Origin of the sequence: Faecalibacterium sp. OF03-6AC, from assembly GCF_003478175.1 — a bacterium.
GTDB classification, from domain to species: domain Bacteria; phylum Bacillota; class Clostridia; order Oscillospirales; family Ruminococcaceae; genus Faecalibacterium; species Faecalibacterium taiwanense.
On sequence record NZ_QUEN01000002.1, the window covers coordinates 122348 to 237690 of the forward strand.

The 115343-nt window shown below is 55.8% G+C and carries 104 protein-coding genes, 2 tRNA genes, 1 pseudogene, 2 riboswitches and 1 other annotated feature (1 of these 110 cut by a window edge); of the genes and pseudogenes, 51 read left to right on the plus strand and 56 right to left on the minus strand.

Annotation, left to right across the window (positions count from 1 at the left end; all coding sequences use genetic code 11):
* Window positions 1-22: 22 nt before the first annotated feature.
* On the minus strand, window positions 23-907 hold the full coding sequence (locus tag DXA66_RS02790) for a YitT family protein (protein ID WP_118526659.1): 885 nt from the start codon (window positions 905-907) through the stop codon (window positions 23-25).
* Window positions 908-1157: 250 nt separating this feature from the next.
* Between DXA66_RS02790 and DXA66_RS02795 the strand changes: the two genes are divergently transcribed.
* On the plus strand, window positions 1158-2816 hold the full coding sequence (locus DXA66_RS02795; RefSeq protein WP_118526661.1) for a glutamine--tRNA ligase/YqeY domain fusion protein: 1659 nt from the start codon (window positions 1158-1160) through the stop codon (window positions 2814-2816).
* A 36-nt stretch (window positions 2817-2852) separates the two neighbouring features.
* The gene (locus DXA66_RS02800; protein WP_118526663.1) at window positions 2853-3239 is read left to right on the plus strand and encodes an FMN-binding protein; all 387 of its coding nucleotides are present in this window, start codon (window positions 2853-2855) and stop codon (window positions 3237-3239) included.
* A gap of 123 nt (window positions 3240-3362) precedes the next feature.
* Here DXA66_RS02800 and DXA66_RS02805 read toward each other — a convergent pair whose 3' ends face one another.
* Both DXA66_RS02805 and DXA66_RS02810 read right to left on the minus strand, forming a co-directional pair.
* Complete coding sequence (locus tag DXA66_RS02805) at window positions 3363-5411, minus strand: FAD-binding protein (RefSeq protein WP_118526665.1); 2049 nt, start codon at window positions 5409-5411, stop codon at window positions 3363-3365.
* A 167-nt stretch (window positions 5412-5578) separates the two neighbouring features.
* On the minus strand, window positions 5579-6397 hold the full coding sequence (locus DXA66_RS02810) for a MerR family transcriptional regulator (RefSeq protein ID WP_097777220.1): 819 nt from the start codon (window positions 6395-6397) through the stop codon (window positions 5579-5581).
* 206 nt (window positions 6398-6603) lie between these two features.
* On the opposite strand from DXA66_RS02810, the gene DXA66_RS02815 reads away from it, so the two are divergent.
* Window positions 6604-8055: an aminoacyl-histidine dipeptidase gene (locus DXA66_RS02815; RefSeq protein WP_118526667.1), complete on the plus strand. Its 1452-nt coding sequence runs from the start codon at window positions 6604-6606 to the stop codon at window positions 8053-8055.
* A 188-nt stretch (window positions 8056-8243) separates the two neighbouring features.
* Here the strand turns inward: DXA66_RS02815 and DXA66_RS02820 are convergent, their stop codons facing one another.
* The gene (locus DXA66_RS02820) at window positions 8244-9341 is read right to left on the minus strand and encodes a dipeptide epimerase (protein ID WP_097774465.1); all 1098 of its coding nucleotides are present in this window, start codon (window positions 9339-9341) and stop codon (window positions 8244-8246) included.
* Window positions 9342-9473: 132 nt separating this feature from the next.
* On the opposite strand from DXA66_RS02820, the gene DXA66_RS02825 reads away from it, so the two are divergent.
* The gene (locus DXA66_RS02825; protein ID WP_118526669.1) at window positions 9474-10637 is read left to right on the plus strand and encodes a DUF819 domain-containing protein; all 1164 of its coding nucleotides are present in this window, start codon (window positions 9474-9476) and stop codon (window positions 10635-10637) included.
* A 63-nt stretch (window positions 10638-10700) separates the two neighbouring features.
* Here the strand turns inward: DXA66_RS02825 and DXA66_RS02830 are convergent, their stop codons facing one another.
* From DXA66_RS02830 to DXA66_RS02855, 6 genes are all read right to left on the minus strand, one after another.
* Window positions 10701-11414, minus strand: a complete 714-nt coding sequence (locus DXA66_RS02830) for an ABC transporter ATP-binding protein (RefSeq protein WP_005942657.1) — start codon at window positions 11412-11414, stop codon at window positions 10701-10703.
* Window positions 11415-11417: 3 nt separating this feature from the next.
* Window positions 11418-12257 (minus strand): ABC transporter ATP-binding protein, encoded by an 840-nt coding sequence (locus DXA66_RS02835; RefSeq protein WP_118526671.1) that lies wholly within the window; start codon window positions 12255-12257, stop codon window positions 11418-11420.
* Window positions 12250-13275, minus strand: coding sequence for a branched-chain amino acid ABC transporter permease (locus DXA66_RS02840; RefSeq protein ID WP_118526673.1), 1026 nt, complete (start codon window positions 13273-13275; stop codon window positions 12250-12252). The genes DXA66_RS02835 and DXA66_RS02840 overlap by 8 nt, the downstream gene beginning before the upstream one ends.
* Window positions 13276-13288: 13 nt before the next feature.
* Window positions 13289-14167, minus strand: coding sequence for a branched-chain amino acid ABC transporter permease (locus DXA66_RS02845; protein WP_097777225.1), 879 nt, complete (start codon window positions 14165-14167; stop codon window positions 13289-13291).
* 171 nt (window positions 14168-14338) lie between these two features.
* A complete protein-coding gene (locus tag DXA66_RS02850) occupies window positions 14339-15556 on the minus strand; it encodes an ABC transporter substrate-binding protein (protein WP_118526675.1) in 1218 nt (405 codons plus the stop codon).
* A 266-nt stretch (window positions 15557-15822) separates the two neighbouring features.
* On the minus strand, window positions 15823-17244 hold the full coding sequence (locus tag DXA66_RS02855; protein ID WP_097777227.1) for an MATE family efflux transporter: 1422 nt from the start codon (window positions 17242-17244) through the stop codon (window positions 15823-15825).
* Between the two features lie 387 nt (window positions 17245-17631).
* On the opposite strand from DXA66_RS02855, the gene eno reads away from it, so the two are divergent.
* Window positions 17632-18930 carry a phosphopyruvate hydratase gene (gene eno / locus DXA66_RS02865; protein ID WP_118526679.1) on the plus strand — a complete coding sequence of 433 codons (1299 nt, stop codon included), beginning with the start codon at window positions 17632-17634 and terminating at the stop codon, window positions 18928-18930.
* A 318-nt stretch (window positions 18931-19248) separates the two neighbouring features.
* Here eno and DXA66_RS02870 read toward each other — a convergent pair whose 3' ends face one another.
* Complete coding sequence (locus tag DXA66_RS02870) at window positions 19249-20598, minus strand: radical SAM/SPASM domain-containing protein (RefSeq protein WP_118526681.1); 1350 nt, start codon at window positions 20596-20598, stop codon at window positions 19249-19251.
* 628 nt (window positions 20599-21226) lie between these two features.
* On the opposite strand from DXA66_RS02870, the gene asnA reads away from it, so the two are divergent.
* Window positions 21227-22240: an aspartate--ammonia ligase gene (gene asnA / locus DXA66_RS02875; protein ID WP_097777229.1), complete on the plus strand. Its 1014-nt coding sequence runs from the start codon at window positions 21227-21229 to the stop codon at window positions 22238-22240.
* A gap of 241 nt (window positions 22241-22481) precedes the next feature.
* On the opposite strand, the gene DXA66_RS02880 is transcribed toward asnA, so the two are convergent.
* The 9 genes from DXA66_RS02880 to DXA66_RS02925 all read right to left on the minus strand — a co-directional run bounded on the left by DXA66_RS02880 (window position 22482) and on the right by DXA66_RS02925 (window position 34088).
* Complete coding sequence (locus tag DXA66_RS02880; protein ID WP_118526683.1) at window positions 22482-24047, minus strand: MFS transporter; 1566 nt, start codon at window positions 24045-24047, stop codon at window positions 22482-22484.
* Between the two features lie 97 nt (window positions 24048-24144).
* Window positions 24145-27147: a glycoside hydrolase family 3 protein gene (locus DXA66_RS02885; RefSeq protein WP_118526685.1), complete on the minus strand. Its 3003-nt coding sequence runs from the start codon at window positions 27145-27147 to the stop codon at window positions 24145-24147.
* Window positions 27148-27200: 53 nt separating this feature from the next.
* Entirely contained in the window at window positions 27201-29120 is a 1920-nt protein-coding gene (locus DXA66_RS02890; protein WP_118526687.1) for a glycoside hydrolase family 2 protein, read from the minus strand.
* A gap of 261 nt (window positions 29121-29381) precedes the next feature.
* Entirely contained in the window at window positions 29382-30665 is a 1284-nt protein-coding gene (locus DXA66_RS02895) for a GHKL domain-containing protein (protein ID WP_118526689.1), read from the minus strand.
* A complete protein-coding gene (locus DXA66_RS02900; RefSeq protein ID WP_118526691.1) occupies window positions 30662-31372 on the minus strand; it encodes a LytTR family DNA-binding domain-containing protein in 711 nt (236 codons plus the stop codon). Before DXA66_RS02900 ends, DXA66_RS02895 begins: the two co-directional genes overlap by 4 nt.
* A gap of 417 nt (window positions 31373-31789) precedes the next feature.
* Window positions 31790-32308 carry a ClbS/DfsB family four-helix bundle protein gene (locus DXA66_RS02910; protein ID WP_112149188.1) on the minus strand — a complete coding sequence of 173 codons (519 nt, stop codon included), beginning with the start codon at window positions 32306-32308 and terminating at the stop codon, window positions 31790-31792.
* Window positions 32309-32591: 283 nt separating this feature from the next.
* The gene (locus DXA66_RS14200) at window positions 32592-32762 is read right to left on the minus strand and encodes a hypothetical protein (RefSeq protein WP_158576278.1); all 171 of its coding nucleotides are present in this window, start codon (window positions 32760-32762) and stop codon (window positions 32592-32594) included.
* A 353-nt stretch (window positions 32763-33115) separates the two neighbouring features.
* A complete protein-coding gene (locus DXA66_RS02920) occupies window positions 33116-33565 on the minus strand; it encodes a hypothetical protein (RefSeq protein ID WP_055190176.1) in 450 nt (149 codons plus the stop codon).
* Between the two features lie 446 nt (window positions 33566-34011).
* Window positions 34012-34088, minus strand: a tRNA-Val gene (locus tag DXA66_RS02925).
* A gap of 179 nt (window positions 34089-34267) precedes the next feature.
* Between DXA66_RS02925 and DXA66_RS02930 the strand changes: the two genes are divergently transcribed.
* Window positions 34268-34435: a FeoB-associated Cys-rich membrane protein gene (locus DXA66_RS02930; protein ID WP_044953787.1), complete on the plus strand. Its 168-nt coding sequence runs from the start codon at window positions 34268-34270 to the stop codon at window positions 34433-34435.
* Window positions 34436-34490: 55 nt separating this feature from the next.
* Here the strand turns inward: DXA66_RS02930 and DXA66_RS02935 are convergent, their stop codons facing one another.
* On the minus strand, window positions 34491-34727 hold the full coding sequence (locus DXA66_RS02935) for a hypothetical protein (RefSeq protein WP_118526695.1): 237 nt from the start codon (window positions 34725-34727) through the stop codon (window positions 34491-34493).
* Window positions 34699-35061, minus strand: a complete 363-nt coding sequence (locus DXA66_RS14505; protein WP_005942847.1) for a helix-turn-helix transcriptional regulator — start codon at window positions 35059-35061, stop codon at window positions 34699-34701. Before DXA66_RS14505 ends, DXA66_RS02935 begins: the two co-directional genes overlap by 29 nt.
* A 195-nt stretch (window positions 35062-35256) precedes the next feature.
* Between DXA66_RS14505 and DXA66_RS02945 the strand changes: the two genes are divergently transcribed.
* The 4 genes from DXA66_RS02945 to DXA66_RS02960 are packed head-to-tail and all read left to right on the plus strand — an operon-like array spanning window position 35257 to window position 37764.
* Complete coding sequence (locus DXA66_RS02945; protein WP_005942852.1) at window positions 35257-35874, plus strand: LexA family transcriptional regulator; 618 nt, start codon at window positions 35257-35259, stop codon at window positions 35872-35874.
* A gap of 48 nt (window positions 35875-35922) precedes the next feature.
* A complete protein-coding gene (locus DXA66_RS02950; RefSeq protein WP_005942855.1) occupies window positions 35923-36141 on the plus strand; it encodes a hypothetical protein in 219 nt (72 codons plus the stop codon).
* Between the two features lie 12 nt (window positions 36142-36153).
* The gene (tsaA, locus tag DXA66_RS02955; RefSeq protein ID WP_097773794.1) at window positions 36154-36852 is read left to right on the plus strand and encodes a tRNA (N6-threonylcarbamoyladenosine(37)-N6)-methyltransferase TrmO; all 699 of its coding nucleotides are present in this window, start codon (window positions 36154-36156) and stop codon (window positions 36850-36852) included.
* 12 nt (window positions 36853-36864) lie between these two features.
* A complete protein-coding gene (locus tag DXA66_RS02960; RefSeq protein WP_118526697.1) occupies window positions 36865-37764 on the plus strand; it encodes a LysR family transcriptional regulator in 900 nt (299 codons plus the stop codon).
* A 116-nt stretch (window positions 37765-37880) separates the two neighbouring features.
* On the opposite strand, the gene DXA66_RS02965 is transcribed toward DXA66_RS02960, so the two are convergent.
* Window positions 37881-38996 carry an ABC transporter ATP-binding protein gene (locus DXA66_RS02965; RefSeq protein ID WP_118526699.1) on the minus strand — a complete coding sequence of 372 codons (1116 nt, stop codon included), beginning with the start codon at window positions 38994-38996 and terminating at the stop codon, window positions 37881-37883.
* Window positions 38997-39120: 124 nt separating this feature from the next.
* Here DXA66_RS02965 and DXA66_RS02970 point away from each other — a divergent pair, with 124 nt between their 5' ends.
* Window positions 39121-39966, plus strand: coding sequence for a helix-turn-helix domain-containing protein (locus DXA66_RS02970; RefSeq protein ID WP_118526701.1), 846 nt, complete (start codon window positions 39121-39123; stop codon window positions 39964-39966).
* A 3-nt stretch (window positions 39967-39969) separates the two neighbouring features.
* Here the strand turns inward: DXA66_RS02970 and DXA66_RS02975 are convergent, their stop codons facing one another.
* Window positions 39970-41271, minus strand: a complete 1302-nt coding sequence (locus DXA66_RS02975; RefSeq protein ID WP_118526703.1) for an MATE family efflux transporter — start codon at window positions 41269-41271, stop codon at window positions 39970-39972.
* A gap of 205 nt (window positions 41272-41476) precedes the next feature.
* On the opposite strand from DXA66_RS02975, the gene DXA66_RS02980 reads away from it, so the two are divergent.
* The gene (locus DXA66_RS02980) at window positions 41477-42436 is read left to right on the plus strand and encodes a carbohydrate kinase (protein ID WP_118526705.1); all 960 of its coding nucleotides are present in this window, start codon (window positions 41477-41479) and stop codon (window positions 42434-42436) included.
* Between the two features lie 213 nt (window positions 42437-42649).
* Window positions 42650-43198: a phosphatase PAP2 family protein gene (locus tag DXA66_RS02985; RefSeq protein ID WP_118526707.1), complete on the plus strand. Its 549-nt coding sequence runs from the start codon at window positions 42650-42652 to the stop codon at window positions 43196-43198.
* A 682-nt stretch (window positions 43199-43880) separates the two neighbouring features.
* Here the strand turns inward: DXA66_RS02985 and DXA66_RS02990 are convergent.
* From DXA66_RS02990 to DXA66_RS03015, 6 genes are all read right to left on the minus strand, one after another.
* Window positions 43881-46319, minus strand: coding sequence for a homocysteine S-methyltransferase family protein (locus DXA66_RS02990; protein WP_118526709.1), 2439 nt, complete (start codon window positions 46317-46319; stop codon window positions 43881-43883).
* Window positions 46306-46992 carry a methionine synthase gene (locus tag DXA66_RS02995; RefSeq protein ID WP_097777242.1) on the minus strand — a complete coding sequence of 229 codons (687 nt, stop codon included), beginning with the start codon at window positions 46990-46992 and terminating at the stop codon, window positions 46306-46308. Before DXA66_RS02995 ends, DXA66_RS02990 begins: the two co-directional genes overlap by 14 nt.
* A 176-nt stretch (window positions 46993-47168) precedes the next feature.
* The gene (locus DXA66_RS03000; protein ID WP_118526711.1) at window positions 47169-48317 is read right to left on the minus strand and encodes a ComEC/Rec2 family competence protein; all 1149 of its coding nucleotides are present in this window, start codon (window positions 48315-48317) and stop codon (window positions 47169-47171) included.
* A complete protein-coding gene (locus DXA66_RS03005) occupies window positions 48290-50356 on the minus strand; it encodes a YgiQ family radical SAM protein (protein ID WP_118526713.1) in 2067 nt (688 codons plus the stop codon). The genes DXA66_RS03000 and DXA66_RS03005 overlap by 28 nt, the downstream gene beginning before the upstream one ends.
* Window positions 50357-50370: 14 nt before the next feature.
* Window positions 50371-53277 (minus strand): DNA translocase FtsK, encoded by a 2907-nt coding sequence (locus DXA66_RS03010; protein WP_118526715.1) that lies wholly within the window; start codon window positions 53275-53277, stop codon window positions 50371-50373.
* Between the two features lie 102 nt (window positions 53278-53379).
* Complete coding sequence (locus DXA66_RS03015) at window positions 53380-54090, minus strand: ClpP family protease (protein WP_371288708.1); 711 nt, start codon at window positions 54088-54090, stop codon at window positions 53380-53382.
* Between the two features lie 231 nt (window positions 54091-54321).
* Between DXA66_RS03015 and DXA66_RS03020 the strand changes: the two genes are divergently transcribed.
* The 5 genes from DXA66_RS03020 (at window position 54322) to DXA66_RS03040 (ending at window position 59669) form a co-directional block, all read left to right on the plus strand.
* Window positions 54322-54963 carry a redox-sensing transcriptional repressor Rex gene (locus DXA66_RS03020; RefSeq protein WP_097777237.1) on the plus strand — a complete coding sequence of 214 codons (642 nt, stop codon included), beginning with the start codon at window positions 54322-54324 and terminating at the stop codon, window positions 54961-54963.
* An 86-nt stretch (window positions 54964-55049) separates the two neighbouring features.
* Complete coding sequence (locus DXA66_RS03025) at window positions 55050-55667, plus strand: thymidine kinase (RefSeq protein WP_118526717.1); 618 nt, start codon at window positions 55050-55052, stop codon at window positions 55665-55667.
* Between the two features lie 600 nt (window positions 55668-56267).
* Window positions 56268-57659 (plus strand): ABC transporter substrate-binding protein, encoded by a 1392-nt coding sequence (locus DXA66_RS03030; protein WP_118526719.1) that lies wholly within the window; start codon window positions 56268-56270, stop codon window positions 57657-57659.
* Between the two features lie 212 nt (window positions 57660-57871).
* On the plus strand, window positions 57872-58801 hold the full coding sequence (locus DXA66_RS03035) for a carbohydrate ABC transporter permease (protein ID WP_097777234.1): 930 nt from the start codon (window positions 57872-57874) through the stop codon (window positions 58799-58801).
* A gap of 10 nt (window positions 58802-58811) precedes the next feature.
* The gene (locus DXA66_RS03040; RefSeq protein ID WP_097777291.1) at window positions 58812-59669 is read left to right on the plus strand and encodes a carbohydrate ABC transporter permease; all 858 of its coding nucleotides are present in this window, start codon (window positions 58812-58814) and stop codon (window positions 59667-59669) included.
* Between the two features lie 84 nt (window positions 59670-59753).
* Here DXA66_RS03040 and DXA66_RS03045 read toward each other — a convergent pair whose 3' ends face one another.
* Window positions 59754-60572, minus strand: a complete 819-nt coding sequence (locus DXA66_RS03045) for a helix-turn-helix domain-containing protein (protein ID WP_118526721.1) — start codon at window positions 60570-60572, stop codon at window positions 59754-59756.
* Between the two features lie 83 nt (window positions 60573-60655).
* On the opposite strand from DXA66_RS03045, the gene DXA66_RS03050 reads away from it, so the two are divergent.
* Window positions 60656-62212 (plus strand): glycoside hydrolase family 28 protein, encoded by a 1557-nt coding sequence (locus tag DXA66_RS03050; protein WP_118526723.1) that lies wholly within the window; start codon window positions 60656-60658, stop codon window positions 62210-62212.
* 4 nt (window positions 62213-62216) lie between these two features.
* Window positions 62217-63362: a glycoside hydrolase family 105 protein gene (locus DXA66_RS03055; RefSeq protein ID WP_118526725.1), complete on the plus strand. Its 1146-nt coding sequence runs from the start codon at window positions 62217-62219 to the stop codon at window positions 63360-63362.
* A 280-nt stretch (window positions 63363-63642) separates the two neighbouring features.
* Here the strand turns inward: DXA66_RS03055 and DXA66_RS03060 are convergent, their stop codons facing one another.
* Complete coding sequence (locus tag DXA66_RS03060; protein ID WP_118526727.1) at window positions 63643-65553, minus strand: hypothetical protein; 1911 nt, start codon at window positions 65551-65553, stop codon at window positions 63643-63645.
* Between the two features lie 7 nt (window positions 65554-65560).
* On the minus strand, window positions 65561-67660 hold the full coding sequence (locus tag DXA66_RS03065) for an RND family transporter (RefSeq protein ID WP_118526729.1): 2100 nt from the start codon (window positions 67658-67660) through the stop codon (window positions 65561-65563).
* Window positions 67661-67909: 249 nt separating this feature from the next.
* On the opposite strand from DXA66_RS03065, the gene DXA66_RS03070 reads away from it, so the two are divergent.
* Complete coding sequence (locus DXA66_RS03070) at window positions 67910-68512, plus strand: TetR/AcrR family transcriptional regulator (protein ID WP_118526731.1); 603 nt, start codon at window positions 67910-67912, stop codon at window positions 68510-68512.
* A gap of 67 nt (window positions 68513-68579) precedes the next feature.
* Window positions 68580-68655 (plus strand) — tRNA-Val (locus DXA66_RS03075).
* A gap of 491 nt (window positions 68656-69146) precedes the next feature.
* Here the strand turns inward: DXA66_RS03075 and DXA66_RS03080 are convergent.
* Window positions 69147-69434 (minus strand): hypothetical protein, encoded by a 288-nt coding sequence (locus tag DXA66_RS03080; protein WP_158576279.1) that lies wholly within the window; start codon window positions 69432-69434, stop codon window positions 69147-69149.
* Between DXA66_RS03080 and DXA66_RS03085 the strand changes: the two genes are divergently transcribed.
* The 3 genes from DXA66_RS03085 to DXA66_RS03095 all read left to right on the plus strand — a co-directional run bounded on the left by DXA66_RS03085 (window position 69433) and on the right by DXA66_RS03095 (window position 73889).
* Window positions 69433-70683, plus strand: a complete 1251-nt coding sequence (locus DXA66_RS03085) for an FAD-binding protein (RefSeq protein WP_158576280.1) — start codon at window positions 69433-69435, stop codon at window positions 70681-70683. The genes DXA66_RS03080 and DXA66_RS03085 overlap by 2 nt on opposite strands.
* A gap of 146 nt (window positions 70684-70829) precedes the next feature.
* Window positions 70830-71645: a MerR family transcriptional regulator gene (locus tag DXA66_RS03090; RefSeq protein WP_243089016.1), complete on the plus strand. Its 816-nt coding sequence runs from the start codon at window positions 70830-70832 to the stop codon at window positions 71643-71645.
* Window positions 71646-71891: 246 nt separating this feature from the next.
* Window positions 71892-73889 carry an FAD-binding protein gene (locus DXA66_RS03095; protein ID WP_118526735.1) on the plus strand — a complete coding sequence of 666 codons (1998 nt, stop codon included), beginning with the start codon at window positions 71892-71894 and terminating at the stop codon, window positions 73887-73889.
* A gap of 92 nt (window positions 73890-73981) precedes the next feature.
* On the opposite strand, the gene DXA66_RS03100 is transcribed toward DXA66_RS03095, so the two are convergent.
* The 6 genes from DXA66_RS03100 to DXA66_RS03125 form a co-directional block, all read right to left on the minus strand.
* Window positions 73982-74689 (minus strand): FadR/GntR family transcriptional regulator, encoded by a 708-nt coding sequence (locus DXA66_RS03100; protein ID WP_118526737.1) that lies wholly within the window; start codon window positions 74687-74689, stop codon window positions 73982-73984.
* 110 nt (window positions 74690-74799) lie between these two features.
* Window positions 74800-75810, minus strand: coding sequence for a zinc-binding dehydrogenase (locus tag DXA66_RS03105; RefSeq protein ID WP_118526739.1), 1011 nt, complete (start codon window positions 75808-75810; stop codon window positions 74800-74802).
* The gene (dgoD, locus tag DXA66_RS03110) at window positions 75804-76952 is read right to left on the minus strand and encodes a galactonate dehydratase (protein ID WP_118526741.1); all 1149 of its coding nucleotides are present in this window, start codon (window positions 76950-76952) and stop codon (window positions 75804-75806) included. The genes DXA66_RS03105 and dgoD overlap by 7 nt, the downstream gene beginning before the upstream one ends.
* A gap of 89 nt (window positions 76953-77041) precedes the next feature.
* Entirely contained in the window at window positions 77042-78292 is a 1251-nt protein-coding gene (locus DXA66_RS03115) for an enolase C-terminal domain-like protein (RefSeq protein ID WP_097773820.1), read from the minus strand.
* A gap of 29 nt (window positions 78293-78321) precedes the next feature.
* Window positions 78322-79089 carry an SDR family NAD(P)-dependent oxidoreductase gene (locus DXA66_RS03120; protein WP_118526743.1) on the minus strand — a complete coding sequence of 256 codons (768 nt, stop codon included), beginning with the start codon at window positions 79087-79089 and terminating at the stop codon, window positions 78322-78324.
* A 54-nt stretch (window positions 79090-79143) separates the two neighbouring features.
* Entirely contained in the window at window positions 79144-80181 is a 1038-nt protein-coding gene (locus DXA66_RS03125; RefSeq protein WP_118526745.1) for a zinc-binding dehydrogenase, read from the minus strand.
* Window positions 80182-80534: 353 nt separating this feature from the next.
* On the opposite strand from DXA66_RS03125, the gene DXA66_RS03130 reads away from it, so the two are divergent.
* The 12 genes from DXA66_RS03130 to DXA66_RS03190 all read left to right on the plus strand — a co-directional run bounded on the left by DXA66_RS03130 (window position 80535) and on the right by DXA66_RS03190 (window position 91382).
* Entirely contained in the window at window positions 80535-80744 is a 210-nt protein-coding gene (locus DXA66_RS03130; RefSeq protein WP_118526747.1) for a hypothetical protein, read from the plus strand.
* Between the two features lie 269 nt (window positions 80745-81013).
* Window positions 81014-82087, plus strand: coding sequence for a TRAP transporter substrate-binding protein (locus tag DXA66_RS03135; RefSeq protein WP_118526909.1), 1074 nt, complete (start codon window positions 81014-81016; stop codon window positions 82085-82087).
* A gap of 90 nt (window positions 82088-82177) precedes the next feature.
* Window positions 82178-82675 carry a TRAP transporter small permease gene (locus DXA66_RS03140; protein WP_158576281.1) on the plus strand — a complete coding sequence of 166 codons (498 nt, stop codon included), beginning with the start codon at window positions 82178-82180 and terminating at the stop codon, window positions 82673-82675.
* 1 nt (window position 82676) lies between these two features.
* Complete coding sequence (locus tag DXA66_RS03145) at window positions 82677-83957, plus strand: TRAP transporter large permease (protein ID WP_158576282.1); 1281 nt, start codon at window positions 82677-82679, stop codon at window positions 83955-83957.
* A 514-nt stretch (window positions 83958-84471) separates the two neighbouring features.
* Window positions 84472-84728 (plus strand) — a binding site (T-box leader).
* Window positions 84729-84807: 79 nt separating this feature from the next.
* The gene (locus DXA66_RS03150) at window positions 84808-85752 is read left to right on the plus strand and encodes a bile acid:sodium symporter family protein (protein ID WP_118526753.1); all 945 of its coding nucleotides are present in this window, start codon (window positions 84808-84810) and stop codon (window positions 85750-85752) included.
* Between the two features lie 229 nt (window positions 85753-85981).
* On the plus strand, window positions 85982-86233 hold the full coding sequence (locus tag DXA66_RS03155) for a hypothetical protein (protein ID WP_118526755.1): 252 nt from the start codon (window positions 85982-85984) through the stop codon (window positions 86231-86233).
* Window positions 86234-86788: 555 nt separating this feature from the next.
* Window positions 86789-86903, plus strand: a riboswitch (FMN riboswitch).
* Between the two features lie 150 nt (window positions 86904-87053).
* Complete coding sequence (gene ribD / locus DXA66_RS03165) at window positions 87054-88178, plus strand: bifunctional diaminohydroxyphosphoribosylaminopyrimidine deaminase/5-amino-6-(5-phosphoribosylamino)uracil reductase RibD (protein ID WP_118526759.1); 1125 nt, start codon at window positions 87054-87056, stop codon at window positions 88176-88178.
* Window positions 88142-88783, plus strand: coding sequence for a riboflavin synthase (locus DXA66_RS03170; protein WP_187119372.1), 642 nt, complete (start codon window positions 88142-88144; stop codon window positions 88781-88783). Before ribD ends, DXA66_RS03170 begins: the two co-directional genes overlap by 37 nt.
* Window positions 88784-88795: 12 nt before the next feature.
* Window positions 88796-89992, plus strand: coding sequence for a bifunctional 3,4-dihydroxy-2-butanone-4-phosphate synthase/GTP cyclohydrolase II (locus DXA66_RS03175; protein WP_118526761.1), 1197 nt, complete (start codon window positions 88796-88798; stop codon window positions 89990-89992).
* Window positions 89993-90013: 21 nt separating this feature from the next.
* Window positions 90014-90490: a 6,7-dimethyl-8-ribityllumazine synthase gene (gene ribE, locus DXA66_RS03180; RefSeq protein WP_118526763.1), complete on the plus strand. Its 477-nt coding sequence runs from the start codon at window positions 90014-90016 to the stop codon at window positions 90488-90490.
* A 20-nt stretch (window positions 90491-90510) separates the two neighbouring features.
* Entirely contained in the window at window positions 90511-90927 is a 417-nt protein-coding gene (locus DXA66_RS03185; RefSeq protein ID WP_118526765.1) for a response regulator transcription factor, read from the plus strand.
* A complete protein-coding gene (locus tag DXA66_RS03190; RefSeq protein ID WP_118526767.1) occupies window positions 90924-91382 on the plus strand; it encodes a low molecular weight protein-tyrosine-phosphatase in 459 nt (152 codons plus the stop codon). The genes DXA66_RS03185 and DXA66_RS03190 overlap by 4 nt, the downstream gene beginning before the upstream one ends.
* Here DXA66_RS03190 and DXA66_RS03195 read toward each other — a convergent pair.
* The 7 genes from DXA66_RS03195 to DXA66_RS03225 form a co-directional block, all read right to left on the minus strand.
* Window positions 91300-92031 (minus strand): plasmid recombination protein, encoded by a 732-nt coding sequence (locus DXA66_RS03195; RefSeq protein ID WP_243089017.1) that lies wholly within the window; start codon window positions 92029-92031, stop codon window positions 91300-91302. The two genes, DXA66_RS03190 and DXA66_RS03195, sit on opposite strands and share 83 nt — an antisense overlap.
* Before the next feature lie 237 nt (window positions 92032-92268).
* Window positions 92269-92691 (minus strand): hypothetical protein, encoded by a 423-nt coding sequence (locus DXA66_RS03200; protein WP_187119373.1) that lies wholly within the window; start codon window positions 92689-92691, stop codon window positions 92269-92271.
* 513 nt (window positions 92692-93204) lie between these two features.
* The gene (locus tag DXA66_RS03205; protein WP_118526769.1) at window positions 93205-94122 is read right to left on the minus strand and encodes a Sir2 silent information regulator family NAD-dependent deacetylase; all 918 of its coding nucleotides are present in this window, start codon (window positions 94120-94122) and stop codon (window positions 93205-93207) included.
* A complete protein-coding gene (locus DXA66_RS03210; RefSeq protein ID WP_118526771.1) occupies window positions 94067-94846 on the minus strand; it encodes a protein-ADP-ribose hydrolase in 780 nt (259 codons plus the stop codon). The genes DXA66_RS03205 and DXA66_RS03210 overlap by 56 nt, the downstream gene beginning before the upstream one ends.
* Before the next feature lie 2 nt (window positions 94847-94848).
* Window positions 94849-95457, minus strand: coding sequence for a 4Fe-4S binding protein (locus DXA66_RS03215; RefSeq protein WP_118526773.1), 609 nt, complete (start codon window positions 95455-95457; stop codon window positions 94849-94851).
* Between the two features lie 4 nt (window positions 95458-95461).
* A complete protein-coding gene (locus DXA66_RS03220) occupies window positions 95462-96079 on the minus strand; it encodes an ECF transporter S component (protein WP_118526775.1) in 618 nt (205 codons plus the stop codon).
* A 73-nt stretch (window positions 96080-96152) separates the two neighbouring features.
* Window positions 96153-96270, minus strand: a riboswitch (FMN riboswitch).
* A gap of 15 nt (window positions 96271-96285) precedes the next feature.
* Window positions 96286-96681 carry a pyridoxamine 5'-phosphate oxidase family protein gene (locus DXA66_RS03225; RefSeq protein ID WP_118526777.1) on the minus strand — a complete coding sequence of 132 codons (396 nt, stop codon included), beginning with the start codon at window positions 96679-96681 and terminating at the stop codon, window positions 96286-96288.
* Window positions 96682-96901: 220 nt separating this feature from the next.
* On the opposite strand from DXA66_RS03225, the gene DXA66_RS03230 reads away from it, so the two are divergent.
* A complete protein-coding gene (locus tag DXA66_RS03230; protein ID WP_118526779.1) occupies window positions 96902-97246 on the plus strand; it encodes a helix-turn-helix domain-containing protein in 345 nt (114 codons plus the stop codon).
* 92 nt (window positions 97247-97338) lie between these two features.
* On the opposite strand, the gene DXA66_RS03235 is transcribed toward DXA66_RS03230, so the two are convergent.
* The 8 genes from DXA66_RS03235 to mobC form a co-directional block, all read right to left on the minus strand.
* A complete protein-coding gene (locus tag DXA66_RS03235) occupies window positions 97339-97593 on the minus strand; it encodes a DUF6061 family protein (protein WP_118526781.1) in 255 nt (84 codons plus the stop codon).
* 480 nt (window positions 97594-98073) lie between these two features.
* Window positions 98074-99120 (minus strand): YhcG family protein, encoded by a 1047-nt coding sequence (locus DXA66_RS03240; RefSeq protein ID WP_118526783.1) that lies wholly within the window; start codon window positions 99118-99120, stop codon window positions 98074-98076.
* Window positions 99120-100388 carry a site-specific integrase gene (locus DXA66_RS03245; RefSeq protein WP_118526785.1) on the minus strand — a complete coding sequence of 423 codons (1269 nt, stop codon included), beginning with the start codon at window positions 100386-100388 and terminating at the stop codon, window positions 99120-99122. The genes DXA66_RS03240 and DXA66_RS03245 overlap by 1 nt, the downstream gene beginning before the upstream one ends.
* A 92-nt stretch (window positions 100389-100480) precedes the next feature.
* A complete protein-coding gene (locus tag DXA66_RS03250) occupies window positions 100481-100702 on the minus strand; it encodes an excisionase (protein WP_242699565.1) in 222 nt (73 codons plus the stop codon).
* A gap of 280 nt (window positions 100703-100982) precedes the next feature.
* Window positions 100983-102275, minus strand: a complete 1293-nt coding sequence (locus DXA66_RS03255) for a virulence-associated E family protein (protein WP_118526913.1) — start codon at window positions 102273-102275, stop codon at window positions 100983-100985.
* Window positions 102259-102897, minus strand: a complete 639-nt coding sequence (locus tag DXA66_RS03260) for a CHC2 zinc finger domain-containing protein (protein ID WP_118526789.1) — start codon at window positions 102895-102897, stop codon at window positions 102259-102261. The genes DXA66_RS03255 and DXA66_RS03260 overlap by 17 nt, the downstream gene beginning before the upstream one ends.
* 41 nt (window positions 102898-102938) lie before the next feature.
* A complete protein-coding gene (locus DXA66_RS03265) occupies window positions 102939-104546 on the minus strand; it encodes a relaxase/mobilization nuclease domain-containing protein (protein WP_118526791.1) in 1608 nt (535 codons plus the stop codon).
* Window positions 104518-104913 carry a plasmid mobilization relaxosome protein MobC gene (mobC, locus tag DXA66_RS03270; RefSeq protein WP_118526793.1) on the minus strand — a complete coding sequence of 132 codons (396 nt, stop codon included), beginning with the start codon at window positions 104911-104913 and terminating at the stop codon, window positions 104518-104520. The genes DXA66_RS03265 and mobC overlap by 29 nt, the downstream gene beginning before the upstream one ends.
* A gap of 595 nt (window positions 104914-105508) precedes the next feature.
* Between mobC and DXA66_RS03280 the strand changes: the two genes are divergently transcribed.
* The 10 genes and pseudogenes from DXA66_RS03280 to DXA66_RS03325 all read left to right on the plus strand — a co-directional run bounded on the left by DXA66_RS03280 (window position 105509) and on the right by DXA66_RS03325 (window position 114585).
* Window positions 105509-106888, plus strand: a complete 1380-nt coding sequence (locus DXA66_RS03280; protein WP_118526795.1) for a ParB/RepB/Spo0J family partition protein — start codon at window positions 105509-105511, stop codon at window positions 106886-106888.
* Window positions 106889-107197: 309 nt separating this feature from the next.
* Entirely contained in the window at window positions 107198-107554 is a 357-nt protein-coding gene (locus DXA66_RS03285; protein WP_003500157.1) for a hypothetical protein, read from the plus strand.
* Entirely contained in the window at window positions 107541-108626 is a 1086-nt protein-coding gene (locus DXA66_RS03290; RefSeq protein ID WP_118526797.1) for a DNA cytosine methyltransferase, read from the plus strand. Before DXA66_RS03285 ends, DXA66_RS03290 begins: the two co-directional genes overlap by 14 nt.
* Window positions 108627-108630: 4 nt before the next feature.
* Window positions 108631-109344, plus strand: a complete 714-nt coding sequence (locus tag DXA66_RS03295; RefSeq protein ID WP_003500154.1) for an antirestriction protein ArdA — start codon at window positions 108631-108633, stop codon at window positions 109342-109344.
* 14 nt (window positions 109345-109358) lie between these two features.
* Window positions 109359-110408 (plus strand): hypothetical protein, encoded by a 1050-nt coding sequence (locus DXA66_RS03300; RefSeq protein ID WP_118526799.1) that lies wholly within the window; start codon window positions 109359-109361, stop codon window positions 110406-110408.
* Between the two features lie 91 nt (window positions 110409-110499).
* Window positions 110500-110970, plus strand: coding sequence for a PcfB family protein (locus DXA66_RS03305; RefSeq protein WP_118526801.1), 471 nt, complete (start codon window positions 110500-110502; stop codon window positions 110968-110970).
* Window positions 110967-111917 (plus strand): annotated as a pseudogene (locus tag DXA66_RS03310) (type IV secretory system conjugative DNA transfer family protein); the annotation flags it as partial. The gene DXA66_RS03305 and the pseudogene DXA66_RS03310, both read left to right, overlap by 4 nt.
* A 91-nt stretch (window positions 111918-112008) precedes the next feature.
* Window positions 112009-113889: a recombinase family protein gene (locus tag DXA66_RS03315; protein WP_118526803.1), complete on the plus strand. Its 1881-nt coding sequence runs from the start codon at window positions 112009-112011 to the stop codon at window positions 113887-113889.
* 26 nt (window positions 113890-113915) lie between these two features.
* Window positions 113916-114269 (plus strand): TnpV protein, encoded by a 354-nt coding sequence (locus DXA66_RS03320; RefSeq protein WP_118526805.1) that lies wholly within the window; start codon window positions 113916-113918, stop codon window positions 114267-114269.
* A 16-nt stretch (window positions 114270-114285) separates the two neighbouring features.
* Window positions 114286-114585 (plus strand): hypothetical protein, encoded by a 300-nt coding sequence (locus tag DXA66_RS03325; RefSeq protein ID WP_118526807.1) that lies wholly within the window; start codon window positions 114286-114288, stop codon window positions 114583-114585.
* A gap of 27 nt (window positions 114586-114612) precedes the next feature.
* On the opposite strand, the gene DXA66_RS03330 is transcribed toward DXA66_RS03325, so the two are convergent.
* The gene (locus tag DXA66_RS03330; protein ID WP_012816188.1) at window positions 114613-114981 is read right to left on the minus strand and encodes a helix-turn-helix transcriptional regulator; all 369 of its coding nucleotides are present in this window, start codon (window positions 114979-114981) and stop codon (window positions 114613-114615) included.
* 144 nt (window positions 114982-115125) lie between these two features.
* On the opposite strand from DXA66_RS03330, the gene DXA66_RS03335 reads away from it, so the two are divergent.
* Both DXA66_RS03335 and DXA66_RS03340 read left to right on the plus strand, forming a co-directional pair.
* Window positions 115126-115314, plus strand: coding sequence for a helix-turn-helix domain-containing protein (locus tag DXA66_RS03335; RefSeq protein WP_118526809.1), 189 nt, complete (start codon window positions 115126-115128; stop codon window positions 115312-115314).
* Window positions 115307-115343 carry the 5' portion of a response regulator transcription factor gene (locus tag DXA66_RS03340; protein ID WP_025543454.1) on the plus strand. Its footprint extends 656 nt past the window's final position, so the window shows 37 of its 693 coding nt (coding positions 1-37); its start codon is at window positions 115307-115309; the stop codon falls past the right edge of the window. The genes DXA66_RS03335 and DXA66_RS03340 overlap by 8 nt, the downstream gene beginning before the upstream one ends.

Genomic DNA, 115343 nt, shown 5'->3' on the forward strand with positions numbered 1-115343 from the left:
GCCCGCCGAATCCCGTTGATATTCAATTAAAGGAGCGGAAACCCTTGCCGATGATCTCGCTGGAGTTGACGATGGTGATAAAGCTCCGGGGGTCGTTCTCACGCAGGAAGTTGCGCAGCTGCAGGGCCTGACGGCGGGTCAGCACCGTCACCAGCACGCTCAGCTCGTGGTGGGTATAGGCACCGTAGGCCTTTTCCACAGTAGCAGAGCGGTTCATGTCCTTGATGATGAAGTCCAGAATGGGCTGCGGGTTGGCCGTCACGATGGTGCACACCTTGCGCAGGCGAATGTTCTCGATGGCACCATCCACCACAAAGCTCTTGGCGATCAGGCCCAGGATACAGTACAGGCCGGTGCCCATGCCAAACCGCCATGCCGCCGCCAGCACGATGAGGATATCGCTGACCATCAGGGCCTTGCCGATCTCCATAGAGGTATATTTTGCCAGGATCAGGGCCACAATATCCGTACCGCCGGTGGATGCACCGATGTCGAATACGATCGCCGCGCCCAGAGCCGGCAGGAACACGGCGAACACCAGATCCAGCATGGCATCGCCGCTCATGGAAACGTTGACGGGATAGAGCCACTCGCACGCCGACACAAAAAAGGACAGCGCAAAGGAAGAATAGATCGTCCAGCCCATGGTCTTGATGCCCAGAAAGACAAAGCCCAGCACTACCAGGATCAGGTTGATGATCCACATAAAGCCGCCCACGTTGATCTTAGGGAACAGGTCTGCCAGCAGAATGGACAGGCCCGAGGTGCCGCCAAATGCAAAATGATTGGGATTTTTAAAGTAAACGATGCCGACTGCCGTCAGGATCAGGCCGAGATTCAGCTCACCGAAGAAATTTAAATTCTTCAGCATATTTTTCATGCTGAACGCTTCTTTTAAACTGTTCATGGGGTTCCTCCTATTTTAAGCACGGCAAAATGCGCTGTATGCCATGCAAAAATATACTCTCCTTGCACGGCGGTGTCAAGGGATAGGGAAAAAGTTGTGGAAATCGGGCAATTCACAGCAAAATTCCACGCAAAAATGCGCATTTGCCCCAGAAGTTCCGGCTTTCATCTTGAAGGTGCAGTAAAAATAGTGTATTATATAGTATTATGGAATATATAGGCACTTTGTGCCTTTGACAGGGGGAAAACACATGGCAGATAAAAACTTTCTGACCGACATCATCGACGCGGATCTGGCCGAGGGCAAGATCCGCGAGATCCATACCCGCTTCCCGCCCGAGCCCAACGGCTACCTGCACATCGGCAGTGCCAAGGCCATCTACATCAACTGGTCCATTGCAAACCAGTACGGCGGTAAGTTCAACCTGCGTCTGGACGACACCAACCCTGCCCGCGAGGGTGAGGAGTACGTGAACAGCATCATCGAGGATCTGCACTGGCTGGGCGCCGACCCCAATGGCGGCATCTTCTACGGCAGCGACTACTTTGACAAGTGCTACGAGTATGCCGAAAAGCTCATCATGGAGGGCAAGGCCTACGTGGACGACCTGACCCGCGACGAAATGCGCGAGTACCGCGGTGCCGATGCCGGCAAGCCTTCCCGTCCCTCTCCGTGGCGCGACCGCACCCCGGAAGAGAATCTTGACCTGTTCCGCCGGATGCGTGCCGGTGAGTTCCAGGAGGGCGAAAAGACCCTGCGTGCCAAGATCGATCTGGCCAGCCCCAACATGAACATGCGTGACCCGGCTATCTACCGCATCAAGTACGCCGAGCATCACCGTCAGGGCAGCAAGTGGTGCATCTACCCGATGTACGACTTCGCACACCCCATTCAGGATGCCATTGAGGGCATTACCCACAGTATGTGCAGTCTGGAGTTCGAGAACCACCGCCCGCTGTACAACTGGGTCATCGAGAACATTTTCGGCACTGCCTTCCCCAAGCAGCGCGAGTTTGCACGCCTGAACATGACCAATACCGTCATGAGCAAGCGCTACCTGCGTGAGCTGGTGGAAATGGGCATCGTGGACGGCTGGGACGACCCCCGTATGCCCACCCTGTGCGGTCTGCGCCGCCGCGGCTACACCCCCACCTCCATCTTCACCTTTGTGCGCGAGGCCGGCATTTCTAAATCCGACAACCTGATCGACATGCGCCAGCTGGAAGCCTGTATCCGCAGCGAGCTGGACCTGACCGCTCAGCGCCGCATCGCCGTGCTGGACCCCGTGAAGCTGGTCGTGGATAACTACCCGGAGGACAAGACCGAGTACTTTGATGTAGCCAACAACCCCAACCGCGAAGCCAACGATACCACCACCCGCAAGGTGGCCTTTACCAAAGAGCTGTGGATCGAGAATGAGGACTTTGCCGAGGTGCCGCCTCCCAAGTTCAAGCGCCTGACCATTGGCGGTGAGGTGCGTCTGATGGGCGCTTACATCGTCAAGTGCACCGGCGTGGAGAAGAATGCCGACGGCAGCATTGCCGCCATCCACTGCACCGCCGACCTTGAGACTGGCAACGGCAATCCCGCCGATGGCCGCAAGGTCAAGGGCACCATCCATTGGGTGAGTGCCGCCCATGCCGTGGATGCCGAGGTGCGCCTGTACGACAAGCTGTTCACCGAGGCCAACATGAACGCCATCCCCGAGGGCAGCGATTACAAGGACTACCTGAACCCGGAAAGCGTTGTTGTGTGCAAGGGCTGCAAGCTGGAAGAAAGCCTGAAGGACGCAAAGCCCGGTGAGAAGTTCCAGTTCGTGCGCACCGGCTTCTTTACCCCGGACTCCAAGAACCCCGGCGTTTACAACCGCGTCGTCACCCTGCGCGACAGTTTCAAACCCGCAAAGTAAAAATATATCACGTCAAAAGGGAGCATTTGATCTTTTATGAAGAAACTCACCCGGAATGTTATCATCATGGCTGCTGTCACTGTCATTATGGCAGTTGTGCTCGGCCTGTACATCAAGAACACCGGCACTGTGCCCGCTGCCGACAACGCCGCCAGCCTGACGGATGGCATCTATACGTCCAGCGCTCAGGGCTGCCTGAGTGATGTGACTGTCACCGTCACCGTCACCGGCGGCCGGGTGACCGGTGTGGAGATCGATGCTTCCGGCGAGACTCCCGAACTGGGCGGCACCGCTGCTGAAACTCTGGCAGACCAGCTGACCAAGGCCGGTTCCACCAGCGGTGTGGACGCTGTTGCCGGTGCTACCATGACCAGCGACGCGGTGTTCACCGCTATGGACGACTGCCTGAGCCAGGCACAGTAAGCCGTCCCGGTATCATCTGTAAAAAACGAAGGCTCTGCGGCAAAATGCTGCAGAGCCTTTTTTGTATGCAAAGAACCCCCTCCGGGTTGACCCGGAGGGGGTTCGTGTTGCTTTCAGGAGGTCTTACTTGCCCATGGCGTGCTTTGCTGCCAGCATACCGAAGGTGTAGCAGCGGCCCAGAGACAGGCCAGTCTGGTGGAACGGATAGTCCGCGCCGCCGTAGAACACGCCGCCCACGTTGCCGACGCAGTACAGGCCGTCGATGACGTTGCCGTCAGCATCCAGAGCCTGACCGTTGGCGTTGGTGTTCACGCCGCTGTCGATGGAGGACACGCGGATGTGCTTGCGGATGCCCCAGAAGGGAGCGGTGACGATCTTGTGCATGTAAGCGCTCTTCTTACCGAAGTCCACGTCGGCGCCCTTGTCGCACAGCTCGTTGTAGCGGTCGATGGTCTTCTGCAGCTCGTCTGCAGGTACGCCCAGCAGACCGGCCAGCTCTTCGATGGTGTCGGCCTTGTAGGTATCGATGAGGTTGGTGAACACGCCCTGCGGGTTCTCCACGGCACCGGGGATGTACTTGGTCATCACCTGCTCGGGGATGGGGCTGTTGGCGTAGCTCATGTAGTCGTTATCGTAGATCTGGCAGTACCAGCCCAGAGAACCGTCCGGATGGTTTGCATCCACGTTGTTGCCGTTGAACTTGGGCACATACTTGGTGATGTTGCCCATGTAGACAAAGCCGGTGTCCTCGTTGCAGAAGCGCTTGCCCTCCATGTTGACGTACAGGAACGGTTCCTCGTACATCAGGCCGGAGTCGAAGTCGTGCATCATCTTGGTGTGGCCCAGATTTTCCATCTTTGCACCTGCATCGATGGCCATGATGTGGCCGTCGCCGGTCTTCTGGTACTGCTTCTTGTCGAAGCCGTCCACATCGGGGCACCAGCGCTTGACCATGGCCTCGTTGTTCATGTAGTCGCCGGTGGCCAGAATGACGCCCTTGGAAGCGTTGAACTGGATGTACTTGCCGTTTTCGTCCTTTGCGATGACGCCGGTCACCTTGCCGTTCTCATGCACCAGCTTGACGGCGGGGGTGTTGAAGAAGGTCTCCAGATTGGAGTTCTTGGCCTGCACGTTCTCCAGCACAGTGGCCAGCACGTCGCCCACGTTCTTGGGCTTGGGGCCGATCCACGGAGCAAAGAAGTAGCAGTGCTCATCGCCGAAGTCGTAGGTGTCCATGCGGTCCTTCCACACGCCGGTCAGATCCTGGCTGGTGCACATGTAGGCGAAGATCTCCTTCTCGTCGTTGTGCAGCAGGTCGGAGGGGTTCTTGTTGCTGTCCACGAGGCTGCCGTCGCCGTACTCGGTCTGGTCGGTCAGGCCGGCGCGGTTCAGATACCACATCAGAGCTTCTTCGGAGTTCTCGACGTAGGCGTTCAGCAGGCTGGTATCGGCACGCCAGTCGCACAGGCCGTTGGTCATGTGCACCCACATCTTCTTGCCCGCGTCGGTGGACTTGGACTTGATGATGGCAGAGCCGCAGTTGCCCTGGCTGACCACGATGCTCTGCTTCTGCAGCAGGGCCACATGGCCGCCCAGCTCGGCAGCCCAGCCTGCGGCGGGCACACCGGCAGCACCGGCACCCACGACGACCACGTCAAAGTCCTTGGTCTCGTCGGGGGTGATGTCGCCCAGCTCGCACACAGAGGACTCCACTTCCTCCACGCTCAGGCTGTCGGGGACAACGGTCTCGGCCTTGTTGGCCTCGGTGGGAGCAACGGCCACGCCCTTGGCCTGATTGATGCAGCTCTCGGCAGCCTTCCGGATGGCGTCGGAGGTGATGGTTGCGCCGGAGTGGCCGTCCACCTCGCTGGACTGTGCGTCCAGGATCTTCTTGACCATCTCATCGGCGATGTCGGCACCGTAGCCCTTGGTCTCGTTTGCAACGTCGATCTGCACATCGGTGATGGCATCAGCGCTGAAGGTCATGGTCACGGTGACGGGGGTGGCGGTGTTGATGCCGGTAGCGGTGGCGCTGTAGGTGCCTGCAGTGTAGGTGCCTGCGGCGGTGCTGCTGGAAGCGCCGCTGTTGCCGCAGCCTGCCAGCAGACCGGCAGCTGCTGCGCCCAGCGTAGCGGTGCGCAGGAAGTTGCGGCGAGAGATCTTTTCGCTCATAGTGTGTTCTCCTCTTTCTTCTCAATCGTGTACTCTGTCAGAGCAGCAAAGCCGGAAGTCCGACTTTGTTACTCACTAAACAAAGTTTACACGTTAGAGCAGCGCGAAGGTCAAGGGTCATTTTGACAAAAATATCACGAGTTTTTGTAGGAGGTGACAAAACCCTCTCATGTATAGATCTTCGTCCGGGTATGATGGTAGTTCACAACGCTGCCGTCTGGCTGCTGGCGGCTGGCCACGATGCTGCTGAAGGTCTCGCCCACCGCCCGGAAGTCCCGCCGCACGATCTCATCGTGCAGGGTTTCCAGTGAGTCCCACCCGAAGGAGCCGCGGTAATCCTTTTTCCAGATGGTGACAAGATAATCGCCGCCGCACACCACTTCCACATGCCGGGTGCGCTGCAGGCCCAGCCTGCGGGCAGCGTCGGCCTCCATCATCAGGCCGTAATCGTACTCGTTGCGCCCCACCCGGAACTGTTCCATCACCCGCCGGGGCAGGCGGCTGACCCAGCGGGCAGCCGGCATACACTCCAGCCACTCCGCCTTTTCCTGCTGCAGTTCCCGGTCGCGGCTGGCTTCCTCTTCCTGCGAGAAGGTCAGCCGCCACATCTCCGGAAAGTTCTGCACCCAGACCCGCCCGACATCCTGCTCCAGCGTGCGGTACTGCTCCTGCATCTTTTCCAAAAAGTGGATGGACAGCTCATCCAGCACCTGCCTGCGCCGCAGCCGGGCGGCCTGCCGGGCAAACATCTTGTCGCTCTGCTCCACCGACGGGCTGCCGATCAGCTCCCGGCACTCTTCCAGCGAGAGTTCCGCCGCGCGCAGCTCCCGGCAGAGGTTGAACCGGCGGGTGTCGGTGACGGTATAGTAGCGGTAGCCGGTCTCCTCGTTTACCTCGGGGCGGATGAGACCCATTTTTTCGTAGTACCGCAGGGTATGGGTGGTCACACCCAGCAGCGAAGCCATTTCACTGATGGTATAGCGCATGGCGAAGTTCTCCTTTCCGGGCGGCGGAACCTTAGAGCCACTCGAATGTTATTTTTGTAACTATTCCTATTATACGACCCGGCCCGCCGTCTGCAAGCACCGGCAGAAAAAATATTTTGCCGGATACAACACATTGTATCCGGCTGCAGAATCTGTTAGAATATGGACAGAAGCATTTCACCTTATAAATAAAGGAGCGAGAGTATATGAGTGCACTGACCGGACTGGAACCGGCTTCGGTTTTTTATTACTTTGAGGAGATCTGCGGCATTCCGCACACCTCCCACCACGAAAAGGCACTGAGCGACTACTGCGTGCAGTTCGCCAAGGCCCACGGCCTTGCCTGCCGTCAGGACGAGATGGGCAACCTGCTCATCAAGGCACCGGCCACACCCGGATACGAGAAGGAGCCGGGCCTGATCCTGCAGGGACATCTGGACATGGTGGGCGACAAGACCGCCGACTGCCCGCTGGATCTTGAGAAGGATGCCATCCACCCGGTCGTAGACGGCGGCTATGTGTGCGCCGAGGGCACGACCCTTGGCGGCGACGACGGCATTGCCGTGGCCTATGCGCTGGCTGTTCTGGACGCAAAGGACATTCCCCACCCTGCGCTGGAGGTCGTGCTGACCGTCTGCGAGGAGGTGGGCCTGCTGGGTGCATCTGCCATGGATTTTTCCGACCTTGAGGGCCGGATGCTGGTGAACATCGACTCCGAGGAAGAGGGGGTGCTGACCGCAGGCTGTGCAGGCGGACGCCGCGTTGAATGCCATCTGCCCATTGCCCGTGTTCCTGTGACCGGCACCGCCGTAAAGGCGGATGTGATCGGCCTTGTGGGCGGACATTCCGGCACCGAGATCCACAAGGGCCGTGCCAACGCCATTGCCCTGCTGGGCCGCTGGCTGACCCTGCTGACCGAAAATGGCGTGGACTACGCCGCTCTGACACTGTCCGGCGGCGCAAAGGAGAATGTCATTCCCAAAGAAAGCAGCATCACGCTGGTGCTGCCCGCAGGCATCACCGAGGGCGTGCACACTGCTGCCGCTCAGTTCGCCGCACAGGTGCAGGCCGAATACGGCATGGCAGACCCTGCCATCCGCCTGCAGCTCACCGAACAGGGCTGCGGCGCGTTCAGCGCATTGGATGCCGATTCCACCCAGCGCCTGCGCAAGGCCCTGCTGCTGATGCCCTGGGGCGTGCAGGCCATGAGCATGGATGTGCCGGGCCTTGTGGAGACCTCGCTGAATCTGGGCGTTGCCGAGATGGACGAGCAGGAAGCCATCCTGCGCTTTTCCATCCGCAGCTCGGTGCCTTCGGCCAAGGAGCTGTTGTGCTGCAAGGTACAGACCCTGACAGAGCTGCTGGGCGGCGGCGTGCGGTTCCATGGCGACTACCCTGCCTGGACCTATGCACGTGAGAGCGCCCTGCGGGACCGCTGCGTAGCTGTGTACGAAGCACAGTACGGCGAAAAGCCTCAGATCGCAGCCCTGCACGCAGGTCTGGAGTGCGGCATCCTCTCCGGCAAGATCGAAGGACTGGACTGCATCTCCTTCGGCCCGAACCTGCTGCACGTCCACACCCCCAACGAGCGCGCCGACATTGCATCGGTGGCCCGTGTGTGGGAATACCTGAAGGCTATTCTGGCTTACAAAGCATAACGGCCCCAAACACAAAACGGCACCTGCGGAACTGGCAGGTGCCGTTTTTGTATAACTCCCTCAGGCACGGCTCACGCCGCACCAGCTCCCTCAATGAGGGAGCCTCCGGCGAAAAGATAAAGTTTTCCGCTTTGCCAAGGCCTCCCTCCTTGAGGAAGGTGGCATTGCGAAGTAATGACGGAAGGAGTTTAGTCCAGATATTTGATCTTACCCGGCTCAATGCCCTTGATGCCAAGGCCCGGCTCGTTGGAAACAGTGATGTCTTTTTCATTGAACACTGCACCGCCGAGGATGGGGTCCTCACTGCACAGCACGGGGCCGTCCAGATCCACGCGGGTGATGATCTGCTTTGCGCAGGCCAGATGCACGGCGGCATTCACGCTGATCTTGGCTTCCAACATACAGCCGATCATGCACTCCACGCCGTACACCTCAGCAGCGGATGCGATCTTGAGGGCGTTGTACAGGCCGCCGCACTTCATCAGCTTGATGTTCACGAGGTCTGCGGCTCCCATCTGCATGATGGTCAGTGCGTCCTGCGGGGAGAACACGCTCTCGTCGGCCAGCACCGGCACATAGGAGCGCTCGGTAACATACTTCAGGCCTTCAAAATCGTGGGCCTTGACCGGCTGCTCCACGAATTCGAGATCAAGGCCCTTCTCCTGCATTCCGTTCAGGATGCGCACGGCTTCCTTGGGGGTCCAGCCCTGATTTGCGTCGATGCGGATGCAGGTCTCCTTGGGCACAGCACCGCGGATGGCGCTCAGGCGTGCAATATCCTTTTCCGGCTCCTTGCCCACCTTGACCTTCAGGCAGTCGTAGCCGCGGTCGATGGCGTTCAGGGCATCGCGCACCATCTCTTCGGGGTCGTTGACGCTGATGGTGATGTCGGTGACGATGGACTTCTTTGCGCCGCCCATCAGCTTGTACACAGGGATTTTGTACAGCTGGCCGTACAGATCCCACAGGGCCATATCCACAGCAGCCTTGGCGCTGGTGTTCTTCTGGATGCAGGCATTCAGTGCGATCATCAGGTCTTCAAAGTCGTCCACATCGCGGCCGATGATGGTCTTTGCGATATGGTCGCGGATGGCACCGATGATGGCACCGGTGGTGTCGCCGGTGATCACACCGGTGGGAGGTGCCTCACCATAACCCACAGCGCCGGTGTCGGTGTGGATCTCTACGATCACATCTTCCACGCTGCTGACCGAACGCAGAGCCGTCTTAAAAGGCACGCGCAGCGGCACGGAGATCAGACCGAGACGTACTTCCGTGATTTTCATGCAAAACCTACCCCTTTCGATAAAAAATGTTGCCAGATTATGAAATCTATGGTAGTATTGTATACGAAGTTGTCGATATTGTAAAGACAATTGTCCGCAAAAAATTGCACAAAAAGAAAGGGGATTGGGTTCATGATCACAAACGGTTTCACCTACATCGCCGTGCTGGTGTTCATTGCCGCACTGCTGGTGTGGCTGCAACGCTACACGAAGTCGAAATTCTTCGACTATGCACCACCTATCGTTCTGCTGTACCTCATTACCATGATTCTCTGCACGCTGGGTGCATGGGACATGGAGGCCACCAAGCCTGCCTACTCCGTGCTGAAAAACAACCTGCTGTATGCAATGATCTTCCTGATGTTGCTGCGCTGCGACATCCGCAAGATCATCAAGCTGGGTCCCAAGATGCTGGGCGGCTTCTTTGCCGCTTCCGTCTCCATCTCGGTGGCCTTCATTGCCACCTTCGCCATCATGAAGGGGCCCCTTGGCTCCGAAGCATGGAAGGCACTGGGCGCTCTGTGCGGCAGCTGGATGGGAGGCTCCGGCAACATGATCGCCGTGCAGGCTGCGCTGGACATCGGCGAAGCTGACATGGCCTACGCACTGGTGGTGGACTCCATCGACTACTCCATCTGGGTCATGTTCCTGCTGTGGGCCATCAACCTTGCTCCCAAGTTCAACAAGTGGGTCAAGGCCGACACCACCACGCTGGATGAAGTGTCCCGCCGTCTGGAAGAGGACGCAAAGTCCAACGAGGACAAGGCTTCCTTTGTCAACCTGATCTTCCTGCTGGGTCTGGCTCTGGTGATCTCCGCCTTCGGTCAGGATATCGGCGCAGCCCTGAACAGCGCAATGCCCTTCCTGGACAAGGCCACCTGGACCGTCCTGCTCATCACGCTGTCCGGCCTGATCGGCGCTGTCACCCCCGTGGGCCGCATGGCAGGCAGCACCGAGCTGTCCAACCTGCTGCTGTACTCCGTGGTGGCATTGCTTGCCTCCCGCGCAAGCTTCCTGGAGCTGACCGATGCACCCGCATGGATCCTGGCAGGCTTTATGATCCTGGCCATCCACGGCATCATTCTGGTGCTGCTGGCAAAGATCTTCCATCTGGATATGTTCACCTGCGGTGTTGCATCTCTGGCAAACATCGGCGGTTCCGCATCCGCTCCCATTCTGGCTGGTGCCTACAGCGGCGCTCTGGTGCCTGTTGGCGTTCTGATGGCTCTGATGGGCTACGTCATTGGCACGGCAGGCGGCCTGATCACCGCAAATATCATGTCTCTGCTGGCATAACAAATACTGCAAAAAAGGGGCTGTTGCATGTGCAACAGCCCCTTTTCTTATACGATTTTTTGCTTAGCCGCCCAGATATGCGCTGCGCACGCGCTCGTTGGTCAGCAGTTCGGCACCGGTGCCCTCCATGACTACACGGCCCGTCTCAAGGACGTAGGCACGGTCTGCCACGGAAAGAGCCATCTGTGCGTTCTGCTCCACCAGCAGGATGGTCATGCCTTCCTTGTGCACGTTCTGGATGATGTCGAAGATCTCCTGCACCAGCAGCGGCGAAAGGCCCATGGAAGGCTCGTCCAGCATCAGCATGGAAGCGTTGCTCATCAGGGCGCGGCCCATGGCCAGCATCTGCTGTTCGCCGCCGGACATGGTACCGGCCAGCTGCTTGCGGCGTTCCTTCAGGCGGGGGAACAGCTCAAACACCTTTTCCTTGTTGGGTGCAATGGTGGAAGCAGGCTGGGTGTATGCACCCATGTCCAGATTTTCTTCCACGGTCATGTGCAGGAACACATGGCGGCCTTCCGGCACATGGGCAAGGCCCGCTTCCACGATCTTGTGGGCGCGCATGCCCTTGATGCTGCTGCCCTTGTACAGGATGTCGCCGGTCTTGGGCTTCAGCAGGCCGGAAATGGTCTTCAGGGTGGTGGATTTGCCGGCACCGTTGGCACCGATCAGGGTGACGATCTCGCCCTGATCCACCTCGAAGGAGATGTCCTTGACGGCGTGGATGTTGCCGTAATAGACGTTGATGTTATCAACTTTCAGTAACGTATCAGCCATGGCTTAGCCCTCCTTCTTGCCCAGATAGGCTTCGATGACCTGCGGGTTGCTGCGGATCTCGTCGGGCGTGCCCTTGGCGATGATGCGGCCGAAGTTCAGCACGGCAATGCCCTCGCAGATGCCCATGACCAGGCTCATATCATGCTCGATCAGCAGCACGGCGATGTTGAACTCGTCGCGGATGCGGCGGATAGTCTCGGTCAGCTCTGCAGTCTCGGAGGGATTCATACCGGCAGCAGGCTCGTCCAGCAGCAGCAGCTTCGGGCTGGTGGCCAGTGCACGCATGATCTCCAGACGGCGCTGTGCGCCGTAGGGCAGGCTGCCTGCCTGCACATTGGCGAGGTCTGCCATGTGGAAGATATCCAGCAGCTCCAGAGCACGCTCGGTGCACTTCTTCTCTTCCTTCCAGTAGTTGGGCAGGCGGATCAGCGAAGATGCCAGATTGTACTTCATGGACTCGTGCAGGCCCACCTTGATGTTATCGATCACGCTCAGTTCCTTGAACAGGCGGATGTTCTGGAAGGTACGGGCCACGCCCATGCGGTTGACCTGATAGGTCTTTTTGCCGGCGGTGGGTATACCATCAATCAGGATGGAGCCGCGGGTGGGCTGGTAGACGTTGGTCAGCAGGTTGAACACGGTAGTCTTACCGGCGCCGTTGGGGCCGATCAGACCGGTGATCTCGTTGCGGCCGATCATCAGGTTGAAGCCATCCACGGCGGTCAGACCGCCGAAGTCGATGCCCAGCTCACGCACGTCCAGAATGGGTTTTTTGTCCATGTCGCGGTCGGTCAAAAAGCCGCCGGAGGGCACACTGTGTAACTTGGTCTGGAACTCACTCATGGTCTTTGCCCTCCGTTGCTTTCTTCTGGAACAGTTCGCCGTTCATGATCTTTTCCACAATGCGGCTCATGGAGAAGTCGTAGCTGCCCAGCAGGCCACCCGGACGGAAGATCATCATGAGGACCAGCACCAGCGAGTAGACCACCATGCGGTAGCTTTCAAAGCTGCGGGTGGCCTCGGGCAGGATGGTCAGCACGGTCGCGGACAGGATGGAGCCCAGCATGGAACCCATGCCGCCCAGAACCACCATGACCAGAATTTCGATGGACTTCATGAAGCCGAAGGTGGAGGGATCCAAAACGCCCAGATAGCAGGCGTACAGGCCGCCGGCCAGACCGGCAAAGGCGGCGGAGAAGGCAAAGGCCATGACCTTATAATAAGTAGTCTGGATGCCGCAGCTCTCGGCAGCGATCTCGTTGTCGCGGATGGCCAGCACGGCACGGCCGTGGCGGCTCTTCATCATGGCGTGGATGGCAAAGCAGGTAATGACCACGCAGATGAACACATTGGCGAAGTTGGAATACTTGGGGATGTTCTTCAGGCCCTTGGCACCGTAGAACAGCTTGAAGCCCAGCACATCATCGATGTTGTTCAGGGTGATGCGGATGATCTCGCCAAAGCCCAGCGTCAGGATGGCCAGATAATCGCCGGTCAGGCGCAGAGCAGGAATGCCGATCAGCACGCCGAACAGGCCCGCCACGATGCAGGCCAGAACCAGACCCACGGCAAAAGCGACACCGGAGGGCAGATTGCTGTATTTCGTGAACAGGGCGCAGGTGTAAGCACCCACGGCCATGAAACCGGCGTGGCCCAGCGGCAGCTGGCCCAGATAACCGGTGGCAACGTTCAGCGAGACAGCCAGAATGATGTTGATGCCCACGGTGAGAAGCACCTTGTTCTGGTAGGTGGAAAGCACGTTCTGGGTGAGGAAGGACAGGCCCACGAACAGCAGAGCCACCAGCACGGCGTTCATCAGGTAGCGCACGGGCATTTTGAGCGTTTTGCGTTTGGTATTCATCTTCATGCCCTCCTTACACCTTTTCCTGAACCTTGCGGCCAAGGAAGCCGGTGGGCTTGACCAGCAGCACGATGATCAGGATCGCAAACGTGACGGCATCCTTCCATGCGGAAAGGCCGATGGCGGAAACAAAGCACTCGCACAGGCCGATGGCGATGCCGCCGATCATGGCACCGGGAATGGAGCCGATGCCGCCCAGAACGGCTGCAACGAAGGCCTTCAGGCCCAGCATGGAGCCCATGGTGGGGGTCGCCTGCGGGTAGCTGCAGCAGTACAGCACCGAGCCGATACCGGCCAGAGCGGAACCCACCGCAAAGGTAAAGGAAATGGTGCTGTTGACGTTAATGCCCATCAGACGGGCAGCGTCCATATCCTCAGACACGGCACGCATGGCCTTGCCGAGCTTGGTCTTCTGCACAAGGAAGGTGAGCACCAGCATGGACAGCACCGTGACCAGCAGGGTGATGACAGAGGTGAGACCCAGCGGCACAGAGCCGATGCGGAAGGTCTGGTTGGTGTAGTAGGCCGGAATGACCTTTGCACCGGAACCAAGGATCAGCTCTGCAGTGTACTCCAGGAAGAAGGACACGCCGATTGCTGTGATCAGCAGGGAGATACGGGGTGCGTTGCGCAGCGGGGTGTAGGCGATCTTCTCGATCACAACGCCCAGCAGCGTGCAGGTGATGATGGTGGCGCACACAGCAGTGACCGGGCCAAGGCCCAGCTGATTCATCACGAACCAGGACATGTACGCACCAACCATAATGACATCGCCATGGGCAAAGTTCAGCAGCAGGATGATGCCGTACACCATGCTGTAACCCAGTGCGATCAGTGCATAGATGCTGCCAAGGGACAAGCCGTTGATCAGCTGGCTAAAAAACACTGTCATGGACTGATACTTCCTTTCTTTGCGGCGTTTGCACGCCTTTTGGGAAATGCACTTTTTTACCAAAAAAGCGGAGACGGCCGAGCAAAACCTGTTCCGGCGGTCTCCGCAATGGGTCTTTTATTTCTGAGTGCTGCCTTTATGCCGCACACCGGTGCGCAGGATCAAAGCAGATCAGAACATTTCCTTCAGAACGGGGGTTGCACCGTCGAAGCACAGGATAGCGGTCTGCTTGACGGGGTTGTGGTGCTCATCGAAGGTGAAGGTGCCGGTGATGCCATCGATGGTGCCGCCTGCGATAGCATCGATGACGGCCTGCTTATAGTCGTCATCACCAGCGGTCAGGCCGGCATCCTCAGCAGCCTGAATGCCGTAGACAACGGTCATGGCAGCATCGTAGCCCAGAGGAGCGAAGCCGTTGGGGTACTCCTCACCGTACTCAGCCTTGTAGGCATCCTCAAAGTCGGGGTTGGAGCCTTTTGCGTAGTTTGCGCAGAAGTAGGCATCCTTCAGCTGGTCGGCAGTTGCATAGCCTTCCAGACCATCCCAGCCGTCGCCGCCCAGGAAGGGAACTGCCAGACCGATGCTCTCAGCCTGAGCCAGGATCTGACCGACTTCCTGATAGTAGTTGGGGCAGAACACCACTTCGGGAGCCTTGCCCAGAATGGTGGTCAGCTGGGTCTTGTAGTCCACATCGCCCTCAGAGTAGGTCTCCTGATCGACGATGGTGCCGCCCAGGCTCTCGAACTCGTTGACGAAGTTCTCTGCCAGACCCTCGTTGTAGTCAGCGCCCTTCTGGAAGATGACGGCTGCCTTGGTGTAGCCCAACCGCTGGTAAGCGTAGTCAGCCATCTTGATGCCCTGGAACGGGTCGGTGAAGGTTGCGCGGAACACATTCTCGTTCACGGTGTCGGTCTCGGCATCGTAGGTGACAGCCTCAGCGGTAGCGGAAGCAGTGACCATGGGCATGTTGTAGTCTGCGCTCTCGGCAGCAACTGCCAGAGTCGGGGTGGTGGTAACATCGCCCACCAGAGCGGTGATGCCCTGATCGCACATCTTGGTGAAGCAGGTAACAGCCTGAGTTGCATCGCCCTGCTCATCCATGGCGATGATCTCCAGCTGCTTGCCGTTGATGCCGCCCTTTTCGTTGACCTGCTTCAGGTACAGGGTAGCGCCGTTGACAACGGCCTGACCGTAAACGGAAACATCACCGGTCAGAGGTCCAAGAACGCCCACCTTGATGGTGTCGCCGGAAGCAGCGGCACCAGAAGCTGCGGTAGAGGCGGAAGCAGCAGTGCTGTTGGAAGAACCGCCGCATGCAGTCAGAACGCCGGCTGCAGCAACAACACCTGCAGCGGCCAGGAAATTACGACGAGAAATCATCTTTTTCATAGTAAATATCCTCCTTAGGAGCATTCGTGCTTCAGTATAAAAACGGAAGCAAGGCCCTCTTTCCCTCAAAGCGACCTTGCTTCGTTATCAATATTATAGACCTGTGAGCCAAAATCCGCAATTCACAAACCGTCCATACTTTCAGGGGCATTTTGTGGACTTTGTCGCCAAAATAGCCAAAAGCAATGGGTCTGTTTTGTGCACTATTTCAACTGCTTCATTTTGTTTGTGTGTCAGGTGAACACAATTCACAAGTTGCAAAAGGGTTACAGGGTCTCCATTTCGGCATCTGCGGCGAACTCGGCCTCTGCACGTGCCTCGGCAGCTTCGCCCTCTGCTTCCGCTTTGGCAGGAGACTCTGCAAGGACCTTGCGGATGGCGGCGAAGTAGAACACCAGCGACAGGCCGGTGCCGATGCACCAGCCAACGGGCCATGCCATCCAGATGCCCGTGCTGCCCAGAGCAGTGCTGCTCAGCACAATGGCGATGCCCACGCGCAGGATCAGGTCGGAGAAGGTGGCGATCATAAAGCGCACCATCATGCCGCAGCCGCGCAGGATGCCGTCAGTGACCAGCTTGAGCGACACCACAAAATAGAAGGGAGACAGGATGCGCAGGAACAGCATACCGGTGTCGATGGCCGGACCCTGCGGGTCATTCATGAACAGCAGCAGCAGGAAGCGGCCGAAGAAGAAGTACAGGAGCACGATGGGCACGCAGATGATCCACACCAGATTGCGGCCTGCACCAAAGCCCTTGTGCACACGGTCCATCTTGCCCGCGCCCATGTTCTGGGAGGTGTAGTTGGAGATGCCGTTGCCCAGCGTGGTAAAGGAAGTGATGACCATGTTGTTCAGCTTGACGGCTGCAGAGTAGCCTGCAATGACGCTGGCACCAAAGGTGTTGATGACGCTCTGCAGGATGATGTTGCCCACAGAGACGAAGCTCTGCTGCAGGATGCTGGGGATGGCCACCACGGCCACCTTGCCCAGCATGTTCCAGGAGAACAGCACGACCTTGTTCTTGGATTTGAAGGCGCTGATGCGGCGGAACACCACCACCATGGCCAGCACGCAGCTCACACCCTGACACAGGAAGGTGGCCCATGCCACACCGGCTACGCCCATCTTGAGACCGGCCACGAACAGGATGTCCACGCCGATGTTGGACAGGGACGAGACTGCCAGAAAATAGAAGGGCGTTTTGCTGTCGCCCAGAGCGGAGAAGATGCCGGTGGCGATGTTGTAGAAGAACATGAAGGGCAGGCCCAGAACGTAGATATCCAGATACAGCGAAGAATCCGCAAGGATCTCCTCCGGGGTGTTGATGAGCTCCAGCAGGCTGTGGCAGCCCACAAGGCCGATCAGCATCAGAACGGCGCACAGCACGGCAGAGCCGATCAGGGAAGTGTAGACCGAAGTCTTCATCTCATCGTAGTCCTTTGCGCCAAAGTAGCGGGACACGATGACCGAGCAGCCAATGTTGCAGCCAAAGGCAAATGCAATGAAGATCAGGGTGATCTCGTAGCTGTTGCCCACAGCAGCCAGTGCATTCTCGCCGATGAACTTGCCTGCAACAAGGCTGTCGGCAATGTTGTACAGCTGCTGGAAGATGATGCTGCCGAACATGGGCAGGCAGAACTGCCACAAAACCTGTGACGGCTTGCCGACCGTCAGATCCTTATTCATAAAAAATCCTCCTCTATCTACCATAAAGAAACATATTAGAACCAGAAAACAGTATAGAGTCGTCCTGACAAAAAGTAAAGAAAAATTTTAGTATATCTGCCATATGAAATTCACATGTCAGGCATGATGCATCCCCGCTGCTGCCAGTGGGCAGACTGTAAAGACCAGCTGTTTCCTGCTTTGCCGGAATGTTCTGCCCCATCAGCTGCCGTTTTTTGCCCCTTAAAAAGTTTACATCCGCAAACATGCGCATCGGCTCTTGCACCGGGCCGGAAAGCGTGGTAGGATACTATTGGTTAGTTAGGCATAACTGCCCTAATTGGCCGTCACCCGTCTGCCCGCCCCGGGCAGCACCGGGATGGAAATGATATTCAGGAGGTTTTCAAGATGAACGATCTGGAAATTAAATCTGTTATTGGCCGCGAAATTCTGGACTCCCGCGGCAACCCCACCGTGGAAGCGGAGATTACTCTGGCCGACGGCACTGTGGCACGCGGCTGCGCACCTTCCGGCGCATCCACTGGTGAGTTTGAAGCTCTGGAGCTGCGGGATGGCGACAAGGGCCGCTATCTGGGCAAGGGCGTGACCAAGGCTGTTGAGAACATCAACACCGTCATTGCGGATGCTGTTGTGGGCATGGATGCCTCCGACATCTACGCCATCGACGCTGCCATGATCAAGGCCGACGGCACCAAAGATAAATCCAATCTGGGCGCAAACGCCATTCTGGCCGTGTCCATTGCCGCCTGCCGTGCAGCCGCTGCTTCTCTGGATATGCCGCTGTACCGCTTTCTGGGCGGTGTGAACGGCAACCGCCTGCCCGTGCCCATGATGAACATTCTGAACGGCGGCGCACACGCCACCAACACCGTGGATACGCAGGAGTTCATGATCATGCCCGTGGGCGCGCCCTCCTTCAAGGAAGCTTTGCGCTGGTGCGCGGAGGTGTTCCATGCGCTGGCTTCCATCCTGAAGGCCAAGGGTCTGGCTACCTCTGTGGGCGATGAGGGCGGCTTTGCCCCCAACCTGTCCAGCGACGAGGAGACCATCGAGACCATTCTGGCCGCCATCGAAAAGGCCGGTTACGTGCCCGGCAAGGACTTCATGCTGGCTATGGATGCCGCGTCCTCCGAGTGGAAGAGCCCCAAGGGCAAGGGCTTCTACAAGCTGCCCAAGGCCGGCACCGAGTTCACCTCCAGCGAGCTGATCGCACACTGGAAGAGTCTGGTGGAAAAGTACCCCATCATCTCCATCGAGGACGGTCTGGATGAAGAGGACTGGGAAGGCTGGCAGGAGATGACCCGTGAGCTGGGCGGCAAGGTCCAGCTGGTGGGCGACGACCTGTTCGTTACCAACACCGAGCGTCTGGCCAAGGGCATCGGGCTGGGTGCAGGCAACGCGATCCTGATCAAACTGAACCAGATCGGCTCTGTTTCCGAAACTCTGGAAGCCATCAAGATGGCTCACAAGGCCGGTTACACCGCCATCAGCTCTCACCGCTCCGGTGAGACCGAGGACACCACCATTGCCGATCTGGCCGTGGCGCTGAACACCTGCCAGATCAAGACCGGTGCTCCCAGCCGTACCGAGCGTGTTGCAAAGTACAACCAGCTGCTGCGCATTGAGGAGCAGCTGGGCGGCAGCGCCGTTTACCCCGGCATGGCAGCTTTCAACGTAAAGCGCTGAGGCGGTTGGAAAATATAATACGCAAAAAAGGGACTGTTGCAAAATAGCTTCCTGAAAAAACAATGCACAAAAAGTGGAACCTTTTTAGAGCTAAAAGGGTTCCGCTTTTTGTAAATTGTTATTGTATTTTGCAACAATTCTCTTTGCGCAAATAATGAATGCTTGGAATTGGCCCGATTCTGGCATAAAAAGAGAGCCTGCTTCGATTTTACATCGAAACAGACTCTCTTTTTATGCATGGATTACTGTGTTTTGTAAGTGTTTACAAAGCAACAGGTGCCTTCAGCCTCAGAAGCGACTTCAGTGATTTCGGTAACTTTATACTCCTTCATTTTTTTCACCTCCTTTTGTACGGGCGAGAATGCATTGGTCGGCTTCATAAAATGCCTTGCCAAAAGAACAGGTCAATGAATCGATGGTAAATTCATTGCCTGTAAGGGTGAATTCATGAGCTGGACATGGCTCACAATAAGCAAAAGCCTTGCAATTTTTGCACGTTTTATTTATGAGGGACGTTGTGGTTCTCCAACGAAGCAACGCATCGGAAGAAGTCCAAATCTGTTTGAGAGAAGAATTTTTTAAGTTTCCACAAGATTTTCGGTAAGCGTTACAAAGCATGACGCTACCTTGTGCATTTAATGTGATACTGCGAAACCCTGTTTGGCAGTATCTCTCTCCCGGAATACACTGCCGAATACTTGGCAGAATGTCATGGTATAATTTGATTTTGGAATCCACCATATACTGCTGGAGTAAATCCGCAGTGAAACAGTTTAGCTGAAGCGTGTCCTTTTTAGTTTCCTGACATGGAATGATTTTAAAGGAAAAATGACAAGATGCGCCAATTGAATCGGCGAATTCTTTTACAGATTGCAGACTGCCTTGGTTGATGGTCATGACAGGACAATTTATTGTGACCGGAAATCCTCTTGCAGCAAGTTGAGTAAGAGCCTTCATAGTCTTTTGACAGCTACCGGGGATAGTTGTGATAGCGTCATGAACCGTGTAAATAGTGGAATAAAGCGAAACTGCAATGTCCTTTAATGAAATATCGACGAGAGAATCATAGAGCTCGGAAAAATCAAAGGTGGCGTTTGTTTGTAAAGTTAAAACAAAACCATATTTCTTAATGAGCTTCAGAAAAACTCTAAAGTCAGGATGAGTAAAAGGCTCGCCGCCAGTTAGTGTCAAGTGCAAGGTCCCGAGTTGACGCAACTGCAAAAGAGCTTGTTCAAAGGTGGCAGCTGTCCAATAAGAGTGAAATGGATGTCCACGATAACAATGGATACATTTAAGGTTGCAAGTGTCTGTGATTTCAATCGTTGCAGAAAAAGGAACCAGATCCTGGGACATCAGAGAATAAATATCACTGTCCTTTACGACTAGTTGCGCAGAAGCAGGATTTGAACACGGCACAGAAGGGGAACATGCACGAGTAAGAGAAGCGGTAAAGCGATCAAAGTCTTGGCTGACAACAGATTCTGCCACTCCGTATTCCTGTGATATTTTATGAATGACGAATTCTTTAGAATTATTCTGCAGAATACACAAACGGAAAAATTCAGCGTAAATGTCTTGAATGATAAAATGGCTGCGCGATGCATTTGAAAAAACAATAATACGTTTTCCATAATCCTGATAAGCGCAGGGATATCCATTTATAATCATGGAAAATATCCTCTCTGTTTAATTATTAATCTGACAAAGAAAACAGAAGAAAAAAACGATGAAACGTTAATAATATAAAATGATTAAAATTAAATTTTAATTTTAATCATTTTATCAAAAAAAAACAGCTTGTCAAGCACCCTTTATGGAATTATATAACAAAAGAAAAACAGAGAATCAGCATAGGATATAAAATTGCTCTGGTTCTTGAAATGTACAAATAGTATACTTTGCGGTCTGATTACAGTTTACTGAATTTCCATATTTTTCCTGCAATCCGCTGCTCTGCCCAGCCGTATTCCATGCATGCCGGGCATTTTGTCCCGAAATTGCAAAAAAGGAGCAAAACATTCATGTTATCTACTCTGATCTCTCTGTACAAGCTGCTGGGCACCGGCGATTTTGTAAAAGTGCTGCTGATCCTGCTGAAGGGGCTTTTCGGCTGATGCAAAGCCGCCCTTTTCACTGCGGAAACGGGACTGCCTTACCGGCAGCCCCCTTTTTTTGGCTTCTCACTTTACTTTCTTAAAAAAATATGCCATAATGAAACAAGTATTTTCCGGTTCAAAAGCCGTGCCCTGTACTGGGAGATCAGGGCCGGAATCCAATAGAAGAGGGGTATTTTGTTATGAGCAAAACCATCATCCCGGCAAACTATACGCCCGCGCTGAACCTGTACGACACGCAGCGCGCCATTGGTACGGTCAAGCGTCTGTTTGCCGACACCTTGTGCGCCACACTGAACCTGTACCGCGTGTCTGCTCCACTGTTTCTGGAAGCATCCACCGGTCTGAACGACGACCTGAACGGTGTCGAGCGCAAGGTCACCTTTGATATCAAGGAAAGCGGCATTGAGGCACAGGTGGTGCAGTCACTGGCAAAGTGGAAGCGCAAGGCCCTGAAGGACTACGATTTCCGTGTGGGCAAGGGCCTGTACTGCGATATGAACGCTATCCGCCGCGACGAAGATCTGGACAACCTGCACTCCATCTATGTGGATCAGTGGGACTGGGAAAAGGTGATCCGTCTGGAAGACCGCAACGAGGCTTACCTCAAGAGCGTGGTGCGCTCGATCGTGTCCGCTGTCTGCGCCACCGAGATGAACCTGCACGCCATGTTCCCCCAGCTGCAGGAGCTGCCGCTGCACAGCCCCAACGTCACCTTCATCACCACGCAGGAGCTGGAGGACCAGTACCCGGACCTGACCCCGAAGGAGCGTGAGAACGCCTTTGTGCAGGAGCACGGCACCACCTTCCTGATGAAGATCGGCGCTCCGCTGAAGAGCGGTAAGCCCCATGACGGCCGTGCCCCCGACTATGACGACTGGGATCTGAACGGCGATCTGCTGTTCTGGAACGACCCGCTGCAGTGCAGCTATGAGCTGAGCAGCATGGGCATCCGCGTCAGCCCTGAAAGCATGGACAAGCAGCTGACCATGGCTGGCTGCGACGACCGCCGCGCCCTGCCCTTCCACAAGGCCGTACTGAACGGTGAGCTGCCTTACTCCATCGGCGGCGGCATCGGCCAGAGCCGCCTGTGCATGCTGCTGCTGGGCAGCGCCCACATTGGCGAAGTGCAGGCCAGCGTCTGGGACGCAGCCACCCGCGAAGCCTGCGCCAAGGCAGGCATCCCGCTGCTGTAAGCAGTTTTTCCACACAAAGATTCAAAAGGCAGGATACCACCTTCATGGTGATACCCTGCCTTTGCTCGTTTTTACCTGTATCCGCGGAGAAATAGTTCGAGTCCTGTACCGCCGCCAAACAAAAAATCCCCAGACGAATGTCTGAGGATTTTTGTGGTGGAGAATTAGGAACAGCCCCCCTGCGTGGGCAGCAGCGTGCCGCTTGCGCCGGCGAGATCGGTATTCAGTTCCATACAGCGTCTCAGCTCCGGTATTCCGCCGGCAGCTGATCCATGGTCTGCCACATGTCCATGGCTTCTTCCAGCTTCATGCCCTTGGCCACTGCATCGCGGCGGCAGGCGTTGACCGCCTGGATCTCCTTCATCTTGGCACCGGTCAGGGTGTAGCCCTTCATGGCGATGAGGGTAGCCGCCCATGCCACCATGGGGATGATGCAGAACAGCACGATGACCACCCAGTTCATGCCCGGGGTGTAGGGGTCATACTGGGTGGGCAGGCTCTGCAGGCCCACAAAGCTGACCGCGATGCCCACAACGGTAGCGGACAGGCTGGACACCAGCTTGTCCACCAGACTGAACAGGGTGCCCATGATGCCGGGGATATACTTGCCGCTGCGGTAGGTCTCGTAGTCAGAGCAGTCGGCCACCATGGGGATGGGCATATCGGCGGTGGCGTAGTAAGCACCGTAGCCGATGCCGAAGAAGGCGATGAACAGGATGGTATACAGGTTGATGGAAAGGCCGTTCTCGCCCAGAATGGACAGTGTGAAGGCATCGCCGCGGCCCCAGAGCAGCAGCAGCACCAGCACGCCCACATAGCACACCAGCGCCACGCTGACGTACTTCATCAGGCTGGCCTTCTGGCCCTCCTTCTGGCTGGTGCGGACGGTGAGCAGGAAGAAGGGCACGCTGCACACATAGCCCAGCACCATCATGGGCAGGTACAGGCCGTCGTAGTTGCCCATCATGCAGCCGTACAGCATGCACAGCACGGTGGTGTTGGTGGCGATAGAAAGTGCCAGCTTGCAGCCTGCACCGGCCACCATCAGCCGCTGCATGGGATCGTTATTCTTGATGATCTGGAGGTATTCGCTCACTTTGATCTTCTCGGTCTTTTCGCCGCCGATGCCAAAGTACTTGGGCTGATCCTTCTCCCAGATGCCGATGACAGCCAGCAGGGTGAGCAGGATGGAGATGACGATGCCCACAGGAGCCAGCGTGCGGAAGAACCCGGCGGAAGCGTAGCCGCCCTCATAGTTCTTGGCAAGGATGGGGGCAAAGAACTGCATGGCACCCATGCCCAGCAGGCTGCCCACCGTGTTGAAGATGGTGAACAGGGGGCGCTGCTTGGGGTCATTGGTTAGCACGGTCTGGCCGGAGCGGGTGCAGCTGGTCTGGAAGGTGTAGCCGATGACCCACACGGCATACAGGGCAACGAACGCAGCGTAGCGCAGCCCCATGGCACTGGCAGGGATGAGCGGGGTGAGGCAGTACAGCACCAGAATGCTTGCTGCCATGATGAGGTTGCCGATGACCATGAAGGGCCGGAACTTGCCGAACCTGCCGTTGGTGCGGTCCATGAGGGCACCAATGATGGGGTCGGTGACGGCATCGAACAGGCGCATGCCGGTGACCATCACCGAAGCAAACAGCATGCTCAGGGCCAGCACCTTGCTGCCGAAGGTCGCGATGTAGGAAAGCACCAGCACATAGTACACGTTGGTCGCGCCATTGTTCAGCGGAAACAGCACCAGCTGGTAGGTTTTGGCGCGGTTCACACTCGACGCCGTTGTTTTTTGTTCGCCCATTGCGGTCTCTCCTTTTGTCTTTGATAAAAAGCGGCAGCCCGCCCCGCCTTCGGGGCAGGCTGCCGTAACATGGGGTCAGGGATCGTGCAGACCGGAATTACTTCTGGTCAACAGCAGGAGCGGTGTCTGCCAGCTCCTTCTTGCGCTTGAGGGCCTTGCTCAGCTGCCATGCGCACAGCACGGTCAGCACAGCCAGCACGGCGATCAGAGCGTAGATCGCAGTCTGCCACCAGGGCAGCACGGTCTTCAGGGTATCGCTTGCAGACCAGCCGTTCATGGCGTTGGAGTTGACCACGGTGTACAGGATGTGATGCATTGCATTGCGCATCTGGGTCACGATGTAGGCATCGTTCTCGTAGTTGGCAGCCTTGGTGGTGTGGATCTTGGGCATCGGGCTGTCCCAGATGTCAGAACCGGCGATCAGGCCGTCCACCAGATCCATGTACTGGCTGGAGCCGGAGAAGTCGGTGATGCACATGCCGCGCATGCCCAGCTCCTCGCGCAGGAAGCCGTTCAGCAGGTTGGCGTTGGCACCGCACCAGGTTGCGCCCCAGCGGTTGAAGCCGGTCATCACGCACCATGCGCCGCCATCCGTGATGGCCTTATCGGCCACTTCCAGATAGATCTCGCGGGCGGTCTGCTCGTTCAGCCAGGTGTTGACACCACGGCGGCTGGTCTCGGAGTCGTTCAGGGCAATGTGCTTCAGGTAGACATACACGCCCTTGGACTGGATGCCCTGCACCTCGGCAGCGCAGATGGTGCCGGCTACAAAGGGATCCTCGGCGTAGTACTCGAAGTTACGGCCGGAGTAGGCGGTGCGGTGCATGTTGATGCCGGGGCCGTACAGACCGGAGTAACCCATGGCAAGGCAGTCCTCACCGATGCACTTGCCCACTTCGTTGATCAGGTCCACATTGAAGGTGGCAGCCATGACATCCTCGGAGGTGTAGCACATGGCGGATGCACCGCCGGTCAGGGCAGCGGTCAGGCCCTGCGGGCCGTTCTCGTCCTTGGTAGCGGTTTTGCCGATGGAAGCAGCCGCTGCAGTGTTGTGGAAGCCCAGAGTGATGGTGTTGACCATCTCATCGAAGGTCAGCTGATCCAGCAGGGTCTCCCACTGGGGATCGTCGAAGTCCTTGCCAATCATGGAAGCGAGGGTCAGGCCGTTCTTGGCATCCAGAGTGGGCATCTCGACGCTGTCGGCCTCGGTGCCGTCGTACTGGGTAAAGGCCAGATCTGCAGCCAGCGTTTCGTTGGCGGTCAGAGCTGCAGGCTGGGTGGGAACCGTGCCGGTCCAGTCAGCGCGGCTCATCCAGGTCACGCTGCCGGGAGCATCGCTGCTCTTGTTGGGGTCGGACTCATCGAACAGGTTGGTGATGGCAGTGCCGTTGGTGCTGATTGCATAGGTGGTGGTATCCAGTGCTTCGTTGGTCCACTTCCAGACCAGAGAAGCATCGCCGTCCTCGGTCATGCGGCCATTGGTGCCGGCCACGGTGTAGCCTTTGGCAGCAAGGATGTTGTTGACAGCATTGTGAGAATCGGTAGCAGCGGTGAAGTAGTAGTCACCGGCATCCAGAATATAGGTCTTGGCGTTGTTTGCGTCGTAGGTGCGCAGCTCGCTCTTCTTCACGGTGATGGTCACATCCTCGGAAGCGCCGGGAGCCAGCACATCGGTCTTGGCAAAGCCGCACAGCTCTGCAGCGGCCTTCTCGATGCCGTTTGCCTTGTCGTAGTCGGTGTAGGGAGACTGGAAGTAGACCTGCACGGTCTCCTTGCCGGAGTAGGTCTTGCCGGTGTTGGTGACCTTCAGGGTGACGGTGAAGGCATCGTCAGACTCGGTCACATTGAAGTTGCTGTAAGCGAAGGTGGTGTAGCTGTCGCCGTAGCCGAAGGGATAGGCAACGGTGGTGGCCCAGTCATAGTCGCCTGCCTTGGCAGTGCCCATGACCACATCCTCGTAACGGGTCTCGAAGTAGCGGTAGCCCAGATAGATGCCTTCCTGATAGACGCTGTACATGCCCTGCACGTCTGCACCCTCGGTCAGCAGGTCATACTCTGCTGCGTTGGGGTAGGCCTGGGTGTAGAAGTTGTACATGGCAGGGTTTGCCAGATTGTCGTACAGGTAGGTGTCCACCAGAGAGCCGGAGGGGGTCACAGTGCCGGCGAGCAGCTGGCCCACACCGTTGATGCCGGTCTGGCCCACATCGCCGATCCACATGGCGGCGTCAATGCCGTAGTCCTCGCCGCAGATGGCAGGGTTGAGGAAGTCCATTTCCAGTGCGTTGGAGCTGTTGATCAGGACGACGATGGATTTGAAGGTGCCGTTGTCCTTCAGTGCCTTCAGGTTCTTCAGCAGCTCGATCTCTTCTGCGGACAGCTCCAGATAGTTGCCGCTGCCCTCAGTGCCGGAGATCCAGCTGTCGTTGGTGCCGTTGGTGCCGCTGGGCAGGTCTGCGCCCTCACCGCCGGAGCGGGAGAACACCACGATGGCAGCATCGCCGTACTCGGCAAAGCTGCTCTCGGCGCTGGACAGTGCGCTCCACGGAGCTTCATTGACAGCGTACTGGGTGTTTGCTTCCAGCGTATCCGAGATGGAGGCCGGGGTAATGCGGCTGTAGTTCTTCATCATGCTGTCGGACTTGTACAGATCCCACAGCGTCTGGTTGACCTGAATGCCCTGAGCTTCCAGTGCTTCCTTCAGGTTGGGGGCCTTGCTGGTATCCACGGAACCGGAGCCGGTGCCGCCGTACATCAGGTCCACAGAGCCATGGCCGAACAGGCTGACCTTGGCGCTGCCTGCCAGCGGCAGGGCAGCGTTGTCGTTCTTCAGCAGGGCAGCGCCCTCGGCCTCAACGGTGGCGCACAGCTCTGCTTCGTAAGCCTCGCGCTCTTCGTCGGAAGCAAAGCCCGTTTTGAAGTATTCGGTATCTTCCGTAGTGTTGCCCTTGATGATCTTATAGGTCGATGCATTCAGAGCAACGTTCAGGGTGGTGGCGTACTGATTTGCGATCATGTTGCCCACGATGGCGGCGATGGTCAAAATCGCCGTCAGCGCAGTGAGCACCGACCACAAACGTACTTTGGGTTTCTTGGGATTCATTGGTTCTCCTCCTTTTCATGTATAACAACCGCCAGACAGCGGGATGTCCTTGTTCAGACCCAGTTTGCACTCTTGGACTTGGTCTTCACCAGCTTGTAGCTGGGGTTCGGCTCTGCCACACTGCGGAAGGATGCGGTGTCGATGCAGTCGCCTGCAACGGCCTTCAGCTCCACCTTGCCATGCAGCGGCACGCGGAACCTGAAGATGTGCTCGCCGGTCTGCTCTGCCAGCTTTTTGCCGTCCGCATACAGGGCGACGGTGTTCTGGTTGGAGTAGACCTTGACCTCGATCTCCTTCTCGGTACGGTCGGTGAACCGCTTGGAGCAGATGTGGACGAAGTTTTCCTCGCTCCACCATGCTTTATAGAGGTAGAAACTGTCCTTTTTGGTCTTGCGGTCAAAGGTGACAAGACCCTTGTGGTTCATGCCCGGCTCGCCGCCCTGATCCCGGGCATCGGCTGCAAAATCGAACATGTTCCAGACATGGGTCGCCCACAGCCACGGGTGGCGGTCAAAGCACTTCAGCATATACTCGTGATACTTGGCCTGATATTCCTCGGTGTGGTCGCCCCGGCGGGGGTGGGCACTGTGGAGGTTGGGCATGCCCTCGGCACCGTACTCGGAAAAGCCCAGCGGACGGTTGGGATACACCAGATGGAAAAAGTCCATCCACAGGTCGTTCAGGAACAGCCCCGGCACATACCAGCCCAGATACAGGTTCCAGCTGACCAGATCGGTGATGTGTGCCACCGGGTTGAAGGGGCCGCACACAGCGTAGCAGGCCAGCGTGGTCAGACGGGTGGGGTCCATCTTGTGGCACAGTTCGTTGAGCACCCGGTGGTTGTCCAGCATATCGGCCTTATCCTTGGTGGAAATGGTGATCTCGTTGGACACGCCCCAGCAGACGATGGAGGGGTGGTTGTAGTTCTGGTGGATGAGCTCCTTCATCTGGCTGATGGTATTTTCCCGGCCATTGGGCAGATGCTCGGAAATGTAGGGGATCTCTGCCCAGACCACCATGCCGTACTGGTCGCACAGGTCGTAGAAATACTGGTCGTGCTGGTAGTGCGCCAGCCGGACGGTGTTTGCACCTAGCTCCCGGATCAGCGCCATGTCCTCATCATGCATCTCCCGGGTGATGGCGTTGCCCAGACCCTTGCGGTCCTGATGGCGGGACACACCGTGAAGGGGATAGGGCCTGCCGTTGAGGAAAAAGCCCTTCTTTGGGTCTACAGAGAAGCTGCGCAGACCCACCTTGGTGGTCACTTCGTCCACCGACTTGCCGTCCTGCAGCAGACGAACCACACAGGTGTACAGGTAGGGGTCCTTCACGCCGTTCCACAGGTGGGGAGCATCCAGATGGAGGAAAGTATTTTCGCCCTCGCCCTTTGCAGCGGTGCGGCCCTCAGCATCCAGCAGCTCCACCGTCACGGTGCCGCTGCCTTCCACCAGCGTTTCCACCCGGATGTCGGCGCTGCCCTCTTTCAGGGTGGGGGTGATCTTCACGCCGGTATCGCCAAAGTGTCCCAGCGCAATGTGGTTTTTGTTCACCACCAGCAGGCTCACATCCCGGTAGATGCCGCCGTAGAAGGTGAAGTCTGCTTTCTGGGGGTAAACGCGGTCGTTGACGCTGTTGTCCACCCGCACCGTGAGCTGGTTCTCTGCCTGCAGCAGCTCCGTGACCTCTGCCCGGAAGGTGGAGTAGCCGCCGTCATGGGTGCAGAGTTGCTGACCGTTCAGCAGCACGGCGGCGCTGGCGTTGACACCCTCGAACTGCAGCCACACCTGCTGCTGTGCCGGGTCGTACACCGGTGCTGCAAAGCGGGTGCAGTAGGTGCAGCAGCCCCGCCAGTAATCGTTGCCGCCGTCCTGACCGTCCTTGGCGTTCCATGTATGGGGCAGCTCTACGGCGGTGGTAACGCCGTTCGGGCCGGTGAACTGCCAGTCCTTCATGAGCTTTGCAATACTACGCATCCGATTCCTCCTGTTTTTGCTGTGGTACAGTGATTTTTTTCGTTTTTTGCTCTTTGTCATTATTTTATCAGAGTGGCCGTATTTCGCAAGATGCGTGCGAAAATCGGTCGTTTTGCGTGAGCATTCGGTTTTGGACTGCCAAATGTGAACTGATATATTTGTAAGTTTTTCACAAGCAGATGTATCCAACAAACCGCAAAAAGAAAACCGCCGCAGGCCTTCCGTTTCCGGAACTTCTGCGGCGGCTGCCGTTTTCTTAACTTATTTTTGCAGCGGAAAGATGATCTTTTCCGCAAAAAACTCGCCCTGCTCTTCCAAGGTCAAAGTGCCTTTGTACTTCTGCACGATGCGCCGGATCACCTTCAGCTCATATTGTGCAGAGCGGTTTGCCTGCTGTTCCGGCGGGCGCAGCGGGCTGATGATGTTCACCACCACAAAACCCTGCCGCACACAGACCAGCAGATCGATGACCCTGCACTCCGGCCGGGAGACCTGCACGGCGCTTTCCACGGCGTGATCCAGCGCATTGGCAAACAATGCGTACAGATCCCCCGCTTCAAAAAAGCCCAGACAGCTGCCGTTTGCCACAGCATTCAGCTGGATGCCCCGGGACTCGCACAGCAGGCTCTTCTCGGTCAGCACCACATCCAGAACCTCATTGCCGGTGTTGCGGTTCGCGTCATACAGGCGGGCCGCGCGTTCGGCCTCATCAATGCGCTCCTGTGGTACCGCTTCGGGCGATAGCTTGCGGAGATTGGCGATCTGCACCTTCAGCTCATGGCAGCGTTTGTTGATGATCTGCACGTTCTGACGAGCCACCTGATATTGCTGGCGCTGACGCTCGTACAGCAGATTCAGTTCACTCATCTCTTTTTCCATGGCAGACTTCTTGAACAGCTCGCTCTGGAAATACAGCAGGGTGATAAAATAGAACTGCCCGATCAGAATGGTAACGGTAAGGCTCAGCGGAGTCTGTTCGGCGCGGGAATTGTCCAGCACGGCTGCCTGCACCATGAACAGGATGCCAATGAAGAACGCACTGAACAGCTGCCGAGGCCCGATGTTGTATTCTCCTTTATAAGGAAGCTGCCGTGCCAGCAGGATGTACACCGCCGCAAAGAATCCCGCCCCGGACAGCAGCTGTACCAGAACCGCCCAAGGGGAAGCCATGTTCAGCGGGTGTCCATACCGGGTAAACTGCAGCTCCAGAAAGCACCAGCCCTCGTAAGCGCACTGCGCGATGAGCAGGCTCCATACTGCGCAGTACAGGGCACCTTTTTTATTGATATCCGTACACAGATAGATCATCCCGCCCAGCAGCGCAAAAAAGGAAACGTAAAGTACCAGCAGCAGGAGCTGCTGCTGCCACAGTGTTGTGGACTGTGCCAGAGGGTCCAGCAGCTGCGCCAGCAAAAGCAGCGGGAACAGCATCCCGCAGGCGCGCGCCCAGAAATGGGTGCGATGCCGCAAAGGCAGACAAAAGACCAGCGCCGCGCCCCAGCGCAGCAGTGCCCGGAGCAGGCTGTTCAGCAGCGATGTGGTCACAGCACACCTCCCATGTAGGACGCTACTGCGGTAAGAAAGGCCGTGCGCTGCCTCCGGCTGATCTCCAGCCGGTCGTTTTTCACAAGGGCAAAGTCGTTTTCAATGCCCTTGACGTAGGCCAGATTGACCAGATAGCATTGGTTGCAGCGGACAAAATGATACTCGGCAAGCTGCTTTTCGGCACTTTGCAGGCTGGCGCGTGCCGCGAACTCGCCTTTGGAGGTGTGGTAGTACAGCATCCGGCTGCGGGTCTCCAGATAATAGATATCAGCAGTATCCAGCAGCTGGATGCCGCCGCCCGCCAGCTGCAGCACAACCTGCCCGCCTCTGCGCCGCTGCACCCGCTGGATGGCGCGGGATAGCTTGGTGCAGAACTGATAATAGTTCACCGGCTTCAGCACATAATCCAGTGCATCCACCTCGTAGCCCCGGATGGCATACTGTGCCATGTTGGTCACAAAGACCAGCACCACATCCGCATCCACGGCCCGGATGGCTTCGGCCGCTCCAAAACCGTCCAGCCGTGGCATCTCCACGTCCATAAAAATAATGTCGAATCCCGGCGTATAGTGCTCTGCGATCTCGGCACCGTCTGTGATGAGACTGATCTCCATCTGCAGGCCCTGCTCCTGCGCATATTGCCGGACGAACCGGTTCAGGCTTTCCCGTGTTTCTTCCTGATCCTCTACGATCGCAATTTTGAACATCCTGCACCCACCTTCTCTCTGCGTCTGATCGCCGTATGGCTCTTTTTATTGAAACACACTTTTCTATGAAATGCAATGGAAAACCTTGCGGGGAAAACAGATGCGGTTCCCATCCTGTACCGCCCCCCACAAATAAAAAATCCCCAGACAGCCGTCTGAGGACTTTTGCGGCAGTGCACTGCCAAGGGCAGGCGAACCTGGATTTATTCCAGATACTGCGGCAGATTCCACGTACCTCGCAGCACACGGTGGATTTCCACGCTCTTGCTTTCATCGTTGACGCGATAGAACACCAGACGGGACATCTCCTGTCAGGAATATTGCATCACAAAATGACTACGGGCGCAAGGCTGATGATTCTTGTTGGGGCGTGCGGAGCCCCAAACCCTGCTGGAAACGAGTACGGCAAACTGGAAGTTATAGTGCTATCTTTTTCCATTTTCTAATCTTAGTTCTGAATGTTCCGAACGGAGCAACCGTGTTAACATGTATAAACTTGTATACTTCCCAGACTGCTGTTTTGGTTGATTCATCGGCCCACTTTCTCATATGTGGCTCGAATAACTCTTCGTCGCTTAATGAGTCAATCATTTCATAAATCGAATTAATATTCTCTCTCAGCATATCTTTCAACTCCTGCAACGACAGATAAGCATATGTATCTGTAAACCATTGATATAATTCGCCAAGCTGATTCCACTTGAAATCATCCGAAGGAGTCTTGACATGAAGGCCATTTCTTTCGTCTGATTCCCATTTAAGAACAAGAGTTGTCCAGCCAACCTGGTAAGCAAGATTTTCTGCTGGAGTTCTGTCAACTTCCTCAACTCTCTTATCTTTTAATGATTCCGGAATAATATCAAATTCTGAAATGTACTTTGCAAAACTTTTATTTATCTCGTTCTTAAGTTCATCTTTATTCTCGTATGTTCTCACTAGTCTATCTCCTCAAATTCCGATTTGTTGAACTAAGCCGAGTATATCACACCCGCCAAGTAAAGAACACTCCCGATAAAGTGAAATTTGCAGGCTGGAAAGCGCAGAGCCGCCCTGTTCGAGCCCTGTACCGTCCACCAAAACAAAAAGACCCGACTCGAATGAGTCGGGTTGTTTTGGTGGAGCATTGTCCACAGCACTCGAAACTTTATGCAGGCATCTCGTTGCTGCGTTCGGTGCGCTTCAAGCCAAGAAATGGCAGAACATCTGCGCGTTTCAACCCCTACTCATGAGCTTTTCTGAGTTGATACTCATGCAGGGCGATGCTGTCCAGCAAATCACGCTGATTCTGGGAAGCTGCATAATAGTCCACACCGAACCGTTTGCAGACAGCGCTGAGCTGGTCAAGCATTTCAATGGCCGTAGAGGACATCCGTTTGACTTCAATATCCATAGCAAGAACACCTTTCAGGAGAGATAACGAAACTGCGGAAAATTTTCAAGAATGTCGATGGAAAACATAGCAGGCAAGAATGTCGATGGAAAACATAGCAGGCAAGAATCGTCCCGTGGCCACAAATTTTCAATTTTTGAAAATTTTCTGCCCATCCGGGACTGCACTTCTGCAACGCTCTCGCGTTTTTGAAGTGGCCCTTGTCGGGGCAAGGCCCCTCCATCTTGCTGGCGCAAGACCGGGCTGCCGCTCAAACGCCCCACTGGGGCGTTTGTTGCTACGCAACCGCGGTCCTGTTGGGGCGTGTCTGCCCCAAACCCTGCTAGGAACGAGTACAGCAAACTGGAATTGATTTACTTTGTTTGTAAATCTTCCAGAAAGAAAATTCCCTCTGTTAGGTTGACAAACATTTCCTTGTCCTTGATTACATGAATTTTATTGTTCCACCAGACAGTAGTGTTATTAGCGGAGATTGTTTTGCTTGTTCCATCCTTGAGAAAATAAGTAATTGTAATAGCGGGTTCTTCTTCGCTATTCACTTCCCCAAATAAATCATATTTCAGAAATCCCGTTAGCTTTAAGGCTAACTCAATGTCCTCACTGCTCGAAATTTCTTTAACATCATCCGTGACACTCGGATACGTGATATTTACAGACTGAATATCATTTATGCGGGGCAATCCCCAAAGATACATACCATTCGTAAATATGTTGATCCCAACAATCAAAACAGTCATAACTATCACTTCTATCAAAAATCGAATAAGACCTTTGAAAATCTTGTTCACCAACTTATCCTCCAATCTCGATTTCTCCTACTCCCTCAATTCCGATTTGTTGAACTAAGCCGAGTATATCATACTCTCCAATGAAAGAACACCCCGATATAGTGAAATTTTGCCGTTTTCCTGCGTACGTGCGTACACACTCCACAGGAATTCTAAGGGGCCTGCCCCTTAGCACACGGACTTTGGAACAAAGTCTAGTGTGTTACACATTGTCAGAGGTGTACAGGCTCCCGGTACGCACGTACGCAGCGATTACCCCCAAACGCGCCATATAGGGGGACGACCAAGTTCGCACAAAGCGAACTTGATCCCGCAAAGCAAAAGGCAGGATACCACCGCCACGGTGATACCCTGCCTTTGTTCGTTTACCGCTCTGCGTACTCTCGCCGCAGAACCTCCGATAAACAAAAAACGTACCCGAACCCTTTCTCATAGAGAATCGGGTTCGAGTACGAACTGTATGGTGGAGAATTAGGGACTCGAACCCCAGACCCCCTGCGTGTGATGCAGGTGCTCTAACCAGCTGAGCTAATCCTCCATATTTTGTTTTGTGCGTTCCGAACTGGAACGTGATTATTATAGCACGGCCTTTGCCAAAATGCAAGCCCTAATTTTAAAAAAATCACACTTTTTGTATCCGTTTTCCGGTTGCCCTTTGATGCCAAATCGTGTATACTGAACACAGAAACTTTCCCACCGGGAAAAGAGGTACAAAAAATGCTGACACTTCGTGGAATCATTACGCTGATCGTTCTGATCGTTCTGTTTGCACTGGCCGTTGTGTGGATCTCCAAGCAGGGCGGCTGGAAGGGCGAGGGCTGCGGCGGCAACTGTGCATCCTGCCACAGCCACTGCGAAAAACAGGACCCGAACAAAAAAGCCTGAGTTCAAAAATGCCCCCGGACATTGCCTGCTGGCAGCGTCCGGGGGCATTCTGCTTTCAGCTTTCCGTCTCGCGGTAAAACACCCCGCGCTCTGCCGCGTACACGGCAATGGTGCTCAGCAGGTCCTGATGGGCTTTCTGGTAAGTAGTGCGGCCGATGTGCAGCTGATTGATCACATCGTCCTCCGTGCGGTGCTGCACATAGCGCAGCTCGAACAGATCCGCACGCAGCGGGTCGTTCTGCCGGTAATAAGCAAGGCCCTCCTCAATGGCGGCGCACCAGCTGCGCTCCACCGGGCTTCGTGCACGCTGCCGCATCCCATACCGGTACAGTGCCAGCCGCGTCTGATTTCTCTGCTCGCTTGTCATGTTCTGCCCTCCTCTTTTCATCCGCGCGGCGTGCCAGCACTTCGCGGCGGTTCTGCTCTTCAAAAAAGCAGAGATCCCGCTCGTACATGCTCAGACCAAGCACCGCGCTCAGCCGTTCTGCTTCGCTCAGCTTGAACTGTGTGCGCCCCTGCAGTTTCAGGTTCAGTGCATTGGGGCTGATCTTCAAGGCTCGTGCCACATACTGCATCTTGTACCCACTGGCGCGGATATAATCCCGGATCATTTCAGTATTTGCCATATTCCGCTCTCCTTTTTTCGTATCGGCAATGCCGTTTCACAATCTTTAGTTGTAGTATATTCCTGCATTGATTCAGTGTCAACCCATTTTTGCAAATTCGCAGAAAAAAGTTGATTTTAATGCAATTTTTTGGTATACTTCTGGTAACAGCATTCTTTTTGCAGAACAACCATACGTTTTTCAGAGAGGTTTCGCATGTCTGAGCTTTCTACCCGTCTGCATCTGCGCCGCAAAGAACTGGGCCTTTCGCAGGAAGAGCTTGCCCAGCGCATGGGCTATCGGTCCAAATCCTCCATTACCAAGCTGGAAAAAGGCATCAACGACCTGCCGCAGTCCAAGGTGGAAGAGCTGGCAGCCGCGCTGGAGACCACCCCTGCCTATCTGCTGGGGCTGGACACACCCTGTCCGCCGCCGGGCTTTGAGCCGCTGCCTGCCATGACGCAGGTCCCGCTGATCGGTTCTATCGCCTGCGGCACTCCTATCACGGCAGAGCAGAACATTGAACGCTATATCGGCGTTCCCGCCGCGTGGCGCGCCGACTTTGCCCTGACCTGCCACGGTGACAGCATGTCCCCCACCATCTGCGACGGCGACATCGTATGCATTCGCTGCCAGCCGGAGGTGGAGCAGGGCGAGATCGCCGCAGTGCGCATTGGCGGCGAGGCCACCCTCAAGCACTTCCACCGGCAGGGTGATGCTGTGATGCTGCTTGCGGACAATGCCGCCGTCTGCCCACCCATGATCTTTACCGGCCTGCAGCTGGAAGAGCTGCACATCGAGGGCCGGGCCGTCGGCCTGTGCCGGGGGCTGTGAGCCGCCTGCAGTCTTTCAGGCACGTTTCATAAAAGAAGGAGGCTTCTCATGTTTTTCTCCCGCAAAAAGCCTGCCCGTTCTTACGACCCCGCCACCCAGCAGCCTGCACTGCGGTGCAGCATCTGCACCGGGGAGCAGGTGGCCGGTTTCATCTCCCCGGATGGCCATTTTGAGGACGTTCAGCTCATTCGCACGCCTCAGGAACTGGACGCATTCCGGGCACGGTACAGCATCCCGCCGGAATGCCCCCTGAAAAAGATCTATTAAAAGGAGTTCGCCATGCCCACTGCACCTGAAGAGATGACCCTGAAGGTCATTGCCCATATCCATACTGCCTTTCCCACCAAGTTCGGCATCCCGCGCCAGAGCGGCCTTGTGGACGAGCTGCGCGGCGAGGTGATCTTTACGCCCGAATACCGCAATGCCGATGCCGTGCGCGGTCTGGAAGATTTCAGTCACATCTGGCTGGTGTGGCAGTTCTCCGGCGCGGTGCGGGACAGCTGGTCCCCCACTGTGCGCCCGCCGCGCTTGGGCGGCAACACCCGCATGGGCGTGTTCGCCACCCGGTCGCCCTTCCGTCCCAATCCTCTGGGCCTTTCCAGCGTGCGTCTGGAAGGCATCGAGCACCGGCCGGACGTTGGCCCGGTGCTCATCGTGCGCGGTGCCGACCTGATGGATGGCACCCCCATTTACGACATCAAGCCTTACATCCCCTATGCCGACTGCCACCCGGATGCCGCCGAGGGCTTTACCGGCCAGACCCAGTTCCACCGTCTGCAGGTACAGTTCCCGCCCGAACTGCTGGCACAGGTGCCGCAGGCCGACCGCGCCGCCCTGACCGGCGTACTGGCAGGTGACCCGCGCCCCTCCTACCAGCACGACCCGCAGCGGGTGTACGGCATGGAGTTCGGCCCGGTAGAGGTGCATTTTACCGTGGATGGCGAGGTGCTCACCGTGACCGGCATCGCCCGTCGCTGAGAGGAAGCGTTTATGGAACTGCGGAACATCAATACCTTTTTGCACATCGCCGAGCTGCACAGCTTTTCCCGCACTGCGCGGCAGCTTGGCTATTCCCAGTCGGCGGTGTCCTCCCAGATCGCACAGCTGGAAGCAGAGCTGGGCGCACCGCTGTTCGACCGCGTGGGCAAGACCGTGCGGCTCACCGATGCGGGCCAGACCTTTTTAGGCTATGCACGCACCCTGCTGGCCACGGCCCAGCAGGCGCAGGCTGCCCTGCAGCCCGCCCGGCAGATCAGCGGCAGTCTGCGCATCGCGCTGGCGGATTCGGTGTGCTCCACCTTCCTGCCCGGTCTGCTCAAACGCTACCACGCCCTGTGCCCGCAGGTGGAGCTGGTGCTGTGCACCGCCACTGCCGACGGGATGCTGCAGATGCTGGGCACAAATCAGATCGATCTGGCCTATACGCTGGACCAGCCCCTGCTGCAGCCCAATCTGGTGCTTGCGGCGGATGTGCCGGAGCCGGTGTGTTTTATTGCACCGTCCGCTCACCCGCTTGCCGGGCAGGAAGTCGTTACGCTGGAAGAGCTGCCCCGGCAGGAATTTCTGCTCACTGAGCGCGGCATGAGCTACCGCGACGCTTTGGATCAGTGCCTTGCCGCCCGCGGCCTTGCCATCCACCCTTATCTGGAGCTGGGCAGCGCTGCGCTGCTGTGCCAGATGGTGGAGCAGGGCATGGGTCTTTCCTTCCTGCCGGAGTACATCGTGCGTCCGGCGCTGGCCGCAGGTCGTCTTGCCCGGCTGAATGTGCCGGACTGCACCGTGGAGATGCACCGTCAGCTGTTTTACCACCGTGACAAATGGCTGACCCCTCAGATGAAAGCCTTTATCGAGCTGGTGCGCCAGCCCGCGCCCGGCACTGCCAGCAAATGAAAAGAGCACGGGTCCATTGAAGCGTAAAGCTGAACACACAAACGAAAAACCGCCGAAGGCTTCCCTTCGGCGGTTTTTCTTATGATAGGAGGATCAAAAATGATCGTCGCTAAATTTTAGTTCAGGATGGTCAGCTCGGTCTCGATGTCGAACAGGTGGACCTTGTGGGGATCGAATGCAACGCGGACGGTGTCTCCGTTGCGTGCCTTGGAGGTGGGAGCCACACGAGCGGTCATCTTGTTGCCCTTGTACTCCAGATACAGGTAGATCTCAGCACCCATCATTTCGGAGACATCCACCTGAGCATCCAGCTGGCAGTCTGCGTGCTTTGCCATAAACTCAGGCTCGTCGTCGATATCCTCGGGACGAATGCCCATCTTGACCTTCTTGCCAACGTAAGCATCCAGCTTGCCGTCTGCGGTCTTCTCCTTGGGCAGGGGGATCACGTCGCCGCCCAGGTCAACACCGTACAGCTCGCCCTTCTTGATCAGGGTGCCGTCCAGGAAGTTCATCTGGGGGCTGCCGATGAAGCCAGCAACGAACATGTTGCAAGGCATATCGTACAGGTTCTGCGGGGTATCGACCTGCTGGATGATGCCGTCCTTCATAACAACGATACGGTCGCCCATGGTCATAGCCTCGGTCTGGTCGTGGGTAACGTAGATGAAGGTGGTCGCCAGCTTCTTGTGCAGCTTGATGATCTCGGTGCGCATGCTGGTACGCAGCTTAGCATCCAGGTTGGACAGAGGCTCGTCCAGCAGGAAGACTGCCGGGTTACGAACCATTGCACGGCCCAGAGCAACACGCTGACGCTGACCACCGGACAGAGCCTTGGGCTTGCGGTCCAGCAGGTGCTCGATCTCCAGGATCTTAGCAGCCTCGTGCACGCGCTTGTCGATCTCGTCCTTCGGGGTCTTGCGCAGTTCCAGACCAAAAGCGATGTTCTTGTAAACGGTCATGTGGGGGTACAGAGCGTAGCTCTGGAACACCATTGCGATATCACGATCCTTCGGGGGAACGTCGTTAATCAGACGGCCGCCGATGTACATTTCGCCCTTGGAGATCTCCTCCAGACCGGCGATCATGCGCAGGGTGGTGGACTTGCCGCAGCCAGAGGGGCCAACGAAGATGATGAATTCCTTATCCTGGATCTCCAGGTTAAAGTCGGTAACAGAGGGAGCGGTAGCACCCGGATAGATCTTATAGATGTGCTGGCAGCTGATCGAAGCCATAGTCGTTTGCCTCCATAATTTTTAAGGTTCCCACGCTCTTGACGGCGTGTTCATTCGTTGGTACTATAATAACAGATAATTTTGTGATATAAAATAGCATTTTATTGATTAGAGGTGTCAGATATTGCTTTTTGACTGGAACACCATCGCTTTTCCCGCTTCCGTGCAGGATCTGCAGCTGTCTGCCCCCCTCACCCTCTCCGGCGAAGGACTGTGGGTGTGCCTTGTGTCCAGCGGCCAGTGCTCTGCATCCGTACCTGCTGCCGGGCCGCTGCCGCTGGGTGCAGCGCTCATTTTGCCGCCGCAGTCCGTGCCTGCCGGGCACCTGATCCTGAGCCGTGCCCCGCTGGCCCTTGTGCCGGAAAGCATCTGCCATCTGCTCTGCGTCCAGCTTACCGGGCAGGCGGCTTCCCAGTTTCTGGCCGGGCTGCATGAACTGCCCTTCCTTGCCAAGGGCGGTTCCTGCCCGGCCGCTGCCGAACTGATGGACCGCCTTGCTGAGGAAAAGACCGCCCACAGCCGTGCCCGCAGCCAGTTGGCCTACGCACTGCTGTGTGAGCTGGCCGATGCCGACAGTGCCGCGTCCGCCCTGCCGCCGCTGGTGCAGGCCGCCATTGAGGACATCCGCGCAAACTACGCGGGCCTTTACGGCGTGGAGGAGCTGAGCGAACGGCTGGGCGTGTCCAAGAGCCATCTGGTGCGCACCTTTACCGCAGCCATTGGCGTGCCGCCGGGCAAATACCTCACCACTGTGCGCGTTGAAGCAGCCCAGCGGCTGCTGCTCCACCGGGAGTACACACTGGACGTGGTAGCCAGCCTGTGCGGCTTTTCCGGTGCCAACTACCTGTGCCGGGTGTTCAAAAAAGAAACCGGCCAATCCCCCGCACAGTGGCGGGCAATGGCCGGTCACGCCGCGCAGAGTGGGCTTTCGCCCGAGGAATCTCTGCGCGAACAGGAGCTTTATATTTAAGGGCTATGCGGTCTGCTTTTTACCGCGCAGCAGCAAAAACAGGGTCAGCACTGCGGTGAGCAGTTCCGATGCCGGGAACGCTGTCCACACACCATTCATGCCAAACAGGCGGCTCAGCACCAGCGAGCAGGCCACGATGGCCACCATACCGCGGCAGATGGAGGTGACGGAGGCTTCCACCGGGCGGTTGGTCGCACTCAGATAGCCCGCCGCCACGATGTTGAACCCGGCAAAGAAGTAGCCCACAAAGTACAGCCTCATGCCCATGTGGGCAAACTGGGCCATCTGGGCGGAGCTTTCGCTGTTGAACACGCCCACCAGTGCATCGGTAGCACCAAAGATGATGCCGTACAGCACCGCTGCCAGCACCAGTGCGGTGCAGCTGCCCAGGATGAGCAGCTTTCTGGCACCGACCTTGTCGCTTTTGCCGTAGCACTCGCTCACCAGCGGCTGTGCGCCCTGTGCTACACCATTGAAGATGGCCGTTGCCACCAGCGCAAAGTTCGCCACCACGCCATAGGCCGCCACCGCCACATTGCCCGCCAGCCCCAGCAGCAGGAAGTTGAATACGGTGGTGGTAACGCCGGAGGACATCTCACCCACAAAGCCGGAGATGCCAAGCTGGCAGCTCTGGCCCAGCAGCCTTGCCGAGGGGCGCTGGCGCACGAACTGCACGCTGTTCTCCTTTTTAAAGAAGTGGCGGCTGCAGATGGAAATGCTGATGATGGGAGACACGGCGGTGGCCAGCGCCGCACCGGCCAGCCCCAGCCCCATGGGAAACATGAAAATATAGTCGAACACCACATTGAACAGGCTGCTGCTCAGGGTAGCCACCATGGCAAGGGAGGGGTCGCCGTCGTTGCGCACAAAGGCCGACACGATATAGTTGCACATGAAGAAGGGCGTGAACATAAGGAAGATACGGGCATACGGGATACCCAGCGCCACGATCCCCGCGTCACCGCCCATCAGCCGCAGAAGGCCGCCGGGCGCAAAAATGCCCACCAGCAGGAACGGCACGCTGAGCACACAGGCGCAGAAGATGGCATTGGAAAAATAGCGCTGGCAGCGCTCGTCTCCCTGCGCCTTGAGGATGGCGTAGCGGGTGGCCGCGCCAAGGCCAACCATGGAGCCGACGGCAAAGATGAAGTTGTAGACCGGCAGGCAGAGGTTGAGCAGGGTCACGCCGTCGGTACCCGCCGCCTGCGAGATGAAATAGGTATCGGCCAGAATGTAGCACGAGGTACCCAGCAGGCCGAAGATATTCTGTGATACATATTTAAAGAACTGTTTTGTCAGGTTCATCCAAGTTCCCTTTCATGGCATTTTTTACGCATACCGGCATATTTTAGCACACCCCAAAATGCAAGTCAACACAAAAACGCCCTGTACCGCGCAAAAAAGCATTGACAGCCCGGGCTCTGGCCCTTACACTGGGAGCGGTCACAAAATCATCCCCCTCGCCGGGGGAAGTCTTTTATTACCAGCATCTTAATTTGGGAGGTTCTCTATGTCCGGCAGCACACTGTTTTCCATTGGCGAAGCACTCATCGATATGATCCCGTCCAAGGTGGGCTGTTCTTTTGACGAGGTTCCCTCGTTCAGCCCGCGCACTGGCGGCGCACCGGCCAACGTGTGCGCGGCCTTTGCCCGGCTGGGCGGCAAAAGTGCTTTTCTGAGCCAGCTGGGCGACGACCCCTTCGGCCACAAGATCGCCCGGGAGCTGGCAGCCTGCGGCATCGACCTCTCCCATCTGGCCTTTACCGATAAGGCCAACACGGCCCTTGCCTTCGTCAGTCTGGAAGAGGACGGCAGCCGCACCTTCAGCTTCTACCGCAAGCCCTCGGCGGACCTGCTCTATTCTCCGGAGCAGATCGACCCGGCATGGTTCGCCGATGCCTTTGCCCTGCACTACTGCAGCGTGTCACTGGTGGACAGCCCCATGCGCTACGCCCACCTTGCGGCCATCTCCGCCGCACGCGAAGCTGGTGCTATCGTCAGCTTTGACCCGAACCTGCGCTTCCCCCTCTGGCCGGACCGCGACATGCTGCGCGGGACGGTGCTGCAGTTCCTGCCGCTTTCCAATATCCTCAAAATTTCGGACGAAGAGCTGGAATTTCTCACCGGCACTGCGGACATTGAATCCGCCCTGCCGCAGCTGCTTGTGGGCGATGTACAGCTGGTGCTGTACACCTGCGGCAGCAGCGGTGCCCACGCCTATACCCGCACCGCCCACGGCTTTGCCCCCTGCCGGAAAGTCCGGGCTGTGGACACCACCGGTGCGGGCGACGGCTTCATCGGCTCGTTTTTGTGGCAGCTGGAACGTGACGGCGTGACACTGGAAAAACTGGCAAAGCTCAGCAAAACAAAGCTGAACGAATACCTTGCGTTTTCCAATCAGTTCTGCGGCATCAGCGTGCAGACGAATGGTGCCATCGACAGCTATCCCACACTCAGCCAGATGCAGTAAATCATACAATATGCCCTGCGTCATAGAACCGCAGGGTCTCTTTTCTATTTACTATTTGTAGTATTACGCCACTATATTCCAAATTCGTCTCGTTTCCGACATCTTTTCTGCCGGTTTAAGATTTGTTTATCCTTTATACAAACCTTATTCTTATTCTCTGCCCGGTTCCATGTTACCATATAGGCAAGACTAACAAGCAGGGAGGCTTTATCCATGCCCTTTGAATTTACCCTTCTGGATGCCATACAGGCTCTGCGCTGTCCGGTGCTGGATGCACTGGCGGTGTTTTTCGATCAGGCCGGTGCCCACGGCGAGATCTGGATCGCATTTACAGTGGTGCTTCTGGCATTCCGGCGCACCCGCAGAGCCGGGCTGGCCATGGCGCTGGCGCTGGGCTTTTACATGCTGGCGGGCCACTGCGCCTTAAAGCCGCTGTTCGCACGCCCGCGCCCCTGCGACCTCCGGCCCGAAATGCTCACGCTGGTGGCCCGGCCGCATGGCTGGTCCTTCCCTTCCGGACACACATCCTCCGCCTTTGCCGCTGCCTTTGCGCTCTGGCTGCAGAACCGCAGGCTTGGCATCCCGGCTCTTGTGCTGGCCGGGTTCATCGGCTTCACGCGGATGTACCTGTATGTGCATTTCCCCACCGACATTCTGGGCGGCGTGGCACTGGGCCTTGCAGTGGGGGCCTGCGGCTCCCTGCTGGCAGATAAAATCAGCAACAAATGGGCGAAACGCGGCGAAGTAAAACGAGCTGTATAAACCAATTTCGTCTCGCACTCGTTCTTGCTTTGCTTTTTACATTCAGATGAAGTATATCGTTTCGATCCTATTCGTGAAAAAGAGCCTCGGAAAAATCCGCAGATTTTTCCGAGGCTCAACGAATTATAATAGAATTTCCGCTAAAACAGCCAAAGCGCACGCGGCGGCTATTCCCAATCGTTCTCTTGCATTCAGGTAAAAACAAAAGCAGCCAGCACCGTGGAAAGGAGGATAAAGCGGTGCTGGCTGCGGTATGAGAACTCCCGAACTTTGCGGCGGATCAGGAGGGATTTGGTAGTCTGTCCGCCGTCGTTGGCGATTGCCTGGCATAGGCGGGGGACAGTGTTTTAATAAGTACCTGCTGGGCTGTGCCAGATGCACCAGCCCCCGCAGGTGAAAGCCCTTGTCGGCTTTGGGGAGATGTCTTTGCATCTCCCTGACTGCACCCTTATGTTACCAGACAATCATGGCATTTCTTTGTGGACTTTTTGAACAATTTGCAAATAGATTTTCAGGTGTTTTCAAAGGAGACCCCTGCTTATCGGGATGGTGGGCCGGAAGTTTCTCCGAAGACCGTCCGCTGGGGTGGGACCCTGTTGCCCGAAGGGCAATAGGGCGGGCGATGGAATGGCCCGATTCGTGTCTGAGGAGAAAGCTTCCGGCACACCGCTCCTTCGCTCTTTTACTGCGCCCCGAAAAATTCCTTGGCGATGTCCGCGCTGCGCTTGGCATCCTTGGCGTACCAGTCCGCGCCGATCTTCTCGGCATATTCCGGCGTGAGCACCGCACCGCCCACCATGATCTTGCAGTCCAGGCCCGCTTCGTGCAGGGCGGCAATGGTTTCCTCCATGCTCTTGAGGGTAGTGGTCATCAGGGCCGAAAGGCCCACCAGATGCACATTCTTTTCCCGCACGGTGTTCACCACCGTCTCCACCGGCACATCACGGCCCAGATCGATCACCTCAAAGCCGTAGTTCTCCAGAATCACCTTGACGATGTTCTTGCCGATGTCGTGCACGTCGCCCTTGACGGTGGCCAGCACGATGCGGCCCTTGCTGGCGCTGCCCTCGCCCTTCTGGGCAATGACATTCTTGATCTCCTCAAAGGCGCTCTGGGCCGCACTTGCGGCCTGCAGCAGCTGCGGCAGGAACAGCGTGCCCTTCTCGTACTTGGCACCCACGATGTCCAGCGCCGGGATCAGTGCTTCGTCCACCACTTCCAGCGGCTGCTTTTCGGCCAGCAGTGCCTTGGTCTGGGCGGCAGCATCACCCTTCAGGCCCTTTTCCACCGCCTTCATCAGCGGAGCGTAAGGGCCGGTAAGCTCTGCGCTTTCACCGGATGCGGATGCCGAAGCCGCGGGCACCGTCTGCGCGGCCTGCTTGAGGGCCACCGAGGCGGGCACCCGGTCGGCATAGCGCTCAATGTATTTGGTGCTCTGCGGGTCGCGGTTGGTCAGCACATTGTAAGCGTACACTGCCGCCATCATCTCCTCGCTGGAAGGGTTCATAATGGCGAGGTCAAGGCCCGCATACATGGCCATGGTGAGGAAGGTGGTGTTCAGGTACGAGCGGCAGGGCAGGCCAAAGCTGATGTTGGACACGCCCAGAATGGTGCGCACGCCCAGCTCTTTTTTGCAGGCTTCCAGCGCCTGCACGGTGGCCAGAACGTCCTTCTGCTGGGCGCTGGCGGTCAGGGTCAGGCAGTCGATGTAGATGTCCTCCCGCGGGATGCCGACGGCAAGAGCCGCTTCGGTGATGCGGCGGGCAATGGCTGCGCGGTCCTCGGCGGCAGGCAGGATGCCCCGCTCATCGATGGCAAGGCCCACGATGGCCGCGCCGTACTTTTTGCACAGGGGCAGGATCGCGTCCAGCTTTTCCTGCTCGCCGTTGGTAGAGTTGACGATGGGCTTGCCGTTGTACACGCGCAGACCGTTTTCCAGTGCCTGCACATTGGAGGAATCCAGCTGCAGCGGCAGGCTGGTGACGCTCTGCAGGGCCTTGACCACCTTGGGCATCAGGGCAGGCTCGTCCACGCCGGGTGCGCCCACGTTCACGTCCAGCACCTGAGCACCGGCTTCCACCTGACTGACCGCCTGCTCCAGAACGTAGTTCATATCCTCTTCCCGCAGTGCCTGCTGGAAGCGCTTTTTGCCCGTGGGGTTGATGCGCTCACCCACCACCGTGATGCCGTCCACGTTGACGAAATCCACCGGCGTACACAGCACCGAGGGCATTTTGTGGGCCGGACGGCCGGGTACGCAGCCTGCAAAGGTGCTGTTGAGCAGCTTGATGAACTCCGGCGTGGTGCCGCAGCAGCCGCCCGCCGCAAACAGGTGCAGTTCCCGGTAGGGCTTCATTTCCATGGCGAAGAGCTGCGGGGTGATATCGTAGCCGCTGCCGTCGGCCCGGGGCAGGCCCGCATTGGGCTTGACGAACACCGGAAAGTCGCCGGGCACAGCCTCTGCCAGACGCTTTGCCATGGGGAAGATCTCCTTGGGGCCCAGTGAGCAGTTGATGCCCACCGCGTTGGCACCCAGGCCACGGGCGGTCACGCCGAAGCTTTCCACCGTGCAGCCGGTAAAGGTGCGCCCGCCGGCTTCAAAGCTCATGCTGGCTAAGATAGGCAGGCCGCTGTTTTCCTTTGCTGCCAGCAGAGCGGCTTTCAGCTCGTACAGATCGGTAAAGGTCTCAAAGAAAATGAGGTCGGCCCCGGCGGCAGCGCCTGCCCGGACGATGCGCGCATACTCGCTCACCGCATCCTCAAAGGCCAGCGTTCCGCTGGGTTCCAGCAGTTCTCCCAGCGGGCCGACATCCAGCGCGGTCAGGGCACCGTAGGGCGCACAGGCGCGCTTGCAGTTGGCGATGCCCGCCGCAATGATCTCTTCCAGACTGTAGGCGCTGCCCGCCAGCTTGTGGGCCGATGCGCCAAAGGTATTGGCGTTGACGATGCGGCTGCCCGCAGCGGCATACTTGGCATGGATGCTCTCGATCAGCTCCGGGTTCGTGATGTTCAGCTCCTCCGGCTTTGCACCCAGCTTCAGGCCCGAAGCCTGCAGCATGGTGCCCATGCCGCCGTCCAGCAGGACGGTATTGCTCTGTTTGAAAAGTTCACTCGCTTGCACAGGTCTTTCCCCTCTTTCTATACTCACACCGGGTGCGCAGCACACAGTGGCCGCACCCGGCCAGTTTTCCCTTTACCGGGTGGCTGCTCAGACCCAGAACGGCCGTCACGCTCTTGCGCGGGGTCATCAGGTTGGTATCGGTCACACACAGGCCCGCCCGGCGCACCGTATCCAGCGCGTTTGCCACCAGCGGCTGTACTGCAATATCCCAGTCACCGTAGCCGGGCGAAAACCGCCCGGTCAAATACTTTCCCTCTTTTGCGGCCCACTGGCGCAGCTCTGCTTCGGCTGCGTCTGCGGCCTGCTCGGCCAGCGCGCTGCCCAGTGCGTCGGACGCAACGCCCGCCGCGATATCTCCCACACCGGCACGGCGGATCTGTGCATCCACGCCGGGGCCAAGGGTCACAGCCAGCAGCACCGCCTGCGGGCAGTTTTCCAGATGCTTCATCACATCCCCACCCCGCAGGATGCCTGCTTCGGCAAGGGCAGCCGTGTCCGCTTCCAGCCAGACCGCCCGGGGCGTTGCCGCCGCCAGCAGCGGCATGGCGCATGTTTCCAACAGGGTCATGGTGCGGTCGTCCGGTTCCCCTCTGGCCCCGAAATACCGCGCTGCCTGTGCTGTATCGATCGCCGCCGGTTTTGCCAGCACCAGCGGCTGCGGTGCACCGATCATTCGCCGCACCTCCTTGCTTTTTTGAAATAAAGTGGTCTTAAGTATACCGCACCTGTTGGATTTTATCAATCCCGCAGAGCGGCGGATAAAAGAAAACTCCCTCAGTCACAGCTCACGCCGTGCCAGCTCCCTCAAGGAGGGAGCTGGCTGTGAAGCAGACTGGGGGAGTTCGTTCTTTATTTGATGCAGCTGGAGCAGGGCGTATAGCCTGCTTCCACGGCTTCCTGATAGCTGGAGAACAGGACCTGATTCTTCTCTGCCGGCAGGTTCGGGCAGGTAGGCAGATGGAACTTTTTGCTGTTCACATTGCCGATGTACGCCTGCTGGGCTGTGCTGGATGCCGCCGGGTCGGTGGGGTTCAGCGCGGGATCTGCCGCAAAGTGCTCGGTGCCCACGGTGTAGTTCTGGCCGTCACTGCCAATGGTGATGGTGCCCTGCAGGTCGGTGCGGTACACATGCACCCCGGCATCCCGCAGGATGCTCAGCGTTTCCTCGTGCGGGTGGCCGTACTTGTTGTTCACGCCGCAGGAGATGATGCCCATTTCCGGCAGCACCGCGTTCAGGAAGAGGTAGCTGGTGGATGTGCTGGAACCGTGGTGGCCCACCTGCAGCACATCGGCTCTGAGGTTCGCGCCGCTGTTCACAAGGTCGGTCTCCGCAGTCTTTTCCATGTCGCCAGTCAGCAGGAAGCTGGTGGAGCCGTAGTCGATGCGCAGCACAATGGAAGTATCGTTGGTGTCGCTGTACTGTGCCACCGGGCCAAGCATGGTCACGGTAGCGCCGCCCAGCGGCCACATCGTGCCCACGGCGGGCACCTCTACCTGCAGGCCCTGCTGTTGGGTGTACTTGACAAAATCCTGAAAGCACTTGGTGGAGGCATCGGCCACCGGGCTGTACACATGGTACGCCGGGAAGTAGGCCAGTGCGGCAGCCAAGCCGCCTACATGATCCTCATGCGCGTGGGAGCAGAACACATATTCCAGCTGTTCCACCCCCTGACTCTGCAGGTAAGAGACGATGAGACTGCCGTCGTCCACATTGCCGCCGTCGTAGAGCATGAACTGTCCGTCGCATTCCACCAGCACACTCAGCGCCTGACCCACATCGATGAAATGCACCTCCAAGGGTGCGTCCACTGTATCCACAGCCGCCGCAGCAGAAGCGGACGGGTTCGGCACCACATCGGCGCTTCCGCCCGGGACGGGCGGCAGCCCGCTGCAGCCCGCAAGGCTCAGCACCAGTGCGGCGGCAGCGGCCAGCGCAGCAAGGCGCTGCCACAGGCCTTTCTTAGGCGGGCTTACTTTTTCTTTTTTCCAGTTTTCCACGTTGTGTTCTCTTTCTGTTGATCGTTTTTGGGCTTGCGTGCGGGTGCCGAATGGGGCGCAAAGCGTGCACCGGGGCTGGGTGCACGGCCTGTCGGTGCAGCGGCACGGCTCTGGCCGTGGGCAGACTTGCCGTTATGGCCCTTCTGGTTCGGGCGCACCGTATAGGTGCCGTCATTGTGGATCGTCACATCGGCGGCTTCGGCCCGGCGGGCAGAGCGCTGCACGGCGCGGCGGCCTGCGGCGGGCACCAGCAGGGGGATCAGGTCCTCCCGGTGGGTCATCTTCAGCGCCTTGACCACCTTCTCGGCGTTGCGAGGCTCGTAGTATTGCAGCAGCGCCCGCTGCAGTGCCTTGCCCTCAGGGGTCTTTTCCACGAACACCGGCTTCAGGGTGTAGGGGTCAAGGCCGGTGTAGAACATGCAGGTGCTCACAGTACCGGGGGTGGGGTAAAAATCCTGCACCTGTTCCGGGCGCATGTGGTTTTTATAAAGATATTCTGCCAGATAGACCGCATCCTTTAGGGTGCTGCCCGGGTGACTGGACATCAGATAGGGCACCAGATACTGCTTTTTGCCGGCCTTTTTGCTCAGCTCATAGAATTTATCCTTGAACTTGTTGAAGGTCTCGATGGGCGGCTTGCCCATGTAGGCCAGCGTGTTGGGGGCACAGTGCTCCGGAGCCACCTTCAGCTGGCCGGACACATGGTACTCTACCAGTTCCTTGAAGAAGGTGTCGTCCGGGTCGGCCATCAGGTAGTCGAACCGGATACCGCTGCGGATGAACACCTTTTTCACGCCCGGCAGCTCCCGCACCCGGCGCAGGATCTTCAGATAGTCGCTGTGGTCCACGATCATGTGGGAGCAGGTGGTGGGGGCAAGACAGTGCTTGCCGCCGGTGCACATGCCCCGCAGCATCTGCTCCCGGCAGGAGGGAAAGCGGAAGTTTGCGGTGGGGCCGCCCACATCGTGGATGTAGCCCTTGAAATCCGGCTCGTGGGTCATGCGCTCGGCTTCCGCCACGATGCTGTCTGCGCTGCGGCTGGTGACACGCCGCCCCTGATGCAGCTGGATGGCGCAGAAGTTGCAGCCGCCAAAGCAGCCGCGGTTCTGGATGATGGAGAACTGCACCTCCCGGATGGCGGGCACGCCGCCCATGCTCTCGTAGATGGGGTGGTAACGGCGGGTGTAGGGCAGGGCGTAGACCTTATCCAGCTCCCCGCGCACCAGCGGCTTTGCGGGGATGTTCTGCACCAGATACTTTTCGCTCTGCTTCTGCACGATGATCTGGCCGCTGACCACATCCTGATTGTCCATCTGGATGCGGCAGGCCTTGGCATACGCCGTCTTATCCGATGCCACCTTTTTAAAGCCTGCGCACTCCACGTAGCGCTCGGGCAGATGGTCGAAGTCGGTCATGTAACAGGTGCCGTCCACGTCCGTGATGCTCTCCACCGGTTCCCCGGCGGCAAGGCGGCGGGCGATCTCCACGGTCTGGTGCTCGCCCATGCCAAAGCTGATGATGTCCGCGCCGGAATCCTCGGCGATGCTGGGCAGCACGGTGTCCAGCCAGTAGTCATAGTGGGCAAAGCGGCGCAGAGAAGCTTCCAGACCACCTAAGATCACCGGCAGGTCGGGATAGGCCTGCTTGGCAAGGCGGGTGTACACGGTGGCGCTGCGGTCCGGGCGTGCGCCGCCCTTGCCGCCGGGGGAGTATTCGTCCTCGGCGCGGGGGATCTTTGCCACGGAATAGTGGCTGACCATGCTGTCCACGTTGCCGCCGCCGATGAAGAAGCCGTACTTCGGCTTGCCGAACCGCTTGAAGTCCTCGCAGTCGGTGTAGCGGGGCTGGGCCAGCACGCCGATCTTATAGCCCTCGGCTTCCAGCAGACGGCTGATGATGGCAGTGCCAAAGCTGGGGTGGTCCACATAGGCATCGCCGCCCACCACCACAAAGTCCAGCTGCTCCCACCCGCGGGCCTCCATATCGGCCCGGCTGATGGGAAGAAATTCGGTGTAGATCTTTGGGGAAGAGTTGTCCATAATACTCCTTATCTTTATGTTTCATCCGGTTGGTTCATCTGCATTTCCAGCCACTGCTGGCGGCTGATAAGCACAGCGCGGGGCTTGGCACCCTCGTAGGGTCCGATGATGCCTTTTTGTTCCATCTCGTCCATGATACGGGCCGCGCGGGCGTAGCCCAGCTTGCAGCGGCGCTGCAGCAGGCTGGTGGAGGCCTGACCGGCATCGATGACCACCTCCACGGCCTGCTTGAACATCGGGTCGGTATCGGGATCCTCGTCCGCATCCGCGCCGCCGCTGCCCTTCTTGCCGTCCTGAATGGCGTGCTTTTCCATGGCTTCGATCATGGCTTCGTCATACTGCACGGTGCCGCTCTGCTTGATGAAGTCCAGCACACGGCTGATCTCCTCATCCCGCACGAAAGTGCCCTGAATACGGGTAGGCTTGGGCGCACCCACCGGCATGAACAGCATATCGCCCATGCCCAGCAGTTTTTCGGCACCGGAGCCGTCCAGAATAGTGCGGCTGTCCACCTGACTGGACACTGCAAATGCGATGCGGCTGGGGATGTTGGCCTTGATCAGGCCGGTGATCACGTCCACGCTGGGGCGCTGGGTGGCTACGATCAGGTGCATACCGGCGGCGCGGGCCTTCTGGGCGATGCGGCAGATGGAGTCCTCCACATCTTTGCCCACCACCATCATCAGATCGGCCAGCTCGTCGATGATAATGGCGATGTAGGGCATTTTTTCCAGATCCGGCCGTTCTGCGGCCAGCTTGTTGAAGGACTTGATGTCGCGCACATTGTTCTCCGCAAACAGGCGGTAGCGGCGCTCCATCTCCTGCACGGCACTGCCAAGGGCACCTGCGGCCTTTTTCGGCTCGGTGACCACCGGCATCAGCAGGTGGGGAATGCCGTTGTACTCGGCCAGCTCCACCACCTTGGGGTCGATCAGCAGCAGCTTCACGTCCTCCGGGCTTGAGCGGAACAGCAGGCTCATGATGATGCTGTTCACGCACACGGATTTGCCGCTGCCGGTGCTGCCTGCAATGAGCAGATGGGGCATCTTGCACAGGTCTGCCACCTGTGCCACACCGGCAATGTCCTTGCCAAGCGCAATGCCCAGAGGTGAGGTCATGCGCAAAAAGCTCTGGCTCTCGAACACGCTGCGGATATACACCGGGGTCTTTTTGTGGTTGGGCACCTCAATGCCCACGGCAGGCTTGCCGGGGATGGGCGCTTCCATACGCACATCTGCCACGGCAAGGTTCAGAGCGATATCGTCTGCCAGCGAGGTGATGCGGCTGATCTTGACACCCGCCATGGGCTGCACCTCGTACCGGGTGACGGAGGGGCCCCGGGAGATATCCAGCACACGGGTGCGCACGCCAAAGCTTTCCAGCGTATCCACCAGCTTCTGGGCGTTGGCTTTCAGCTCTTCCTGCGCGCCGGGGTCGGTCTCGTCCTGCGATTTTTCAAACAGCTCAATGGGCGGATACTGGTAAGTATCCACCGGTTCGGTCTCGTCCACAGGGGCCGCTGCCGCGGCCTGCTCGGAAGCGGCAGGCTTTTCCATTGCCGCTGCCACCAGCGTACTGATATCCTTTTCCTCCACCGGTTCGCTGGTAATGCTGATCCAGCCGTCCTCGTCGGGTGTGCCGCGCATGGCAACGGCGTTTTCGGCGCTCACCCTGGCGGGTGCCGCCGGGACTGCGGGCTGGATGGGCACGGCGGGCATCTCCGGCGTGACAGCCGCTGCCGGGCTTTCCGGCTGGGCCGTCGGCATTGCCGGGGTCATGACCGGAGTCTCAAAGCTTTCCGCTGCCGCAGGCTGCACCGGCTGTGCAGCCTTTGCAAAGAAATCGGATGCATCGGTCTCCACTGCGTCCTGTACGATGGGCTGCGGGGCAGGTCTGGGGGCCGGGCGCAGCGGGTTCTGCCCAAAGGTGCCGCCCGGGCCCACGATGAGCGGCTCGATGGGTTCGCTGCCGCCCTCCTTCACCTCAGTGTGGTCGGGGCCAAGGTCTACGTCAAAGGAAGCCCGGGGCCGGGATACCCGTACCTGCACCGGCGTGATGGCCGGGGCGGCAGGCTCCGGCTGGGCAAGCGGCTGGCCGGAAGTATCTGCGGGTGGCCCCGGCTCCTCCGCCTCCATCTCTTCGGTCACCTTGTGGCCCCAGTGGCGGATGCCGTTCAGCCAGTCCGGCACACCGATGCGGAAAGCCGGAGTTTCCATCTCCTCTTCGGCATCTTCCTCATCCCGGTATTCATCTTCTGCTTCGTCGTAGTCTTCCTCAGCCTCGGCTTCTGCCGCGCGGGCAGCGGCACGTTCAGCGCGGCGGGCTGCGCTCTGCTGCGCCATGGCCGCACCCTTTGCGTGCACGCCGCCAAACGCAGCGCACAGCCACTGCCACACCTCTGCCGGGGTCAGATCAAAAATGTACAGGCTGACACACAGTGCCAGCACGATCATGATAAGGGTTGCCGCGGGCCGTCCGCACAGCAGCAGCAGGCTGCCGCCCAGCAGTGCGCCCAACGCACCGCCGCCGATCCATGCATTCACACCGTTTGCGTAGCAGGCAGCCGTCATCTGAAATGCTGACATGCCCTGCGGCTGGATATCAGAAAAAACGATCACCGTGCCGCAGGCAAACACCAGCCCAAGAATCAGCTTGAAGATCTTGGGCAGAAGGTCTTCGCCCCGGGTATACTGCACAGCAAGGCAGCACACTGCCGCGCCCAGCACAAAGCTGCCGCAGCCAAAAAGTCCGAACAGCACATCGTGCAGGGCCTTCCATGCCGAATCTCCCTCCACAAAGGCCAGCACCACCAGCAAAAGGCCTGCAAACAGGGTGCCAAGCCCCGCCGGAAGCCGCTGCTCGGCCCGCTTTTTGCGCGATGCTGCGCGCCGTGTTGTCGTTTTACGTTTTTTTGTTGCCATGTTTCTTTGTTCCCCGCGTTTGTAGTAGACACACTATTTGATTTTATTATTGTACCACGCAGGGAAGAAAATGGCAAACCTATTGTTGTACAAAATCGGCCTTCATTTGCGTTCGATCTCTTTATACAGCCACGCCAGCGCATCCGAAAGCCCGCCCAGCTCGTCGATGAGCTTTTCCTTCACGGCCCGGCGTCCATCCAGCACGGTGCCCATGTCCATCACCAGCTCGCCGGTGTGGAGCATCAAGTCGGTGTAGCGTTTTTCGGTCATGCCGCTGTGGGCCGCTACGAAGCCGGTGATGCGCTGCTGCATCTGCTCAAAGCTGCGCATGGTCTGCGGCACCCCCAGAATGACACCGGAATGCCGCACCGGGTGCACGGTCATGGTGGCTGTGGGCACGATGAAGCTGCGTCGGGCGCTGACGGCAAGCGGGATGCCGATGGAGTGCCCACCGCCCAGCACAAGCGTTGCACTGGGTTTGGACACGCTGGCGATCAGCTCCGCCAGCGCAAGGCCTGCTTCCACATCACCACCTACCGTGTTCAGCAGCACCAACAGGCCCTCGATGCGAGGGTTCTCCTGCGCGGCCACCAGTTGTGGGATCACATGCTCATACTTCGTGGTCTTCTGGCCCTGCGGCGCTTCCGAATGGCCTTCGATCTGGCCGATGACGGTCAGGCAGTGGATCACATGCTCCCCGCGGGCCAGCGTGACCGTGCCCAGATCTTCGATCTCTTCCTTTTCCAGCCGACGCTCGTCGGTCAGCTGCGTTTCATCGTTCATATGCTTTCCTCCTGCGTTTTCTGTCAGCATTCCCCAGCCTGTGCCGGGCTATGCAGACCCGCTGCAGCAAAAAAGCGGTAACATTTCATAAATTTTTTTTGAGAATGATTTGACATTCTCCATCGGTGCAGTATACTTTAAATAATTGATTGTAATATCTGCAATATGGACCCGTAAACGGATCGGGGTTTCTCTGCGCCGCATCTGTAAAGCAGGCAGCTGCGGCAAGTACTGCGATAGAGCGAAAGGAGAAAGTATTCTATGAACACCCCTGCAAAGGCTTCACTTCCCGTTATCAAGCGTCTTCCCAAATATTACCGCTATCTGCGCTCTCTGCAGGTGGACGGCATCAACAGCATTTCTTCCCGCGAGCTGGCTGCTCAGATGGGCACCACCGCTTCGCAGGTACGGCAGGACTTCAACTGCATCGGCGATGTGAATGGCCGGCAGGGCATCGGCTACTCGGTGGAAAACCTGCTCTCCATTCTGGAAGGCCTGCTGTTCGGCAACGGTGACCGCCTGCCCACCATCCTGATCGGCTGCGGCCGTCTGGGCAAGGCAGTGAGCCGCTTTATCACCACCGATACCAACGGCTACCGCCTGATCGCCGCCTTTGATGTGGCACAGAGCGAGGTAGGCAAGGAGATCAGCGGCATCCAGATCCGCCATATCGACGAGCTGGAGTCTTTCTGTGCCGAGCATCACCCCAAGGTCGCAGTGCTCTGTGTGCCCCGCGATGGTGCGGAACAGGTCAGCGGCCGTCTGGTGGATCTGGGCATCGAGGGCTTCTGGAACTTCTCCCACTATGACCTCTCTGTGCCGTATCCCGATGTGGTGGTGGAGAACGTCCATCTGGGCGACAGCCTGATGAGCCTTGGCTACCGCCTGCGCAATCAGGACTGAAGATACCTGTTATAAGGAACAAGAGTAATAAAAGGACCCTCTCAGGCTTTGACTGAGAGGGTTCTGCTGCAAGGAGAGTTTTTCAAATGGCAAAACTGTATTTCCGCTACGGCGCAATGAACAGCGGCAAAAGCACCGCCCTGATGCAGGTAGCCCACAACTACGAAGAACAGGGGATGCGGGTGCTGATTCTCAAGCCACAGGTGGACACCAAGGGCGGCGGTGAGCTGGTGAGCCGTCTGGGCGTGCGCCGCAAGGCTGATCTGTTGATCCCGCCGGAGACAGATGTGTTCGAGGCCGTGCGCACGGCCAACGCTGACGGTGCGCCGCTGGCCTGTGTGCTGTGCGACGAGAGCCAGTTTTTCACTGCGCAGCAGGCAGAGCAGCTGTTCATGGTCACGGTGGATTTGAACATTCCGGTGATCTGCTACGGCCTGCGGGCAGATTTTTCACTCAAAGGCTTTCCCGGCTCCACCCGCCTGCTGGAGCTGGCCCACACCATCGAGGAGATGAAGACTATCTGCACCTGCGGCCGCAAGGCCATCTGCAACTGCCGCAGGGTGAACGGCAGGTTCGTCTTTGAGGGCGAGCAGGTGGCCATCGATTTGGAAAACGATGTGCAGTACGTGAGCATGTGCCCCCAGTGCTACTTCAAGGCAAAACGCGCGTTCTACGCCGAAAAAACTGCTTCGCAGGTCGAATAAGCTTGTATACAAGACTGTTGTGTTCAACGACACGGCAGTCTTTCTTTTTTTCCCCGGCCCACAGGCGCTGTCCACGCAGCAGCGCAAAATATGTCGCTGTCGATGCTTCTTCACCCCCCAAAAGGGCGAAGAAGCACCGATTTCCACGCCTGCAGACCGGTGCCGGATGCCCGCTTCACGCGATTGATATATCAGAGTGCACATTTTTTGCACTATTGATATATCAGTTTGCAAGCCCGCATCCGGGCCATTTTAATGTGTTGCTCTGCCACAATGTATGCAACATTTCCATGTTCCGAAACCGGATGTTTACAAAATTATTGCAAAATTCGACGTTCCCCCTATGATACATCCCAGTTTTCTATGCAAAATGGCGAAATATACATGTTGCACAGTTTTTCGAGCCAAGTTTATTCATTTCAGCAAAGGCATCAATTCTCGCGTGAAAACAAGAGCAATATTTGTACGTTTTTTGTTTAGATATCTGCAATTTGCGTCTTTCTTTTTGGTTGTTGTTTTGTTATCATAATTGTATACAACGGGGTATGTGCAGAACCCCCGTTCGAGATGATGTTTTCTGTATTTAGGAGGAGAACAAAAATGAGCATGGCAATTTCTCGTCGTGATTTTATGAAGGTCACCGGCGCTGTGGGCGCTGCCGGCCTTCTGGCTGCCTGCGGCGGCAACTCTGCTGCATCCAGCTCTGCTGCTTCCACCGCTTCTTCCGCTCCCGCTGCTTCTGCAGACGAGAGCCTGGCACTGTCTGACGGCCCTGTTTCCATGACCATCAGCTGGTGGGGCGGCGACAGCCGTCACGAGGCTTACCAGAACGCCATCAAGGAGTTCCAGGCTGAGCACACCAACATCACCATCGAGCCCACCTTCGCCGCATGGTCCGGCTGGGAAGAGAAGATGGCAGCTGCCTTCATCGCTGGCAACGCACAGGATGTGTGCCAGGTGAACTGGAACTGGCTGTACAACTACTCTGCTGATGGCAGCAAGTTCGTGGATCTGAACACCGTTTCCAAGTTTCTGGATCTGACCCAGTGGGATGACGCTGCTCTGGATGCCTGCTACGTTGCAAACGCTCAGCAGTGCGTGCCTGTCTCCATGACCGGCCGTATCTTCTTCTGGAACATGACCACCTTCAACAAGGCTGGCATCACCGAAGTTCCCAAGTCTCTGGATGATCTGATGGCTGCCGGCAAGGCATTCCAGGAGAAGCTGGGCGACGATTACTACCCCATGCACCTGGGCGCATACGACCGTATGATCCTGATGGTGTTCTACCTCGAGTCCAAGTACGGCAAGGACTGGGCTGATCCCGTCACCTCTACCCTGAACTACACCGAGGACGAGATCGCTGAGGGCATCGACTTCATCAAGAGCCTGGTGGATGGCCACGTCATGATGAACCTGAAGACCTACTACTCCGCTAACTCCGATACCGCTACCCACCAGTCCAACGAGTGGATCACCGGTAAGATCGCAGGTATCTTCGAGTGGGATTCCGCTGCTTCCAAGTACTCCTCCGCTCTGGATGATGCCAACAAGGACGGCTTCACCGTTGGCGAAGAGATCAAGTTCGGCGACAACAACGGCGGCTTCTCCAAGGTCTCCATGGGTCTGGCTATCACCAAGACCAGCCAGTGCGTTGCTGAGGCTGCTACCCTGATCGACTTCCTGCTGAACAACGGCAAGGGCGCTGCCATCATGGGTTCCGAGTGCGGCATCCCCGCTTCCAAGGCTGGTCTGGCTGCTGCTCAGGAAGCCGGCGCTGTCAAGGATCTGGTTGCTGAGGCAAATGCAAAGGTCATGGCCTTCACCACCAACAAGCTGGATCCCCTGTTCGAGAACAACGACCTGAAGGCTTCCGGCACCGGCATCTATCAGGAAGTGTTCGACACCGTTGACTACGACGGCGTTTCCGGTGCAGATGTTGTTGATACCCTGCTGGACGGCATGGAGTCTGTTGGTTACACCATCGGCTAAGTTTTTCTTCAGAGTGCCGCTGTGTGCGGTGACGTACATATCATAAAAGGCACCCTTTGACCAAAACGGAGGGGCACCTGCCGCCCATACGGCAGATGCCCCTTTTTTGTCAGGAATATGTTACAAATTCTTGACAAAGCTGTATCCGGTCTGTTACCCCCCCCTTCGTCCGTCTCATGCTCCGAAATTCCTTAAAAAGGAGGATTTCCCAGATGAAAGAAAGCAATGCTCCCGCCGTCGGGCGCACCCCGTTCCAGAAGTGGCTGGACAAATATCAGGGTCTGTTTTATCTGATTCCCTGGATCATCGGCTTCGTCGTCTTTAAGGCAGTTCCCTTCGGTCAGTCGCTGTACTACAGCTTCACCGATATGAACTTCTTCAAGAGCGGCACCCAGTTCGTTGGTCTGGCCAACTACATCACGGCCTTTACCACCACCAAGATCACCAAGGCGCTGCTCATCACCTTCAAGTACGCTTTCATTACCGTGCCTCTGAAGCTGGTCTTTGCGCTGTTCATCGCATACATCCTGAACTTCAAGATTGCATGCGTCAACCTGTTCCGCACGGTGTACTACATTCCCTCCATTCTGGGCGGCTCTGTTGCAATCGCCGTTCTGTGGAAGGCTGTGTTCAGCGTGGATGGCCTGCTCAACACCGTGCTGCGCGCTGTCACCTTTGGTCTGGTGCAGGGCCCCGAGTGGCTGTCTGACCCCAGCTACGCGCTGTGGATCATCTGCTTCCTGCGCATCTGGCAGTTTGGTTCCGCCATGGTGCTGTTCCTGGCCGCTCTGAAGGGTGTGCCTGCAGACCTGTACGAAGCCGCTACCATTGATGGTGCCGGCAAGTGGCGTCAGTTCTTCTCCATCACCGTTCCGATGATCACCCCCATCATCTTCTACAATCTGGTCACTCAGATCTGCCAGGCTTTCCAGGAGTTCAATGGCCCCTACATCATCACCAACGGCGGCCCCCGTGGTTCCACCACGCTGATCTCTCTGCTGGTCTACAACTACGCATTCAAGTCCTATGACATGGGTATGGCATCCGCTCTGGCATGGATCATGTTCATCATCGTCTGCATCCTGACGATCATTGCATTCACCAGCCAGAAGAAGTGGGTCTACTACTCTGACGAAAGGTAAGGTGACCAGTATGGGAATGAAAACATCGAACAAAATTGCAACCTTCTTCAAGTATTTCGTCCTGATCCTGGTCGGCGTTATCATGATCTATCCCCTGCTGTGGATGATCAGCGCTACCTTTAAGGACAACAGCGAGATCTTTGCAGGCATCAGCCTGTGGATCAAGCACCCCACTCTGGATGGCTACCGCGGCGCACTGAACAACTTCGGCGGTTCCATCAACATCCTGCAGGCCATGCTGAACACCTACAGCTACGTCATCCCCAAGGTGATCTGCACGGTGGTCTCCGCCTGTGTGGCTGCCTACGGCTTTGGCCGCTTCGATTTCCCCGGCCGTAAGTTGATGTTCAACATCATGCTGGCCACCCTGTTCCTGCCGCAGGTCGTTCTGAACGTGCCGCAGTACCTGCTGTACAACAAGTTCGGCTGGCTGGACAGCCCCTTCTATCTGGCTATCTGGGTGCACTGCGCATTTGCGACCGAGACCTACTTCGTCTACCAGCTGGTGCAGTTCATGCGCAATGTCCCCCGTGATCTGGACGAAGCCGCTGCCATCGACGGCTGCTCCTCCTTCCAGACCCTGTACAAGGTCATCGTGCCCATGCTTGGCCCCGCTCTGGTGTCCTGCGCACTGTTCCAGTTCATGTGGAGCTGCAACGACTTCATGGGTCCGCTGCTTTACGTCAGCACTCCCGGTAAGTACCCGATGTCCCTGTTCGTCAAGCTGTCCATGGACGGTGATACCGGTTTCGCATGGAACAAGATCCTTGCTCTGTCCCTCATCTCCATCCTGCCGCAGCTGATCGTCTTCTTCTGTGCACAGGACCAGTTCGTTGAAGGTATCTCTGCCGGTGCCGTCAAGGGCTAAGCCCTTTCCCCGCACAGCGTAAGATCATCTGATACAAACAAACACCCCCTGTGCCGTTCCCGTAGATGGTGCAGGGGGTGTTTCTTATTTCTTATGTCCTTTGCGGTACTGCAGTGGGCCGGTACCCATCACATCGCGGAACACCCGGCGGAAATGGGCGGCGCTGGCAAAGCCGGTCTGTTCTGCCACCGCACTGATGGAAAGCTCAGTCGTTTCCAGCAGCTTCTGGGCCGCTTCGATGCGGCGGTTGTTGATGTAATCCACGATGGACTGGCCCGTTACCCGCCGGAACAAACGGCTCAGGTAGTAGGGCGAAAGATAAAACTGCGCCGCTACCTCGGTGAGGGAAAACTTCTGCCGGTAATTGGCCGCAAGGTAGGCGCAGATCCGCTCCACCGTTTCGTTGTGGGGACGCGCCACGGCGCTGCTCTCGGCAATGCACTCCTGCTCCACATAGTGCAGGATCAGCAGCAGGTACAGCGGGCCGGGGTAATCCTGCTCGGTGCTGGCGCTGGCCATCATTTCCAGCAGGGTACGGATGCGGCTCTGCCACTGCACCGGTGCATACAGCACTGTGCGCTCCCCGGGCGCAAACAGGCGGCCGAAATCCCGCCCGGCTGTGTTTTTCAAATCATGCAGCATCCCCAGCGGAAAGTGGCATCCCACGATCTGCGGCACGGCGCTGCCGGTCTGTGCAAAGCTGCAGCCGCCGGGGCCAAGCAGCACGGCGCTGCCGGGGTTTACCAGCACATTCCCGCTCTCGTATTCCAGCGTGACGCTGCCCTCCGACACCAGCAGCAGATAGCAGGTGTCCTCATCCGGCGGCAGCTCGTAGCGGCCGATATTCAGGCGCAGGGTGGCTGCGGCCACTTTGCCGGTGATTTTTTCCCGTTCCGGTTTCATAAAAAAATCCTCATTTTTGTATTTTCCCCATCATACCACGCCTGCACCCTGCGGGCAAGACAAAACCATCAGGAGGTTCTCTCATGAATCTGTCGCTTATCCGTTCCATGACGCGCAGCGCTGTTTTCGAGCTGGAAAACGGCCTGTGTTATCGTCCGGCCCACCCGTTCACCGTTACCCTGAACGGCAAGACTGTCTACGAAGCCTGCCAGACCAACGTGTTCTCCCTGTTCTCCCTGCTGCCCGGTACTGAGTACACGGTGGGTGTGCAGGCCGAGGGCGAAAGCCTGACCTGCACCTTTGCCACCGAGGCCGAGACCTTCTTTGTGGATGCTTCCCGCTACGGTCTGGTGGCCGACGGCACCACGGACAACACTCTCAAGCTGCAGGCGGCTCTTTCCACCTGCCCCAAGGGCGGCACAGTGTACGTGCCCGCAGGCCGCTACCGCACCTGCAGCCTGTTCCTGAAAAGCAACACCACCCTCTATCTTGAAAAGGGCGCTGTGCTGCTGGGCGACAACGACCGCACCCACTACCCCATCCTGCCCGGCGTGATCCCCAGCGAGAACGAGGTGGATGAATACTACCTGACCGGCTGGGAGGGAAACCCGCTGGACAGCTTTGCGGGTCTGTTGAACATCACGCAGGTGCACGATGTCGTTGTGACCGGCGAGGGCACGCTGGACTGCGATGCCGAGAACGGCGACTGGTGGGTGACTCCCAAGATCAAGCGCATCGCATGGCGGCCCCGCGCTGTGGCTGCTGTGGACAGCGAGAATATCTGCCTGCACGGCATCACGGTGCAGAACAGCTATTCGTGGACGATCCACCCCATCTTTGTCAAGCACCTTGACCTGCTGAACTTCAACATCAACAATCCTTACAATGCCCCCAACACTGACGGCATTGACCCCGAAAGCTGCGAGTATATCCGCATCATCGGCGTGAACATCCATGTGGGCGACGACTGCATTGCCATGAAGGCCAGCAAGGTATTCCTTGGCATGAAGCTGAAAAAGAGCTGTGAGCACACCGTTATCCGCAACTGCCTGCTGGACAAAGGCCACGGCGGCATCGTCATTGGCAGCGAGATGAGCGGCGGCGTGAAGGATATGGTGGTCACCCAGTGCCTGATGGACCACACCGACCGCGGCCTGCGCGTCAAGACCCGCCGTGGCCGCGGCAACACCGCCGTCATCGACGGGCTGGTGTTCCGCAACGTGGAGATGCGCGGTGTCAAGGCACCCTTCGTCATCAACATGTTCTACTTCTGCGACCCGGACGGCCACGGCCCCTATGTGCAGTGCCGCGATGCCATGCCCGTGGACGAGTACACCCCGAAGCTGGGCAGCCTGACCATGGAGGACATCGTCGCCACCGACGCTCAGTTCGCGGGATGCTACTTCGACGGCCTGCCGGAGCAGCCCATTGAGCGCGTTTCCATGAAGAACGTCACTATCACCTTTGACCCCAATGCCGAGGCCGGTCAGGCCGCTATGGCGGATAACCGCCCTCTGGTGAAGAAGCTGGCCATCTACGCCGAGAACGTCAAGGAGATCGACCTGCACAACGTGAAGATCGAAGGCTACGAGGGCGAACGCCTGCACTTTGCAAATGTCGGCCATTTTGAGGAGGACTGAACCCATGACCCATGAAGAAATTCTTACCATGCTGGACGATTACGTGGACTACCTGATCGCCAATTCCAGCGCCGAAGCACCTATGTGGAACATCGAGAAGGTGCGCAGCGGCAAGCCCAACAAGTGGAACTACATCGACGGCTGCATGATCACGGCCTGCCTGAGCCTGTACAAGACCACCGGCGACGAGAAGTATCTGAACTTCTCCAAGAGCTTCATTGATTCCTTTGTTCAGGAGGATGGCTCCATCAAGACCTACGACCCCAAGGAGTACAATCTGGATAACGTGAATCAGGGCAAGAACCTGTTCACCCTGTACGATATCTTTGGGGATGAAAAGTACCGCAAGGCCATCGAGACCATCCGCAGCCAGCTGGCCACCCAGCCCCGCACCAAAGAGGGGAATTTCTGGCACAAGGACATCTACCCGTGGCAGGTGTGGCTGGACGGCACCTACATGGCCCAGCCCTTCTACATGGAGTACGAGACCCGCTTTAACAAGATGCAGGGCTGCATCGACAGCTACAAACAGTTCATGAATATCAAAAAGCACATGCGGGACGAAAAGACCGGCCTGTACTACCACGGCTACGATGAGAGCCGCCAGATGTACTGGGCCGACCCCGTCACCGGCTGCAGCCCCAACTTCTGGCTGCGCGCCATGGGCTGGTTCATGGTAGCCATGGTGGACGTGCTGGAGCGGATGGACGAGCAGCTGTACAACGAGTACCGCGGCATCATGGCAATGCTCAAGCAGACCATTGAGGATGTGCATAAATTTCAGGACGAGGAGACCGGCATGTTCTGGCAGGTGATGGACCACCCCGGTGTGGAGGGCAACTACCTCGAGACCAGCGGCACCGCTCTGTTTGCCTACGCGGTGCTCAAAGGCGTGCGTCTGGGCTACCTGCCCAAACGCATGGCCGCATGGGCCGAAAAGTCCTTCTACGGCACCTGCGACAAGTACCTCTCCAAGAACCCGGATGGCAGTCTGCAGCTGGACGGCATCTGCCTGGTGGCGGGTCTTGGCGGCAAGGATCACCGCGACGGCTCTCTGGCCTACTACTTCAGCGAGCCGGTGGTCTGCAACGATGCCAAGGGTGTCGGCCCGCTGGTGCTGGCTTACACCGAAATGATCGCACGCAAGTAAACTGCATATCGTGGGCGGGCAGCTTTCTTGCCGGACACGAGTCGGGCCATTCCATCGCCCGCGGGGCTGTTGCAAAACAGCGTCCTTTTAAAATGTTGAAAGCAGCCGCATTCACCGTACAAAACGGGCAGAATGCTGAAAACTCAAAGGCAAATCTCAAAAAAAAATGAGATAGGCAGCCCCTTTCGGGGAAGTCTATCTCATTTTTTCATTGGGGCTGTTTTGCAGCAGCCCCTTCTCTATGAAAAGAGGTTCAACATGAATTCTCGAAGATGTCTTATCAGAACTTGAACAGGTTCACGATGCGCTGCCACAGGCGGGTAAAGATATTGCCTTCCTTCACCGTCTCAGTCTCGGCTGCAGTGGTGTCGGCAGCGGCCACAGTTTCAGCGGTCTTATAGACGAACTTCACGCTGCTCTCGGCATCGTCCGGTGCACCGGCAAAGCTGGTGTAGTCGTTCAGGCGGTCGGTCATCTCGTCCAGCACGGTCTTCAGGCCATGGAGCTGATCCTGATCCAGCGCGCCGGTCAGCTTGGAGATGCCTTCCTCGTTGAACTGGTTCAGACCGTCGTTCAGCTGGCCTGCGCCGTCATTCAACTGACCTGCACCGGTGTTCAGGGTGTTCACGCCGTCATACAGGGTCTTGGTGCCTGCAGCCAGCTGTGCGCTGCCATCCTTTGCGGAGTGGGCACCGTCCGCAGCGGTCTGCACGCCTGCGGTGTACTGGTTCACGCTGGAAACAAAGAACTGGATCTGAGAAAGGCTGGTCTTCAGGGCGCGGACATCGGCCATATCCTGACTGTTCTCCACCTGATACTTCAGCTCAGCCTTGGCGGTGTTCTTGGCATCCTCGCTGGTCAGCAGCTGTACCAGACCGCACAGCATGGAGGGGTCGTAGTTCTGCATCAGCTTGAGGGCTGCTTCCAGATCGTGGTTCGTCTTGGTCGCGGACAGGTACAGGGCCAGATCCAGCTGGCTGTCCTTGAAGCTGGGAGCCTGCTCCCAGATGGTGCGCACCATCTTTTTGCGGCCGGCAGCAAGGGTCTTATCGTTCATGGTGAGGATGTTGTCGATCACAGCCTCGTAGTTCGACCATGTCATGTCCTCGTCGATCAGGCCGCCTTCCTTCAGGGTCTTGTTGGCAGAAGCCAGCACACCGTCAGCCACCTGCTGCGCACCGGCGTTCAGTGCTGCATTGTTGGCGCTCAGGGTGTCCAGACCGTTGGTCAGCTGGCCAAGGCCGTCGTCCAGAGCGGCAGCGCCGTTGTTCAGGGTGTTGGCACCGTCCAGCAGGGCCAGAACACCGCCTGCCAGCTGAGAGGTGCCATCCACCAGCTGGGAAGCGCCGTCCATGAGCTGGCTCATGGCATCGTTCAGCTGGTTGATGCCATCGGTCAGATCGTTGATGCTGCTCAGGTCGAACACGTTGCTCGTGCCCAGAGCGGCCGTGCTGGTAGCGCAGGCCACCATGACCTGCGGGCAGGTAAAGTCTTCCACATCGGCTTCCACAGTCACGGTGTCCTGCAGATAGTCTTCGATGCTGTCCACCTCATCGGGCAGCAGGCCGGACAGGGAATCCTTCACGCCCGGCAGGGTGACAAAGGCGGCAACACTGCTCTTGGCGGCACTCTCGACCATGCCGTGTTCTGCGGTCACGTTGGAAGCATCCCCGCCCAGAATGACACCCACAGCGGTGATCAGCGGAGTGACGATGGTGCGGTCCTTGCCGTTCACGTTCACGGTGTCGGTCTCGTTGTTCTTCAGGTTGACGGTCACAGTCAGGTGGCCGCTCTTGCCAATGATGTCCTCAAGGGCGGCTTCCTGACCGTCCAGAGCGTAGGTCGCCTTCACATCGATGGGCAGGGCCTTGTCGGTATTGCCCTTGTAGTAAACATCGGTGTCGTTGGTGTTCCACACCAGCTCTTCCCCGTTCTGGGTGAACTCGGCATCGCTCTCAGTGTTCTGGATGTTGGTCAGGGTGGTCTTGTCGGTGACGTTTGCAAGGCCGGAGGCGCTGTACAGGTGCTCGCTGACGGTGGTGCTCTTGATGGAGCCGTCGCCGTTCATCACAGCATAGACGGTCTCGGATTTGGAAAAGCTGCTCTTACCAGCTGCAAATGCGGGCATTGCACAGCCTGCGGCGAGGGTGAGAGCCAGCGCCGCACTGGCGAAACGAAGCGATTTTTTCATAACGTAATTACTCCTTTTCAGACTTCTTGGCGTTGGCGGATTCGGGTACCATCCACTTGAGGGTGGTGTGGCGGATGATCCAGTCGCACAGCATCAGGGCTGCGGGCAGCACCACCAGAATGACCACCATGCTGATCAGTGCGCCGCGGGAGATCAGCAGGCAGATGCTCTTCAGCAGCTCCATCTTACTGATGGCAGCCACACCGACGGTGGCGGCAAAGAAGGTCAGGCCGCTGGTCAGGATGGACTGGCTGCAGTGCTCCAGCGACTGCTGGGCGGCTTCCTTCGGGGTGCGGCCAAAGGCGCGCTCCTCGTGGTAACGGGTGGTCATCAGGATGGAGTAGTCCACGGTAGCACCCAGCTGGATGGTGCCAATGACGATGCTTGCAATGAAGGGCAGCTGCGTACCGGTGAAGTACGGGATGCCCATGTTGATGGCGATGGCGGCTTCAATGCTGGCCACCAGCAGCGCCGGGATGGAAATGCTCTTGAAGGAAACGGCGATGATGACCAGAACGGCCATGATGGACCAGACGTTGACGTTCTTGAAGTCCACATCTGCCACTTCGATCAGGTCTTTCGTCATTGCACCCTCGCCGGTGATGACACCCTCGGGGTCAAAGGTCTTGATGAGGTCGATCATCTCGGTGAGCTGGCTGTTGATGGCATCCGTGCCGGTCTTATAGGAGCTGTTGGCCAAAATCAGCTTGTAGCCACCGGACTGCAGGATCTCCATGATGCTGTCGGGAAGCAGCTCGGTCTGGAAGCCCGGGCCGGTGATGGAATCCAGACTTACCACCTGCGTAATGCCGTCCACGTCCTTGAGTTCATCGCACAGGTCGCTCACCTCGGTGGCGGTCAGGTCGTCATGCACCAGAATGAAGTGGCTGGTGGTCATGCCGAAGTCCTCGCCCAGCTTGTTGGTGCCCACGATGCCGGTCAGGTCCTGCGGCAGGGAGTCGAACAGAGTGTAGTAGACCTCGGTCTTGTTCTGCGCGATGGCAAAGGGGATGAGGATGAGGATAAAGATAACCACGATGGGCACCGAGTGATTGGAAACAAAATAGCTGAGCTTTTTCAGCTTGGGGATCACAGTGCGGTGCTTGTACTTTTCCACCCATTTATCAAAGGTAAGGATCAGGGAGGGCAGGATGACCACGGTGCAGATGACACCGAGGGCAACGCCCTTTGCCATGACAAGGCCGATATCGCGGCCCAGCGTCAGGCGCATGGCACACAGTGCAAGGAAGCCTGCAATGGTGGTCAGGCTGGAAGCGGAGATGGAGGTCATGGTCTTGCAGATGGCGCTGGACATGGCCTCCTCGTTGGAAGAGCGCAGCTCCTTCTCTTCCTGATAGCGGTGCAGCAGGAAGATGGAGAAGTCCATCGTGACACCCAGCTGAAGCACGGTGGCCAGTGCTTCGGTGATGTAGCTGATCTGGCCCAGAAAAATGTTGGTGCCGAAGTTGTACGCAATGGGGAACAAAAGACCCAGCATGAACAGCAGCGGGGTGATGGTGCTTTCCAGCGAAAGGAACAACACCAGCAGGCTGGCACCCACGGCGATCAGGATGTACATCGGCATTTCCTGATTGACCAGTGCCTTGGTGTCCTGCAGGATAACGCTCATACCGCCGAAGAAGCAGTCCTTGCGCAGCAGCTTTTCGATCTGAGCGACGGCTTCCATGGTCTCGTCGCTGGCGCTGGGGGCGTCAAAGCGGACGATCAGCATGGTGGAATCGTTCTTGCCGAACATGAACTGCTGCACATCGGCGGGCAGCATCTCGGTGGGGATGCTGGGGTCGATCACATCGCTGAGCCAGAAGGTCTGGGTCACGCCGGGAACAGCCTCGATGTCCTTCTTCATGGCGATCAGTTCGTTTGTGGGCAGGCCCTCTACCGTGATCATACCGGTGGAGGCCAGATGGAAATCGTCCTCAAGGGCTACCTCGCCGATCATGGAGTCCAGATCCTGCGGCAGGTAGGTGAGGATGTCATAGTTGATGCGGGTAGCAATTGCGCCGATTGCGGAAGGGATCAACAGCAGGAATGCTACTGTCAGGATCAGCTTGCGCAGCCGCACAATGCCCTGTGCGATCTTTTTCATGAGAACCCTCCATAGAAAATGGCTAAAAATCTCAGTAAAATGACTGGTGGTCATTTCCAAGCAAACACTATTATAACCATGACAAACCGGGTGTCAAGCACAAAAATGACCAAAAGTCAGTTTTCTTATCAACTGCCTGAAATTGTATAGCTTTTTTGACTTGCACTATCGGGAAAGGACTGCTAAAATGATTGAGATAACACAAATGAGCGAATGAAAACGAGTGGAAAAGAGGAATCGTCAGGAAAAATGGGTACCGTGGAGGGCAAAAAGCAGGAGAAGCGCCGGGCACTGCTGGAGGCAGCCTATGATTTGTTTCTGGAGCGAGGTGCCGCAAAAACCAGCGTGGAGGACATCACCAGCCGGGCCAAGGTGGCCAAGGGCACCTTTTATCTGTATTTTCAGGATAAAGGTGCGGTGATGCAGGCGCTGCTGGGCCGGGTGAGCTACCAGCTGCTGAGCGACGCGTGCGAAGCGGTGGAAAAGCAGACAGAGCTCGAAAACTTCCCGGACAAGATGGTGGCGGTGATCGACCATATCATCGAAGCGCTGCGGAAGGACACGCTGGTGCTCAAGTTTCTGGAGCACAACTTCATCTGGCCGGGGCTGGATCAGATCGAGGCCAGCCGCGAAGCCGAGCCGCTGATGCGCAAGCTGCTGAATGTGGTGCTGACCAGCCCGGAAATGGCCGGCCGCACCGAGCGGGAGATTTATCAGCGCATCACAGCATTGGGCAGCATGTGCATGTCGGTGTGCTATTCCAGCGTGCTGGAGGGCAAGCCCGATGACATCGAGGCCATGAAGCCGGTGCTGTACGATATCGTCCGCAGGTCGCTGAAGGTGGAAAAATAAAAAATCACAGAAAAGTATTGCTTTTTTGCACAGGCTGTGGTAAACTATTCAAGTCGATATGACTTATGGACGGTTAGCTCAGCTGGTAGAGCATCTGCTTGACGTGCAGGAGGTCACAGGTTCGAGTCCTGTACCGTCCACCATACAGTTCGTACTCGAACCCGATTCTTTATGAAAAAGGGTTCGGGTACGTTTTTGTTTATCGGAAGTTTGCGTTTGCGACAGCAATAAACACCCCAGTGGGATGTTTGAGCAACAGAATAGGCTACCAGAAAATCCCAAGTCGTATGACGTGGAATTTTTTGTTTCGATCAAGGACTCGAACGGCATCCACGTAAAAAATCCATAGCAAATGAGCCGGGAGTCTTCTGTAGATCAGAGGCTTCCGGCTCACTGCATATTCATGATAAAAGCAAAATTCCTGCCACCAGTACCATGTTGCAGGCAAAAAACAGCGCGGGCAGTGCATCCACAAGGGCCGGCGAAAGAGTGAAATCGTCCGGGACAGGATCGTTTTGATTCATGTGATCGACCTTTGCATTTCTCCACGCAGCGCCGGAGAGACCTTTCTTGCTGAATTTCTGAAAAAAGAGCAGCGCTTTTGCGCAAGATCGTCAATGCATTCTGCAGCAGGTCACGGGTCAATATCCAGCTCACGCAGAAGCAGTTGGAGGGCGGGCGAGATGTTCTCGCGGTTCCACACGGCCCAAGCGGGAACGGTATCGTTTTCCAGCGGGATAAAGGTGAGGTTTTTGTTGGCGGGCAGTTGAGCCAGCACCGGCTCGGCAAGGATAGTATAGCCGCCGTAGAAAGCCAGCTGCAGCATCAACTCCTCCATGGAATACGCAAATTTGATGTTCTGCGGGTCGCTGCCGTGGCGGGTGAGGACCTGCGCAAACTGGTTCCACAGCTCCCGGTCCATGGCGGGTACATACCTGCTGAGCCACGGTGTGCCCAAGGTGGACGAAGTGGAGTTTGTGAACAACTGGATGATGCAGACCCACGGCAAGGCAAACACCGCACTGGTGATGAAGTTTGCCAAGAACAGCGGCAGCACTGTGGACTGGTGGCTGGACAAGATCAACCCGGACACGCTGGCCAAGACCCGCATCCAGTTCTGGCCGGACAACGAGTACACCGTGCACCAGCTGAACAACGGCATGCACTACTACACCGGCACGCTGGAATGGTGGGAGAACTACTGGGAGAACCCCACCAGCGGCGAGAAGAACAACAACACCGCCGGTCAGCTGGAGCTGAAGGACCTGAGCTGGGATAACTACAATTATGTGGAGGAGAATTTCTCTGACAATGCCACCGCTCTGTTTGGCACCAAGGGTGTGCAGCTGGTAATGGACGGTGCAAAGGTCACCGGCGTGATCGCACAGGACAGCGACGGCAATTACCTTAAGATCAACGCTAAGAATGGCATTGTGCTGGCAGGCGGCCGTCTGGAGGGCGACATCTCCACCATGAACTTCGACTCCATGGCCGTGCCCGACTATCTGCCCGGCCCCCTGTGGGTGGACGAGAATGGCCAGCGCTTCCAGAACGAAGCCTTTGCCGGCCCGGAGATCAACGGCTTCTTCATGGCACGTGCAAAGCGCGGCAATATCACCTCCATCTACGACAGCACCTATGAGACCCAGATCCTGCGCGGCTTCCCCGGCCATCAGGCATTCGAGTACGACATGCCCGCTGTGGTGGAAGCCATGAAGGGCAACTTTGAGGCCGCAAAGGCTGCTGGTGCCGAGGGCGCCAACGGCTGGTACTGCGCCGACACCATCGAGCAGCTGGCCGAGTACATCGGTGTGGAGCCTGCAGCCCTTTCCGCGACTGTGGAGCAGTACAATAAGGTTTGCGCCGAGGGCTACGACAGCGACTTTGCCAAGGACCCGCACTTCCTGAATGCAGTTGCAAAGGCTCCCTTCTACGCCCATGTCACCACCCCGAGTCTGGGCTTTGCACTGGTGACCACCGGCGGCTTTGTGACCACCAATGACCAGCAGGTGCTGAACGAGGATTATCAGCCCATCGAGGGCCTGTACGCTTCCGGCAACACCTGCGGTATGCGCTTCGGTCCCGAGTATATCACCCCGATCCCCGGCGTGAGCATTGGCATGTGCCTGACGCTGGGCCGTGAGCTGGGCAAGTATCTGGCTACAAAGTAAGCAGTTCTGATATAAATATAGAAAAGGCAGGCTTTTTCCGCTGGGAAAGGGCCTGCCTTTTTGCTTTTTATAAAAAGTATGTTACAATAGAACTGGCAAAGAAACCGGTGCCGGGCGGTGCGGCTCCGGGGTAAGGAGGAAGCACGGTGAGCGAAAACGAAAAGGGCTATTATATCCGAGAATTTTCCAACATGACCGGTCTGCCCCAGAGCAAGATCCGGTATTACGAAAAGATCGGCCTGTTCAAGGTGAAGCGGATGAAAAACGGCTACCGCTGGTTCAGCCCGGAGGATGCATTCCGGGTGAACGCTTTCCGCTGCCTGCTGCAGTATGGCTTCAGCATAGAGGAAGCTGTGCGGATGCTGGACGAAAAGCAGCAGACCGAACAGTTTGAGCAATCTCTCAAGCGGCAGCGCTACACCCTGACCCACGAGAAGCAGCTGCTGGAATACCGCCTGCAGGCGCTGGATGAGGCCATTGGCCTGCTGAACATGGAACCCGGTTCAGACTTTTCGGTTCAGGATGTGCCGGATAAAATATATGTCTATGCTTCCAATGGGCGGGACTTCAGCGTGGCGGGGCAGGCAGGGGAGACCATTTCCCGCTTTGTGGAGCTGCTGTCCATTTCCAGCTATGCGCGGGTGATCGAGACGGCGCAGTTCAGCTCCGAAAAACCGGAGCTGGACCCCAGCTATGTCTGTGCCATCCCGGCTTCGGAGGAGTGGCGGCTTGGAACATATGACCGCACCCATGTCCACTGGATGAATCTGGGCAAATGCATCGTGTATCACCGCAGCCTGACGCGGGAGGAGAGCGTGCGCAAGGAAACCTTTGCCCTGCTTCTGGACTGGATGACTGCCCACGGCTACCATATGCGGGAAAAAATGATGATCCTGCCCGGTTTTTTGAATCTGGATGGCTGCGGAAAGGACATGGAGACGGTGATCCTGCCGGTAATCTGAGCCAAAAACGCGGTACAGCACAATAGACACAAAAAGCCCTTGTGGAGTTTGCACAAACTCACAGGGGCTTTCTTGTTGTTAAATGACAAACAAAGTTTCAAAACGGTAACGGTACTTGACCTTAAACCCGGTTTATGCTGTAAAGTGTTGTTCGTGAAATGTCAAACGAAGTTCCGGCCCGGCGGTGCCTGACCGGAAAACATCGTACACACGAAGAAGAAAGAAAACGTAAAGGAGAACCTTATCATGGCAAACCGCATTTCCCGTCGCAACTTCCTGAAAAAGGCTGCTGCCGGTGCCGTCGGCGCTGCTGCTGCCGGTGTGCTGACCAGCTGCGGCAGCTCTGCAAGCTCTGTTGCTTCCAGCACTGCTGCTTCCTCCACCGCTTCCTCTGCTGCTGCAAGCGCAGCTTCCGAGGCTGGCTTTACCTTCAAGCCCGGCACCTACACCGCCAAGGCTTACGGCAATATCTCCGACATTGAGCTGGAGTGCACCTTCTCTGAGACTGCGCTGACCGATGTGAAGATCGTGGGCCAGAACGAGACTCCCGCGCTGTTCAGTCAGGTGGAGAACGAGCTGATCCCCGCCATTCTGGACAATCAGGCAGGCGGCGTGGACAGCATTACCGGTGCTACCAATTCCAGCCGCGCTGTCAAGGAAGCCATTGCAGACTGTGTTGCGCAGGCAGGCGGCGACCGTCAGGCATGGCTGGCCAAGACTGTGGAAAAGACCGCAGGCGCAGCTGAGGAATACGATGTGGATGTGGCCGTCATTGGCTGCGGCGCAGCAGGCTTTATGGCAAGCATCGTGGCAGCCCAGAAAGGCATGAAGGTGCTCACCGTGGAAAAGGCCGGCAGCGTTGCAGGCGTGAACGGCATCAAGGTCTCCGGCCCCTTTGCAGTGGACACCAGCGTGCTGCACGCACGTGAGGGCGGCACCACCCTGACTGTGGACGAAGTGTTCAACCATGCCATGAACTACACCCACTGGACCCCGAACCCCAGCCTGATCAAGCGCTGCCTGGAGACCTCCAAGGACGCTGTGGAAGAGCTGGTGGGCATCGGCTACGAGATGAAGGAAGCAAACTTCCGCTTCGAGACCCCCTTCAAGGATGAGAAGGGCGGCTTCCACCTGATCACCAACGCTCTGGATGAGCGCGTGCAGCTGTGGGAGAAGGCTCTGGACGACAACGGCGTGCAGGTGATCTACAACACCGCAGCCAAGAGCCTGATCGTGGAGAACGACAAGATCTGCGGCTTTACCGCTGAAAAAGAGGACGGCACCCCCATCACCGTCCATGCAGGCGCTGTCATCATTGCATCCGGCGGCTTCCTTGGCAACCGCGACCTGCAGGAGAAGTTCCTGCACACCCGCAAGCTGAACGCAGCTGCAGGCGGCAACAGCCTGTGCACCGGCGACGGCATTGTAATGGCAAACGACGCAGGCGCTGTGCTGTGCAAGACCTTTGGCTACTGCCCCTGCGAGTACGGCGGAACCAACAGCAAGGCCAGCCGCCCCGCAAAGCAGGATAAGTACGACCAGAACTACTGCTTCAAGTTCGGCCTGTACGGCAACCTGCTGGTGGACGGCGAAGGCAAGCGCTTTATCAACGAGGGCCTGCTGTGCGATTACCCCATGAGCTACGGCTCCGAGCAGATCCTGCTGAACGCCCCTTGGTACGGCATTGTGGATCAGGCTTATGTGGATGCCATGACCACGCAGGGCCTGTACGAGTACACCACTGCAAAGGGCGCTACCAGCGAGAACTGGTTCATTGGCAACTACTTCAAGGGCCGCATTCTGGACAACCTGCCCAGCGATATTGAAGAGGGCCTGAAGGAAGGCTGGCTGGTCAAGGCTGACACCATTGAAGAGCTGGGCGAGAAGTTCGGCCTGACCCATCTGGCTGAGACCGTTGCAAAGTACAACGAGTACTGCGAGAAGGGCGTGGACGAGCAGTTTGGTGCTAACAAGTGGTACCTCAGCCCCATCAAGGAAGGCCCCTTCTACGCTGTGCAGTGTGAGCCGAGTGCATGGAGCACCTTTGGCGGCGTGCGCACCGACGACTGCTGCCGCGCTCTGGATCTGGACAACCAGCCCATCGACGGCCTGTACGTTGCCGGCACCGACAGCGGCAGCCTGTACTACAGCCCCTACTACGATATCCCCGGCTTCTGCTATGGCCTGTGCATTGACAGCGGCTATATCTGCGCTGAGGAAGCAGCTGCCTTCGTCAAAGCCTGATCGGCTGCAGTAAAGCCCCATAAGCAATAAAAGATCCCGTCCACTTCTGGGTGAACGGGATCTTTTTTGCGTATCAGACAGGAAAAAGCGGCTCAGAGGTCGTTTTTCTCCTGCCCAAGATTATCGGATTCCAGATCGTACAGGCCGTGCTGCAGGTGCTCTTCCATCATGACCCGGGCACGCTTGCCATCGTGCTTGCGGAAAGCGTCCAGCAAAATGCCGTGGTAGTAGATGCCGCCGTAGTAACCGTTGGAAAGAATGAGCATCTTACCCAGACTAGCACGGCGCTGGAAGGTCTCGTTCATAATGGCAATGGTGTAATCGTTGCCGCAGGCGTTAATGATCTCCATATGGAACGCCACGTCCGCGTTGATGAACTCTTCGCACTTGCCCACAGAGGCCTTCATGGCCTTGAGGTAGCCCTCCAGTTTGGCGATCAGCTCCGGCGAGGCGGTCTGGGCCACCTGTGCGCAGACTGCCGGTTCTACGATGCTGCGGAACTCCAGGATCTGCTTCATGGTCTCGGTAGCATCGATGGTGGGAGCCGGTTCCTCCACATTGGAATAGAAGGCCGAAAGATCGTCCGAGATCAGGAAGGTGCCCTTGCCGTGCACGCTTTCCAGAATGCCCAGCGCAATGAACTGCTGCAGGGCGCTGCGCACGGATACACGGCTGACCCCCAGCTCTTCGCACAGCTGGTTCTCACTGGGAATCTTTTCGCCCACGGTCCAGTTGCCGTTGCGGATATTTTTGCGGATATAGTGGGCGATCTTTCCGGTGACGCTGCCCTTATCGGCCATAGTGGAACACCTCTTTGTATTACAACTTTTTCTAACTATATCATAGGATGTTGCAAAAGTAAATCAAAATCAGCGAAAACTGGCAGAAAAACTTGTATGCAGACAATTGCTCACGGAATCAGGACGGCTTTGGTCAGGCTTTCGTCCCGGTGCACAAGACGGTCGAACACCTGCGCACCCTCTGCCAGCGGAAAGCTCTGCCACAGGCCGGTCAGGTCGGCGCGGCCCTCGGCAATGGCCTGCAGGCAGACCGGGTACTCCCCGGCGGAGGAATAGCTGAACTGCACATCGATCTGCTCGGTGATGCAGCGCTGCAGCGGGAAGTCGATGGTCCGGGCGTGGTTGCCGATGACCATGATGCGTCCGCCCTTGCGCACCAGCTCCATGGCCTGTGTAAAGGAGCTTTGGGAACCGACGGCATCGTACACCACATCGGCACCGCGCTCTGCGGTGAGCTGCGGCAGCTGAGCGCAGTCCAGTGCACCCAGCTGTGCGGCCAGCTGCATGGGCCGGGTGTGGTGGCCGCTTATGCAGACCTGTGCGCCCTGACTTTTTGCGGCGATCAGGGTCATCAGGCCAATGGTGCCGTCACCGATCACGGCAGCGGTTTGCCCGGCGGCAAGGCCGCTGCGCAGCACTGCGTGCATTCCCACGGCAAACGGCTCCACAAGGCAGCCCTGCTCAAAGCTGACGGCGGGCGGCAGGGCATACAGAGTGCGGGCCTTTACGGCGATGTACTGGGCCATGGCACCATTTTTGCGGTACTCGGTGCAGGCAACGCCTACGATGCGGCGCTGTGCGCAGAGGTTGTGCATCCCGTGGGTGCAGAACCAGCAGTAGCCGCAGTATTCGGTGGAATCAAAGGTGACGCGGTCGCCCACGGCCCAGCTTTGCACGGCTTCGCCCAGCTGCGCAATGGTGCCGCTGGCTTCGTGGCCCATGACCAGCGGCGGGATGCGCCGCCCGTTCTCACCGCTGCTGCCGTGCACATCGCTGCCGCAGATGGCGCAGGCCTTTACCTCCACCAGCACCTCGTCCGGTGCCGGTTCAGGGCGGGGAACATCCCGGTATTCAAAGGTATGCGGTGCGGTGAACACCAGTGCTTTCATCATGTTTACCATTCTGCCACGCTCCCGTCCTCATGCCTCCAAACCGGGTTCTTCCAGCTGTGCGGGGTTTGGCCCTCTTCCTCCACCAGAGCCTTGTTCACCTCTACGCCAAGGCCGGGCTTCTGGGGCAGGCTGACAAAGCCGTTCACGAACTTGAAATCCTCGGGGTTCAGCGCGTAGTCCAGCACGCTGCGGCCCTCGTTGTAGTGGATGCCGATGCTTTGCTCCTGAATGGCCGCGTTGTAGCAGGTGGCATCCAGATTCAGGCAGCTGGCAAGGGCCACCGGGCCAAGCGGGCAGTGGGGAGCAAGGGCCACATCGTGGGCTTCGGCCATGGCGGCGATCTTCTTGCACTCGGTCAGGCCGCCGGCGTGGGAAAGGTCCGGCTGCACGATGTCCACGCCGCCAATGGCCAGCAGACGCTTGAAATCGTACTTGGTGAACAGGCGTTCACCGGTAGCAATGGGAATGTTGCAGGCCGCCGCAATCTCGGGGAAATACTCCATGTTATCGCAGAGAACGGGTTCCTCAATGAACATGGGGTCGAACTCTTCCAGCTTTTTGGCCACGATCTTTGCCATGGGCTTGTGCACCCGGCCGTGAAAATCAATGGCAATGCCAAAGTCCTTGCCGAAGCTCTCGCGCACGCTGGCTACGCGCTCCAGCAGGGCATCAATCTTGGCGTAGCTGTCCAGAAACTGCAGCTCGTCGGTGCCGTTCATCTTGATGGCGGTGAAGCCTTGCTTTTTCTTTTCCAGTGCAGCGCGGCCCACATCGGCGGGGCGGTCGCCGCCCACCCAGCTGTACACCCGCATCTTATCGCGGCAGCTGCCGCCCATCAGCTGCCAGACCGGCACATTGAAGTATTTGCCCTTGATATCCCACAGGGCCTGATCGATGCCGGAGATGGCGCTCATCAGGATGCCGCCGCCGCGGTAGAAGCCACCGCGGAACAGCACAGTCCACAGGTCTTCGATCTTCATGGGGTCGGCACCAATGAGGTACGGCTCCATCTCATGGATGCACTCGCATACGGTGGCGGCGCGGCCTTCCAGCACCGGCTCGCCCCAGCCGGAAATGCCTGCATCAGTGCTGATCTCAATAAAAGCCCAGCGAGGACGCACCAGCCATGTCTGAATTTTTGTGATCTTCATAGCAATGCTCCTTTGAGAACAAAAAACACTGTACGATTCCAGCCGTGTTTCTCCGTCAGGGATCGTACAGTGTCAAAGATTATTGCAAATTACGGAGTCTGCAGGCTGCCGTCGCGGTTGCGGGTCTGAGTCCAGGTGGTCACAGTATTCTCACAGGGATACTTTGCGGCCTCCTTCTCATTCAGGTCTACGCCGAGACCGGGCTTGTCGTTGGCGTAAACAAAGCCGTCGTTGCCGTACTCGGGCATACCGGGGAACACTTCCAGCAGAGCGCCGTGGTTGTCCTTCAGCTTCTGGATGACGAAGTTGGGCGGTTCGATGCCGCTCCACTCCTGCAGGCCCAGATTCTGAGCGGCCAGATCGATGTGGATGTTGGCTGCATGGGCCAGCGGGCTCATATCGCCGGGGCCGTGCCAGCAGATGCGCACACCATACTGCTCGCAGAACATCTGCAGCTTGCGGGCCGGGGTGATGCCGCCCACCTGGCTCAGATGCACGCGCATGTAGTCGATGCTGCGATTCTGCACCAGCTTCTTGTACTCGGCAGGGTTGTTGAACAGCTCGCCCTGGCTCAGCGGGGTCACGCTGGTCTGCTTGATCTTATCCAGCCATTCCACCTGCTCCAGAGGCACAACGTCCTCCATGAAGAACAGCTTGTAAGGCTCCATCTCCTTGACAAAGGTGACAGCCTCGGTGGGGTGGATGCGCTCGTGCACATCGTGCACCAGATCAATGTCGAAGCCTTCCTTGGCACGGATGCCGTCGAACAGCTTCAGGGTGTCGCGCATATACTTCTTGCTGTCCAGATACACGCCCGGCTCTGCGCCCTTGGCTGCCCACTCCGGAGCAGGGCCAAAGCCGCCGCCGCCGTAGCCGCCGCACTGGCAGCGGATGTGCTTGACACCGATGGAACGATACTTCTCGATGTTCTCGCAGATCTCGTCCACATTGGCACCGTCCACATGGCGGTACACCGGCACACCGGCGCGCATTTTGCCGCCGAACAGGTCGTACACAGGCATGTTGGCCATTTTGCCCTTGATGTCCCACAGGGCCATATCCACACCGGAGATGGCATTGTTGACGATGGGGCCGCAGCGCCAGTAGGCGTTCTGGTGCATCAGCTGCCACAGGTCGGAGATGTTGCGCACATCCTTGCCGATCAGCAGCGGACGCAGATAGGTCTCAATGAGATGCTGCACGGTCAGGTGGCGGTAAGCGAAGGTGGCGCAGCCCAGACCGTACAGGCCCGGCTCGCTGGTCTCCACCTTCACCACCACCAGATTGATGCCCTCGGGGGCGGTGCAGATCACTTTAATATCGCGTATGGTAGGGGCCATGATAAGGTTCCTCCCTTTTTCTGTGTTGATTACTTGACCAGATAGCCGCCGTCAACGGGGATCAGGGCACCGTTCAGGTAGTCGGATGCAGCGGAAGCCAGGAAGACGACGGGACCCTTCATATCCTCGGGCAGGCCCCAGCGGCCAGCGGGGATGCGCTTGGTGCACTCGTCCTTGCGCTCCTGCGTCATGTTGGCGCACATCTCGGTGTCCATGTAGCCCGGGCAGATGCAGTTGATGTTGATGCCGCGGCCGGCGCAGTCAACAGCAACGCTCTTGGTCAGCTGAGCAACAGCGCCCTTGGTTGCGGTGTAGGCAGGCACGGTGGTGCAGCCGAAGTAGGAAGCCATGGAGCCGATGGTGATGATCTTGCCGCCGGTGGGCTGCTTGAGCATGACCTGCAGAGAACGCTGGATCATGAACCAGACGTGGTCCAGATTGATCTTCATGACCAGATCCCACTGCTCTGCGGGGAACTCCTCGGGCAGATAGCGGCGCTGGATGCCTGCAGCGGGGATCAGAACGTCCAGACGGCCGTCCAAAATCTGCAGTGCTTCGTCAAAGGCGCGGTTCAGGTCAGCACGGTCGGCCAGATTGCCGATGACGGGGTAGGCTTCCAGACCCTTGGCGCGGTACTCCTCGCACACCTTCTCGACCTTTTCCTTCTGCACGTCGATGATGACGACCTTGCAGCCTGCCTCCAGCAGACCTTCGGCCATGCCGCGGGACAAACCCTGTGCGCCGCCGGTAACGATCGCATGCTTGCCGGCAATATCAAACTTAGTAAGAGCAGCCATAATAATGATCTCCTTCTATTTTATAATGTACGTGTTTATATCAGGGCCAGAGGGTCAGTCCTCTGCGCCGTCGAACAGGATAACGGTCTTCTTGACAGCCGGATCGGGATGAACGATGTTGTCAAAGACCTTTTCGATTTCGCTGAACTTGACGAAGGTGGTTGCAAGACCTTCCATGTGGTACTTGCCCTCGGCCATCTTCTGTGCAGTGGGGACCCACTGGTTCAGGCTCATGCGGGTGCCGCAGATGGTCAGCTCGCGGCCATTGATCATTTGCTGGGTGATCTTTTCGGGCACGGTGCAGAAGCCCATGGGAACCACGCGGCCTGCGTTGCACACGATGCCGGGCTGCATGATCATGGTCAGGCTGCCGGGGAAGCAGGCGGAGTCGAATGCGACGGTGCAGCCGTGGCCGTTGGTGATCTTCTGCACTTCGGCAACGATGTCCTGCGTTTTGCTGTTCACGGTGTAATCGGCACCGAACTGCTTGCTGCGCTCCAGACTGCTGTCGCTGATGTCGCAGCAGATGACGGTTTTAGCGCCCTTGAGCTTGCAGGCCTGTGCAATGATGGTGCCGATGGTGCCGGTGCCCAGAATGAACACCACATCGTCCTCGCACACGCCTGCACGGCTGGTGCTGTGCTCGCCGATGGTCAGCGGCTCGATCAGAGCGGCATCTTTCCAGGGGATGCTGTCGTCGATCTTGTAGACGTAAGGCTCTTCGACGCACCAGTATTCACGCCAGCCGCCGTTGGTGCCGCTGCCGCGCACCAGAACGTGCTCGCAGACATTGCCGCGGCCATGCTTGCACTGGTAGCACTCGCCGCAGCGGATCACGTAGTCAATCACGACGTGGTCGCCCACCTTGATGTTTTTGCAGTCTGCGCCAACCTTGGTGACCAGACCAACATTCTCGTGGCCGGGAATCAGCGGGTAGCGGGAGTTGGGGTTCTCGCCCTTATAAATATGGATGTCGCTGCCGCAGACACCAGCAGCCATCATCTTAATCTGGACTTCGTTGTCCTTCGGTTCAGGGATCTCAGTCTCGCGCATCTCAAAGTGGAGCGGCTCGGTGACCCAACACTCTTTCATAACAGTAGACCTCCTTGTTGGTGATCAGTGATCTTCTTGTAAATGTTCCGTCGTCGTATCTTGTTGTAATACAAGATTCATTGGCTTTAGTATACACGACAATACAAGAAAAGCAAGAGGAAATTTGAAAAAACAGGGCTTTAAGGATGATTTTTGACTAACTGCACAATTCTGGGCCTGCCGCTTTGTGATACAAGACGGAAACTGATGTCAAGACAAGTGCCCGGCAGAACATAAGAGCGGAATAGAAGGAGCACTAAAAATAAAGATACGGCAAAGAATAGCAGCTGCGGACAGGAATTCTGACGAAACTGGACATGTATCACAGAAAAAACGGCAGGACGGATCATTTTATGGATACTTCCTATTATAAATGCCTCTTGCGGAAGATGAACTTGTTTCGGCCCAAAAACAAGTTGGGGTGTGCCAGCGGTGCCGGATCGGGTCGGAAGAGGGGAGAAAGAGGCGGTGGACGGTGGAAGCCGGCAGAAGAAAATGAAGCCAAAAAAGTGAAAAACGTCAACTTGAACGGACAAAAAGCACAGGAATATGAAGAGATGTGACAACGATAAAACGTCAAAAAAGTCAAAAGTGTAACAAAAGTGGCCGAAAATCTTAAGTTTTACCTTTGAATTGTACAGATTTGCATTTTGAAACAAGTGCACTCTGCACAAAAAACATGTAACTTGTAAAAAGAATGTTGACAAGGCTTGTATTACATGCTATTATGTTGGCAACAGAAAGTCCCACGCAGGTGGGCGCCAGAAAAGTACGTGCAGACCGGCTGACACAAGCCCGGTCATGATGTTTAAGAAAATTGGAGGACAATAAGATGAAACAGTACATCAACCGCCGCGATTTCCTGAAGGCTGCTGGCGTGACCGCAGCTGCCGCTGCTCTGGCTGGCTGCGGTGTCACTTCCGGCTCCACCGCCACTGCATCCAGCACGGCTGCATCCAGCACCGCCGCTGCCGGCAAGTACGATGATGTCAAGGCCGATGTCACCCTGACCATGAGCCACCAGATGGCTGCAAGCCACTCCATCAACAAGACTGCTGAGGAGTTCGCTCGTCTGGTCGCTGAGAAGTCCGAGGGCAAGATGAAGGTGGATGTTTACTCCGCTGCAACTCTGGGCACCGAGACCGAGAACCTGCAGGCCCTGACTAACGGCACTCTGGATCTGGCCGTGATCGCTGCCGAGTTCTATGCAAACTACGTGGACGAGGCTGGCTGCCTGTGCCTGCCCTTCGTATACAGCAGCTACGACGACTGCGCTGAGAAGCTGGCCGGTGAGGCTGGCACCACTGTTGCACAGATGATTCTGGACAAGACCAATGTCCGCATTCTGGACTACTACGTGCTGGCATTCCGTCAGATCTTTACCACCGATAAGCCTCTGAACACCGTGAACGATATGTCCGGCCTGATCATCCGCATCCCGGACTCCTCTACTTATAAAGAGACCTTCACCCAGCTGGGCGCTGCTCCCACTCCTGTGGCATGGGGCGAGACCTACACCGCACTGGATACCGGTCTGGTGTCCGCTGTGGAGAACATCCCCGAGTCCATCATGTCTGCCTCCATGCAGGAAGTGTGCAAGTACGTCAACGTTTCCAACCACATCATTGGACCCACCACCATCTCCGTTTCCGAGCAGGTATTCCAGAAGCTGACCGAAGAGCAGCAGAACATCCTGACCGAGGCCGCTAAGGAAGCCTGCGAGTTTGGCCTGAATGCTACCAAGGACGGCAGCGATGCAAACTTCGCCGCTCTGGAAGGTGCCGGTCTGGAAGTGGTGGACACCGATGTTGACAGCCTGAAGGCAAAGATCAACTACAACGCATATGCTTGCGCAAAGACCGATGTCGGCAAGCAGATCCTGACTTCCATGGGTGTTGCTCTCTGATAGACCGTCCGTCTTTCCCTGAAAAAATGCGCGGGCAGGCCACAAAGGGCTTGCCCGCACTTAATTGAATAAAAGGAGATGAACCCCCGCATGAAAAATGTGCGTAAAACGGTGGATAAGATCCTGAATGTGTGCATTCTGGTTCTCTTCATCGCAATGTTCGGTGTTACCACTCTGAACGTTATCATGCGTTATGTCTTTAACTCGCCGCTGAGCTTTGCAGTCGAGTTTGGCCGCTACACCTTTGCAGGCATGGTCTATCTCGGCTCCATCTACGTCATGCGCGACGACGGTCACATCGGTCTGGACATCGTGGTGGATGCTCTTCCACAGCCGCTGCGCACCATCGTGAAAAAGTTCTCCCGCGTGCTGGTTCTTGCCTATCTGGCCGTATTCTTCTGCATGAGCACCCGCATGGTTATGGAGAACTGGACCAACCGTTCCAGCACCATGCATCTGCCCATGTCTGTTGTGTATCTGGCCATGGTCATTGGCAGTGCCGGTATGTTCATTGAAGAGCTGCTTCTCCTGCTGGGCAAGGGCGGCAGCGAAAAATTAGATGCAGGCGACATGGGAGGTGGCATGTAATATGTGGATGATCATTGGTATCTTCTTTCTGATGCTGCTCATCGGCGTGCCTGTTGCGTTCGGTGTTGGCATCTCCTCCATGCTGTATCTGGCCCTGAATGGTAAGGATCTCGTCATCCTCACCCAGCGCATCTTCGCTGGCGGTGACTCCTTCACCCTGATGGCAATTCCGCTGTTCATCTTTGCAGGCGAGATCATGAATGCCTGCGGCGTTACCAAGCGTATCGTCGGCTTTGCAAACGAGCTGGTCGGCTTTATCCCCGGCGGTCTGGCACACGTCAACATTCTGGCATCCATGCTGTTTGCAGGCGTTTCCGGTTCCACCTCTGCCGACGTTGCTTCCATCGGCGGCATGCTGATCGGCTCCATGGACGAAGCCGGTTTCGACCGCGACTACGCCACTGCCGTCACCGCGGCATCCGCAACCATCGGCTCCATCATTCCGCCTTCCATCCTGATGGTGTTGTACAGCTCCATCACCGGTATCTCCGTTGGTAAGCTGTTCATGGCAGGCGTGATCCCCGGCATTCTGGTGGGTGTCAGTCAGATGATCTACGCTTTCATCAAGGCAAAGAAGAACCCTGCCAAGTACGACGGCGATGTGAAGGTCAAGTTCGACTTCAAGCGCATGGTCAAGTCCTTCATCAATGCTCTGCCTGCGCTGGTCATGCCTCTGATCATCATTGGCGGCATCCTGTCCGGTGTGTTCACCGCAACCGAGGCCGGTGCGATCGCCGGTGCTTACGGTCTGATCATCGGCATCTTCGTCTACAAGGAGTTCACCTTTGAGGGTGCCATCAAGACGGTCCTCAGCGCAGCCCGCACCTCTGGCATGACCATGCTCATCGTGGCAAGCACCACCGCATTTGGTTACTGCCTGGCCATTGAGAAGTTCCCCGAGCAGGTGTCCGCTCTGCTGACCGGCATCTCCACCAACCCCAACGTCCTGATGCTCCTGATGATCCTTGCCATGTGCGTCATCGGCATGTTCATGGATACCACCTCTGCCGCCATCATCATGGTGCCCATCTTCTACCCCATCGCCGCAGCTGCCGGCATCGACGGCATCCACTTCGGCATGGTCATGGTGCTCACCTTCATTCTGGGCGGCATCACTCCTCCCGTTGGCGTTACCCTGTACATCGCAACCGCTGTTGCAAAGATCAAGTTCACCAATCTGCTCAAGGAAATGTGGCCATTCATCGCACTGTTCATCGCAGTGCTGTTCGCAGTTGCTTACTGCCCGGCTATCTGCCTGACCATCCCCAACATGCTGGCCTGATCTGCAGCCGGACAGCAGATGCTCATGAAAAGCTTTTTCTAAATTTTCTCCTAAATCTCCTATCCCATGCTTTGCATTCTCCATTACTTCCCAACGATCTCCCAAAACAGAAACCATTCGTGCAGAGGTCAGGCTGCTTTCATCCCTCCCGGGTGGAAGCGGCCTGACCCTCTTTTTTGCCAAAGACCCGGAAAGGAGCATTGTTTAACGCCGGAGAACATCCCGGAGTTCCGCAAGGCGGGCTGCCTTGGCGTGGGCCTTGCCAGCAGCCTGATGCCGAAGGACAAGGCCGCCGCCCGCGATTGGGATGCCTGCGCGGAATACGTGCACATGCTGCTTACAAAAGCCAAAGGCGAATAAACCGCAGAAACAGCAAGGCCGTCTGCCCGTTATGGGTGGGCGGCTTTGCTGCGTGAACCACTTTCACTCCTGAAATGAACTGCATGAAAAATCAGAAGGACCCATTCTATTGACTTTGCCTTTGCAGGGGAGTATACTCCATGTCACCAAGAATATCACGGCTATGACGAGAAAGAGTACCCGGAAGGAATGCTGCAGAGAGCTGCCGGTTGGTGCAAGGCAGTGCAGGGCATCCGTGGGAAGATCCTCTCCGAGCTTTCCGGCTGAATGGACGGTGTGCGCCCCAGTAAGCAGGAACGGCAGGCCCCCGTTATCACGGGCCGCGCGTTGTTGGACGTGCACTGAGTGGTCAGCGTTGTGCTGGCAATAAGAGTGGTACCGCAGAGGATTTTACACGCCTTTGTCTCTTACAGACCGTAAGGGACAAGGGCGTTTTATTTTGCGGATGCTTTTGTCCCAAAGCATGTCAGAAGGAAAAGGAGAAACAACTATGAAAACACTGGAAAAAGTAAGCGACTTTGTGGGCAAGTACATGGCCGCCATCGTTATTGTGGTGGCCGCGGGTGCCCTGTTCTTCCCCGGCCCGTTCAGCGTGGTAAAGACGGCGTGGGTCAATAACCTGCTGGGCATCGTGATGTTCGGTATGGGCCTTACCCTGAAGCCGGAGGACTTCAAGGTGGTGTTCAGCCGCCCGAAGGATGTGATCGTGGGCTGCGTTGCACAGTTCACCCTCATGCCGTTTCTGGCATGGGCGCTCACGCAGGTGTTCCACCTGCCCACCGAGCTGGCCATTGGCGTGATCCTGGTTGGCACCTGCCCCGGCGGCACCTCTTCCAACGTGATGACCTACCTTTCCAAGGGCGACGTTGCACTGTCCGTTGGCATGACCGCTGTTTCCACCGTGCTGGCTCCGCTCCTCACCCCGCTGCTCACCCTGCTGTACGCTGGCCAGCGTGTTGACGTGAACCCCGTGAGCATGTTCATGTCCATCGTCAAGGTGGTGCTGGTGCCCATCGCACTGGGCTTTGTGGTCAATCACTTCTTCCATAAGTTCACCGAGGAAGCCGTCCGTGTGCTGCCTCTGGTCTCCACTACTGCTATCGTGCTGATCATCTGCGCCGTGGTCTCCGCCAACAGCGCCAAGATCATGACCAGCGGTCTGCTGATCCTTGTGGTGGTTATCCTGCACAATGTGCTGGGCTATCTCACCGGCTTTGGCGTGGGCAAGCTGCTCAAGCTGGACTCCACCAAGTGCCGCGCGATCTCCATCGAGGTGGGCATGCAGAACTCCGGCCTTGCAACCAGTCTGGCCGCCGCACACTTTGCACAGTATCCGCTGGCTACCATCCCCGGCGCTGTGTTCTCCGTGTGGCATAACATTTCCGGTGCGATCCTCGCCAACTTCTTTGCCCGCACAGCAGAGAAGAAGGATTGATCTTTCATAACACAACAAAGCCCCCGGCAGGCGCAAACCTGCCGGGGGCTTTGCTGTGCCTGCGGGCCGGGCAACTGCAACAGAACCGGCACAAATCATGCTTTTCACGCTGCTTTTAGGGCGATTCACGCAGGTTTGCTTCCAAAATGCGGTAAAGTGTGGGATAATCAAGGTACTGTAATACATACCCCCCCCGTAAAAATGCGAGGGGAAAAAAGGAGGTTGTACCATGAAACAAGGCAAACTTATCCGGCGTGCAGTATCGGTGGCGCTGGCCGGATGCATGATGTTCACCCTTTCCGCCCCGGCTCTGGCCGCAAGCACCGATGACCTGCTCCAGCAGAGCACCGCCGCCAAAAGCGCGGTGAGCGTGCTGGACGCGGAAAATGGTGACACAGTTGACTACGGTATTACAATTACAATCTATGGCAAGGGTACGGAAAAACAATGTGGTCAATTTGACCACATTGTTTTCTGGTAACTGAGGAATCAACGTTTAGCCGTTCTCCCTGCATGGATTTCCTGCCCCCTTCCGGCGGCGTTTTCCGGCTCTCCCACTTGGGGGCCATCGCCGGGTATCCCATGCAGACGGTCATGCTGTTTTCAAGGTCCAACGGGCAAAACGGCAACAAAAAAGCCGTCACAAAAACAGACCAGCCCCGCCTTCGCTTTTTCTGGAAGGTCATGCTAGTCGGTTATGTAACGGCTGAAAGCCAAGATGTTCAGCCCCGCAGGGCCTGAACGAATATGTAAAAATATGTTATATTCAATTGTTGGGATAGATTACCACAAAAATCGAGCCGTGTCAACAAAAAGTTTTGAGAATACGTCACTTTCGGCAGTGTGCAAGAAAAAACAATGAAAACTTTGGAAAAAAGAGAGAGGGCTGGACAGTGCCAGCCCTCTTGACAAGGCAACAACAGCCAAAAAGTTTCATTCCCACCCTCAAACCATCTTCATCCCGGTTTCGTCCCGGTTTGCAGAATGCCCTTGCAATCCGAAAGGAGCCGTGCTATAATGCCGCTGTAATTGAATCATAAATCTTCAGGGCAGGGTGTGATTCCCTACCGGTGGTACAGCCCACGAGCCGTAAGGCATGATTCGGTGAAACTCCGAAGCCGACAGTACAGTCTGGATGAAAGAAGATACCAAGCGCAGAGCCCGCACGGTTCTGTGCTTGTGGAGGCTGCTCTGGGATGCGTTTGCATTCTGGAGCTTTCTTTTTGCACAAGAGTCCCTTGTGTCTTTTCGGCTTGCCCTGAACGTTTTTGTTCAGGGCTTTTTCTTTTGGAGGCGACACGATGAACGACAAAGAGTATATGCGTCTGGCTTTGCAGCTTGCAAAAAAGGGTTGCGGATGGACATCTCCCAACCCGATGGTGGGTGCCGTGGTCGTAAAAGAAGGCAGGACCATCGGACAGGGCTGGCACCAGAGATACGGTCAGGCTCATGCGGAGCGCAATGCGCTGGCATCCTGCACCGAAGATCCGCAGGGAGCGACCCTGTATGTGACATTGGAGCCGTGCTGCCATTACGGAAAGCAGCCGCCCTGCGTGGATGCGATTCTGGACGCGGGCATTCACCGGGTGGTCGTGGGTTCTGCTGACCCGAATCCGCTGGTGGCCGGGAAAGGAATTGCGTTCCTGCGTGCACATGGCATAGATGTGACCGAAAATGTTCTGCAAGGGGAATGCGATGCGCTGAACAAGGTGTTCTTCCACTATATCACCACAAAACGCCCCTTTGTTTCCATAAAATACGCCATGACGATGGACGGAAAAATCGCCACATACACAGGCGCTTCCAAATGGATCACCGGGGAAATTGCCCGGAATCATGTTCAACGGCAGCGGCACCGATTCCGCGGCATTATGGTGGGAGTCGGAACCATTCTGGCAGATGACCCGCTGCTGACCTGTCGGATAGAGGGTGGCCGCGACCCCGTGCGGATCATCTGCGACACGCATTTGCGGACACCGCTGCAATCACAGGTGGTCACAACCGCCAAACAGGTTCCCACCATTCTTGCAACCTGCTGTGGTGACCCGGAAAAACAGGCGGCATATCAACAGGCCGGGTGCCGGGTCCTTTGTCTGGAAGAACGATGTGGTCATGTAAATCTTCCGCAGCTGATGGAGCGGCTGGGACAAGAGCAGATCGACAGCATTCTGCTGGAAGGCGGTGGGACCTTGAACTGGTCTGCACTGGAAAGCGGCCTCGTGCAGCAGGTGCAGGCTTACATTGCCCCGAAGCTGTTTGGGGGGAGAGATACCAAAACGCCCATTGAGGGCGCAGGTGTCTCGTTCCCGGATGCAGCATTCCAGCTGAAAAATAGCCGGTTGGAACGTCTGGGCGAGGATCTCCTGATTGAAAGTGAGGTGGAGTATCCGTGTTCACCGGAATCGTGGAGGAAGTCGGCACAATAAGATCTATCGAACGGGGACAGCATTCCGCAGTGCTGACTGTTCGTGCAAAAACCGTTCTGGAAGAAACCAGGATCGGTGACAGCATCGCCGTCAACGGCATCTGTCTGACCGTCAGGCAGCTCTTTCCGGATGGCTTTGCTGCAGATGTCATGCACGAAACCTTGAACCGATCTGCGCTTGCACAGCTCAGCGTTGGAAGTGCGGTCAATCTGGAACGTGCCATGCCTGCCAATGGACGTTTTGGCGGACACATCGTAGCAGGCCATGTGGATGGGATCGGACGCATTGCCAACATCCGAAAGGACGATACCGCTGTCTGGTACACCATTCATGCGGATCCCGCGATCCTTCGCTATGTCGTCGAAAAGGGTTCCATCACGGTGGATGGCATAAGCCTGACCGTGGCTGCGGTGGAGCCTACGGACTTTTCCGTGTCCACGGTACCGCACACCGTCCGTCAGACGAACCTGAACCAACGGCACAAAGGGGATTTTGTCAATTTGGAAACCGATGTTATCGGAAAATATATCGAGAAGCTGCTTCCATCAGAAGCACCAAAGCAAAACACGCTCACAAAAGAAATGCTGCTGCGCTGCGGCTTTTAAGGAGAGTTTACGATGAACTTCAATACCATTCCCGAAGCTTTGCAAGACCTGAAACAAGGAAAAATCATTCTGGTAACGGATGACCCCGACCGTGAAAACGAGGGGGACTTCATCTGTGCTGCCGAATTTGCCACCACCGAAAACATCAACTTTATGGCGACCCACGGCAAGGGTCTGATCTGTATGCCGATGTCCGAGGCTTTCGTCCAGAAGCTGCAATTTCCGCAGATGGTGCAGCATAACACCGACAACCATGAAACGGCATTTACGGTGTCCATCGACCACGTTTCTACTTCTACGGGCATTTCTGCCGCAGAGCGTTCCATTACGGCGATGGCTTGTGTGGACGATCACGCAAAAGCAGAAGATTTCCGCAGACCGGGCCATATGTTCCCCCTTCTGGCAAAAAAGAACGGTGTGTTGGAGCGCAACGGTCACACGGAAGCAACCGTTGACCTGTGCCGTCTGGCAGGGCTGAAAGAATGCGGCCTGTGCTGCGAGATCATGCGGGAGGATGGCACGATGATGCGCACCGCTGAACTGGCAAAGCTGGCAGAGCGTTTCCAGATCAAATTCATCACCATCCGTGATTTACAGGAGTACCGCAAGTGTCACGATAAACTGGTCGATCAGGTGACGGCAGTGAACCTGCCCACCAAGTATGGCACCTTCAGAGCTTATGGTTTTGTGAGCCGCCTGAACGGAGAGCATCACATTGCACTGGTAAAAGGTGACATTGGCGATGGAAAGGATATTCTGTGCCGCGTCCACTCGGAATGCCTGACAGGAGATACATTTGGCTCTTTGCGTTGTGACTGCGGCCAGCAGCTGGCCGCTGCCATGACGCAGATCGAAAAAGAAGGCCGGGGTATCCTGCTCTATATGCGGCAGGAAGGCCGGGGCATCGGTCTGATCAACAAACTTCGTGCCTATGAACTTCAGGAGCAGGGCATGGATACGCTGGAAGCCAATCTCGCTCTGGGGTTCCATGGAGATGAACGGGAGTATTATCTCGGCGCACAGATCCTCCGGGAACTTGGCGTAAAAAGCCTGCGCCTGCTTACCAATAACCCAGACAAAGTATATCAGCTCTCCGAGTTTGGGCTGGAGATCTCCGAGCGCGTACCCATTCAGATGACGGCGACCCCGTATGACCTGTTTTACCTGAAAACGAAGCAGGCACGGATGGGACATCTTCTGGAATATTAACAACGAAAGAGGTATTTAAAAATGAAAACATTTGAAGGCAAGCTGGTTTCTCAGAACATCAAGGTCGGTATCGTAGCTGCCCGCTTCAACGAATTTATCACGTCCAAACTTCTGAGCGGAGCAATGGATGGTCTGTTCCGGCACGATGTGCAGGACGCTGATGTTAATGTTGCATGGGTTCCGGGTGCTTTTGAGATCCCACTGGTTGCCTCTAAAATGGCAAAAAGCGGAAAGTATGATGCTGTGATCTGCCTTGGTGCAGTGATTCGCGGTTCTACCAGCCATTACGACTATGTGTGCAATGAGGTTTCCAAAGGCATTGCCACGGTCTCGCTGGAAAGCGGGGTTCCCGTCCTCTTTGGTGTTCTGACCACCGAAAACATCGAGCAGGCCATCGAGAGGGCAGGCACCAAAGCAGGTAATAAAGGCTATGACTGCGCAGTCAGTGCCATCGAGATGGTAAACCTGCTCCGGGAAATGGATACCGCCGCAGAGTAAAATACACGCAGGAGTTTGCCATGATCGTTATAAAAACCCGACAGCCTGACCCGGAATTGGAGCAGAAGATCCGGATGCTTCTGGAACGAGAGCACATCGAGGCAGAGCAAATATCCATTGATTCATGGGAGAAGTTGGTTCTTCCGGGGCTTACACTGGATGGAACAACCCACGAAGTGTCGTGCAACGGCAGAAAAGTCTCCCTTACACGACTGGAGTTCGATTTGCTGCTGATGCTTGCCTCTCACGAAAGACAAATCTTTTCAAAAGAAGAGCTTTTCCGTGCTGTGTGGGGACAAAACTGTGATGACACCTTAAAGGTCGTGGCAAATACCGTTTCCAATCTGCGAAAGAAGCTGGCCGGCTGCGGCAGCTTTATCCGCACTACCCACGGCGGCTATACTTTTGTAAGCCAAAAGGAGAACGACCCGGTATGACCAGGATCTTATTTATTTGTCTCGGAAATATCTGCCGAAGCCCGATGGCTGAATCTATAATGAAAGACCTTACGTCCAAGGCAGGATTTTCCGAGCAATTTGAAATTGCGTCAGCCGCCACCAGTGCATGGGAAATCGGAAATCCGGTCTATCCTCCTGCACGGCAGAAGCTGGAAGAACATGGCATCGACTGCAACGGCAAGACCGCCCGGCAGATGACCCGGCTGGATTATGCACGGTATGATCATCTGATTGGCATGGATGAAAGTAATCTGTGCGACATCCTGCGGATTGTCGGCGGAGACCCACAGCATAAAGTCTCGCTGCTGATGGCGCATACGGATCATCCCTGTGAAGTGGCAGACCCATGGTTCACGGGAGATTTTGAAGCCACATGGCAGGATATACTGGAAGGATGCACGGCATTGCTTGAGGAACTGCGCTATCAAAGGTGATTTTGCGGTTGCTGCGGCGGCTGAGGGGCTTGCCCTGGTCAGGCAGCTCAAAACCCAACGCTTCCAGCGCCTTTTCCTGCTGGGGAGCTACCTCTCCATGCTTGTTCTCGCAGTCGAACACATGGCGCTCGTGGATGTGAGGCGTACTTTCGTCCAGATGCAGTGCCCAGTCCAGTACATGAACATGGTCTCCGAACCTCGCCTTGAACTCCTCAATGAATTCGGTCACGACCGCCAGAAGAACTTCGCCCGAAGCATGGTCGTCCTCTGTTCCCAGCTGATAGATGGTTTCTTCCGGGCAGGTCTTGCGGCTGGACAGCAGGTCAGGAATGCTGCGGTTTCGTTCCGTGTGCCGGATCTTGGCGTTGCGCTCATTTTGCCTTTCGATGAACTCCGAGTAACGGGTCTCGTAGAATTGCCGTTCCACATCCGAGAATGTCCCTGCCAGATCATCCGGGTCTTGTGGGGCGAGAGCCGAACGGAAGCCGAAGCAGTCCCAGTAGATGTTGCCCTTGGCTCGTTCCGGGTCAATGTGCTCGCTGTTGGTGAGGTCGAAATTACGGTCGTTGTGCTTGGGGTTATAGGTGCCGTGTTTTCCGGCTCGTCCATTGTGTCGTGTCAGCTTCAGATAAACATCCCTCCATTTCAACGTCTTGGTGGGGTGGGGTGCGCAGCAGCTTTGCTGCTGAATCTGCCGCCTGCGGTGCGCCAGATAATACCCAGTATTATATGACGCACAGCATCATATCACTGGGGCAAAGGACTACGTCCTCTGCACTCCTGCTCCGGGCAAGCTGGCGGTCAAAGATTTGCGAATCCCTGCCCACCAACTTGTCCGGCTTTTTCAGTTGGCCAAAATGACCAACTGATTTCGTTACGGGTAAAATCAAGTGCCGGGTGGCGGCACCTGATTTTCAACAGACCTTGCAGTGTTACGGAAAACGATGTGCTCATTTTGAGCACTTGCAGCATCTGTAACACGTTTTCGATAGACTTTTTGCCGACAGGCATTGCTGCAATAGCGGGCATCTGCACGTTTGGGTGTGAATTTTTCACCGCAGCACTGGCATACTAAATCCTGACGGCGCATTTGGCGGTATTCCCGCTGCCGCCGATTGTTGGCCTGATTGCCGCACCAGTAGCTGTGACAGTATTTCTTGGTGTAGATGGTGGTGTAGAACACCCGACCGCAGCCGCCGCAGATAAGTTTGCGGACGGCGTATCCTCCGGCGGTAAAACCCGTTTCCTCATACGATTCTTTCAAATAATCCTGATTGTTCTGCTCCCATTTTTCGTTTGTCATATACATGGAGATGACCCTCCTTTCACTGGCGTTACAGAAAAACAATGTGGTCAATTTGACCACATTGTTTTCTGGTAACTGAGGAATCAACGTTTAGCCGTTCTCCCCACATGGTTTTCCTGCCCCCTCTCGGCGGCGTTTTCCGGCTCTCCCTCGTGAGGGGTCATCGCCGGGTATCCCATGCAGACGGTCATGCGGTTGTCAAGGTTCGGTGCTGGATTTGGCAATAAAAAATCGCCACACAACAACCTGAACCTGACCATCCCTTCCGGGGGGGCCTTGGTTCGGGTTCGTTATGTAGCGATAAGAAAGTTAAAAACTTGCCCCGGCCCCTTCGGGAGCCGAGCTGGAACTCTAAGTAAATATGTTATATTAAATTGTTGGGATAGATTACCACAAAAATCGAGCTTTGTCAACAAAAAAATCCGAGAATACGTTACTTTCGGCAGAATGCAAGAAAATGCATCAAAAACTTTGGCAAAAAGAGAGAGGGCTGGACGATGCCAGCCCTCTTGTGGGTCACAATTGCGCTATAATAGCGCCAATATCTGCATGAATGCAGACAGACTGCCGCTCGATCTCCGGCGGGCAAATGGCCTGTCCCTGATTGATGCAGGCGTAGAATGCATTTGGATTTTTAGCGGTCATCCGCCAGAACGGATACTTGATGATGACCGGGGTGTTGTAGCCAACACCCAATTCCAGAAAGAGGATGTGCTGCCCCTCGTGACGGCGCAGAAATTCACGGTATCGCTCTGCCGCACGGTGCCAGCCTTCGTCCTCTACAAAGGTATCGTCTGCACGCAGGTTCATGCTCATGGGTCTGCCGCAATGCGGACAATGTGGCACAAGCTCGGACGGAATATAAGTTTTCAGGATGGTATTCTTCGGCACGGTCAGCTGACCATCCGGTGCAATGATATACCCTTGCGCTTCTACCATCTGCCGGATAAGCTTATCATTGTCATACGTTTCCTGACAGCAGGGCACACTGCATTGGAACAGACCGTAATCACCCTGTGTATAGAACAACCGTTTTTTGTCGAACCCTGCTTTCTGAAAACAGTGGTCTACGTTGGTGGTCAGTACAAAGTAGTCCTTGTCTTTCACAAGAGAAAACAGACCTTGATACACCGGCTTGGGTGCATCCTGATAGCGGTTGATGTAAATATAGCGGCTCCAGTATGCCCAGTATTCCTCCATGGTGGGGTAGGGGTAAAAGCCACCGGAGTACATATCCGTAAATCCGTACTTGCTGGCAAAATCGGAGAAATATTCCCGGAACCGCTCCCCGTCATAGGTGAAACCTGCCGAGGTGGAAAGCCCAGCACCTGCACCAATGATCACTGCATCAGCATGGCTCAGGACCTGCCGCAGCGTATCAATCGGTTCGGAGCAGTCGTTCGTAGATTTTTTTGTCCATATCTTTGAAAACATTGAAGATCACCTTCTTGATGCTTGTGGGTGTTTGCAGGAACTCTTTCACAGTCTGCACCGCAATCTCTGCTGCAAGCTGGTTGGGAAAGTGAAACTCTCCCGTGGAAATGCAGCAGAACGCTACGCTTTCCAGCCCGTTCTCTGCCGCCAGCTCCAGACAGGAGCGATAACAGGAAGCCAGCAGTTCTTTGTCCTCTTTGGTCACTCGCCTGTTGATGATCGGGCCAACCGTATGCAGCACATAGCGGCAGGGCAGATTAAATGCGGCCGTGATCTTTGCCTGTCCGGTGGGCTCCGGGTGTCCCTGCCTGTCCATGATTTCCGCACAGGCAAGACGAAGCTGCACCCCGGCATAGGTGTGGATGGCGTTGTCGATACAGCCGTGGTTCGGGCAGTAGCAGCCGGTCATGCCGCTGTTGGCGGCGTTGACAATGGCATCGCATTTCAGGGTGGTAATGTCCCCCTGCCAGAGGTACAGCCCCGGCTGCAGGGGCGTCAGGTCAGCCGCATCGGTGATGCCTTTTGCGGCGATTTCCTCTTGCAGGTACGCATCCTGTATTTGCAGAAAGTCTGTGCCGATACGCCGTGGTTCACGGATATTCAGCAAGCCCCGCAGAAGCTGCCACTGGGTGTCTGCGTCTGCCGGTATCCGCAGTCCCCGATACTCCGGGTGTTCTTTCAAAAGCACCCTAATGAGGCTCATTCGCCGCTCACTCTGGTTCATAGTCAAACCCTCTTTTCGATTGTCTGCTTAGGGCAGGCTTCCGCACACCGCCCGCAGTGGAGACAGTGGTGCTGGTCAATGACCACCGGCTTCTTGGTAATGTCGATGCACTTCTGCGGACAGACAGAGTAGCACAGCTTACAGCCGATGCAGCTTTTGCCTACATAGTAACCCGGTGCTTCCTGTGTTGCTTTGCCAATGGTGAAGCTGTCCCGGACAATGTGCGCCGGAACACTGATGTCAAAATATTCGCCGTCCGCCTCATACAGGCAGAACACCTCTAGGGCACTGCGGGTATCGCCGGGATAGATGGACTGCATATAGGTGTTTTTCTTGAAAATCTCATCTAGTTTCTCGTTGCCGATATTTTTGATTTTTCCGCGCAGAGAAATCGAGACTTTTTCTCTGGTGGCGGACAGAGCAATGTAGCCCTGCGCCATGAGCTGGGTATAGAATGCTTTGCCCCTTGCAGTAAGGAAATACACCCCTTGTTTGTCATAGAGCATCATGTCGATCACACGGGTCTGGGGATGACCGTCTGCTCCGATGGTGGCAATGGTGGTGGAGTGGATACCTTCCACCAGCAGCTTCAAATAATCTTGCTTCGTCATAACATCAACGACCTTTCAGGACCGGCGCAAGCCGCTTGTACATCAGCATTGTCACGCTGCCAATGATAAGCCCTTTCAGAATATTGAAGGGTAAGGCGTTGAACAGTACGATGTCCAGCTTCGTGTGGATGAAGGGCAGGAATGTGCCGAAAGAGGCGATGAGTTGATCCAACGGCATAAAGGCTTCAAACAGAGGAAGCAGGATGAAGTAGTTCGCCAGTGCGGCGGCAATACCCATCACAAAGCTGGCGGTGACACAGGCAATCCATGCTGTTTTCTTGGTTTTGTGGCGTTTATAAATAGCTCCGGCAGCGACCACATAGGAAGCACCCATCAGAAAGTTGGCAATCTCTCCGATGCCTCCCGTGGAGGTGGTCATAAGTTGCAATGTGTTTTTGACAAGTTCAATGAGCAGACCGGAGAGAGGCCCGAAGGCAAATGCACCGATGAGTGCCGGAAAATCGGACAGATCCATCCTTGCAAAGGACGGAGACAGCGGCACAGGAAATTCCACAAAAGCAAGCACATATGCCATTGCAGAAAGCAGTGCGGTCATGGTGATGGTTCGGATATTGAGGGCGGCAGCTTTTTTCGACTGCTGCAGGATGATAGTGCGGTTCATAATGCTCCATTGAGAGGATATGTTTGGATTTGAAACAGCCCCACAGGACGGGTTTTCCTGCGGGGCTACTTCCTCATATCTTCTTTCATCCGGACTATACCGTCGGTTGCGGAGTTTCACCGCATCGGGCGCTTTTGCGCTTCGCAGACTTTACTGCCGATCAGGAATTTCACCTCGCCCCGAAGATGTTGAATTGAGAATGCTATTTAGAACTCGTAGGGAGGGTTGCCGGAGAAGTCTGCAATGATGCCGTGGGCATCCTCCAGATAGAACACCTCAAAGATGGGGTTGGCAGCCTCGCCGTACTGGCTCTTCACGATGGGGTTTGCGATGCACATCTCCTTGGCGGTCATGTTGTTTTCAAACACAGCCTTGCCATGCAGACGGATCCATGCGTACTCCGGGCTGGAAACGGAGATCTCGATATTGGGGTTTGCCTGCAGGTCCTTGTAAACATCCTTCTGGTTGTTGGTGCAGAACCACAGCTTGCCGTCCAGCTCACCGGCAAACATGAAGGGACGGCACTTGGCCTTGCCGTCACGGCCTACGGTGGCCAGATACTGCACTGGGTTTGCGTTCAGAAATTCTACGACTTTATTCATGGGATGTACCTCCATACATTGTTTTTTCTGACAGCTTTATTGTAATGTGCTTTGTGCGGCTTGTGAAGTACGCACAATATTGTGGTGTAGTTACCAAAAAGATACCATTGCGATGCTGCTTGCTTTTTTTGCTGTTGAAAGCTATAATGATGCCATAAAGCGGTTTGTGGTATCCGTGCATCCGGCACGATGACCACTTGAAATTCCCTTGGAGGTAATTATGGAAAAGGAAATCCTCAAAGAACTCCCGGCCTGCCCGGTGGAGACCACCCTGACCCTCATCAGCGATAAATGGAAGGTGCTGATCCTCCGGGATCTGATGCCGGGCACAAAGCGTTTTGGAGAACTGAAAAAGTCCATCGGCCATGTGACCCAGAAGGTTTTGACCGCTCAGCTGCGGCAGATGGAGGAAAGCGGATTGCTGACCCGGAAGGTCTATGCTGAAGTGCCGCCCCGGGTGGAATATACTCTGACCGAATTGGGATATAGTTTGAAACCGGTTCTGGATGCCATGCGGGCATGGGGCGAAGGGTATAAAAACAGGCTGGAAGGGAAGGCGGAATAAGCGTATTTGCTTGCACAGTTGTGATATGCATAAAACAGAAACAACTGCTAACCCGTATCAAAAGAAATACGAATCAGCAGTTGTTTGGTTCATTAGACTTGATCTTTTGGTCTGCCATGCTCACATCCCAGTGACAGATAGTGCGCAATCTTCCCACTCAGTACAAGCTGTGCATACTCCAACGGCTTATTGTACAGCAGCCAGTCCAGCTCTGCCCTCTGTGCTGGGGTATTGCCGTACTCGTCCTCGATGACGATGCAGTCGATGGCAATGGCAGAGCCGTCTGCAAACCGGGCTTCTACCCGGTTGGTGTCCATGTTGTAGCGGCAAGAAAGCAGTTTGTTCATAAGAAAAACTCCATGTTCTTCGCGTTTGCTTCTTCTGCGGTGAAAAGTTCCGGCTGTCCGTTTGCAGATCCATGAATTCGCTTTGTGATGCAGCCCTTTGCAGGTCTGCACCCGCCTACCACACAGCCGTTTCTACTGCCAAACCGGAACAACGCTCTTTTTGCTCTGCACAAAATCCTACATCATTTGGCGTAAAATTGGCGTATGGCGTGAAAATCGCTGGAAATTATCGCAAACAAAAAGCCTGAAACTTCTCGTAACATCAAGAAGTTTCAGGCTTTATTGGTTGCAAATTGGAAATTTACTGCTCAATCGGCTTCATCGTGGGGAGCTTGACTGGTGGTGATTTATAGCTGTTTACAAGTGTTCATAAGCCTTTATTTGTGCAAGATAAAAAGGTCTTATTTTTCGCAACTCTACGCAACTGTTTACAGCTATTCTCAAATTGGTGGTAAGTCAGTGGTAAGGCTGGTGGTAAACTTATTCGTCCTCGTGAGAGTGCCAACGCTTCAGGACTTCTTCCACCTGCCTAATAAGCTGCTCCTTGTTCGGCATATATAAGACGTACCGGGATGCAAAAATCTGATTCGACAAACCGCCCAGCGCATACTCGGCTGCTACGCTGTCCTTGTCAGTGCAGAGGATGATGCCGATAGGAGGATTATCTTCCGGGTCGTTGACCTCTGCGGCGTAGTAGTTCAGATACATATTGATTTGTCCGGCGGCTTCGGGCGTGAGCTTGGTGGTTTTCAACTCGATCAGCACATAGGCGTGTAAAATCTTATTGTAGAACACCATATCCACATAGTAGTGGGTGTTGTTCACTGTGACACGCTGCTGTGTGCCGACAAACATAAAGCCCCGGCCAAGTTCCAGCAAGAAATCTTCGATTTGTCGCACCAGTGCTGCTTCCAAATCGCTTTCAAGGAACGGCTTTTCTTCCGGCAGCCCCAAAAACTCGAATACATACGGGTCTTTGATGATGTCCTCCGGCTTTGTGTAGTCCACACCTTTTTCAGCCAATGCTAAAACTTGTTCCTTGTTGGCATCCCCACGAGACAAGAGCAACCGTTCAAACAGGGAACTTTCCATCTGGCGTCTTAATTCACGGACAGACCAGCCAGAATTGACCGCTTCTTTTTCGTAGAAGCTGCGCTTCTCCTTATCGGAAATGGATAACAGCTCACAGTAGTGCGACCAACTCAATTTTCCAGACACTGTCTGGAAAATTGGATAGCTGAGATAGAACTGCCGCATATTGTAAACATTCGAGCGCGAAAAGCCCTTGCCAAGCTCCTTTGTCAACGCCCTGGAAAGCTGCGATAAGGTCTTTTCACCATATGCAGCACGGATGCTGTCATTTTGTTCACAACGAACAACGACCTCACCAATCTTCCAATAAGTTGACAGCAGTTCCTGATTGACTTGCTGTGCTACATTTTTACGGGAAGCTTCCAGCAGAGAACGAATCTCACTCACTGCCGGAACAAGAACCTGTGCTACTGGGGCTGCAGATTTATTTTCCATCAGTCATTTTCCTCCTTTCCTTCAAATGTCGTGGTTGCAGATAAGAACTCTGCAAACTTGTCGATTTCCTTTTTCTTGAGATTTTTTGTGGCCTCGGTGTAGATGTTCATGGTGGTGGTAATATCGGCGTGGCCCAATACGTCTTGAATGACCTTCATGTTGATTCCAGCCTCGCAAAGACGGGTAGCACAGGTGTGACGCAGGGAATGACAGCTAAACTTCGGAAGCAGAACAAGTTTTTTCGGCTTGATTGTACCGCTTTCGCATTTTGCCAACTGTTCCTCGTTGCAGTCGCGGATGATACGGTCAATGCCTTTATTGATGGTGCTGTGATGCTGGCACTCGCCAAAACGGTTTACAAAAATAAAATCCGTATAGCCATCAATCGTCACCTTGCAGGAAATTCCAGTTTTCTTCTGATACTCTCGCTCTTGTACAAAAGCAGCCTTGACTTCCGGAGTCATAGGCACAATTCGGTTTCCAGCTTCCGTTTTGGGTGTATTGATTCCGTACAGACAACCTTTCTCCCGGTGGCTGTAATAAATCAACGTGTGATTTACACTGATTTCACCCGTATCAAGGTTGATGTCCTCCCAACGCAAACCCGTTGCCTCACCAGCACGGAGACCACATTCCACCATCACGGTAATGATGGGAAGCCAGTGATTGTACTTCTCGCTGTTTTTCAAGAAGTTCATCAACAGCTTCTGCTGGCCTGCGGTCAGAGCCTTGCGGCGTTCACTGTCCAGATTGTGCGTCTGTTTGAGTTCTTTCAACGCATTATCGGATGGATTGATACGGAGATATTCGTCCTCCACTGCAAAATCCAGCACCTGATGCAGCACGGTATGGATGTTCTCCACCGTTGCCACTTTCAAACGCTGTGAATCCACAAGGCCGTTGTAAAACCGCCGCACATCCGACTTTTTCAGGCTTCCGACCTTCCGCTTCCCAAACTCCGGGAATACGTACATCTTGTACATATACTCGTAATTGACCAGTGTATTGGCTTTCAGCCCCTTTTTCAGTTGCAGCCACTGCTCGTGAATGTCATTGATAGTCGCGTTCCGCGCTTCTGCACGGATTCCATCACTGCGGTCACGCTGAATCTCTGCTTCTTTCTCACGAAGTTCTTCCAGACTTTTGGCGTACACATTATTTCGCTTGCCGTTTTCACTGCGCCAGCGATATTCATACGTTCCGTTGCTGCGCTGATATTCACCTTCCTTTAGAACACGCTTCTTTGAGTCTTTTCTTCTTTCTGCCATCGTTATGTCCTCCATTGTTGGCAGAAAGCAACCTACAGCTTAATCATACCATACCGCCGAGGTGCTTTCAACTGCCGACTTCATTTTTATTGTCAAATCGAAAATAATCGGTCAAGGTGTTCATCCAGCCTGCGGCGTTTCAACAGCCGTTTCGTACCATTCCAGAGAACAAAGGTACAGTCTTTGGAATCGCTCATTTCACGCAGCTTGTTGATACCAATGCCGGAATAAGCTGCGGCTTCTTCCAGCGTCAGATTGCTTTTCTCCCAGATCGGAACTTGTCGGGACTTGGTCCCTCCATCTTGCTGATGCAAGACCGTTCCGTCGCTTAAAGTCCCCACCGGGGACTTCATTGCTTCGCAAACGCGAACTTCTTTCATAGGCAAAACCTCCGTGTTTTTGTTTGTAACCAACAGACTGTAACCACAACAGAAAACTTTTTCTGCAATGGTGTGCTGGCAATTTTCTGTATTTATTTTTTCTTATCAGTTACAGGTTACATGGTTACAAATAGGGAAATTATTTGGAATGATGCGACTTTGAGGCAGCTGTAAGATGTAACCAGACCTGTAACCAACAATGTAAAGCAGCCCTTCAAAACGGAAATCCCATCTGTTGGGCTTCTTTGTCTGTCAGTTCTACGAAACCATCTGCATCCACTTTTGCAGCGGTTACACGCTCCCAGCCTTTCTGCACGCCATATTTCGGGTAGCGTTTGGCTGCTTTATGGGCTATCCACCCCTTGATTTCGCCATTCGCAATTCCAGCAGTCATGATCTCACAGATGGCACGGGTTTCCCATTCCGCAGGAAGATTCAGGTTGCCCAGTGCTTCGGTGTAAAGTTGCTTGGAACATACCCGGTCACCCGTGTAATCTTCCAGAAACGCATAGATCATACCAGCCTGCGTATCTTCCTGCATGAAATCTTTCTGGCGAATCTGCAAGGCCTCCTGCATGGCAGGGCTGAATGTCAGCTTATAATCACCGCTGTTGTAAATTGTCATGGCTTCTGCCCAAAGCTGGTCGATATAGGCACGGGATTCCGCTTCGTTATCCAGAATATGTACTTCAGCCTGTGTTGCATCCACCGGGATGGGGATAAAGCGGCGGTTTCCCGTGCGGTCACGGGGCAGGAAGTCCTGTCGATTGGTCGTTCCTGCAAAGACACATTGCCGCAAACGATCTGCCGGGTGTGTTTCATACGGGATTTTGTAGGTTTCTTTCTGCTTGCTGAGAAAGCTCTTGATTTCCTCGATGCTTTTGGCATTGGCAGTCGCAATCATTTCCGACATTTCCATGATCCAGTGGCCTTGCAGCTTGCGGAACACATTATCATCGTCCATTCGCCGCAAATCATTCGAGAACCATTCATCTTTGATAGCAAGCAGCCGGAAGAAAGAGGATTTTCCTGCACCCTGCCCACCGACCAAGCAAAGCATCATTTCAAACTTGCAGCCGGGATGAAACACCCGTTTGATCGCTCCAAGCAGAAAAATCTTCAAGGCTTCTGCGGTAAGCTCATCTTCTGCCGCACCGAGAAAGCGATGCAAAGCGTGACTTATCCGCTCTGCGCCATCCCACTTCAAGTCATTCAAGTAGTCCCGGATAGGGTGATAATGATTTTCGTTGGCAACAATGCGAATTGCTGCAGACACCCGCTTTTCGCTGTACAGGCCGTATTTTTCCATTCGGCGCAGAATGTACATCATATCGGTGTCGGTCAGCGTAGGGCCGGAACGCTGCCAACCCATCGGCTTTACAATATCAATACGTTCACTCAGCAGATTCAGCCGGATGGAATCTGCAAGAACTGGGTCGTTCTGCAAAACGGTCACACAGTTTTGAATCGTGTTCTGAACACCGCCTTTTTCAGCCTGCGAGAGCATTTTGCGGATGTTGGAAATGGTCGATCTGGTATTTTCGGATTCGTTGGGCAATCTGTTGAACCTCCTTCTGATGTTCGGTGAGAAAATGTCGATTCTCTATCAGATATTGGATGTAATCAGTATAATGCAGGCTGGCAACAAAGCAGGGATGCAGTTCTTCCTCTGCTGACTTCGGCGCAAATCGTTTGCGCCAGTCACCCAGAATCGCGCTGCACTCGTACAATGTTTGGATTGGGTTTTGACCTTTATATTCCACAATTTTCGGATACTGTAGTGGAAAAACAGGATTCCCCGAAAGTCCAAAATCTGCGACCAGCTTTTCCGCCGCCTTCCGCAAGGACAGCTGAAACAGTTTTGCGGTGAAGTCGATTACATCACCATCCGCTCCACAGCCAAAACAGTGAAACCGGGAATCCACTTTCATGCTGGGATTGCGGTCTGCATGGAATGGACAGCAAATCATGCTGCTACGGTTGGGTTGAAAGCCATAGGCTTCTGCGGTCTGCCGGGTAGTGATATTCCGTTTTACGATTTCAAATAAATTGTTGTTCTTGAAAATTGACCTCCTTCTTATTTTCAAAAGTCCCTGCCGGATGGGAAAGCCCTGCACGGGCTTACGCATCCGGCAGGGTTCCGGGGTGCGGGGTGGAAGACCCTGCTGATTTACAGGCTCATATCGTAGCTGCGCTTCTTGGCTCGCGGCCGCTGTTCACGCTGCTGCAATTTTTCCATTTCAAGGATGCTGTCAACATTGGCAAGTACCGTCTGTATTTCTGTATTGCGTTCCTTAAAATAGTGGTATGTTTCATACCGTGCATCCTTTGTGCACATCAGAAGTTCTTTTTCTGCCCGGAGATCTTTCATCGAAGGGAATTTTTCGTCTAGGAAATCCCGCTTTAGAAATTGACGCGCTTCCTCGTATTTTGCAATTTCATCGAAGTGGGTTTGCCGAAAAATTTTCTTGTTAGGTGCTTTCAGAAATTCGCTATAAACAGATTTTGTAGAAAAATACTGACCCAAATGATGAATCTGCTCGTTGACCTTTTTCAGCTTGACTTCCGTGAGTTTCGCATCACTTCGAGCCGTCGCCATTTTTCGGTCAATACTCTCGGCAGCTTCATAAAGTTTTTCGTATGAATCATATCCGTGCTCTTGCACATAGAGAACGGTCTGCGCCATCTTCTGTAAATTTGAGATTTTGACTTTCTGGGCATAGGCATAGCTCTGCTGGGCTTTTACGCAATCCTGCAAATTTACAACCAGCCGGAGATTCGACTTGATGTACAGCGCATCCATAGGATCATTGACACGACACTGCTGCTTTTCTTTCTCGGCTGCGTTGCACTGAAAAAGCAGTAAAAGATGCTCACGGTCAAAACTGGTTCCCAGCGTTCTGGCAGAGATAAATTTCTCCCTGTCTGCTGGAAGGTAGCTGAATCGCCCTCGATGGTCTTTCACCAAAATGCCGTATTCCAGCTTTAAGAGGTTTTGGAAATCCATAAAAGATGCAGATCGTTTTGCTATATCGGTAATGGCATTTCGGATTTTTTCCTTCTCCGTTTCAAAAGTCGTCTTTGCTGGTGTGAACCCATCGCCAAGAAGTTCCAGATTGGTAAGGTCCAGATTAATCTGTCCGCGCCGTTTAGCGTAATATTCCTGCTCCGAAACTTTAGAGAGAGAGGGGGAAAGCAAATCGATCTGATTCAAGTTTTCCCTCATGCAAATATCCATCAGAGATTTCTGTAAATGTTTCAAGTAGTCTTTTGTCAGATGGTGCTTGTGCCCTGCCTTGCAGTCAATGGGTCGCTCCATAAAGGACTGCTTAGGTACATCCAGCTTTCGCAAACTGTTGATTACGATATGGACATGAATATTTCCGCTGCCATTGTGACCGTCCATGTGCGTACAGACCAATGCCTGATGCCCCGGAAAATTTGCTTTTGCGTATTCCAGTCCAAGCTCCTGTGCCCGTTTCCCCGTCAAGCAATTTTCTGTGCTGTCCCGTGGGTCAAAGCTGATGATGTAATGATGGCTTTTGATTTCATTCTTATTTTTGTTCTTCTGATATTCGCGGTTCAGCTGCTGGCAGGCCGCATCAAAGGAATAGGGTTCACAGTTCAGGCCGTCCAGATAAAACTCATCCCGCATAATACGATTTCCGTTTTGGTCAAGGATCGGAGTTTTCCGAAGTTCGTCATGCTTGAAAATCAGATATTCCAGCGCAGCACCATAGTTGGAGCTCTTACTTGCGATGTGCTTTAAGATTGCCATAATTCTTTCCTGCCATTTCTGCGACTTGCTCCCGCATTTCAAAAATACAGGAAATTGCATGGTTGATGTTTTCGAGCATAGCGCGCGACTGGATACCGCCGCTGTTGAAGAACGCCGCGATCTGGTTCAGATTATTCCCGATGGCGGCAAACTCCCGTGTGATGGCTTCAATTTCGTCCGGGTGGACATAGAACACATACGAGGTATTCACGCGGCCTTTCATCAGCATCTGCGCTGTAAATTCAGAGAGGGTCATTCCGGCATCTTCTGCCTGCCGATGTAAAAGTTCATGTACTACTTCTGTAACTCGTGCGGAGATTACTTTTGTCTTTACGATAGATTTCACTTTTTTCTTCGTTCTTGGCATGGGGTCTCCTTTCCAAAATCAAGAATTTGATTTTCCCGGCAGTGCATCTGCACTCCGGCTGTGACCTGCTGCAGCAGGCCACCAATGGGCAAAATCATGTGATTTTGCACGATGTGAGGGTATGGGGAGCGCAATCCCCATCAAGATGCCGCCGTGGAGAAACTGCCCGTAGGAGCGGTTTCGTATACAAAGGCGAATCTTGCTCTTAACCACTGTCCACTCTGTCCCAGCCCGTTCCTGCCCGATTTTCTCCGGCGTATTTTCCGGTAAGACGCGCAGAATGCACATTCAGTACCAGAGGTATCCTGCTGGGGTGGCTCATGCGATTTTCAAGGTGCGATGTAACTTTGTAAGGAATCGGGGAATTTCATCAGTGATACCGTAGTGAATTGGCTTACTTTTGAAAACACTTGCAACGGTGTACAAAGGGAACATAATAAAAAACTTAATAATGGACTGCCAATCTTACACAAAGTACCGCCCAAACGAGACTACGGGCGGTATTTTTGTATCATGGCGGAGAAAGGAGGAACTTTCCACGGGGGCTTGACTGAAAAGTTGAGCCCCTTTTTTCATGCCAAAAAACAGGAGGTAAATGCTTATGGCAGATGATAAAACCACAAAAACGCCGGAACAGCCGGTAACGGATAGCGGGCCGGGCAAGGAAACGCCTCCCGCTCCCCCAAAAGAGCCGGGGAAGGTTTCCGTTTCCCCGGAGCCGGAAAAAAAGACGGAACCAGAGGTAAAGAACCCACAGGTTTCTGTCTATAACTTCGCTGAAATTATGAAGGAAAAGAAAGTCGAGGAACGGGCGGCAGCTCCCGGCGTGGAAAAGCCTGACCCGGCAAAAGCGGAGAAACCGGAAAAGCAGCCGGAGGCTCCGAAAAAAGCAGAGGAAAAACCCAAAGAGCTGGAACAGCCGAAGCGCCGGGGCCGTCCCCCGAAAGCAAATAAGGACAAGGCCGCAGCCCCGAAGTCCAAAGCTCCCGCACAGAAACCGGAAAAGGCGGTCAAAAAGGAACCGGAGAAAAAAACGGCTCCAACGATACAGGCCGCTCCCGCTCCGAAAGGACCCGAAAAGCCAAAGGATGCTCCACGCCGGGGCAAGGAGCAGATCGTCTATATCAAGCTGAACGAGCTCCACGCCTTCAAGAACCATCCCTTTGAAGTCCGAGACGATGAAGAAATGCGGGCTATGGTGTCCAGCGTCAAGGACAAGGGCGTTACCCAGCCTGCTATCGTCCGTCCCCGTGAGGATGGCGGCTATGAGATCGTGTCCGGCCACCGCCGCCAGAAGGCCAGCGAGCTTGCCGGATATGCGGATATGCCCTGTATTGTTCGCAATCTGACGGACGATGAAGCCATCACGCAGATGGTCGAGGACAATCTCAACCAGCGTGAAGAAATCCTTCCTAGTGAGCGGGCCAAAGCCTTGAAAATGCAGCTTGAGGCCATCAAGCACCAGGGCTCCCGCACTTCGGGCCAGATTGACCCGAAGGACGCAGGAAAACGCTCCAACGAAATTGTAGCCGAGCGCAATAAGATGGCGGTCAAGCAGGTGCAGCGGTATATCCGGCTCAATGAGCTGGTTCCCGACCTGATGAAGCTGATGGATGAAAAAAAGCTGGGCTTTACTACGGCGGTGGAGCTTTCCTATATCGGCAAGAAGAACCAGAACTATATCGCCGTCGCCATTGACAGCCAGCAGTCCTCGCCTTCACAGGCGCAGGCAAAGCGTATGCGTGAGCTGGACGAAAAGAAGCTGCTCAACGGGGATGTGATCGACGGCATTATGATGGAGGACAAAAAGGAGGTAGACAAAGTGATTTTGACAGGTGCGGAACTGAGCAAGTATTTCGGCAAGGAAACTACGCCGAGGGAAATGAAGGACCAGATCATCAAGCTGCTGGACGACTGGAAGGGTCAGCAGAAGGAACACGAAAAGCCGGAGAAGAAAACCGAACAGGAAAAGTAAGCTAAAACTTCGGGTCAGCATGGTCCGAGGATTGCGGGGCTCTGCCCCGCGCCCCGAAGCTCTGGAGATATAAATTATTCCCCGTCGCCAGTTATTCCGTAGCATAGCCGGGAAAATCAGTCAAGGGCAGCGCCGCCGCAGGCGGTGCCGGAGGCACCCTTGACGGATTTCTCCCGGTTATGCTTTTTCCCGGTCAAGCGACGGGGATATAAATTCTCCAGAGCCGTTCCCCTTCCCGGGGGAAGGGGCGGAGGGGTTGGGCGAACTCTTGCTTTTCCCTAAACCAAAACAGAAATGGAGGCTCAACCAATGAAACGACCTTTAGCATACCTGACCGCCGCATGGAGCGGCGAGCCGGATGTTGATATGGAGCTGGCGGCCCACTACTGCCGTCTTGCTTATGAGGCGGGCTTTTCCCCGATCTGCCCGCTCTTGTATCTACCGCTGTTTTTGAATGACAGCGTTCCCGAGGAACACAAGGCCGGGATTGATATGCGCCGGGATATGCTGCGGCGCTCCCACACACTGATCGTCTGCGGCAGCGCTGTGGACGAGGATGTAAAAAATGATATTGCGGTTGCCGGGCGGCTGGGCATTGCGGCGACCACACTGGAAGGGGTGCTTGCCGTGAAGGGACACGGCACCCCGGGCCATGCCGGACATTAAGCTGGGAAGCCTTTTCGACGGGATTGGCGTGTTCCCTCTGGCTGCTTCCCGGTGCGGTATCCGTCCGGTATGGGCCAGTGAGATTGAAAAAGCGCCCATCTCCATAACCAAAAGGCACTTTCCCGACATGGTGCATTTGGGGGATATTACGAAGGTGGACGGCGGGAAAATCCCGCCGGTTCATGTAATTACCTTCGGTTCCCCCTGTCAGAACCTTTCTCTGATCGGCAACCGCTCCGGCCTTGCCGGGGCAAAATCAAGCCTGTTCTATCAGGCGTTTCGTATCATACAGGAAATGAGGGATGCTACTGATAACCTATATCCAGCTATCGCTGTTTGGGAAAACGTCATGGGAGCGTTTTCTACAAATGACCGGATGGACTTTAGAGCCGTCTTATCCGCCTTCTCGGACACCGAAGTTCCAATGCCTCCTTCGGGAAGATGGGGAAACGCCGGAATGGTGCGAGGGGGAACGCCTGATGTGTGCTGGCGACTCATGGACGCCCAGTATTGGGCAGGCTCCCGAAGGCTGGCACGAAGGCAGCGGATTTTCGTCGTGGCGGATTTTGGAGGCAGACGTGCCGCAGACATACTATTTAAGCCCCGTCCAATGCTCCCACTTCCTCCGCCTTGCGGAGAGGGCGGGTGGGCCGCCGCCGAAGGAGATCGAACAGCTTCTTTTGAAACAGGGCGGCAGATACCAGTCATCCACCCCTTTCAGTGCTTCCGTATGCGGGGAGCGGCAAAAAGGCAGGAAGAAACGGCCTTCCGAAACAGCTTCGGATTACCAACTGACCCTTTTCCCACTCTTTTAGCCAGTGATGTAACGCCCTTTGCCTTCTGGTATGAGGGCGACCCGAAGGGCGGCTGTATCCGTTTTCTGACGGAAACGGAAAGCGAACGGCTGATGGGGCTGCCAGAGGGCTGGACAAAGTACGGGGCGGACGGCGTGGAGATCCGGCCTCTGCAACGCTACAAGGCACTGGGAAACGCGATTGCCCTCCCTTGCGCCGATTACATTATGGCCGGGATTTATGAGGTGCTGGCTGACCGGGCCGGAAAGGGGGAATGAGCCCATGTTTGAAGCCTATATAACCAATACAGCCCTATACCCCTTAATGGGGATTGAGGTAGGGACAACGGTACATTTCCCCATGACGACACAGGAGTTGCAGGCCGCCCTTGCCAAAATCGGGATAGACGGGAAACGGTACAGCGAAGTGTTCTTTACCAGCTTTGACAGTGATGTGCTGGGGCTCTACGATTATCTCTACGAATGTGAGAACATCGACGAGCTGAACGAGCTGGGCCACGCCCTGCTGGAAGTACGGGATAAGGGCGGACTGGAAACCTTTGAAGCCGCTCTTGTCTTGGGAAACCACACAAGGAGCGTGAAGGATTTGATAAACCTGACGCAGAACCTTGACCTTTACCGCTTTTACCCGGATATTTCCGATGATGAAGGGTTGGGCCGTCTTTACGCCGACGAGCTTGGGACCATCGACATACCGGAGCACATTCAGAACTACTTCGATTATGAGGCATACGGGCGGGATGTGCGTATCAACGAGGGCGGCGTATTCGCTCCCGGTGGGTATGTGTCGGCAGTCCCGGAGGGCTTCAAGGAGTATTACCACGGGCCGCAGGACATTCCGCCGGAACACCGGATATTTGCCTATCCTGAAAAGGCCGAGCCTGTCCACTCCATTCTCGCTACACTCAAACGGTTTCAAGAAGCCCCACCCGCTCCGAAAAAGGACAAGGCGGGGCCTTCCCATGAAGAACGGTAAGACTTCGGGCCAGCATGGCCCGAAGAATAAAGGAGGTGCATACCATCAACTATTACCCTATCAATGAAGGAGCCGCCCGCCGGGCAAAAGAAATGAACAGCTTTTCCGACTACAAGGAAGGGAGCGCAACGGCGGAATACCGGGCAATGGTGGACAAGGCCGCCGCCATAGCGGAAAAGCAGAAATCCCGGGTGGACCCCATGTACCATGAGAAGATCGACCATCTGTTAGACACCTACGCCCGCAAGCTGGCCGAAAACATGAACCAGGGCTTTGCCATTGACGCAAGGGTTCCCTCTGTGATGATCACCGGACCTGCCAATTTCCCGGTGGGAAAGAAGGAAAAACAGAACCGGGCCCGGGACAGCAACATGGAGGAATGGCGGTATATTCAAGGGCTGCTGGATAAGATACGCAGTACCGGCATGGGCGGGATCAGCGCCGATGACCCGGCGGCCATTGAAAAGCTCCAGAAGAAGCTGGACGGGCTGGAACGCTCCCAGCTCATTATGAAGGAGGTCAACGCCTATTACCGCAAGCATGGCAAGCTGGATGGCTGTGCGCTGCTGTCGCCAGACCAGATTGAAAAGCTGAAAGCAAGCATGGCGTCAAGCTGGCGGAGCGACCCGAGGCCCTTTGAAAGCTACCAGCTTACTAACAACAATGCGGAGATCCGCCGGGTAAAGGCCCGTATCGAACAGCTTTCCAAACAGGCACAGCAGGAATTTTCCGGCTGGGAGTTCGACGGGGGCCGTGTGGAAATGAACCGGGAGGACAACCGCTTGCAGGTGTTCTTTGACGGAAAGCCTGACGCGGACACCCGGGCCGAGCTGAAAAGCAACGGTTTCCGCTGGGCTCCCAGCGTGGGCGCATGGCAGAGGCAGCTCACGGACAACGCCATCCGGGCGGCTGACCGCTTGGAATGTATCAAGCCGCTGTCCGGCGAAAAGCCTTCCCAGCTTCAAAAGAAGCCCTCTATCTTGCAAACCATGCGGGAACAGGACGAAAAAGTCCAGACGGAGCCGGAAAAGAAAGCTCCGTCCGGCAGGGATGCCGAGCGGTAAGCCTCGGGCCACATTGGCCCGAGGTTTTCTGTTCCCCGAGATTGTACGGGGGCCTCCCGGATAGCGGGAACCCCGACGGAAAGGAGGTTTTATGCAGGAAGAAGTAAACCAAAAAACGGTTGCCCTTTCGATCAGGACAACGAAGCTCACAGGAAAAGTGCTGGCTGCCGCTCTTGGCAAGGTGGTTCGGGCGCTGCAAAAGCACCACCGGAAGGCGCTGACCCCGCAGGGACGCCAGAGCGTGAAAAAGCTGATGAACCACTATGGCGGCAAAAGTGCCATGCCCTATGTGGGAGCTCCAAAGGATTTTGACCAGATCGCGAAGGAGTTCCATGTGGACTACGCTTTCCATAAAGTGAGCCCCGGTCATTACCTGCTGTTTTTCAAAGCCAATCAGGCGGACGCTATCACGGCGGCCTTCCAGAAGTACAGCGCAAAGGTGCTGAACAAAGAGCAGGACAAGGCTTCCATCCTCGGCCAGCTTCGGAAATTCACGGAGCAGATCAGGACACAGGCAAAGGAAAAGCAGCGGACCAGAGAGGCGGTGAAGGACGGACGTTGAGTGACAAGATCAGAAAATATGTGCTCCCAAACCTGCCATACCTCTTTGTGTTCTGGTTCTTCTCCAAAATCGGGACGGCCTACCGGATCGCCCCCGGCACAGACTTCGGGACAAAGCTCATGGGGATGCTCGATACCTTCCCCAAAGCCTTTGAAACCTACTGGCCGGGGCTTGGCGGTATTGACCTGCTGGTGGGCCTTGCCGGTGCGGCTGGGGTGTATCTGCTGATACAGTCAAAGATCAGGCAGGCGAAAAAATTCCGGCGGGATGCAGAGTACGGCACCGCCCGCTTTGGAACAAAGGAGGATATAAAGCCGTTTGTAGACCCTAAATTTCAGAACAATGTCATTCTGACCGGGACGGAGTTCCTGACCATGAACACCCGTCCGAAGATACCCGCCAATGCCCGGAACCTAAACGCCTGTGTCATCGGCTCGTCCGGTTCGGGTAAGACAAGGTTCTGGCTGACCCCGCAGCTCCTTCAAGCTCATTCCTCGTATGTGGTGGTAGACCCGAAGGGCGGCACCCTCGATCAGTGCGGGCGGTTCCTGCAACGGGAGAAATACAGGGTGCGGGTGTTCAACAGTATCGACTTTTCAAAATCCATGCACTATAATCCGCTGGCCTATATCAAGACGGAAAGCGATGTTTTGAAATTTGTTACCGCCCTGATTGCCAACACCAAAGGCGACGGCAAGGAGGGCGACGAGTTCTGGACTAAAGCTGAAACCCTCTTGTACTGCGCCCTTGTGTCCTACATCGTCTTTGAGGGGCCGGAGGAAGAACGCAACATGAATACGCTGGTGGAAATGATAAACAGCATGGAAGTCCGGGAGGATGACGAAACCTTCAAAAATGCGGTGGACTATATGTTTGACGGGCTGGAACGCCGCAGCCCCCAGCACTTCGCCGTGAGGCAGTATAAGAAATACAAGCTCGCCAGCGGTGATATATGCTCTAAGTGACTTCTTAATCATGGTTTTTGTCATGGTTAGTGAAGCAGTCACTTAGAGCATTTTTGTTTCAGGAGGTACAGCCATGAGAAATGAAAAAATTACCCCACTGTACGAGCGCCTGAGCCGGGACGATGAGTTACAGGGCGAGAGCAACTCCATATCCAACCAAAAACAGATGTTAGAGGATTTTGCCCGCCGGAATGGGCTGCCCAACCCTACGCACTTTACCGATGATGGTATCTCAGGCACCCGGTTTGACCGCCCCGGATTTTTGGCGATGATGGAGGAAGTGGAGGCAGGGCGTGTAGAGGCAATCGTCATCAAGGACATGAGCCGGTTAGGACGCGACTATCTAAAGGTCGGTCAGGTCATGGAGGTTTTGCGGCAGCGCGGCGTTCGGCTGATTGCGATCAATGATGGTGTGGACAGTCTGAAAGGCGATGACGATTTTACCCCGTTCCGCAACATCATGAATGAATTTTACGCCCGTGATACCAGTCGAAAAATCCGCTCTGTGTTTAAGTCAAAAGGCATGAGCGGCAAGCACCTGACCGGTACTGTGATTTACGGCTACTTGTGGGATGAAAAGCGGGAGCATTGGTTGGTAGATGAGGAAGCTTCCGAAGTGGTACGCCGTATCTTCTCCCTCACGCTGGAGGGATATGGGCCTTATCAGATCGCCTGCAAATTATCCTCAGACCGGATTGAAATTCCTGTCGTACACCTTGCCCGCTTCAACGAGGGTGTGAACCGTTCAAAGCCGGTCAAAGACCCCTATGGATGGGGATCATCTACCATCGTGAACATTTTGAAAAAACGAGAGTATTTAGGGCATACCATCAATTTCAAGACCCGCAAGCACTTTAAGGACAAGAAAAGCCACTATGTTTCTGAGGACGAATGGACGATCTTTGAGAATACCCATGAAGCCATTATCGACCAGCAGACCTTTGATTTGGCGCAGAAAATCCGCAGCAATGTACGGCGTTATCCAAATGGCTGGGGCGAAGCAGCTCCCCTCACAGGCTTGCTCTATTGTGCCGATTGCGGCGGCAAGATGTATGTCCACCGCACCAACAATGGCAAGCGGGTTTCTCAATATACCTGTTCCAATTATACCAAAGTTCCGTGTGGAACACTATGCCCTACACAACACCGTATCAATGAGAGTGCCGTTCTGACATTGGTTTCCGACACGCTCCGGGCTATTGCTGAATATTCCAAAAATGATCGGACGGAATTTATTCACACTGTTCAGGAGACGCAGGTTGCCCAACAGAGTGCCGATATAGCGAAAAAGCGCAGGCGTCTGGCCGCTGCTCAAAAGAGATCCGGAGAACTGGAAAAACTGATTTGCAAAATCTATGAGGACAACACCCTCGGCAAGCTGCCGGATGCACGATATAGGGCACTTGATGCACAGTATGCCAAAGAGCAGGACGCACTTGAGATTGAAATTGCAGAGCTGGAAAAGGCTGTTACCGGCTACGAGCAAAGCCAGAAATCAGCGGAGAAATTTATAGCCCTGATTGATAAGTACGAGAATTTTGACACTATGACAAACACCATGCTCAACGAGTTTGTAGAGAAAATCCTTGTCCACGAACGCGCCCGAAAAGGCAGCCAGGACACCACGCAGGAAATTGAAATCTACTTCAATTTTTTAGGGCGCTATATCCCACCATCCTTACAGCCGGTTCCTTTAACACCGGAGGAACAGGAAGAATTGCGAAAAAAAGAAGAACGCAAGGACAGGCTCCATCAGAACTATTTGAAACGAAAAGCCAGCGGCGCACAGAAACGGTATGAGGACAAAATCAAGGCGAAGAAAAAAGCGGAAATGGACGCTAAGAAAGCCCTAATCCGGGCTGAGGATATGAAAAAAGGTGTTTTTTCTACTGTCGGGCAGCTACCAAAAGAAGAACCGCGCAAAGGCAGCATAGCAGCCAGCGCAGCAGTCTAATCATCACGGAGCAAAGGAGAATGAATATGAGTAAGTTGACTTACATTCGTTGTGGAGATTATGATATACCCAACCTAAAACTTTCTGAACAGCCGGAAACTTCTATTGGCAAGTACGGCAGGATGCGAAAATCCTACCTGAAGGAACATCGCCCCATTCTCTACAACCATCTGCTGATGAGCGAGAAGCTGTATCCACACCTGTTAGAGATTGAGCGGACAGCACAGGGGCGTGTGGAAACCATGTTGCCTCACATGATGGAAGTTGCGGGTGTCACGGAGGAACTGAAAGCCTGTGACCCTATGCGCTGGGTGGGGCTGATGAACACATTAACGGCACAGATTGAGGAAATTTTAATCAGGGAACTGATTTGCAGATGAATGGGAGGTGCGGGAAATGCTGACCTTTGAAAAGGTTTTGAAAGTGTTTCAGGCATATCTGGATGATGACCCTCTGTATGAGGTGGTTCAGACCAGTCATGGTTATACATTGATGGCATGGGAACCCCACCGGAATGACTGGTACAGCGCAGAAATACAGAAAACCCCGGAGGATTTACGGAATGCTTTGTTGAGTACATACGCCAACTTTCTGGAAGATAAGATTACTGGAAATGACCGTGACCTGACTGTGACAGAAACCGGAGAAATCCAGCAGAGGTGCCGGGAACTTTTGGAAAAGTGCAGGGAAACATGATACAGAAACGCCAGAAGGAGGCCGCGATTATGCGTCCTCCTTCTGCTTCGCAGTCTGTTCCATTTTGAGCGCCCCGTCTATGGCACCTTCGATAATCGGCAGGTATTCTTCAGGGCAAAGCTTCAGCTTGTGGCTGACCCGTTGCCGCTGTTCGCTTTCTTCTCGCATAATCTCCGGGTTAAAATACCGTTCCACGGGAAGTCCGCAGACCTTAATCAACTGGATCATCACAGGCAGGCTCGGAATCGCACCTTGATTCTCAATGTTGGCAAGATACCGCCATTCAATCCCAACCATTTCTGCCAATGTTTTTCGTGCCAGACGCCTTGCCTCTCGTGCGGCTTTGACATCTGCACCGAAGGTTTCAAAACCGGGACAATCTTCAACTTTCGCCATATAGCATCACCCGGTTACATTGTATAATTCATACTTCGCCCGTGGAATGTTGTTATATGAATGTTGGTTGAAGTTTATAATTCATATTTCGTTCCTTGCATTGTTCGAGAAAGAGAACTATAATGTACTCTGTGGAGGTGCATAATGGATTATATGACACTAAAAGAGGCCGCCGAAAAATGGGGCGTGACACCTCGTAGAGTAAATTACTATTGCACTGCTGGGCGTATCCCCGGTGCTGTAAAAATGGCTGGTGTTTGGCTGATCCCAAAGAACGCAGAAAAGCCGATTGACGGAAGGACAAAACAAGGGAAGGAGTTGCACCATGAATAAAATCCTGATTATAGATGATGACAGAGAAC

What these genes read in the sequence shown, in the direction of transcription:
- DXA66_RS03035 (WP_097777234.1), top strand. Translation starts at nt 57,872, where the DNA reads ATGAAAGAAAGCAATGCTCCCGCCGTCGGGCGCACCCCGTTCCAGAAG.
- DXA66_RS03020 (WP_097777237.1), top strand. Translation starts at nt 54,322, where the DNA reads ATGAACACCCCTGCAAAGGCTTCACTTCCCGTTATCAAGCGTCTTCCC.
- DXA66_RS02820 (WP_097774465.1), bottom strand. Translation starts at nt 9,341, where the DNA reads ATGAAAATCACGGAAGTACGTCTCGGTCTGATCTCCGTGCCGCTGCGC.
- DXA66_RS02815 (WP_118526667.1), top strand. Translation starts at nt 6,604, where the DNA reads ATGAGTGCACTGACCGGACTGGAACCGGCTTCGGTTTTTTATTACTTT.
- DXA66_RS03200 (WP_187119373.1), bottom strand. Translation starts at nt 92,691, where the DNA reads ATGTATATGACAAACGAAAAATGGGAGCAGAACAATCAGGATTATTTG.
- DXA66_RS03280 (WP_118526795.1), top strand. Translation starts at nt 105,509, where the DNA reads ATGCTTATGGCAGATGATAAAACCACAAAAACGCCGGAACAGCCGGTA.
- mobC (WP_118526793.1), bottom strand. Translation starts at nt 104,913, where the DNA reads ATGCCAAGAACGAAGAAAAAAGTGAAATCTATCGTAAAGACAAAAGTA.
- DXA66_RS02840 (WP_118526673.1), bottom strand. Translation starts at nt 13,275, where the DNA reads ATGAATACCAAACGCAAAACGCTCAAAATGCCCGTGCGCTACCTGATG.
- tsaA (WP_097773794.1), top strand. Translation starts at nt 36,154, where the DNA reads ATGCCCACTGCACCTGAAGAGATGACCCTGAAGGTCATTGCCCATATC.
- DXA66_RS02800 (WP_118526663.1), top strand. Translation starts at nt 2,853, where the DNA reads ATGAAGAAACTCACCCGGAATGTTATCATCATGGCTGCTGTCACTGTC.
- dgoD (WP_118526741.1), bottom strand. Translation starts at nt 76,952, where the DNA reads ATGAAGATCACAAAAATTCAGACATGGCTGGTGCGTCCTCGCTGGGCT.
- DXA66_RS03135 (WP_118526909.1), top strand. Translation starts at nt 81,014, where the DNA reads ATGAAACAGTACATCAACCGCCGCGATTTCCTGAAGGCTGCTGGCGTG.
- DXA66_RS02930 (WP_044953787.1), top strand. Translation starts at nt 34,268, where the DNA reads ATGCTGACACTTCGTGGAATCATTACGCTGATCGTTCTGATCGTTCTG.
- DXA66_RS03205 (WP_118526769.1), bottom strand. Translation starts at nt 94,122, where the DNA reads ATGTTTTCAAAGATATGGACAAAAAAATCTACGAACGACTGCTCCGAA.
- DXA66_RS03240 (WP_118526783.1), bottom strand. Translation starts at nt 99,120, where the DNA reads ATGGAAAATAAATCTGCAGCCCCAGTAGCACAGGTTCTTGTTCCGGCA.
- DXA66_RS02805 (WP_118526665.1), bottom strand. Translation starts at nt 5,411, where the DNA reads ATGAGCGAAAAGATCTCTCGCCGCAACTTCCTGCGCACCGCTACGCTG.
- DXA66_RS03025 (WP_118526717.1), top strand. Translation starts at nt 55,050, where the DNA reads ATGGCAAAACTGTATTTCCGCTACGGCGCAATGAACAGCGGCAAAAGC.
- DXA66_RS02825 (WP_118526669.1), top strand. Translation starts at nt 9,474, where the DNA reads ATGATCACAAACGGTTTCACCTACATCGCCGTGCTGGTGTTCATTGCC.
- DXA66_RS02885 (WP_118526685.1), bottom strand. Translation starts at nt 27,147, where the DNA reads ATGAATCCCAAGAAACCCAAAGTACGTTTGTGGTCGGTGCTCACTGCG.
- DXA66_RS14505 (WP_005942847.1), bottom strand. Translation starts at nt 35,061, where the DNA reads ATGGCAAATACTGAAATGATCCGGGATTATATCCGCGCCAGTGGGTAC.
- DXA66_RS03130 (WP_118526747.1), top strand. Translation starts at nt 80,535, where the DNA reads ATGGATACTTCCTATTATAAATGCCTCTTGCGGAAGATGAACTTGTTT.
- DXA66_RS03335 (WP_118526809.1), top strand. Translation starts at nt 115,126, where the DNA reads ATGGATTATATGACACTAAAAGAGGCCGCCGAAAAATGGGGCGTGACA.
- DXA66_RS02810 (WP_097777220.1), bottom strand. Translation starts at nt 6,397, where the DNA reads ATGCGCTATACCATCAGTGAAATGGCTTCGCTGCTGGGTGTGACCACC.
- DXA66_RS03085 (WP_158576280.1), top strand. Translation starts at nt 69,433, where the DNA reads ATGGCGGGTACATACCTGCTGAGCCACGGTGTGCCCAAGGTGGACGAA.
- DXA66_RS03220 (WP_118526775.1), bottom strand. Translation starts at nt 96,079, where the DNA reads ATGAACCGCACTATCATCCTGCAGCAGTCGAAAAAAGCTGCCGCCCTC.
- DXA66_RS03265 (WP_118526791.1), bottom strand. Translation starts at nt 104,546, where the DNA reads ATGGCAATCTTAAAGCACATCGCAAGTAAGAGCTCCAACTATGGTGCT.
- DXA66_RS03095 (WP_118526735.1), top strand. Translation starts at nt 71,892, where the DNA reads ATGGCAAACCGCATTTCCCGTCGCAACTTCCTGAAAAAGGCTGCTGCC.
- DXA66_RS02975 (WP_118526703.1), bottom strand. Translation starts at nt 41,271, where the DNA reads ATGAACCTGACAAAACAGTTCTTTAAATATGTATCACAGAATATCTTC.
- DXA66_RS03255 (WP_118526913.1), bottom strand. Translation starts at nt 102,275, where the DNA reads ATGCTCTCGCAGGCTGAAAAAGGCGGTGTTCAGAACACGATTCAAAAC.
- DXA66_RS03065 (WP_118526729.1), bottom strand. Translation starts at nt 67,660, where the DNA reads ATGAAAAAGATCGCACAGGGCATTGTGCGGCTGCGCAAGCTGATCCTG.
- DXA66_RS03010 (WP_118526715.1), bottom strand. Translation starts at nt 53,277, where the DNA reads ATGGCAACAAAAAAACGTAAAACGACAACACGGCGCGCAGCATCGCGC.
- DXA66_RS03100 (WP_118526737.1), bottom strand. Translation starts at nt 74,689, where the DNA reads ATGGCCGATAAGGGCAGCGTCACCGGAAAGATCGCCCACTATATCCGC.
- DXA66_RS02870 (WP_118526681.1), bottom strand. Translation starts at nt 20,598, where the DNA reads ATGATTATAAATGGATATCCCTGCGCTTATCAGGATTATGGAAAACGT.
- ribD (WP_118526759.1), top strand. Translation starts at nt 87,054, where the DNA reads ATGAACGACAAAGAGTATATGCGTCTGGCTTTGCAGCTTGCAAAAAAG.
- DXA66_RS03005 (WP_118526713.1), bottom strand. Translation starts at nt 50,356, where the DNA reads ATGGACAACTCTTCCCCAAAGATCTACACCGAATTTCTTCCCATCAGC.
- DXA66_RS02900 (WP_118526691.1), bottom strand. Translation starts at nt 31,372, where the DNA reads ATGTTCAAAATTGCGATCGTAGAGGATCAGGAAGAAACACGGGAAAGC.
- DXA66_RS02880 (WP_118526683.1), bottom strand. Translation starts at nt 24,047, where the DNA reads ATGGGCGAACAAAAAACAACGGCGTCGAGTGTGAACCGCGCCAAAACC.
- eno (WP_118526679.1), top strand. Translation starts at nt 17,632, where the DNA reads ATGAACGATCTGGAAATTAAATCTGTTATTGGCCGCGAAATTCTGGAC.
- DXA66_RS03235 (WP_118526781.1), bottom strand. Translation starts at nt 97,593, where the DNA reads ATGAACAAACTGCTTTCTTGCCGCTACAACATGGACACCAACCGGGTA.
- DXA66_RS03225 (WP_118526777.1), bottom strand. Translation starts at nt 96,681, where the DNA reads ATGAATAAAGTCGTAGAATTTCTGAACGCAAACCCAGTGCAGTATCTG.
- DXA66_RS03300 (WP_118526799.1), top strand. Translation starts at nt 109,359, where the DNA reads ATGGCCCGAAGAATAAAGGAGGTGCATACCATCAACTATTACCCTATC.
- DXA66_RS03185 (WP_118526765.1), top strand. Translation starts at nt 90,511, where the DNA reads ATGATCGTTATAAAAACCCGACAGCCTGACCCGGAATTGGAGCAGAAG.
- DXA66_RS02790 (WP_118526659.1), bottom strand. Translation starts at nt 907, where the DNA reads ATGAACAGTTTAAAAGAAGCGTTCAGCATGAAAAATATGCTGAAGAAT.
- DXA66_RS03305 (WP_118526801.1), top strand. Translation starts at nt 110,500, where the DNA reads ATGCAGGAAGAAGTAAACCAAAAAACGGTTGCCCTTTCGATCAGGACA.
- DXA66_RS02845 (WP_097777225.1), bottom strand. Translation starts at nt 14,167, where the DNA reads ATGACAGTGTTTTTTAGCCAGCTGATCAACGGCTTGTCCCTTGGCAGC.
- DXA66_RS03245 (WP_118526785.1), bottom strand. Translation starts at nt 100,388, where the DNA reads ATGGCAGAAAGAAGAAAAGACTCAAAGAAGCGTGTTCTAAAGGAAGGT.
- DXA66_RS02960 (WP_118526697.1), top strand. Translation starts at nt 36,865, where the DNA reads ATGGAACTGCGGAACATCAATACCTTTTTGCACATCGCCGAGCTGCAC.
- DXA66_RS02985 (WP_118526707.1), top strand. Translation starts at nt 42,650, where the DNA reads ATGCCCTTTGAATTTACCCTTCTGGATGCCATACAGGCTCTGCGCTGT.
- DXA66_RS03115 (WP_097773820.1), bottom strand. Translation starts at nt 78,292, where the DNA reads ATGGCCCCTACCATACGCGATATTAAAGTGATCTGCACCGCCCCCGAG.
- DXA66_RS03150 (WP_118526753.1), top strand. Translation starts at nt 84,808, where the DNA reads ATGAAAACACTGGAAAAAGTAAGCGACTTTGTGGGCAAGTACATGGCC.
- DXA66_RS03015 (WP_371288708.1), bottom strand. Translation starts at nt 54,090, where the DNA reads ATGCTGACAGAAAACGCAGGAGGAAAGCATATGAACGATGAAACGCAG.
- DXA66_RS03290 (WP_118526797.1), top strand. Translation starts at nt 107,541, where the DNA reads ATGCCGGACATTAAGCTGGGAAGCCTTTTCGACGGGATTGGCGTGTTC.
- DXA66_RS03140 (WP_158576281.1), top strand. Translation starts at nt 82,178, where the DNA reads ATGAAAAATGTGCGTAAAACGGTGGATAAGATCCTGAATGTGTGCATT.
- DXA66_RS02965 (WP_118526699.1), bottom strand. Translation starts at nt 38,996, where the DNA reads ATGGCTTCGATCAGCTGCCAGCACATCTATAAGATCTATCCGGGTGCT.
- DXA66_RS03230 (WP_118526779.1), top strand. Translation starts at nt 96,902, where the DNA reads ATGGAAAAGGAAATCCTCAAAGAACTCCCGGCCTGCCCGGTGGAGACC.
- DXA66_RS02855 (WP_097777227.1), bottom strand. Translation starts at nt 17,244, where the DNA reads ATGAATAAGGATCTGACGGTCGGCAAGCCGTCACAGGTTTTGTGGCAG.
- DXA66_RS02890 (WP_118526687.1), bottom strand. Translation starts at nt 29,120, where the DNA reads ATGCGTAGTATTGCAAAGCTCATGAAGGACTGGCAGTTCACCGGCCCG.
- DXA66_RS03210 (WP_118526771.1), bottom strand. Translation starts at nt 94,846, where the DNA reads ATGAACCAGAGTGAGCGGCGAATGAGCCTCATTAGGGTGCTTTTGAAA.
- ribE (WP_118526763.1), top strand. Translation starts at nt 90,014, where the DNA reads ATGAAAACATTTGAAGGCAAGCTGGTTTCTCAGAACATCAAGGTCGGT.
- DXA66_RS02945 (WP_005942852.1), top strand. Translation starts at nt 35,257, where the DNA reads ATGTCTGAGCTTTCTACCCGTCTGCATCTGCGCCGCAAAGAACTGGGC.
- DXA66_RS03325 (WP_118526807.1), top strand. Translation starts at nt 114,286, where the DNA reads ATGCTGACCTTTGAAAAGGTTTTGAAAGTGTTTCAGGCATATCTGGAT.
- DXA66_RS03330 (WP_012816188.1), bottom strand. Translation starts at nt 114,981, where the DNA reads ATGGCGAAAGTTGAAGATTGTCCCGGTTTTGAAACCTTCGGTGCAGAT.
- DXA66_RS03260 (WP_118526789.1), bottom strand. Translation starts at nt 102,897, where the DNA reads ATGCGTAAGCCCGTGCAGGGCTTTCCCATCCGGCAGGGACTTTTGAAA.
- DXA66_RS03125 (WP_118526745.1), bottom strand. Translation starts at nt 80,181, where the DNA reads ATGAAAGAGTGTTGGGTCACCGAGCCGCTCCACTTTGAGATGCGCGAG.
- DXA66_RS03285 (WP_003500157.1), top strand. Translation starts at nt 107,198, where the DNA reads ATGAAACGACCTTTAGCATACCTGACCGCCGCATGGAGCGGCGAGCCG.
- DXA66_RS03155 (WP_118526755.1), top strand. Translation starts at nt 85,982, where the DNA reads ATGAAACAAGGCAAACTTATCCGGCGTGCAGTATCGGTGGCGCTGGCC.
- DXA66_RS03120 (WP_118526743.1), bottom strand. Translation starts at nt 79,089, where the DNA reads ATGGCTGCTCTTACTAAGTTTGATATTGCCGGCAAGCATGCGATCGTT.
- DXA66_RS02850 (WP_118526675.1), bottom strand. Translation starts at nt 15,556, where the DNA reads ATGAAAAAGATGATTTCTCGTCGTAATTTCCTGGCCGCTGCAGGTGTT.
- DXA66_RS02795 (WP_118526661.1), top strand. Translation starts at nt 1,158, where the DNA reads ATGGCAGATAAAAACTTTCTGACCGACATCATCGACGCGGATCTGGCC.
- DXA66_RS03190 (WP_118526767.1), top strand. Translation starts at nt 90,924, where the DNA reads ATGACCAGGATCTTATTTATTTGTCTCGGAAATATCTGCCGAAGCCCG.
- DXA66_RS03295 (WP_003500154.1), top strand. Translation starts at nt 108,631, where the DNA reads ATGTTTGAAGCCTATATAACCAATACAGCCCTATACCCCTTAATGGGG.
- DXA66_RS03055 (WP_118526725.1), top strand. Translation starts at nt 62,217, where the DNA reads ATGACCCATGAAGAAATTCTTACCATGCTGGACGATTACGTGGACTAC.
- DXA66_RS02835 (WP_118526671.1), bottom strand. Translation starts at nt 12,257, where the DNA reads ATGAGTGAGTTCCAGACCAAGTTACACAGTGTGCCCTCCGGCGGCTTT.
- DXA66_RS03060 (WP_118526727.1), bottom strand. Translation starts at nt 65,553, where the DNA reads ATGAAAAAATCGCTTCGTTTCGCCAGTGCGGCGCTGGCTCTCACCCTC.
- DXA66_RS03145 (WP_158576282.1), top strand. Translation starts at nt 82,677, where the DNA reads ATGTGGATGATCATTGGTATCTTCTTTCTGATGCTGCTCATCGGCGTG.
- DXA66_RS03080 (WP_158576279.1), bottom strand. Translation starts at nt 69,434, where the DNA reads ATGGACCGGGAGCTGTGGAACCAGTTTGCGCAGGTCCTCACCCGCCAC.
- DXA66_RS03215 (WP_118526773.1), bottom strand. Translation starts at nt 95,457, where the DNA reads ATGACGAAGCAAGATTATTTGAAGCTGCTGGTGGAAGGTATCCACTCC.
- DXA66_RS02995 (WP_097777242.1), bottom strand. Translation starts at nt 46,992, where the DNA reads ATGATCGGTGCACCGCAGCCGCTGGTGCTGGCAAAACCGGCGGCGATC.
- DXA66_RS03045 (WP_118526721.1), bottom strand. Translation starts at nt 60,572, where the DNA reads ATGAAACCGGAACGGGAAAAAATCACCGGCAAAGTGGCCGCAGCCACC.
- DXA66_RS03070 (WP_118526731.1), top strand. Translation starts at nt 67,910, where the DNA reads ATGGGTACCGTGGAGGGCAAAAAGCAGGAGAAGCGCCGGGCACTGCTG.
- DXA66_RS02950 (WP_005942855.1), top strand. Translation starts at nt 35,923, where the DNA reads ATGTTTTTCTCCCGCAAAAAGCCTGCCCGTTCTTACGACCCCGCCACC.
- DXA66_RS03050 (WP_118526723.1), top strand. Translation starts at nt 60,656, where the DNA reads ATGAATCTGTCGCTTATCCGTTCCATGACGCGCAGCGCTGTTTTCGAG.
- DXA66_RS02980 (WP_118526705.1), top strand. Translation starts at nt 41,477, where the DNA reads ATGTCCGGCAGCACACTGTTTTCCATTGGCGAAGCACTCATCGATATG.
- DXA66_RS14200 (WP_158576278.1), bottom strand. Translation starts at nt 32,762, where the DNA reads ATGGATATTGAAGTCAAACGGATGTCCTCTACGGCCATTGAAATGCTT.
- DXA66_RS03040 (WP_097777291.1), top strand. Translation starts at nt 58,812, where the DNA reads ATGGGAATGAAAACATCGAACAAAATTGCAACCTTCTTCAAGTATTTC.
- DXA66_RS03175 (WP_118526761.1), top strand. Translation starts at nt 88,796, where the DNA reads ATGAACTTCAATACCATTCCCGAAGCTTTGCAAGACCTGAAACAAGGA.
- DXA66_RS02830 (WP_005942657.1), bottom strand. Translation starts at nt 11,414, where the DNA reads ATGGCTGATACGTTACTGAAAGTTGATAACATCAACGTCTATTACGGC.
- asnA (WP_097777229.1), top strand. Translation starts at nt 21,227, where the DNA reads ATGAGCAAAACCATCATCCCGGCAAACTATACGCCCGCGCTGAACCTG.
- DXA66_RS03315 (WP_118526803.1), top strand. Translation starts at nt 112,009, where the DNA reads ATGAGAAATGAAAAAATTACCCCACTGTACGAGCGCCTGAGCCGGGAC.
- DXA66_RS03320 (WP_118526805.1), top strand. Translation starts at nt 113,916, where the DNA reads ATGAGTAAGTTGACTTACATTCGTTGTGGAGATTATGATATACCCAAC.
- DXA66_RS03030 (WP_118526719.1), top strand. Translation starts at nt 56,268, where the DNA reads ATGAGCATGGCAATTTCTCGTCGTGATTTTATGAAGGTCACCGGCGCT.
- DXA66_RS03105 (WP_118526739.1), bottom strand. Translation starts at nt 75,810, where the DNA reads ATGGTAAACATGATGAAAGCACTGGTGTTCACCGCACCGCATACCTTT.